A 115,343-nucleotide genomic window follows, 5' to 3' on the forward strand; every position below is an offset into this window, starting at 1 on the left:
CGGGCGGGTACGGAGGGGGGCGAGATGCTCTGAACGGTGCCGCGACCAGGACCCACGGCCGGGATCAGAACCCCGCTGCCGTGCCCTTCGCTGTGGGCTCCCCCCGCTACTCCGTCCGCAGGACCTCGGCCACGGGTGCCTTCGCCGCGCCCCGGGCCGGGAGGCAGGCCCCCAGCGCGGCGATCACGGAGCCGGAGAGGGCCAGCAGTGCCACCAACGGCCAGTTCCACACCTTCAGCAGCGAGTCCGGCAGATCGAGGCCGGTGCCCTGTCCGGTCATGGGGATGATGATCCGATGTGCGAGCATCCCGAGCGGGGCGCCGATGATCCCGCCGACCGCTCCGAGTGCCGCCGCGGACGTCACCACCATGGCGATCACCTGGCGCGGCGTCATACCGATCGACTTGAGCATCCCCAGGTCCTTGCGCCGCTCGCGGGTGTTGAGCAGCACCGTGTTGAACACGCCGAGGCCGGCGACGGTGATCAGCATCAGGCTGAGCGTCGACACCACGCTGATGATGACCTTCTCGATGGTGTCGGAGGCGCCGTTCACCGACGCGTTCAGTCCTCGGTCCGTGCCGGCGACGGCAGCGGTGTAGGCCTGCGGGTCGGTGCCCTTGGTGAGCTGGACGGAGAAGCTCTGGGCGCGCTGGACCGGGGTGAGCGGGATGAACCGGTCCCAGTCGAGGGTGGTCACGTCCCAGCCTCCGGTGGTTTCGCCGACGATCTTCTGCGGCCGCGGCCCGTCGCTGCTGTCCAGCGTGATCGTGTCGCCGAGGGACACCTTGTGCCGGTGCCAGAACTCGGACGAGACCACCACCTCGTTCGGCCCCTCGATCCAGCGTCCCCGGACGAGGTCCGGGTGCAGCTCTGCCGTGTCGCCGCTCTCGACGCCCACCCGGACGACGTTCGGCGAGCCGGTCATGCGGGTTTCCGCCACGCTCTGCGCGGACACGTGGGCGGTGCCGGGCAGCGAGCGCAGCAACGCGAAGAGCTGGTCGTCGGAGTGGGTCGGACCGGGAGCGTTCCACTGGGGGTTGTTGACGTCGACCCGCACCTGGATCCTGTCGGACTGGTCCCGCACCTCTCCGAACGTGACGACCGAGGCCGAGATGCCGAGGGCCATCGTCACCGTCATGACGCCGAGCACGACGGTCGACAGTGTCAGGGCGGTGCGACCGGGCCGGGCGAACGGCCAGCCCAGGCCCAGGCTCACCGGGCGCGGCAGGCGCGATCCACCGAGCCTGCGCTGGACCGTCAGACCACGCCCCGTCTGCTGGACGCCGCCCGCGCTGATGGCGACGGCGGCGGGGAGCCGGCGGGCGCGCATCGCCGGGACGAGCCCGGACACCGCGACGAGGGCCGGCATCCCGATCAGCACGACCGGATAGACCCAGGCCGGGACGGTTGCTCCGTCCCGGACGAGATCGGCGCCGAAGATGCCGAAGAACGCCTGGTGCACCAGCTTTCCGCCGACGAGGCCGCCGATCACCGAGCCGAGCACGCAGCCGATCGCGGCCGGGAAGGTGACCATGACGAGGTAGACCGCCGTCACCTGGTTCGGCGTGAATCCCAGGGCCTTGAGGACCCCGATGTGCCGGAAGCCCGAGACGACCGCGCCGCTGACGACATTGCCGACGATCAGGACCGAGACGATCAGGCCCAGGACGCCGAAGACCGTCAGGAACGGCACATAGGTGTTCGGGCCCTTGGCGAGGCTCGCCTTGATGGCCAAGTAGGAGCTGGTCCCCGTCAGGGCGTCGGACGGCAGGCCCTTGGTGGCCGCGGTCACGCCGGCCTTCAGCGCCGAGTCGGACCCGGCGTCCTCGAAGCGGTACATCATCTGGAACGAGGCCGAGTTCAGGGCCCGGGCCTGGTCCGGCGTGACCCAGCCGCCCGCGGACCGGCTGGCCGAGGCGGCGTAGCCGACGACCTTGAGGTTCACGCCGTCCGGTGTGACGACCTCGTGCTCGGACTTGATCCGTAGCGGACCGATGGACGGCGACTCGTTCAGGACGATCTCGCCGGGGCCGGTCACCCAGCGGCCGGCGCTGAGCCGGAGGGTGTCGACCGGGGTGTCCGGCCGGTCGCGTCCGACGACGGTGAACGCACCCGACATCCCGATCGGGTGGTCGCCGGTCTGCGAGGGCGAGTGGAGGACGGCCTCGGGGTAGGGGCCGGCGACAGCCTCGACGCCGGGGGCGTTCGCGGCCGCGGCGATCTGCGCGGCGGTCGCCTTCGAGCTGTCGAACTCGGCGACGAGGTGGGCGCCCTTCGCGGCGTCGTAGGCCTGGTCGAAGGGGCCCGACACGGCCGCCAGCAGGCCCAGCGTGGCGATGGCCATGGCGCTGGAGACCATGACGACGACGCCCAGGACGAAGGTCTGGAACCTGCGCCGCTTCACCGCCGCGCGGGAGGCCCGCCAGACGGCGCTCATCGGGCTGCCCCCGCGACGACCGCACCGTCCACCGCGCCGTCCCGGGCGATACGCCCGTCCGCGACCTCGATGACCCGGCGCGCGCACTGCGCGGCGAGCCGCGGGTCGTGCGTGACGATCACGAGTGTCTGGCCGAGCTGGTTCAGGTCCGTGAGCAGCCGCATCACCTGGTCGCCGGACCGGCTGTCCAGGGCGCCGGTCGGTTCGTCCGCCAGCAGCAGCGACGGACGGTTCATCAAGGCCCGCGCCGTGGCGACCCGCTGCCGCTCGCCGCCGGACAGCGCGGAGGGGTAGATGTTCTTCCGGTCGGCGATTCCGAGTTCGCCCATGAGCTCCGAGGCGCGCTTGCGGGCAGCCGGGGCCTTCAACCCGACCAGCTGTCCGGACAGGGCGATGTTGTCCAGGGCCGGCAGGTCGTCCAGCAGGTTGAAGAACTGGAAGATCATGCCGATCCGGCGGCGGCGGAACAGCGCGAGGCCCTTCTCGTCGAGCTGGGTAAGGTCCTCCCCGCCGACGACGACCGAGCCGCCGGTCGGCCGGTCGAGCCCGGACACCATGTTCAGCAGCGTCGACTTCCCGGAGCCCGACGGTCCCATCACGGCGACCGACTCACCCGCGCCGATCGTCAGCGAGACGCCGTCCAGAGCCGCGTAGTCCCCGAAGTCCTTCCGCACGTCCGTGAGCCGGACGACGACGTCCCGTTCCTCGTAACCGCCAGTGTTCGTCATGACGAGAACACTGCCGATCACCCCGTGCCACCGGCATCGGAGCGTCGTCCACATCCCGGCGCGGGCGTACCGACCCAGGGTGTACACCCCCGGTCCGATGCCCCCCGATGATCATGTGGCTACGATCGCGCCATGCCCACGAACCCGCCTGCGACGCTGCTCCACCGTGTGACGCCCGGCGCGTGGACGGCGCTCGCCTGGTGCGTGTCCACGCTGTACTCGTTCGTCGTCCAGATCCGCTGGCCGGGGGAACAACTGCAGCCCTGGGGCGAGAAGAGCCACCGCATCGAGCCGTTCGCGATGAGCTCCCGCGAGCAGGCGATGCTGCTGCTCGCGGCGGTCCTGCTGGCCGGCGGCTGCCGGCTCCTGACCCGCCGGCCGGTCGCCGCGGTGACGCTGCTGGTGCTCAGCGCGCTGGTCCTGACCAACGGCCCGCTGCACACGACCAGCATCGCGCCCCAGCAGTACCTGCCGGTCTGCGTGGCCCTCTGCTTCGCCGCCGCCACCGAGGCGCGGCGGACGTCGCTGGTCGCCGCCGGGCTGGCGTCCGCGGGGCTCTTCGGCTACGTCGGAGTGCGCTTGGCGCTGGGATTCCGGGTGGGCACCTCGGTGGAGGCCGTCGTCCTGATGATGATCGTGGTCGCCTGGCTGACCGGGAACTCACGACGTCGGGAACGCGAGCACACCGCGCAGATGCGCACCCGGGTCGCGGAGCAGGCGGTGACGGCCGAGCGGCTGCGGATCGCCCGCGAGCTGCACGACATGGTCGCGCACAGCATCGGCGTCGTCGCGATCCAGGCCGGGGCCGCCAAGCGCGTCATCGACACCCAGCCCGAGGGCGCCCGCCGGGCGCTCGGCGTGATCGAGGAGACCAGCCGGGAGACGCTCGCCGGACTACGACGGATGCTCGGCGCGCTCCATGACGCCGAGTCGGGCGGTGGCGGCAAGCCGCTCGCCGGGCTCGGGGACGTCGACAGGCTGGTGGAGAACGTCCGCGACGCCGGTGTCCGGGTGGACGTCGAGTGGCGCGGCGAGCGGCGTCCGCTGCCGCCGGAGGTCGACCTGTCCGCGTTCCGCGTCATCCAGGAGTCCGTCACCAATGTGGTGAAGCACTCCGGCACGCAGCAGTGCCGGGTCTCCGTGGTCTTCCGGCCGGCCGACCTGTCCGTCGTGATCGTCGACAGCGGCTCCGGAACCGGCCGGGGCGAGGGCACCGGCTACGGTATCGCCGGGATGCGTGATCGGGTGAAGCTGCTGAACGGCGACTTCACCGCCGGCCCGCGTCCCGAGGGCGGCTACCGCGTGACCGCCCGTCTCCCCGTCCCGATGGAGGTCTGATGCCGGTCCGCGTCGTGCTCGCCGACGACCAGCCGCTGATCCGCGCCGGCCTGGTCATGGTGATCACCGACATCCCGGACATCGAGGTCGTCGGGGAGGCCGGGAACGGCGCCGAGGCCGTCCAACTGGTCCGGGAGCTGAGTCCCGACGTCGTCGTCATGGACATCCGCATGCCCGGCATGGACGGCATCGAGGCCACCCGGATGATCACGAAGGAGGACGGCGCCCCGCACGTCATCGTCCTGACGACGTTCGACGACGACGACAACGTCTACAACGCGCTGCGCGCCGGGGCCTCGGGATTCCTCGTCAAGGACATGGCCCTGGACGACATCATCGCGGCGGTACGGGTCGTGGCCGCCGGGGACGCGCTGATCGCGCCGAAGGTGACGCGCCGGCTGATCGAGGAGTTCGCCGACCGCCCGCAGCGGGCCGCCGCCCCGCCGTCCAAGGAGATCCAGGGGATCACCGGCCGCGAGCTCGAAGTGCTGACGCTGATCGGCCGGGGGATGTCGAACGCCCAGATCGCCGAGGCGATGTTCATCAGCGGCGGGACCGTCAAGGCGTACGTGACGCGGCTGCTGGCGAAGCTCGACGCCCGCGACCGCGTCCACCTCGTCATCATCGCCTACGAGCACGGCCTGGTGTCGGCGACCGGATAGGTCCCGCCGCCACGGCGAGGACGCCGCCCGAGCCCGGAATCCCCACGGAGCCCACGAGAACCCAAGGTGCGGTCCGGGCCTTCCGCCGGCGTGCGGCGGAGCGGAACGGTCGCCGGGATCCGGGCGCCGCCGAACGGGGGCGAACGCCACCAGAGGCGCAACCCTCGCAGCGCTCGTGCTGGTGCCGGCCGAGCGACAGTTGCCCTTCGCCCGCGTCGGATCCACTCACGCCGAGAGCGGTACCGGCAGCCGGACGGCCAGCCGCCAGTGCTGCGTCCCGTCCGGGCCGGCCTGGAACTCACCGTTCAGCAGCCGGACGCGCTCGGCGAGTCCGGGCAGACCGTGGCCGGAGGTCGGGAAGGCCCCCGGGCCCGGGCCCGTCCGCGCCCCGGTCCGGTTGACCACCGTGAGGTCCAGTCCGTCCGGCCCGGCCGCCACCCGGACCACGATCGGGCCACCCGCCCCGTGGCGCAGCGCGTTCGTCAGCCCCTCCTGGAGGATTCGGTACGCCGCCCGGGAGAGCGTCCCCCGCACCTGCGCCGGTTCGCCCGACAGCTCCGGTTCCACCACCGCCCCCGCGTGCCGCAGGCGGTCCAGCAGTTCGGGCAGGTCGGCCAGGGTCCGGGTCGGCGCCGTCCCCGACTGTTCCTCGCGCAGCACGCCCAGCACGTAGTCCAGGTCCTCCAGCGCGGCCCGCGTCGACTCCTCGATGCTGCGCATGGCGGCCCGCGCCGCCGCCGGGTCGGCGGAGAGCACCTCGCCCGCCACCGCCGCCTGGATGGTGGCCGCCGTCAGCGTGTGCCCGATCGAGTCGTGCAACTCGTGAGCGATCCGGTTGCGTTCGGCCAGCAGCAGCTCCCGCTCGGCAGCCAGCGCGAGCCGCTCGGCCGCCGACGGGCCCAACAGCCGTGGCGCCGACCACCGCAGGGCCTTCGTCACGAGTACGCAGACGGCCACCGCCAGCAGGACGCACGCGGCCGCCACCACCCAGCCCCACCCGCCCGACACCCGGACCGACGTGCCGAACAGGCTCGCCCGCGCCTCGCCGCCGAGCCAGTTCCCCGGCAGGGAGAGGCCCATGATGAACAGCACCCCGCTCGCCAGCGCCCCCGTCCACCCGACGGCCACGTGCAGCACCAGCCAGAGCGGGGTCCGCCAGCGGTCGAGGCCGAGCGAACCAGAGGTCCGGCGACCGGCCACCGGATTCGGCAGCGGCACCCGCAGCAGCCGGCGGGCGGACACGACCAGCGCCCGCCGTACGGGGCGGGCCAGTCCGACCGCGCCGACCAGTACCGCCCAGAGCAGCAGGACCAGGACGATCTGCACGCTCTCGGGAGCGGATCGCCACGACAGCGCCGGCACCAGGGCGAGAGGCAGCAGCGGAAGGCTCGCCGGCACGCCGCAATAGGCGAACAGCACACCCGAATACGTGGAGCCGCGCAGCAGCGGCCGAATTCCCCTGATCATGGTTGCCACTATCGCCGGGCAGCCCACCAGCGGCCTCCCCCGATCGGGGGAGCGATTTCTCCCGCCTTCCCGCGATGCGGTCGGAGGGCCCTGGAAACCAGGATCGTGCCCCGACCAAACGATTCCCCAGGAGTTGACTCATGCGTACTCAGACCCGGCACGGCCTTCGTTCCTCGACCCGGCAGCAGGGCGGCAGGCGGCGAGGAGCCGTGTCGGCCGCGGCCGCGGTGGCCATCGGCGTCATGACGCTGGGCGCCCTCGCCCCGCCCGCCGCCTTCGCCTCCGATTCCGCCGTCTCCGCTGCCGCCGCCGCCAGGCCGGACGCCGTCCAGCAGGCCCTGGACGCGCTGGTGCGCGACGACGGGATGCCCGCCGCGCTGGCGAGCGTTCAGGACCGGAACGGCCGCACCCGCACCTACACCGCGGGAGTCGGCGACCTGAGCACCGGCTCGAAGGTGCCCAGGGACGGCCAGGTACGGATCGGCAGCAACACCAAGGCGTTCACGGCGGTCGTGGTCCTGCAACTGGTCGGCGAAGGGAAGATCGGCCTCGACGCCACCGTCGACACCTACCTGCCCGGCCTCGTCCGCGGAGAGGGGATCGACGGGCGCCGCATCACCGTCCGCCAGCTCCTCCAGCACACCAGCGGACTCCCCGACTACGGCATCCACGTCGACGACGACGAGATCAGGACCCGGTACTTCGAGCCCCGCGAGCTGCTCGACATCGCCCTCCGTGACAAGGCCGACGCCGCTCCGGGGACGACGTGGGGGTACAGCAACACCAACTACGTGCTCGCCGGGCTGATCGTCCAGAAGGTCACCGGCCGCCCCCTGGCCGAGGAGATGGACCGGCGCGTCATCAAGCGCGTCGGGCTGCGCCACACCTACTTCCCCGCCCCCGGCGAGACGACCATCCGAGAGCCGCACCCCCAGGGCTACCACCGCAACCCGGAGGACGGACCGCTGCGCGACTTCACGGAGCTGGACCCCTCCGCAGGCTGGGCGGCAGGCCAGTTGATCTCCACCAACGCCGACCTCAACCGCTTCTACACCGCGCTCCTCGCCGGCCGCCTCCTCCCGGCGGCCCAGCTCGCCGAGATGCGCACGACCGTCCCCGCCGGGACCTCGGGCCTCCGCTACGGGCTGGGGCTCACGAGCAGGCCGTTGTCCTGCGGCGGCGTCTACTGGGGCCACGGCGGCGACATCCCGGGGTACGAGACCCGGGGCGGTGTCACCGACGACGGCCGCGCCGCCAACGTCGCGGTCACCACCATCCCGACGGACGAGGCGGCCACGCAGCACGTGAAGGACGCCGTGGACAGGGCCCTGTGCGGCTGAGGCACGCCACCCCTGCCCGGGGGACCCGAACGAAGATCCAGCAATCTCCCAGGAGTTGACTCATGCGTGGACAGACACGGCAAGGACTTCGGCGGCGACGGGCCCTGTCGGCCGCAGCCGCGCTGACCATCGGCGTGATGGCGCCGGGCGTTCTGTCGGCGCCCCAGGCCTTCGCCACCAGGCCGGACGCCGTCCAGCAGAGCCTGGACGCGCTGGTGCGCGACGACGGGATGCCCGCCGCGCTGGCGAGCGTCCAGGATCGGAACGGCCGCACCCGGACCTACACCGCAGGAGTCGGAGACCTGGCCACCGGCGCACCGGTCCCCGTCGACGGGCAGGTGCGGGTCGGCAGCAACACCAAGACCTTCGTCGCGGTCGTCGTCCTCCAACTCGTCGCGGAGCGGAGGGTGGACCTGGACGCCTCCGTCGACACCTACCTGCCCGGCCTCGTCCGAGGGAAGGGGATCGACGGGCGCCGCGTCACCGTCCGCCGGCTCCTCCAGCAGACCAGTGGACTCCCCAACTACACCGACCACCTCGGGGACGACGTCCGCTACTACACCCCTCGCGAACTGCTCGCCACAGCCCTCCGGTACCCGGCCGACTTCGCCCCCGGGACGAGTTGGAAGTACAGCAACACCAACTACGTGCTCGCCGGGCTGATCGTCCAGAAGGTCACCGGCCGCCCCCTGGCCGAGGAGATGGACCGGCGCGTCATCAAGCGCGTCGGGCTGCGCCACACCTACTTCCCCGCCCCCGGCGACGCGAGCATCCGGGAGCCCCACCCCCATGGCTACTACCGGGAATCGGCGGACGCGCCGCTGCGCGACATCACGGAGATCGACCCCTCCTGGGGCTGGGCGGCGGGCCAGCTGGTCTCCACCAACTCCGACCTCAACCGCTTCTACACCGCGCTCCTCGCCGGCCGCCTCCTGCCCCCGGCCCAGCTCGCCCAGATGCGCTCCACCGTCCCCGCCGAAGCGACCTTCGGCCCCGGTGCCCGCTACGGACTCGGACTCGTCAGCAGGCCGCTGCCCTGCGGCGGCCTCTCCTGGGGCCACGGCGGCAGCTTTCCGGGGTACGAGACCCGGGGCGGTGTCACCGACGACGGCCGCGCCGCCGCCGTCGCGGTCACCACGCAGCTCACCGACGAGGTGAGCCGGAGGACTCTCGAACGCGCCGTGGACACCGCCCTGTGCCGCTGAACCCCGCCGAGGGCGTTCGGTGCAGCAGAACGACCGATGGGCCCGGCATGACGCCGGGCCCATCGGCCGGATGTGTGCGCGCGGCCGCCTCGTCGTCACCGTCCACGACGTCGGCAGCCGATCCGGAGGGCTGCCCGGTCGCCCACCTCGTGACGGAACTCCTTGACGGCCGGAGCCTGGATCACCTGATCGGCGATGGCCCACCGGACCTCGGTGACGCACTCACCTGGGCCGCGCGGATCCGCGACGTCCTCGTTGCGGCCCACCGCGCAGCCCGTCGTGATCCTGCCCTTCGGGCTGCCATGGCTGACAGAGGCGGAGGATACGAGATTCGAACTCGTGAGGGATTGCTCCCAACACGCTGTCCAATTCCGCTGGGAGCTGTTCAGCTGGGTCCGCGTAGGTCCTGACCTTGGGTAGAGCGGCTGTGGGAAGGATCGTTGAACCTGACCGAACCCTCACGAACGAGACCAGGACCGAGACCGCGGTCCTGGTGCAGGATTTCGCTCCCAGAGTCCTGCCGCTAGCAGTCAGTGTCCTTCGGATGCCGAGTGGAGGCATATACGAGGTGGACAGTCCGCTTGGCCTCGTCGACCAGGTAGCGCACCCGCCCGCCGGCGGTCACCTCGTACTCCCACTGGGGGAGCTCGTCGCCACCGAGGTCGCGGTTGGCGAGGCGCCCGCGTAGCCGGTGCTGTCGATCCGGATCGCTCATCGAGAGCGGGTTGGTGCGCAGGGCCTCGAAGCAGCGGCGGGAGTTCCCGGCTGCCTCGGCGCAGAGATCCCCCCAGCCTTTGGCCGCCTCGCTCGTAGCGAAGCGGAGCCGCCACTCGTCGCCGACGGGCGGTGGTGCGACATCGTCGCCTCGCTTGGGACTCACGGTACGGACACCTCGCCATGGTCCTCGCCAGGGAGAGCTGCGGTGAGCTGCGTGGTCAGTTCGGGGTCCGCCAGGATCCTGGCGGTGGCGCGCCACTCGACGATGACGCGGTGGAGGTTGGCATGCACATCCAACTCCACGGTGTCGCGCGTACTGTCCACGAGGTCGACGACGAACTCCCGCACCTCCTCGGCGGACAGGTGCCGGGTCCACGGAAAGACGGTGGGGAGAGCGAGAAGTACAGCCCGCGCGCCCTCATCGCTGCTGATCAGGGCCGCGAACAGGCGCGCGGTGACATCGGCGGTCTCCTCGCGTTGGCGGTCGTGCCGCTCGGTCGTGAGGTAGAGATCCTCGCCGTCGCGGCGCGAGACGTGGACGCGCTGGGCCCGCTCCACGGTGTCAGCGACCCGTTTGGAGTTCTTCGACAAGTCAGAGAACGAGACGGTGAGAGTCGACATGCCAAGACGTTACTTCGGAATACATTCCGAAGTCAAGTCATTGAGGCTCAGGGCCCACCCCCTTCTGGTGCCTGCCCTCTGGTGAGCCCGGCGTGCCGAGCGGACTGAGCGGATTGGGCGTGAACCCCGCCCCAAGCCGACGGCGCCTACACCGACGGGGTCGCACGCCCAGGCTGCAGGCCCCCTTGGGTGCAAAGGTGCGGATAACGCCGAAGGCCCCGACCGCTGGGGGTCGGGGCCTTCGGGCTGCCATGGCTGGCAGAGGCGGAGGATACGAGATTCGAACTCGTGAGGGATTGCTCCCAACACGCTTTCCGACTGTCCGTCCAGCCGTCCGGCGGTGGTCACAGATGTCCTGACCTGCGGCCGAGTGGCTCATTAGCCAGGCTCTGAACGGTGCTGGACGGGGATGAATGCAACCAGAACTGCAACCAGGAGGTTGAGGCCATCACTGGAACCCCGGCTGACGCCCAGAGGCTGTGTGGCCGGGTGCGGCGTCCCGGTCCAAGGACGCCCCACCCGCCACACTCCTCCCTTCTTCGGGGTCCCGAGGGCGAAGGTCGGTCAGCAGAACGCGGGCGGGATGCTCTGCTGGTACTGGAAGACGTTCTGGGGGTCGTACTTCGCCTTGATCTTGCGCAGCCGGTCGAAGTTGGAACCCCAGTAGGCGGTTTCCCAATCCGCCATTCCGATGTTCGGCACGTTGACGTAGGCGCCGTTCACGTAGGGCCGCATCGCCTGGCTGAACTCGGCGATCCAGGCCTGGGCAATCGGGGTGATCGCGTCGCCGCTTCCGGACTGTCCACGAGTTCCCCAGCCGGCGCCGGGCTCGGAGTAGAAGAGCGCGTCGCGGTGCGGGAACGACGTGCCGCCGTGGGGGCTCGTCCTGACCGCGCCGCCGAAGGCCTGGGTGAAGAAGTTGCTGTCGTCCGTGGGGGCGTTCCGCATGAACGAATCGATCACGTTGATCGCCTCGTCCGGGAACGGTTTCATGGTGAACTGCGAGAAGAACTTCCAGTTCGCGGGCTCGACCGCGGTCGGAACCTGGAATCCCGAATACACGTCGCCCCAGTTGCCGACCTGCCCCGTGACAGCAGGCGTGCCGACCGACAGGATCGGGGCCAGCAGTTCCCTCGCCTCTGCCTCCGTACCTTCCGCGAGTACGGCGAACAGCAGGATCTGGTTCCGGTGGATCTCCACCTGGGTTCCGAGCCGGTTGTCGGCGACCGGCGCCGTGTGCTGCCATGCGTCGAAGACCTCGTGCAGGTCGCCGAGGCCCTGCCACGTCGCCGTCACATAAGCGACGCTCTTCAGCGGAGACGCCTTGTAGGTGAGTGACGTGACGATCCCGAAGTTGCCGTTCCCCGCCCCACGGAGCGCCCAGAGCAGGTCCGAGTTGTTCCGCAGATCAGCCTGGATCACCTTGGCGCAGTCGTCATCCGACGCGACGACGACCTCGGCCCCCACCAGGCTGTCGCAGGCCATGCCGAGGTAGCGGGTGAGGAATCCGAAACCGCCGCCGAGCGTCGCACCGGCCAGGCCTACGCTGCCTTCCGTTCCGGTGGTCACCGCGAGGTCCTTCTTCGCGAGCGCGGTCACCGCCTCCAACTGGTTGAGCCCGGCGCCGACTGTCGCGATACGGGAGTCGGAGTCGATCTCGGCCGACTTCAACTCGCTGACGTCGATCACGATGCCGTTGTCCACGTTCGACCAGCCCTCAAGGCTGTGGCCGCCGGCCCGCACCCGCAGCGCGACGTCGTTCTGCCGCGCCCAGGTGAGGGCGTTGACCACGTCCTGGGTGTTCTGGGCGTAGACGATGACCAGCGGATAGTGGACGAAGAGTTCGTCCCAGCCGAGGCTCGCCTTCGCGTACCCGGGGTCGTCAGGGTGGACGATGCGGCCGGTCAGCTCGGTAGGCGCGGACTTCGTGCTACCGGACTTCGTGCTACCGGACTGCTTGCTCGCGGCGCTCGCGCGCGGGGCACCGGCGGCCGAAATCCCCGGGATGGCGACCGCGCCGGCGCCGACGGCCGCCGTCACTTTGAGCAGGTCACGACGGGAATAATCGTGCATTGTCCGAATCCTCTCGACCGGGCTGCGACAGCACTCGGCTAAGGAAAAATCTGTCGGCCGACCGGTGCGCAACATCCTTTGTGGACAATCTTTGGTTGTCTGCAGAGTAACAAGGGTGGCTGTGCCGGCTTTTCCTGACACGCCACTTGAGGGCGACGGCGCCAGACCCAAGGGATGAGAAATGGATATGAATTGATGATTGTCGCAAAGTGGACCGCTGTAGCGGTCGGCAGGTGATGCTGCACATGGGCGAGGTCTGGCGATTGTCCGCTGATTTCGTTTCCCTATGACCTCTCGGAGTACATAGTGACCCGACTGCTGGTGGACATCGCGCCGCCGACCCGAAATAATCTGTTGGATTGGCGGAGAGCATATGGTCCGAGGTGTTGTATTCCTCCGACTGCGGCCCGTGTGATCAGCTGCCGTACGCGCGGCTGGCGGCGGTCTTGGCCGTGACTGTTCTCTGGACGGGGTCGACAGGCTGCTCGTCGGGCGGGCGGGTGGGAGACGGCGGTGCCGCAGCGGGCTTCCGGGGGCGCCGGTGTTCTTGCCGAGCGCGCCGGTGTCGGCCTTGTCGACGCAGACCTCCCAGGCAGTGCCGACAGGGACGGGTCCGAAGCCGCCTGATCTGGGCCGCCGGGAAGGCAGATGAGACCGGGAACGCCGAAGGCCCCGACCGCTGGACGGTCGGGGCCTTCGTGCTGCCATGGCTGGCAGAGGCGGAGGATACGAGATTCGAACTCGTGAGGGATTGCTCCCAACACGCTTTCCAAGCGTGCGCCCTAGGCCTCTAGGCGAATCCTCCGTGGGAGAGCTTAGTACATGTTCGGGGGTGGTCGCGACCACGTATGTCGAGGGTGGTCCGGGGGTGTGGCCTGCGGATCGTGGAGTGGGGGTGAGGAGGCGGGGTGGTGGAGGTGGGGGCCGTGGATCCGGTACTGTGGGGGCCAGCCCCTCGTGTGGCGTTATCTCTCTGAACCCCCCCAGGGCCGGAAGGCAGCAAGGGTAGGAGGGCTCTGGCGGGTGCACGGGGGGTCTTTGCGTTCCCGGGGCCGGGCGGGGCCCGGTCGAGGGGCGACGCGTTTGTCGGCTCGTCCCGATATCGTCGGTGGTGTGTCCCTAGCCCTGTACCGCCGCTATCGCCCCGAGACTTTCGCCGAGGTCATCGGGCAGGAGCACGTGACCGCTCCGCTCCAGCAGGCCCTGCGCAACAACAGGGTCAACCACGCCTACCTGTTCAGCGGCCCGCGCGGCTGCGGGAAGACGACGAGCGCGCGCATCCTGGCCCGCTGCCTGAACTGCGAGCAGGGGCCGACGCCGACCCCGTGCGGCGAGTGCCAGTCCTGCCGGGACCTGGCGACGGGCGGGCCCGGTTCGATCGACGTGATCGAGATCGACGCCGCCTCGCACGGTGGTGTGGACGACGCCCGTGATCTGCGGGAGCGGGCGTTCTTCGCGCCCGTGCACAGCAGGTACAAGATCTTCATCCTGGACGAGGCGCACATGGTGACCTCGGCCGGCTTCAACGCGCTGCTGAAGGTGGTGGAGGAGCCGCCGGAGCACCTCAAGTTCATCTTCGCCACCACGGAGCCGGAGAAGGTGATCGGGACGATCCGCTCCCGGACGCACCACTACCCGTTCCGGCTGGTGCCGCCCGGCACGCTGCGTGACTACCTGGCGGAGGTCTGCGGCCGGGAGCAGATCCAGGTCGAGGACTCCGTCTTCCCGCTGGTGGTCCGGTCCGGGGCCGGGTCGGTGCGTGACTCGATGTCGGTGATGGACCAGCTGCTCGCGGGGGCGACCGAGGGCGGGGTGACGTACCAGATGGCGACCGCGCTGCTCGGGTACACGGACTCCGCGCTGCTGGACGAGGTGGTGGACGCCTTCGCCGCGCAGGACGGGGCGACGGTGTTCCAGGTGATCGACCGGGTGGTCGAGGGCGGGCACGACCCGCGCCGGTTCGTCACGGACCTGCTGGAGCGGCTGCGGGACTTGGTGATCCTGGCGACGGTGCCGGACGCCGGGGAGAAGGGGCTGATCGACGCCCCGGCGGACCGGGTCGCGGTCATGCAGGCGCAGGCGGACTCGTTCGGGGCGGCCGAGCTCAGCCGGGCCGCGGACATCGTCAACACCGGGCTGACCGAGATGCGCGGGAACGCGGCGCCCAGGCTGCAGCTGGAGCTGATCTGTGCCCGGGTGATGCTGCCGGGCGCGTACAGCGACGAGCTGTCGTTGCAGGCCCGGCTGGACAAGCTGGAGCGCCGGGCGGCCGCCGGTGGGTTCGCCGCTCCGCTGCAGGCACCGGCGGCACACGACGCGCCGATGGCGACGGCCCCGACGGTGATGGCCCCGATGCCGCCGGCCCCGGTGGCGATGGCCCCCGTACAGGTGGCCCCCGCGCAGACGGCTCCGGTGCAGGCCCCCCCGGTCCAGGCGGCCGCGCCGGCGCCCGCGCCCGCTCCGGCCCCCGCTCCCGCGGCGCCGGCCGGGCCCGCGCCGGGCGCGTGGCCGATCCCGCGCAGCTTCTCCCCGGGCGGGGGCGCACCCGCGCCGGTGGCGGCGCCGCCCGCGCAGCAGGCGCCCGCGCCCGTCCAGCCGGACCCGGCCCCCGCGCCGGCCCCGGTGCCGGCCGCCGCGCCCGGTGGCGGGCAGCCGTCTGGCGCCGCGCAGCAGGGCGCCGGGCAGGTCCGGCAGATGTGGCCGCAGATCCTGGAGGCGGTGAAGAACCGCCGCCGCTTCACCTGGATCCTGCTCAGCCAGAACGGTCAGGTGGCCGGGTTCGACGGCAGCGTGCTGCAGGTCTCGTTCATCAACGCGGGTGCGCGGGACAGCTTCGTCAGCAGCAACAGCGACGACGTGCTGCGCCAGGCGCTGGCGGACGCGCTCGGCGTGGACTGGCGGATCGAGTGCATCGTCGACCCGTCCGGCGGTTCCGGCGGCACGGGCGGCAGCACGGGCGGCGGCAGCAGCCCCAGCGGCTCCGGCGTCTCCACCGGCAGCTGGGGTGCGCCACCGGCGCGTCCGGTGGCGTCCGCGCCTCCGGCGCAGGCCGTTGCGCCCGCGTCCGTACCGGCGCCCGCGCCGATGGCCGCGCCCCCGGCGATGCCTGCCGCGCCGGTGCCCCCGCCGGTGCAGGCCCAGCCGGCGCCGCCGGCCGCGCGACCGGCGCCGTCGGTCGCGCTGGAGGACGACATCCCGGAGGAGGACGATCCGGAGCTCAAGGAGGAGACGTTCTCCGGCCAGGAGTTGATCATCCGCGAGCTGGGCGCGACGGTGCTGGAGGAGATCCGGCACGGCGGCAACTGACCGGCGGCAACTGACCGGCGGGCCGGCCGGCGGCCGGGTACGAACCCGCCCGCGACCCGGCGCCCGCCCGGCTCCGGCGGCACGTAGGCTCGGTACGACGACGCGGCGACGTACGCGACGCTCGGGGCCGAGCACGGCCGGCGGCGCGCACGGAGCACGCGGACCAGCACGAACGCACGTACCGATGCACGAGTCGAAGCACGACGGACGCAGAACGCAAGGAGTGAGCCGTGTTCCCCGGTGGTGGCCAGCCCAACATGCAGCAGCTGCTCAAGCAGGCGCAGAAGATGCAGCAGGACCTCGCCCAGGCCCAGCAGGAGCTGGCCGAGACGAAGGTGAACGGTTCGGCGGGCGGTGGCCTGGTCGAGGCCACCGTGACCGGTGCCGGTGAGCTGGTGGCGCTGGCCATCGCCCCGGCCGCCGTCGACCCGGAGGACACCGAGACCCTGGCCGACCTGATCCTCGCGGCCGTCCGGGACGCGAACCAGGCGGCGCAGAAGCTGCAGGCCGAGCGGATGGGCCCGCTGACCCAGGGGCTGGGCGGCGGCGGCATCCCCGGCCTGCCGTTCTGACCTGGTCGGATCGCCGGATCGGGGCGGGAAGTCCGAAGTCATGAAGGTCTGAAGTTCGGATAACCGACCTGTGTGATTTATGCGGGAGTAGGGCGTCGGGCGGTGTGCCCGGCGCCCGATTCGTTGGATGATGGCACCGGGACATCGGGAAACCGGTGCACCACAGACCCCTGAGGGAAGGCGCGACGTGTACGAGGGCGTGGTTCAGGACCTGATCGACGAACTGGGCAGGCTGCCCGGCGTCGGGCCCAAGAGCGCGCAGCGGATCGCCTTCCACATCCTGCAGGCCGACCCGACCGATGTCCGCCGGCTGGCGCACGCGCTGCTGGAGGTCAAGGACAAGGTCCGGTTCTGCGCCGTCTGCGGCAATGTCGCGGAGGCCGAGCGGTGCCGGGTCTGTCTCGACCCGCGCCGCGACCTCACGGTGATCTGTGTGGTCGAGGAGTCCAAGGACGTCGTCGCGATCGAGCGCACCCGCGAGTTCCGCGGCCGGTACCACGTGCTGGGCGGCGCGATCAGCCCGATCGAGGGCGTCGGCCCGGACGATCTGCGGATCCGCGAGCTGCTGGCACGCCTCGCGGACGGCACGGTCACCGAGCTGATCCTGGCCACCGACCCCAACCTGGAGGGGGAGGCGACCGCCACCTATCTGGCCCGGCTCTGCAAGCCGATGGGCCTGAAGGTGACCCGGCTGGCGAGCGGTCTGCCCGTCGGCGGGGATCTGGAGTACGCGGACGAGGTCACCCTCGGTCGCGCCTTCGAAGGGAGACGACTGCTCGATGTCTGACCGGACGATCAACCAGCAGCCCCACACGCCCCACCAGGCAGGCCCGCAGCAGGACCGGCCCGCCCCGCACACCCATGCGCACGGCTCGGAGCCGGACGACTTCGCGGTGCAGATCGCGGACTCGGTGGCGAGCTTCGTGCTCGCCGTCACCGAGGTCGCCAAGGGTGACGAGCCCGGCAGCGCCGTCTCGCTGCTCCTCCTGGAGGTCTCGCAGCTGCTGTTGGCCGGCGGCCGGCTCGGCGCGATCGAGGACGTCCTCCCCGAGGACCGCTTCGAGCCCGACACCGGGCCGGAGCCGGACAGCGAGCAGCTGCGCGAGCGGCTGGCCGAGCTGCTCGCGCCGATCGACGTCTACCACGAGGTCTTCGACCCGTACGGGCCGCCGGAGAAGCCGAACGCCTTCCGGATCTCGGACGACCTGGCCGGCGTGGTCAGCGAGCTCCAGCACGGCCTCACCCACTACCGCGAGGGACGGGTCAGCGAGGCGCTCTGGTGGTGGCAGTTCTCGTACCTCTCCAACTGGGGCACGACCTGCTCGGCGGTGCTCCGGGCGCTGCAGTCGCTGATCGCCCACGTCCGGCTGGACAGTCCGATCGGGGCCGTGCCGGACGGCGCGGACACCGACGACGACGGGCTCACCGACGAGCAGCTGGAGCAGCAGGCCGGCGACCTGATGGCGGCCGAGCTGGGCCTGGGCCGGTAGAACGGGCCCAGGGCCGGTGGCGGAGCCGGTTCAACGGTCGCGGAGCCGCTGGGACGGCGGCCGCCGGGAGGCTGTCGGCCGACGGGACGCTGCCGGGCGCGGGTGCCCCGGAGGGCGGGCGCGGACTGTGACGGACGCCTCAGGGATTCCGGCGGAAGAGAAAACCCCGGGGTCACCGTCCGTTCGTCCGCCGATTCTCCGGGGCCGCGCCGGATACCCCGCAGACCTGCCGGTCGCGGGCCGTGGACCGGCGCCCACCTGCTGAAACAGGCGTCTCATCATATGGAAAGCACCGGTCGCGGCACCCCCGCTCGGTAGACTGGCGCGGACCGCACAACCCCCGCCACCCGGGGGTGCGGGGGCCCAGAGCCCCCGGAAACGACACAAGTCGAGGAGCGCACGTGGGCCTTGTCGTGCAGAAGTACGGCGGCTCATCCGTTGCGGATGCCGAGGGCATCAAGCGCGTGGCCCGTCGAATCGTCGACACCAAGAAGGCCGGCCATGAGGTCGTCGTCGTGGTGTCCGCGATGGGCGACACGACGGACGAGCTCATCGAACTCGCGGAGCAGGTGTCACCCATCCCTGCCGGCCGTGAGTTCGACATGCTGCTGACCGCTGGAGAGCGCATCTCCATGGCGCTGCTGGCCATGGCGATCAAATCCCTGGGTCACGAGGCCCAGTCCTTCACGGGCAGCCAGGCCGGTGTCATCACCGACTCCGTCCACAACAAGGCGCGCATCATCGACGTGACGCCGGGCCGCATCCGTACCGCCCTGGACGAGGGCAACATCGCGATCGTGGCCGGCTTCCAGGGTGTCTCGCAGTCCAGCAAGGACATCACCACGCTCGGCCGCGGCGGCTCGGACACCACCGCCGTCGCCCTCGCGGCGGCCCTCAAGGCCGAGGTCTGCGAGATCTACACCGACGTGGACGGCGTCTTCACCGCCGACCCGCGCGTGGTGAAGAAGGCCCGCAAGATCGACTGGATCGCGTACGAGGACATGCTGGAGCTGGCCTCGTCCGGCTCCAAGGTGCTCCTCGACCGCTGTGTGGAGTACGCGCGGCGCTACAACATCCCGATTCACGTACGCTCGTCCTTCTCGGGCCTTCCCGGGACCATCGTCAGCAACGACAACCCGAACCAGCCCGAAGGGGGCGAGATGGAGCAGGCCATCATCTCCGGAGTCGCCCACGACACGTCCGAGGCCAAGGTCACGGTCGTCGGCGTGCCGGACAAGCCGGGCGAGGCGGCGCGGATCTTCCGTGCCATCGCCGACGCCGAGGTCAACATCGACATGGTGGTGCAGAACGTCTCCGCCGCGTCGACGGGCCTGACCGACATCTCCTTCACGCTGCCGAAGACCGAGGGCCAGAAGGCCATCGACGCGCTCGGCCGGGTCAAGGAGGGCATCGGCTACGAGTCGCTGCGCTACGACGACGCGATCGGCAAGATCTCCCTGGTGGGCGCGGGCATGCGTTCCAACCCGGGGGTCACCGCGACCTTCTTCGAGGCGCTCTCCGAGGCCGGCGTCAACATCGAGCTGATCTCCACCTCGGAGATCCGGATCTCGGTCGTCACCCGGGCCGACGACGTCAACGAGGCCGTGCGCGCCGTCCACCGGGCCTTCGGGCTGGACAGCGAGTCGGACGAGGCGGTCGTCTACGGAGGCACCGGGCGATGACCCGGCGGCCGAACCTCGCCGTCGTCGGCGCCACCGGCGCGGTCGGCGAGGTGCTGCTCGGCCTGCTCTCCCTCCGTCAGGACATCTGGGGCGAGGTGCGCCTCGTCGCCTCCCCGCGCTCGGCCGGCCGCAAGCTGACCGTGCGCGGGGAGTCCGTCGAGGTGCGGCCGCTCGCGGAGGAGGCCTTCGACGGGATCGACGTCGCGCTGTTCGACGTGCCCGACGAGGTCTCCGCCCGGTGGGCGCCGATCGCGGCGGCCAAGGGCGTCGTGGTGGTCGACAACTCCGGTGCGTTCCGGATGGCCGAGGACGTCCCGCTGGTCGTCCCCGAGGTCAACGCGGCGGCGGCCCGGATGCGTCCGCGCGGCATCGTGGCCGGACCCAACTGCTCCACGCTGGCGATGATCGCCGCGATCGGCGCGCTGCACGCCGAGTACGGGCTCAGCGAACTGGTGGTCGCCTCCTACCAGGCGGCCTCCGGCGAGGGCCGCGCCGGTGTGGACACGCTGCGCTCGCAGGTCGCGCTGGTGGCCGGGACCGAGGTCGGCGAGCAGACCGGCGACCTGCGCGCGGTGATCGCCGACAACGGCCCGTTCGCCGCCCCGCTGGCGCTCAACGCGGTGCCGTGGGCGGGCGCGCTGATGGACGGCGGCTGGTCGTCCGAGGAGCTCAAGCTCCGTGACGAGTCGCGCAAGATCCTCGGTCTGCCGGCCCTGCGGGTCTCCGCGACCTGCGTCCGCATCCCGGTGGTGCGCACCCACGCGCTGGCCGTGCACGCCGTCTTCGAGCGTGAGGTCACCCAGGAGCACGCCCAGCAGATCCTCCGGGACGCCCCCGGTGTGGTGCTCTACGACGATCCGGCGGCCGGGGAGTTCCCCACCCCGAACGACGTGGTCGGTACCGACCCGGTCTGGGTCGGGCGGGTGCGCCGGGCGCTGGACGAGCCGACGGCGCTGGACCTGTTCCTCTGCGGCGACAACCTGCGCAAGGGCGCGGCGCTCAACGCCGTGCAGATCGCCGAGCTGGTGGCGGGCGAGCTGCCCGTCTGACGCACCGTGGGCCGGCGAGGGGCGCGGGCCGGCGAGGGGCGTGGCGGGCCCGGGGGCTCCGGACCCGCCCGCGGTGGCCGCGGGTGTGCCGCGTGGACCGTGAGAACGGTACGAACGGTGAGACGTCGTGAGATTCCGTGCGTCTTCTGCGCTCCTTCGGGGCCCACTTGCCCAATCCGCTCGAATCCCCTGGAGCGGTCCACCACCCGTACGGGAGAATGTTCCGCGGGCTGGGGCAACCATGACAGGGGATCGAGTGTCCAACGGGCGTGGCGAACGTGATGGTGGGGGTAGGGGCAGGCATCTCGGCACCGGCCGCGGTGACGTTCTCGCCGCGCGCCCAGCGGCCTGCGGATAGGCCGGAAGACAGCCAGATGACGGCGGTCGCACCCGGCGCGGCGGACTCCGGCGCCGGTACCAGCGAGGATCTGCTCACCGAGACCTACCAGGCCCACTACCGCTCCCTGTTGCGGTTGGCGGCGCTGCTCCTCGACGACCTCTCGACCTGTGAGGACGTGGTCCAGGAGGCGTTCATCCGGGTGCACTCGGCCCGCCGCCGGGTGCGCGAGCCGGAGAAGACCCTGGCCTATCTGCGGCAGACCGTGGTCAACCTGTCCCGCTCCACGCTGCGGCGGCGGATCCTGGGCCTGCGGCTGCTGCCGAAGCCGATGCCTGACATGGCCAGTGCAGAAGAAGGAGCCTACGATGCGCTGGAGCGCGACCAGTTGAAGGCCGCGCTGCGGGGTCTGCAACGCCGTCAGCGGGAGGTTCTGGTGCTCCGTTACTTCGTGGACATGACGGAGGCGCAGGTCGCGGAGACACTGGGGATCTCGCTCGGTTCGGTGAAGGCGTACGGCTCGCGGGGGATCGCGGCGCTGCGGGTCCAGATGGAGGCCGGGCATGGCTGACGACCGGGCACGTGGCGGCGGGCCGAACGCGGACGGCCCCGAGGCCGACGGGCCGAACGCCGACGGTGCCGGCGCCGCCGGGCCGGACACCGCCGGGCCGGACATCGACGAACAGCTGGTCCGGGTCCTGCTGCGGCGCGCCGTGGCCGAGGTGCAGCCCGACCCCACCGGACTGCACCGGATCCGCCGCGCGGTGCCCCGGCGGCGGGCCGCCCGGCGCGGCGCCTGGACGGGTGCCGCCGCCCTGGCCGTCGCGGTGGCGATCGCCCTGCCGGCCCTGCACGACGACGACCACCTCGGACTCTCCGGCGGCCCCGGCACGCCCGGCGCGCAGGGCGGGTCGCCCTCGGCCACCGCGATGGGCAGCCCGTCCGGCAGCGCGGCCGTGGACCCGAACTGGCCGCCGCACCCCGGCGCGAGCGGGACCACCGGCACCGGCAGCCCGTCCGGGTCGGTGAGCGCCCCGCCCCGCCCGGAGGCCGGCAGCGCCACCACGGGCGGGGGGGTGCCCGCCCCGGCCACCGCGTCCAGCACCGGCGGCGGCTCCGGCGCACCCGTGCCGCTCTGCCTCCGGGGCGACCTCGGACACGGGGCGGCCAAGGTCGGCGCGGCCGACGGCGACGGGCGGATCTACGGGTACTTCACGGTCGTCAACACCTCGGCGCGCACCTGCCGGCTCGGCGGGCCGGGTTCCGTGGCCGTCACCGGGGCCACCGGGACGGACGCCGCCCGGATCCGGGTGACCGACCACACGGCGGGTGATCCGGCGACCGAACTGCCCGCCCCGCGCCCGGCCGACGCGGACGGCCCCGGCCTGCTGCTCGCGCCGCAGGCCGCGTACCGGGTGGACTTCGGCTGGGTGCCGGACGCCGGCTGCCGGGCCCCGAGCGGCGCCCCGCCCAGCGCGACGCCCGACCGGAGCGGGTCGGGCGCCGTCGGTTCGGGCACCGCCCTGGCGGGGCAGTCCGACGGGCCGGTCGGGGTGGCCTCGGGCGCCGCGCCGGGAGCCGTCAGCCCGGTGGGTGCTGCCTCGGCGGCGCCGACCGCGGCGCCCCCGGCGTCCGCCACGCCGACGACGGACCCGACCTCGGTGCCGAGCCCCTCGGCCACGCCGACCGCCGGCCCCAGCGCGCCGCCGGCCACCGTCACCCTCGCGCACACTCCGGCGCCGGGCAGCCCGGCCGCGGCCTCCGCCGTCCTGCCGGGTGCCTGCTCCGGCACCGTCTACCGCACGGCTCCGCGGCCCGTCGCGGGGCCGTCCGCTCCCGCGACCCCGGTGCCGTCTGGCTCCCCGTCGGCGGACTGAACCCGCCGCGGCGGGGAGCCCGCCCGGTCGGCGCGCCCTGCGGCCGGCGGCTCCCGGGCCGTCGGCGCGGGCGGCCCGGCACCCGGCCCGAGGAGGCGTGGCGGGGGCCCCTGTGGTCGGGAGAGGTGTGAGGAGTGGTTACCGTGGGGGGTGTGTACCGGTTCCTCCTCACTCCGCGCTGGCTGAGCGGCACCGCGCTGGCCGTCGCGGCCGTGGCGGTGTGCGTCTGGCTCGGCACCTGGCAGCTCGGCCGGTTCGAGGACAAGGTCTCCTCGCACCAGGAGATCAGCAAGTCGATGGACGACGCCGGAGTGGTCGCGCCGCTCGGCGAACTGCTCGGCCCCGACCGTCCGCAGGTCACCACCGACACCGTCGGCCGGGCCGTGACGGTCTCCGGGACCTTCGACCAACAGCACCAGCTGCTCGTCCCCAACCGGGTGTTGGACGGCAAGCAGGGCTACTACGTGCTCACCCCGCTGCGCACCGACGACGGCCGTACCGTCGCCGTCGTCCGCGGCTGGGCACCGGGCACGCCCGCCGAGGGCGCGTCCGCCGGGGCGCTGCCGCCGGCCGGCGAGGTCACGGTGGCGGGGCGGTTGCAGGCCGGCGAGAGCAGCGGCAGCGGCGGCGCCGTGGCCGGCGGGCTCCCGGCCGGACAGCTCGGCACGATCAACACGGCCTCGCTCGTCAACAAGCTGTCCTACGACGGCTGGTACGACGGCTGGGTGTCCGCGGACACCGTGCCGGCCGGGCTGACCCAGGTGCCGACCGTGCAGCCGCAGGGCGGCAACGGCCTCACCCTGCGCGCGTTCCAGAACCTCGGGTACACCCTGGAATGGTTCGTCTTCGGCGGCTTCGTCGTCTTCATGTGGTTCCGCCTGGTGCGCCGCGAGGCGGAGGCCGAGCAGGACCGGGCCCTCGGGCTGGACCCGGTCCTGGAGTAGTTGCCCGGCAGCCCGCGGGGGGTCAGCGGGTCGGCTTCACCGGCGGGACGCCCGGCTTGGACGGCAGCACGGGTGCCGTCGGCACCACCGGGGTCGACGGCGCGACGGCTGTCGGCGTCGGGTGGGGCGTACCGGACGACGAGGACGACGGGGAGACCGTCGGTGGCGGGTTGGTGCACCGGCTGCTGCCGTTCCCGTTCCCGTTCCCGTTGTCGTCGTCCGAGTCGTAGGTGTCGGTGTGGTGGCGGGTGCCGCGCCCGCCCTTGGAGCCCTTCGACCCCTTGGAACCGGACGACTTGGACCCGGCGAGCACGATCGTCCCGTCACCGGCCTCCGCGAGATTCGCGAGCCCCGCGAGCCCCGCGATCCCCGGGGCCCCCGCCGTGCTGGCGGCGCGGAAGACCGCCCGGACGGCCGGGTTCCCCGTCGCGGTGCCGGAGCCGGTGCCGGTGCCCGCCGGCGACGACGGGCTCGCGGTGCCCGTCGTCGCCGGCGCCGTCGGCTGCGTGGACGGCGACAGCGGCGGCGGGCAGGCCGCGTCGCCGCTGTCCTGACCCGAGCAGCCGGTGAGCACGAGTGCTCCGGCCACCCCCACCCCCAGGAGGGTCAGCAGCCGTCTCACCCGGTCCCCCCGTCGCCCTGGTCCGCCCGCGCCGTCCCGGCCCGCCCGTCGCCCAGGTGCCGCCGGACGAAGTCGATCTCCAGCCGCAGCTGCTTGATCCGCTCCTCCACCACCAGCGAGCCGTGCCCGGCGTCGTAGCGGTAGACCTCGTGCGGCGTGCCCAGCGCCGCCAGCCGCTCCACGTAGTTCTCGATCTGCCGGATCGGGCAGCGCGGGTCGTTCACCCCGGCGCTGATGTAGACCGGCACCCGCACCTGCTCGACGTAGGTCAGCGGGGAGGAGGCGGTCCAGCGTTCCGGCACCTCCGCGGGCGTGCCGCCGAACAGCGTGCGGTCCAGCGACTTCAGCGCCTCCATCTCGTCGTCGTACGCCGTCAGGTAGTCGGCGACCGGGACGGCGGCGACGCCGAGGGTCCAGGACTCCGGCTGCACGCCGAGGCCCAGCAGGGTGAGGTAGCCGCCCCAGGAGCCGCCGGTGAGCACCAGCCGCTCCGGGTCGGCGAGCCCGCTCTCCACCGCCCAGGCGCGGACGGCGGCGATGTCCTCCAGCTCGATCAGCCCGACCCGCTCGCGCAGCGCGTCCGTCCAGGCCTGGCCGTAGCCGGTGGAGCCGCGGTAGTTGACCCGCACCACCGCGAAGCCGTGGTCCAGCCAGGCGGCCGGCCCGGCGGCGAAGGAGTCGCTGTCGTGGTGGGTCGGCCCGCCGTGGATGTCGAAGACGGTCGGGAACGGGCCGTCCCCGGCCGGGCGCTGGACCAGCGCGTGCACCCGGCCGCCGGGGCCGTCCACCCAGATGTCCTCGACCGGCACCGAACCCGGCGGCACCGCGCCCGGCGCCCGCAGGACCACCGTGCCGGCGGTGGAGCGGACGGCGGACGGCTCGGCGGCGGAGGACCAGAGGAACTCCACCGTGCCGTCCGGGCGGGCGGTCGCGCCGCCGACGGTGCCGCGCGGGGTCTCCAGCCGGCTCAGCACCCCGGTGTCGAGGGCGTACGAGAACAGCTCGCTGCGTGCCTCGTACTCGTGCTCGACCAGCAGGGCGCGGGCGCCGGGGCGCCACTGGGCCGAGACGTCGCCGGGCAGCTCGCGGCCCTGCTCGTCGCGCAGCGCCAGCGCGGTCTCGGCCCCGGTGGCCACGTCCCAGATCATCGGCTCCCAGCGGCCGGTGCGCTGGTGGGCGACCAGCAGCCGGGTGTCACCGTCGACCGGCGCGAAACCGAGGCAGGCGACCCCGCGCGGCTCGGCGCGGCCGGTGACCTCGTCCAGCTCGGCGACGGTCGCGCCGTCGGAGAGCCGGACGATCCGGATCGCCGAGTGCATCGCGTCGCCGTGCTCGGTGTGGTCGACGGCCAGCAGGGCGCTGTCGTAACTGAGGTCGCCGACGCCGCCGTACTCCTCGTGCCGGTAGATCTCCTCCGCCTCCGCCGCGCCCGGGCGGCGCAGGTGCAGGGTGGTGCCGTGCTCGTCGGTGGAGCGGCCGACCACCACCGTGCCGTCCCGGCCGAGGGCCAGGCCCGCCGAGTAGGAGGCGGCCAGGCCGGGCACGGCCTCCTCGTCGGGGCCCCCGGGACCGTCCGGGCGGCCCGCGAACGGCTGGCGGCGCCAGATCCCGAACTCGTCGCCGTCGTTGTCGTCGAACCACCAGATCCACGCGCCGTCGGGCGACAGCTCGGCGTCGGTGGTGCCGTTCGGCCGGTCGGTGACCTGCCGGTGGGCGTCGCCGGCCCGGTCCCAGGCGTACACCTCGTAGGTACCGGTGGCGTTGGACACGTACAGCGCCCGGTCGGGGGCGTCCTCCGCCCAGTCCGGAAGCGAAACCCGGGCCGCCCTGAACCGCTGCTCCCACGCCGGAACGGCGCTCTTCTCCTCGCTCATCCACCCATCCAACCCGATCGGGGGGAGAGAACGGAACGGGCGGGCGGACCGTGACCGGCCCACCCGCCCCCGCCGTACCCGCGCTCAGACCGTCCGGCGGGGCAACAGCCGCACCAGACCCACCAGCAGCAACTCCAGTACCGCCAGCGCGCCCACGCTGCGCCCGAAGGCGGTGGCCGGGTCGCCGGCGCCGTAGTGGACGATGCCGATCAGCGCGATCCCGAGCGCCCCGGCCACCTGCTGGACGGTGGCCAGCAGCCCCGCCGCCGAACCGGCCAGCCGGGGCTCGACCGAGGCCAGCACGAGGGTGGTCACCGGGGCGATCACCAGGCCCATCCCGAGCCCGTCCACGAACAGGCCGGGGGCCAGCCACCAGACGCTGCCGGTCGTCCCGCCGGCGTGGACGGCCAGGCCGAGCAGGCCCAGCCCGGCGGCCATCAGCAGCCCGCCGATCGCGATCACCCGGCGGCCGAGCCGGGCGGCGAAGCGGTGCGCCGCGGTGGAGGTGAGCAGGTAGCCGGCACCGATCGCGGTGAAGACCAGGCCGGCGCCGAGCGCGTCCAGGCCCCGGCCCTGCTGCAGGTGCAGGGCGAGCACCAGGAAGAACGACGCCTGGCCGAGCCAGAACACGAGCTGGGCGAGCAGACCGGCGGCGAAGGCCCTGTTCCGGAAGAGCCCGGTGTCGACCAGTGGCGAACCGGTGTGCCGGTGCTGGTGGACGGCGAAGCCGGCGAGCAGGACGACCGCGCCACCCAGGCAGAGCCAGGTCCAGAGCGGCCAGCCCGCCTCACGGCCCTGGATCAGCGGCAGCACCAGGCCGGTCAGCGCGACGGTGACCAGCAGGACGCCCACCGGGTCCAGACCGGGGCGGTGCGGGGCGCGGGACTCCGGCAGGCAGCGGCGGACCAGGGCCAGGGCGGCCAGGCCGACCGGCAGGTTGAGCAGGAAGCAGCTGCGCCAGTCCAGGCCGAAGAGGTCCGCGCGGATCAGCGCGCCGCCGATCAGCTGGCCGAACACCGCCCCCACGCCCATCGTCAACCCGTACATCGCGAACGCCCGGGCCTGCGCCGCGCCGCTGAACGCCGTCCGCAGGATGGCCAGCACCTGCGGGCCCATCAGTGCCGCCGCCAGACCCTGCGCGATCCGCGCGCCGACCAGGGCGGCGGCCGTCGGGGCCAGGCCGCAGCCGGCCGAGGCGAGCGTGAACAGGGCCAGGCCGAGGGCGAACACCCGGCGCCGTCCGTACCGGTCGCCCAGCCGGCCGGCGGTGATCAGCCCGGCGGCCAGCGCCAGGCCGAAGCCGGCGATCACCCACTGGACGGCGGCCGGGCCGGCGCCCAGATCGGCCTGGACGGAGGGGACGGCGACATTGACCACGAAGACGTCGAGGGCGGTCATGAAGGTGGCGGTCAGGACGACCGGCAGCAGGCCCCGGGCGGAGGGCGCCGCGGCCTTCGCCGGGACCGGGCGGGCGTGCAGGGCGGTGCTCATCTCGGGCTCTCCTCGGCGGGGCGGGGCGGGGCGGGAGCGGGGGAGGGGGCGGGGCGGGGCGGGGCGGGCAGGTCGGCCCGCCCCCCGCCGCCCGGGGCGGCGGCTCAGGCGCCCGGGACACGGTCCAGGAAGCCGTACACCGAGGCGATCCGGCCGTCCGGGCCGGCCACCAGCACGTCGAACCCGACCACCAGGGGCTCCCCGCCGCCCGGTCCGAGGTTCCAGGTGAACCGGGCGATGTCGTGGTGCGCGTCGACCGGGCCGAGGGTGAACTCCAGGCCGGGGAACTGCGCCTGGGCCGCGCCGATCAGCGCGTCGACGCCGTCCCGGCCGGTGACGGCGGCCAGCGGGTCGGTGTAGCGGCCGTCCTCGGCCCACACCTCGTCGACCAGCGCGCGCCGGGCGGCCGGGTCGGCCTCGTTCCAGACGGCGAGGTAGCGCTCGGCGAGCCGCTGAAGGTCGGGCTGCCCGGCGTCGGCCTGCCCGAGGTCGCGCTGCTGAGGGTCGCGCTGCTGAAGACCGGTCATCGTCTTCTCCCTTGTCCTGCCGGGTGGTTCGGCGGGGCGTTCCCGCTGCTCATGAAGGTACGGAGGGTGCGCGGACGGCGAATCTGTCACGGATAGGTAGGGCATCGGGCAGCGCCGCGGAACCCGTGGGCAGCCCGCGCCAGTAGGGTCGGAGAATGGGGAAGCTCTACGGACGGGAACAGGAGCTGGCCGTCGTCGACGCGCTGCTCGACGGCGCGAAGGGCGGCCGCAGCGGGGTGTTGGTGCTGCGCGGCGAGCCCGGGATCGGCAAGACCGCGCTGCTGGAGTACGCGGTGGCGGCGGCCGGCGGCGCGTTCCGGGTGATCCGGGCGACCGGCGTCGAGTACGAGGCCGAACTCCCGTTCGCCGGGCTCAGCCTGCTGCTCGCGCCCGGCCTGGACCGGCTCGCCGCGCTGCCCGGTCCGCAACGGCGGGCCCTGGAGGGCGCGTTCGGGCTGACGGAGGCCACCCCGACCGCCGGGGCCAGTGGCGACCGGCTGCTCGCGGGGCTCGCCACCCTCGGCCTGCTCGCCGAACTCGCCGCCGATCAGCCCCTGTTGTGCGTCGTGGACGATGTGCAGTGGCTGGACCGGGCCTCGCTGGACGCGTTGCTGCTGGCCGCCCGGCGGCTCCAGGCGGAGGGCGTCGCCCTGCTGCTCGCCACCCGGGAGGCGGGCGGCGGCGCCGGGGGCGATCTGCCGTCGACCGGTCTGCTCGAACTCCGGCTGCCCGAAATCCGGTTGGCCGGGCTCGCCGAGCCCGCCGCCGCCCGGCTGCTCGACGCCCGGGCCCCGGCCGCCCTGACCGGTGAGGTCCGCCGCCGGCTGCTCGCCGAGTCCGCCGGCAATCCGTTGGCGCTCACCGAACTGCCCCTCTCGGTCGACGGGTCGGCCGCCGGGGAGCCGGCCGCCGCCCCCGGCGTGCTGCCGCTCACCAGCCGCCTGCAGATCGCCTTCCACGGCCAGGTCACCGGGTTGCCCCCGGCCACCCAGAACCTGCTGCTGGTCGCCGCCGCCGAGGAGAACGGCGACCTCGACGTCGTGCTGGCGGCGGCCGCCGCGTTCGGGGCGACCGCCGAGCACCTCGCCCCCGCCGAGGAGGCGGGCCTGGTCACCCTGACCGGTGACCGCCGGCTCGCGTTCCGGCACCCATTGCTGCGCGCCGCGATCCTGCACCGCGCGCCACTGCAGCACCGTCTGACGGCCCACCGGGCGATCGGCGGGGCGCTGGAGGAAGGCGACCGCCGGACCTGGCACCTGGCCCTCGCCGCCACCGCGCCCGACGCCGACCTCGCCGACGCCCTGGAGCGCGCCGCCGTCCGCGCCGAGACCCGGGGCGCGCACGGCGGCGCCGCCACCGCGTACGAGCGCGCCGCCCGGCTCACCCCCGACCGTGACGGCGCCACCCGGCGTCTGGTGCTGGCGGCCGAAGCGGCCACCGAGGAGGGCAAGTTGGCGCAGGCCGAGGCGCTCGCCGAGCGGGCCGGGGCGCGGACGGACAGCGTCTTCGCACATGCCCTGCTCGACCAGGTCCGGGCCACCGCGCACTTCTGGCGCGGCTCCTACCCGGCGGCCTACCGGCTGCTGCTGGACGCGGCCGCCACCGACATCGAGCCGCCGCACGCCGCCCGGATGCTGCTCCAGGCCTTCCATGCGGCCTGGTACGCCGGCGAGGAGCCGGTGATCACCGTCCTCGACCGGCTCGCCGCGCTCCCGCTGGCCGAGGGGGAGCCGCTCACCCCGCTCGCCCGCCACCTGTCGGCCGCCGTCCTGCCCGCGCTGGGCGGCCCCGCCGCGCCGCTGCCCGCCGCCCGCGACACCGCGGCGGCGGCCCGCCGGGCGGGCGCCGAGACGCCGAGCGACCTGGTCCAGCTGTGCGGGGTGACGCTGGTGCTCGGCCGGGACGCCGAAACGGTCGAACTCGCCGCCGAACTCGTCGCCGAGGCCCGGTCCAAGGGGACCGTCGGGGTCCTGCCGACCCTGCAGTTCTTCCTCGCCGAGGCGGAACTCTTCCACGGCCGGCACCGCGACGCCGAGGTCACCGCCACCGAGGCGCTGGCGCTGGCCCGGGACACCGGGCAGCACCAGTGGGTCAGCCAACTCAGCGCCCTGCTCGGGTTCCTGGCCGCACTGCGCGGCGCGGAGCAGGAGTGCGCCGAGTTCACCGCGACCGCGCGGACGGCGACGGCGCTCACCGGCGGCGGCCCCGGCACGGGTACCGGGACGGGCACCGCCGCGGCCGCGCCCGGCGAGCCCTGGGCGCAATGGGCGCTCGCCCTGCTCGACCTCGGCCGGGGCCGCGCCGCCGACGCCGCCGAGCGCCTCCAGGCGCTCACCACCGGCCCCTACCGGCACCACGTCGCCGCCACCCGCGCCGTCCCCGACCTGGTCGAGGCCGTCGCGCGGCTCGGCGATCCCGGACGCGCCGCCGGCCCGTACGAGCGCTTCGCCCGCTGGGCCGGCGCCGCCGCCGTGCCCTGGGCCGAGGCGCTGCGGCTGCGCTGTCAGGCACTGCTCGGGCCGGACGAACTCGCCGAATCCGCCTACCGCGCGGCCCTGGACCTCCACGACGGCACCCACCGTCCCTTCGAGCAGGCCCGCACCGCGCTCCTCCACGGCGAGTGGCTGCGCCGTGAACGCCGCCGCACGGAGGCCCGCCCGTATCTGCGCGCGGCCCTGGAGACGTTCGAGCTGCTCGCCGCCCACCCCTGGGCGGATCGCGCGCGTACCGAGCTCACCGCCACCGGAGCCGGCGCCCCGGCCCGCGCCGACGCACCCGAGGGGCCGCTGGCGGCCCTCACCCCGCAGGAGCTGCAGATCGCCCGGCTGGCCGCGCGGGGGCTCACCAACCGCGACATCGCGGCCCAGCTCTTCCTCAGCCCGCGCACGGTCGGCCACCACCTCTACAAGGCCTACCCCAAGCTCGGGATCACCGCCCGCACCGACCTCCCGGGCCTCTTCTGACAGCAGCACCGCCCGCCGGCGGCAGGTGCCGACGCGGTGTCAGATCGGCGGCCACGGAAGGGATCCGGCCGCTTCGTCCGGCTGCGATCCGCCGGTCGGCCGGGGCCCGCCGCGTTACAATCGCCTCCGGTGTGCGAGGCGTCGGCGCGCGTTCGGAGGGTCACATGCGGATCGGTGAGCTGTCGGCGCAGACCGGGGTCAGCGTGCGCCTGCTGCGGTACTACGAGGAGCAGGGGCTGCTGGAGAGCCGTCGGCGCGAGGGCGGTCACCGCCGGTACGGCGCCGAGGCGGCGGTGGTGGTCCGCCGGATCCGGGCGCTGCTGGGGGCGGGGCTCTCGACCAGCGCCATCCGCGATGTGCTGCCCTGTGTGAGCGGCGAGGACACCGTGGACTCGTGCGTGCTGGAGGTGCTCGAACGCCGGTTGGCGGTGCTGGACCGGCAGATGCTGGTCCTCGGGGCGAGCCGGGCCGCACTGGCGGGCATGGTCGCGGCGGCGCGGGAGGCGGAGGCCTCGGCGCTGGCGGCGTAGGGCGCCCCGGCCGCGGCGGCCCCCGCCCGGCCCCGCGCTGCTGTGCGGGGCCGGGCAGATGCCGGTCAGGCGGAGGTGCGGAAGACCTCCCGCGACGGCATCCCGGTGAGGTCCGGCCGGTCGTGGCCGAGCGCGTACGCGGCCGAGACCATCGTCATGTGGTGGTGCCAGCCGAGATAGGAACGGCCGGAGAAGTCCAGCAGGCCGAAGTCGGCGCCGAGCCGGTCCACGGCGTCCCGGGTGGTCGTCGCGGTACCGAGCAGGGCGAGGACGGCGGGAGCGTCGTCGGTGAGGTTGGTCAGCCAGTACCGCCGGGGCCTGCCGTCGCGGGCGTCCTGCACCCAGAGCCGGTGGACGGGCGCACCCTGGGCGCCGGGTGTCAGGACCGGGACGCAGCGCAGCGTCGGCTGCGGGCCGCCGGGCGTGCGCGGCCGCTGGCGCGGGAACAGCGTCTCGACCGCCACCGCGTCCTGCTGGATCCGGCCGAACCGGCCGGTGGTCGCCTGGAGGACGGGGCGGACGGCCTGGTGGGGCCGGGCCTCCAGCAGGTACGGGACGCCCCGGCGGGCGAGCGCGGACATCAGCGGCGGCAGCTCCTCGACCACCGTGAGGTCCGCGACCAGCGGGGCGACGGGGAGGTGGGCGGCCAGCCGGTCGACCATGTCGAGCACCGTCCGGTCCGCCGGGCGCGGGGTGACGGAGTCCGGGATCCGGGCGCGGGCGCGACGGCCCTGGTCCTCCGTCCAGTCGGTGTCGAGCAGCAGCGACCAGTCCACCGGTACGGCGTGCCGGTCGGTGGCGATGAACATCCCGGCCGCCGCCTGGCACTTGATGGTGCGGCCGAACTCCGGGACGAAGCGGCGGTGGACGCCCACCGCCTGGTCACCCCGTTTGGGGATCACCGCCAGGGTGGCGGTCCAGGCACGGACCGGCCGGGCGCCGGTGGTGGTGAGCCGGGCCAGGGCGCGGCGGGCCGGGCGCCAGTCCCAGGGGCTGCCGTTGATGAACTGCTGCAGCGAGAGCGCGGCCGTCCGGCTCGTGGTGAGGCTGGTGGCCATGTTCGACAGTGACTTGCGGCCCGGTGCGGTGAGCAGGCCGCGCAGATAGGCGTGGGCCCAGCGGCGTTGGTCTATCCGGGGCAGGTGGGCGAAGACCTGCTCGGCGAACCGGGAGACCGTTGCTTCGCCGGCCGGCGGCAGGTGTTGCGCGTCCATGTGAGCTCCCCGGGATCGTGAGGTGCCGTGCGATGCCGTCCCGGGAAGAATAGCGAACGATCGCTTTGTTTTGGACTTCGGACAGAGCCCTGGCACGATTCTGACAAGTTCGTGTGCCGGGTTGTGCAAGCCCCGGCGCGCACCTGCCATCGCCGAGCGCGTGCCGACGGGCCGCGCCACCCCTCGGACCGTACCGGGGACGACCACCCGGGCGCTCGAAGCGGGTGCACGGCGGCGGGTGGGCGGCGGTGCGTCGGCAGCGGTGGTCCGATGCCGGCGGCCCGAGGTGGTCCGGCGTCAGGCGGAGGGACCGGCCAGCGTGCGGTGCCAGAGCCTGCGCAGCCGCTGCCGGAGCTCCTCCCCGCCGGGGGCGGTCTCCCCGCCCACCGGGACGACGCCGCGCCGTAGTGCCTCCGAGCCCACCACGAGGCAGTGCACCAGGATTTCGAGGTCCTGCGCGTCGGCGGCCGCTGCCCGGGCCTCCCACTCCTGGGGGTCGGGACCGTCGGCCCCGTGCGCTTCGGGGCCCGGCCCGTCGGCCCGCTGCGGGGGCACCCGGGACGGCTGCCGCGCCAGGTGTCCGCGCAGGACGGGGAGCCAGCTGGCGTACCAGTTGTCGGCCGATCCGGGCTGTTCCCAGGCCAGCCTGGCCGCGGCGCTGACGCTGGGCTCGTCCTGGAGCAGCCGGGTGAGCACGTCGGTCAGCCGTGCCACCTCACCGGTGCCGTCGGGCCCGCCGGGCCCGTCAGGCCCGTCGCGGGCGGGAGTGCCCTCGCCCGGGGTGCCGCCGCCCTCGCCGCCCGCGGCGGTTCCGACCGCCGCCCGGGTGAGCGTGATGGCATCCGCGCGGACCGCGTCCGCCAGGCTGGCCTTGGTGGGGAAGTGGAAGGTCAGCGCGCCCATCGTGACGCCGGCCGCCCGGCTGACCCGGGAGAGCGAGGTGCCCGCGTACCCGTGCCGGTCGAACTCACCGGCGGCGGCCCGTAACAGGGCCCGTCGGGTGTGCTGGGCCCGTTCCTGTTTCATCGCCCACCGCCGGTGGGGAGGGCTGCTCGGGCGCGCCGGCCGAGCGTCGGCACCGGCTCCACGGCCTGGAGCGGGGGACTGACGAACCGCATGAGCGGGGGTGGCTCCTTCGAGCGGGCGGAGCGGGGTGGGCGGAGAGGCCGGGACCCCTGGGTCGGTCCGAGCCGATCCGACGGAGTCCTGACGCTACGCGGAGCGGGCCGCATACGCACCGCTCACCCGTCATCCGCTTGCAGCTTTGGCAACTCTCCCGGAACTCTGTTCGGTGGCCGGGGCGCCGATCCGGGCGAGGTGCTCCCGGTACCAGGGGGCGGCCGCGGCGAGCCGGTGCAGCGGTCCCGGTCCGGGGTCGACGTCCGCCAGCTGCCAGATCTCCGCGCTGCGGTACCAGTGGTCCTGTGCCAGCAGCGCGAACTGCCGCTCGCTGAACACCCCCGGCACCCGCCGGAGTTCGGCCACGCACTGCTCCCAGGACCAGTCCGGGCCGGGGGTGGGCGCGAGCACCCCGTGCTCGGCGAGGGTGTCCAACAGGGCGCCGCCGCGGACGGGTTCGGGGTGGCCGGCGTGGTGGACCCCACCCGGGGCCGGGGCCGGGCCGACGGCCAGTCCGGCGACGAGCCGGGCCAGGTCCTCCACCGCGACCAGCGAGAGCCGGGCGGCGCCGCCGTCCCAGCGGGCCGGTACCCGGCGGGTGAGTTCGGCGAGGCAGGGCACGACCCAGCGGTCCCCCGCGCCCAGCACCAGCGGCGCGCGCAGCACCACCGCGCCGGCGTCGAGCGCCGCCCGCTCCCCGGTCAGCCTGGTCCGGCTGGCCGCCGAGACGGGGGCCGGCGCCACCGCGTCCACGTCGATGCCCCGGTGCGGGCCGGGGCCGTACACGGCGGTGGTGGAGAGGTGGACGATCCGGCCCACGCCCGCCCGCGCGGCCTCCGCGAGCAGGGCCCGGGTGCCGTGCACATTGACCGCCGCGCAGGACTCCTCGTCGCCGGAGACCGCGGCGGCGAGGTGGACCAGGACGTCGGCGCCCTCGGCCGCGCCGCGCAGCGTCGCCGGGTCGGCGAGGTCCGCCGCGACCCGGACCGTCCCGGGCGGTGCCGCGGAGCGGGCGAGGGCCCGGACCGGGCCGGCCCCGGGCCGGTCGCGCAGTGCGGCGAGCACCGCCGAGCCGATGAAGCCGCCGGCTCCGGTCAGCAGGATGGCGGGCCCGGTCATGCCCGGTGCCCGCGCTCCGCCAGGACGCCCCGCAGCGTCTCCACGACCGGGGCGGTGGCGATGCCGGGCAGCAGGTACCACCAGAGCCGGGCGATCCGCTCCGGCAGGTCGGCGCGGTTGCTGCGCAGGTGGGACATGACCTGCGTGCCGGTGTACGCCCCGACCAGGACCTGGGAGAACTCCGCCGAGTCGACGTCGGGCAGCAGCTCACCGGCCTTGCGGGCCTCCTCCAGCTCGGCGCAGAACTGCTCGGCCCACATCTCGTACGGGCGGAAGTCGCGCAGGCCGAGCTGGCCCTGCTCGACGGCGAGCGTCACGCCCGCGCGCAGCAGCACGTTGTCCCGCAGCTCGTCGGCCAGGTACAGGTTGAGGTCGAGGAGCTGGCGCAGTCCGGCCGGTTGTGCCGGTAGTTCCAGGTCGGCGGCCTGCTCGTCCATCACCGCCTTGGCCAGTTCCTCCTTGGACCGGAAGTGGAAGTACATTGCGCCCTGGGTGGTGCCCGCCTGTGTGATGATCTTGTTGACACTCGAACCGCTGAAGCCGTACTCGTCGAAGACCTGTGCGGCAGCCCGCAGGATCGTCCCGCGGGTGCGTACGGCTCGGTCCTGCTTCGCTCGCGTCACAGTGGCTCCAAACTCCTCGACAAACAAAAAGAACGACCTCTACGTTATTTGCAGCGGGGCCCGGCGTACACAACGGAGGCTCCACCAACCACGCCAGTGGCCATTCTGGGGGAGTGCACACATGTATCGCACAGACACCGGCAGCACCATCACCGCTGCGACCACCGTGCCCAAGGAACTCGTCCACAAGCGCGCGGCCGACGAAGTGCTGCTGACCGGCTGGGAGCCCACCGGGCCCGACACCCACCGGGTGACCGCCCGCTGGCCCCGCGAGCGGGCCGACGGCGGATTGTACGACCCGATGCTCCTGGTGGAGACGGTCCGGCAGAGCTTCCCGCTGCTCTCCCACGCCGCCTTCGACGTCCCGATCGGGCACCACCTCGTCTGGGACCGCTTCAGCTTCGCGCTGGTTCCCGAGCTGCTCCTGGTCAACCACCCCGCCGACCAGGACTGGGACGACGTCCGGCTGGACGTGGTCTGCCAGGACGTGGTCCGGCGCGGCAACCGGGTCTGCGCCCTCACGCTGTCCTACATGATCAGCCGGGCCGGCGAACCGCTCGCCACCGCCCAGACCCGCTTCACCGTCCAGGCCCCGGCCATCTACCGGCGGCTGCGCGGAGAGCGCGGCGACGCCGCCGAGATGATGGCGCGCGCCCTGCCGCCGGGGCCCTCGATACGCACCGCGAGACCCGACGCCGCCACCGCGCAGGACATCGCCCTCTCCGCCACCGACCACCCCCGGCGCTGGCAGCTGCGGGTCGACACCTCCCACCCGGTCTACTTCGACCACCCCGTCGACCACGTGCCCGGCGCCCTGCTCCTCGACGCCTGCCGCCAGGCCGCCCAGGCCCTCTGCCCGCCGGCCCCCGTCCTGGCGGTCGCCATGGAGTGCGTCTTCACCAGCTACGTCGAGCTCGACGAGCCCTGCCTGGTCGAGGCCGCCCGACTGCCCCGCGACCCGGCCGGCCGCGACCGCATCGGCGTGACCCTCCACCAGGGCCCCGACAGCGCCTCCTGCTCCACCGTCGTCACCGTCGTCCCCCACCCCGCCGCCCCGACCCGCTGACCGTCGGCGCACTGCCCACCCGGGCCTGCCCACCGGTCAGGAGACCGCCGGACGGCCGGGGCCTTCGTGGCGCCGGATCCGGGCGGGGCCGCCCCTGGCCCGGCGTGCGCGGTCGAGGCCGTCGCGGGACCGGAAGCAGCCGGTCGGCGCGATGACGAGGCACCAGCCGGTCGCGCGGACGCGGTTGTGGCCGACCTCACGGAGGTGCGGGAGGAGCGCCTCGCCGCCCGCCGGACGATGTCACCGGTCCCGCTGCTCGGGGCACTCGGCCCGCCGGCTGAGGCCGGGTCAGGGACGGCCGCCCCGGAGAACCTCCGGGTGGGTTCCTCCCGGACTTCTCCGAGGAACCCGGGGAGAGAGAAACAGTCAGGGCCGGTCTCCCTGGCGGGAGACCGGCCCTGAGCTGGTCCTACTGGGTCGGGGTGGCGGGATTTGAACCCACGGCCTCTTCGTCCCGAACGAAGCGCGCTACCAAGCTGCGCCACACCCCGGTCCTGCGGTTTGTTGCTCTGTTTCCTTCGCAACGAGTAGAACTCTACCGGACGCTTGCCGAGAGACGAAATCCGATTCCCGGCGGGCCTCCGCCGCAGGTCAGCGGGAGGGGGTGAGGGTGAGGAGGGTGGCCTCGGGCGGGCAGGCGAAGCGGACCGGGGTGTAGCGGTTGGTGCCGCAGCCGGCCGAGACGTGCAGGAACGCGCGGCGGCCGCCCGCCTGGTGGGTGGAGAGGCCCTTGACCCGCTTGGAGTCGATGTCGCAGTTGGTGACCAGGGCGCCGTAGAAGGGGACGCAGAGCTGGCCGCCGTGGGTGTGGCCGGCCAGGATCAGCGGGTAGCGGTCGGCGGTGAAGGCGTCCAGGACGCGCAGGTAGGGCGCGTGCACGACGGCCAGCGAGAGGTCGGCGTCGGCGGACGGGCCGCCGGTGACCTCGCTGTAGCGGTCGCGGCGGATGTGCGGGTCGTCCAGGCCGGTGAATTCGAGGTCGAGGCCGCCGATGTTCAGCCGGCCCCGGGTGTTGGTGAGGTCCAGCCAGCCGGCCGCGTCGAAGCCGTCGCGCAGCTTCTCCCACGGGTTGTGCACGGCGCCGGTGATCCCGCGGCGCGCGGTGCCGTCCGGGTTGTTCATCCCGTGGGCGCCGCTGCGCATCGCCTGGAGGTAGCGGGCCGGGTTCTTGCGGGCCGGGCCGTAGTAGTCGTTCGACCCGAAGACGTAGACGCCGGGGAAGTCCATCAGCGGCCCGAGCGCGTCGAGCGTGGCGGGGACGCCGAGCGGGTCGGAGAGGTTGTCGCCGGTGTTGACCACCAGGTCGGGGCGGAGCCCGGCGAGGCTCTGCAGCCAGCGCTGCTTCTTGCCCTGGCCGCTCACCATGTGGATGTCCGAGACCTGGAGTACCCGCAGGGGGCGGGCGCCCTTGGGCAGGACGGGCACCTCGACCCGGCGGAGCCGGAAGGAACGGACCTCGTACCCGGCGGAGTAGGCGAGGCAGGCGGCGCCGGTGGCGGCGATTCCGAGGGGGACGGAGTACAGCGGTCGCATCGTTCCATGCTCTCAGACGGTGGATCAGCCGGTGAACGTCCGGTCGGTGCGCGGGGACACGCCACCGTGGGCCGAATGCCCCCGCGGCGGGGGCATTCGGCCCGGCGTCGGGGGCCGGCTGCCCGGCCGGCTCCGGCCCGTCGGCCCGGTCGCGTCGGGCCCGGAGGGCGCGGACCTCGTACCGGTTGCCGCAGCGCTCCGTCGAGCACCAGCGGCGCCGGCCGGGCCGTGAGGTGTCGACGAAGACCGGGGAGAGGTCGTGGGCGCCGCACTCCCGGACCCGGTGGGCGAAGGGGCCGGTGAACAGCGCGATGGTGTCACGGGCGAGGGTGGGGACGAGCTGGTCGCCGTCGGCCGGCAACGGGGCGGCCGCGCCGTCCGGGCCGATCCGCGGGACCAGTGGCGGGTGGGCGGCGGCGCGGTCCGGGCGGCGGTCAGCTGTTCCGCGTCGACGCGGACGCCGGCGGGCAGCTCCGGCCGGGACCGCCCCCGTCACCGGGTGAGGTCCTCGGGGTGGTGCGGCAGCTCGTACCGGGCCGGGGGCTCCGGGCCCGCCGGTGGTGAGCGGTTCCAGGCGGAGCGCGCCGGGGCCGAAGGGGTGGCGCGGGCCCCCGGGGGGAGCGGCACCGGGCCGGTCGCCCGTTGGTCGGTCGTGCAACCACGGCAAGAAGTCACGAAGCGGGCGCGAGGAGCCCGCTGCGGCGGCCACGGGCGCGGGCTCCGGTGTTAATGGCGGGCAGCCGAACGTCGCAGGTGGGAGACTCTGGGCCATGACCACGCTCAAGGAGCAGTTGCACGAGGACCTCACGGCGGCCATCAGGGATCGGGCCGAGCTGCGTTCGGCCACCATCCGGCTGACGCTCTCCGCCATCACCAGTGAGGAGGTGGCCGGCAAGGAGAAGCGGGAGCTCTCGGATGCCGAGGTGCTGAAGGTGCTGGCCCGCGAGGCGAAGAAGCGTCGGGAGGCGGCCGAGGCGTTCGATGCCGCCGGCCGGACGGAGCAGGCCGCCCGGGAGCGGGCCGAGGGCGAGCTGCTGGCCGGCTACCTGCCCAAGCAGCTCTCCGACGAGGAGCTGGCGGCGATCGTGGCCGCCGCCGTCGCCGAGAGCGGTGCGACCGGCCCGCAGGGCATGGGTGCCGTGATGAAGCTGGTGAAGCCGAAGGTGGACGGTCTGGCCGAGGGCGGCCGGGTGGCCGCCGCGGTCAAGGCGGCGCTCACCGGCTGACGGCCCGCACAGGGCGGGCGCCCACGCGACCGCGAAACGCGGGACGCGCGACCGCGCCCACGGCAGAGCGCCCACGGGACCGCACCCATCAAGAGGGGCGCCCTCCGAGCAGATCGCTCGGAGGGCGCCCCTCTCAGTGCCCGGGTGGCGGGCCGGTCAGTGCCGGCCGCCGTTCCCGTTGCCGTTTCCATTGCCGTTCCCGCCGCCGATGATCCCCGGCGGGAGGGTGAACCCGCCGCCGATCATCCCGCCGGCGTTGTTGGCCCCGCCCGGGTTGCCCCCGGGGTTGCCCCCGGGGTTGCCCCCGGGGTTCCCGCCCGGGTTCCCGCCGGCCGCGGCCGCGTCACCGTTCGGCGGGGCGGCCGGCGGGCTGGCCGGAGCGGTCGCGTTCGGGTCGGGCTTCGGAGCCGGGTCCGGGATGTTGACGGTCTGGAAGGTCTCCTTGCCGGAGCCCTTCAGCGCCTGGTCCATCGCCATCTTCCAGATCGGACCGGGGCCGGTGGCGCCGAAGACGCCGTCGCTGCCGTAGTAGGTGTCGCCGATCTTCATGTTCTTCATCTCGACGCCGCCGGCCGGGCCGCCGATCCAGACCGCGGTGGCCAGCTGCGGCGTGTAGCCGTTGAACCAGGCGGCCTTCTTCTTGTCGGTGGTACCGGTCTTGCCGGCGATCTGGCGGCCGTCCTCCAGACCGAGCGAGGCGCCGGTGCCCTTCTCCGTCACGTTGAGCAGGACGGTGTTGAGCGCGTCCGCGGTGCTCTCCGACATCGCCTGGCTGCAGCTCGACGCCGGGACCGTGACGTCCTTGCCGTCCACCGTGGTGATCTTGTTGATCGCGATCGGGGTGCAGTACTTGCCCCGGGCGGCGAAGGTCGCGTAGACGTTCGCCATGGTCATCGGGGACATCTCCTGGGTACCCAGGGTGATGGCCGGCACGACGTCCAGCTTGTCACCGCTGGCCCGGGTGGTGATGCCGAGCTTGTTGGCCATCTGCTTGACCGGGCAGAGGCCCATGTCGGCCTCCATCTGGACGAAGTAGGTGTTGACCGAGAGGGCCATCGCCTGCTTCAGCTCGTACGGGCCGACCTCGGACTTGCTCTCGTTCGGGACGTACCGCTTGTCGCCCTTCTCGGTGTTCTTCCAGGTGCCGTCGCAGGTCTTCATCGTCGGCCACTCGATGCGGTTCTCCGACGGGTACGCCTGGGTCGGCGAGATCCCGGACTCCAGCGCGGCGGCGGCGATGATCGGCTTGAAGGTCGAGCCCGGCTGGAAGCCGTTGCCGCCGCCCATCGCCGCGTCGACGTTGAGGTTGACGACGGTCTGGTTCTTGTTCGGGTCCAGGCCGTACGGGCGGGTCTGGGCCATCGCCAGGATCTTGCCGCTGCCCGGCTCCATCATGGTGGCGGCGGCCGACACCGGGTCGGTGACCTTGACCTTGCTGGTCACCGCGTTCTGGGCGGCGGCCTGCTTGTCCGGGTCGAGCGTGGTGTAGATGTTCAGACCGCCCTGGTCCCAGAACTTCTTCCGGTCGGCGGCGTTCTTGCCGAACACCGGGTCCTGCTTGACCACGTGCCGGACGTAGTCGCAGAAGAAGCCCATGCCGGCGTTGGCGGTGATGCAGCCGTTCTGCGGGTCCTTGTACTTCAGGCCCAGCGGGGCGGCCTTCGCCTCCTTCGCCTGGTCCGCGGTGATGTGCTTGTTCTCGACCATCTTGTCGAGCACCACGTTGCGGCGCTTCACGGTGTTCTCGGGGTAGCGCACCGGGTCGTACTGCGAGGGGTTCTGCACCAGGCCGGCCAGGGTGGCGGCCTCGGCGATGGTGAGGTCCTTGTTGCTCTTGCTGAAGTAGCGCTGGGCGGCTGCCTCGACCCCGTAGGCCTGGTGGCCGTAGAAGGTGATGTTGAGGTAGTTGGTGAGGATCTGGTCCTTGGTCAGGTCCTCCTCCAGCTTGATGGCGACCTTCAGCTCCTGGATCTTGCGGCCCAGGGTCTTGCGCTGGGCCTCCAGGACGGCGGCCTGGTCGTCGCCGGCCTTCTCCACGTTGACGTTCTTCACGTACTGCTGGGTCAGCGTCGAGGCGCCCTGGGAGGCGGTGCCGCTCTCGGCGTTCTTGCCGGCCGCGCGCAGCACGCCCTTGAGGTCGACGGCGCCGTGCTCGTAGAAGCGCGCGTCCTCGATGTCCACCTGCGCCTGGCGCATGTACGGGGACATCTGGTCGGCGGTGAGCACCGTGCGGTCGCGCTCGTAGACCTTGGCGATCAGCCCGCCCTTGGCGTCGAAGATCTGCGTGGCCTGGGTGAGCGGCGGCGTCTTGAAGTCGTCGGGGATGTTGTCGAAGCTCTCCGCCGTGCTCTTGGCGGTCAGCCCGAGCGCGCCGACGGCGGGCAGGGCCATGCCGGCCAGCAGGACTCCGGAGAGCACGCTGACACCCAGGAACTTGATTCCGTGCCCCGCCATGTCGAGCGGTGATCCGCGGCGTCGGCCGCTCGGAGCTCCGTGGTTGCCGGGGGGCTGGGGTGCCTGGGGGCGCTTCGGTGCCATGGGGAGAACCCTACGTCGCCGAATCCCGTACATAGGGGCAGGTGTTCGCCTAGGCTTGTCACAAGCTTGCGACAGCTTCGGTGCGTCAACATCACTCACTCTTGTGAGTGATGAGGATTGCCCGAATTGCCCCTCTCTGGAGTGTTTTTGAGGCAGCTGTTGGCAGCTGTACCCCCATATTCGGTTGCTCTCAGTGACGGCGCGCGTGGCGAGAGTTTCCCCGGGGTTCTTGGCAAGGCTTGCGACCTGCGATCACTCCAACGAGTGAGCTGACCGATACCCATAGTCCAATCGGGTCATTCGAGATTGAGCCCGAAGGGGCTGTTGCAAGCTGTCGTTCTTCCGTAACGTCCTCAACTGGCAACGGTGAATATGCCGTTGCCGCCGTGGGGGAGCCTCGATTCGGGAGAGGACGGCGCCGGCATGGGCTGGGTAGACGACTGGAGTGCGCAGGCCGCCTGCCGCACTAGTGATCCGGACGAATTGTTCGTCCAGGGGGCGGCGCAGAACCGCGCCAAGGCGGTGTGCAGTGGGTGTCCCGTTCGGACGGAGTGCCTGGCGGACGCACTGGACAACCGGGTGGAGTTCGGGGTCTGGGGCGGGATGACGGAGCGCGAGCGGCGTGCGCTGCTGCGCCGACGGCCGACGGTGATGTCCTGGCGGCGGCTGCTGGAGACGGCTCGCACCGAGTACGAGGAGTCCCTCGCGACCGGTGTGATACTGACGGACTACGCCCAGGCGGGCTGAGCGGCCCGCGGTGCGGGAGCACCGGAGTCACGCGGCGGAGGACGAGGGCCACGCGACGACGGCGGTGCACGAGCTGTACGGCAACGGTCCGGGGGCGACGCTACGGGGGAGCAGCGTCGGAGAGGGCCGGTGCGGAACCGCTACCCGGTGTGCCAGTGCCACCCGGTGCGGGAGCGCCACCCGGTGCGGGAGTGCTACACGGTGCCGCTGAGGCGCTCGCCGATCGCGCGCAGCCCGTCCAGGTCGTGGACGTCACCGGGCAGCGCGGCCACCTCGACGATCGGCACGTCCGGGTAGACCGAGACGAAGCGGTCGCGCGTGCGCCGCTCCCGCGACATGATCTGCATCCGCTCGGCGTGCAGCCGCAGCAGCCCGGCCGCGACCAGTTCGGCCTCGGGCGAGGTGTGCTCCGAGCCGTTCTCCTCCAGGGCCTCGGCCGCCGCCAGCGCGCGTTCGGCGGTGAGCTGCGGAGCGCCGGTCCGGTGTACCCGGTTCAGGACCAGGCCGGCGAGCGGCATCCGGTCGGCGGCGAGCCGGTCGACGAAGTAGGCCGCCTCGCGCAGCGCGTCCCGTTCCGGCGCGGCCACCACCAGGAACGCCGTCCCCGGCGCCTTGAGCAGCTGGTACGTCCGGTCGGCGCGCTCGCGGAAGCCGCCGAACATCGAGTCCATCGCGCTGACGAAGGTCTGCAGGTCGGTCAGCAGCTGGGCGCCGAAGATCTTGCCGAGGGTGCCGGTGAGCAGGCCCATCCCGACGTTGAGGAACTTCATCGCGCTGCGCCCGCCGACCTTGGCCGGCGCGGTCAGTATCCGGATCACCTTGCCGTCGAGGAAGGACCCGAGCCGGTTCGGCGCGTCCAGGAAGTCCAGCGCGGAGCGGGACGGCGGGGTGTCGACGATGATGAGGTCCCACTCCTCGGCCGCCCGGAGCTGGCCGAGCTTCTCCATCGCCATGTACTCCTGGGTGCCCGCGAAGCCGGCCGACAGGGACTGGTAGAACGGGTTTTCCATGATCGCCTGGGCCCGTCCGGGTTCGGCGTGGGCCAGCACGACCTCGTCGAAGGTCCGCTTCATGTCGAGCATCATGGCCTGGAGCTCACCCTCGCCCGTGACGCCCTTGACGATGCGGGGGGTGTTGTCCAGCTCGGTCAGGCCCATCGACTGGGCCAGCCGACGGGCCGGGTCGATGGTCAGCACGACGACCGTGCGGCCGCGCTCGGCCGCCCGCAGCCCGAGTGCCGCGGCGGTCGTGGTCTTGCCGACGCCACCCGAGCCGCAGCAGACGATGATCCTGGTCTTCGGGTCGTCGATCAGTCCGTCCACGTCGAGGTGACTGCCCTGCGCGGTGACCACGCCCGGCCTGTCACCCGCACCGCGCCTGTCACCCGCACCGCGCTTGCCGTCCACGCCGTGCTTGTCGCCCGCACCCTGGGTGCCGTCCGCGTCGGGCCGCGCTCCCGCGGCGCTCCCGCCCGCCGCGGTCCGCCCGTCGCTCGTGCCCCGCCCGGTGTCCTCGCCCGGCCCGCCGTTCCCGTTCACGCTGCCCCCTGACGCTTCAGCTCGCCCGCCAGCCGGTACAGCCCGCCGAGGTCCACACCCTCGCCCAGCAGCGGAAGTTCGTAGCTGGGGAGCTTCAGCTGCTGCAGGTCGGCGCGCTGCTCGCGCTCCAGCTCCACCCGCTCGGAGTGCTCCCGGGCCTGCTCCAGCAGCGGGTCGAGCAGCGGGTCCACCGCAGCCCGGACGGTCTCCGCCTTGCGTGAGCGCCCGCCGAGGCCCGCTTCGCCGAGGGCCAGCGCGACCTCCTCGCGGTGGTCCCCGTCCACCGCGGCCACCGCCGCCGCGTCCAGCAACGGCGGCCGGACCATGTTCACCATCACCCCGCCCACCGGGAGGGCGGCCTCGCGCAGATCGGCGAAGCCGTCGACCGTCTCCTGCACCGGCATCTCCTCCAGCAGGGTGACCAGGTGCACCGCGGTCTCCGGCGACCTCAGCACCCGCATCACGGCCTGCGCCTGGGTGTGGATCGGCCCGAACCGGGCCAGCCCGGCCACCTCGGAGTTCACGTTCAGGAACCGGGTCAGCCGGCCGGTCGGCGGCGCGTCCATCACCACCGCGTCGTACGTGCGCCGCCCGTCCGGGCCCTTGCGCCGGGCGGCCTCGCAGGCCTTCCCGGTGAGCAGCACGTCCCGGACACCGGGGGCGACGGTGGTGGCGAAGTCGACGAAGCCGACCTTCTGGAGCGCCTTCCCGGCCCGTCCGAGCTTGTAGAACATGTCGAGGTACTCCAGCAGCGCCTGCTCGGTGTCGATGGCCAGCGCGTAGACCTCGCCGCTGCCGGCCCCGTGGCCGCCCCTGCCCGGCAGCCCCAGCTGGGCGCGCGTGACGGACGCGATCCGGCGCTCCTCGTACGGCAGTGCGGCGATCCCGAACAGTTCGGCGATGCCCTGGCGGCCTTCCACCTCTATCAGCAGCGTCCGCCGTCCCTCGGCCGCGAGCGCCAGTGCCAGCGCCGCGGCCAGGGTGGTCTTCCCGGTACCGCCCTTGCCACTGACCACGTGCAGCCGGACGCCCTCCCAGTCGGGATCACGCCGGGCCGCCTGGCCGGGGGTGCGTGCCACGCTCCGTCTCCGTCCGTCTCCGAGGGCCGAGGGCCGTTCCGAGGGCCGCCACCGCGCAGGTGCCCTCCCGCGAGGGTAACCAGGGACCGCGCCGGATGCCGGGAGCATCAGGGGGACCAGGCCTGAATCATGCCCGGATTGTGGGCCACCTCACACGCCCGCCAGCGGGCCGCGCCACTCGTCGTTGCCGCTCGTCTAGAGTCTGGCCATGACCAAGTGGGAATACATGACGGCGCCCCTGCTGGTGCACGCCACCAAGCAGATCCTGGACAACTTCGGCGAGGACGGCTGGGAGCTCGTCCAGGTCGTGCCCGGCCCCAACCCGGAGCAGCTGGTGGCCTACTTCAAGCGGGAGAAGAACGCATGAGCAAGGTCGAGGACAAGCTCGCCGAACTCGGTCTGACCCTGCCGCCGGTGGCCGCGCCGGTCGCCGCCTACGTGCCGGCCCTGCGCTCGGGCGAGTTCGTCTTCACCTCCGGCCAGCTGCCGATGGTGGGCGGCAAGCTGCCGAGCACCGGCAAGGTCGGCGCCGAGGTCACCCCGGAGGAGGCCAAGGAGCTCGCGCAGATCTGCGCGCTCAACGCGCTGGCCGCGGTGAAGTCGGTGATCGGCGACCTGGACCTGATCGAGCGGGTCGTGAAGGTGGTCGGCTTCGTCGCCTCCGCCCCCGACTTCACCGGTCAGCCCGGTGTCATCAACGGCACCAGCGAGCTGCTCGGCCAGGTGCTGGGCGAGGCCGGCGTGCACGCCCGCAGCGCGGTCGGCGTGACCGTTCTGCCGCTGGACGCCCCGGTCGAGGTGGAACTCCAGGTCCGGGTCAAGGTCTGAGCCTGATCACGAGGCGGGGTTGGCCCTGTCCAACCCCGCCCTCGTGCGCTTAGCATCCGGGCATGGACCAGCGAGCAACGACGCTCCCGATGCCGCCCGGCTGGCCTGCCCGGATCAGGGCGGTCGAGTCCGGCGAGGTGACCCCGCCGGTGCCCCGGCCCTCCGCCACCGTGGTGCTGCTGAGGGACACGGCGACCGGGCCGGAGGCCTATCTGCTGCGCCGGCGCAGCTCGATGGCGTTCGCCGCGGGCATGTACGCCTATCCGGGTGGCGGGGTGGACCCGCGCGACGCCGAGGCCGAGCTCGGCTGGGCCGGTCCCGGTCCGCAGGAGTGGGCCGAGCGGCTCGGGGTGGACGCCCGCACCGCGCAGGCGGTGGTCTGCGCCGCCGTCCGCGAGACCTTCGAGGAGGCCGGCGTCCTGCTGGCCGGCCCGGACGCCACGAGTACGGCCGAGCCCCGGGACTGGAGCGCGGAGCGCGCCGCCCTGGAGGCCCACGAACTCTCCTTCGCCGACTTCCTCCGCGCCCACGGCCTGGTGCTCCGCAGTGACCTGCTGGCCGGCTGGGCCCGCTGGGTGACCCCGGCGTTCGAGGAGCGCCGGTACGACACCTGGTTCTTCGTCGCGGCCCTGCCGCCGGGTCAGCGTGCCGCCCTGGAGGTCGGCGAGGCCGACCGGGTCGCCTGGCTCTCCCCGGCCGAGGCTGTCCAGGGCCATGAGGAGGGCCGGTTCGGGATGCTGCCGCCCACCGTGACCGTGTTGCGCGAGCTGCTGCCGGTGCGCAGCGCCGAGCAGGCGCTGGACGCGGCGGCGGGCCGTTCGCTGCACCCGATCCTCGGCACGGCCGAGGTCCGGGGTGATCGAATGACGGTTCGATGGTCGGGGTATGAAGAGCTGACCATCGATGGACACTTTCCCGAAGACCACTGAGGCCGAGGACCACCGAGACCGAGGAGCGCTGAGGCCCAGGACCACTGGGCTCCCCGGCGGTCCGCGGCCCGGAACACCCGACGTCCGGGCCGACCGATGACCCGAACACCGACCCGAGGAAGGACCGACGCCCGATGACCCACAACGACGTGGCTCGCCGGACGGTGCGCGAGATGCCCGCCCGCGACCTGACCCCCCGCCCGCTCGCCTGTGCGGCCGCGGCCGCCGACGACGCCCTGCCGGGCCTGCGCGCCCTCGTCCGGACGCTGCCCGCGCGCGTGCTCGATCGTGGCTGTGAGGGCGGCCGACTCGGTGGGAGCGGCCGGTGAGCGGAATCCTCCCGGGTGACCCCGCCACCGGCATCGACGGCGAGGCCACCCCCAGGGCGCTGTGCGTGCTGGCGCCGAACCCGTCGCCGATGACGCTGGACGGCACCAACACCTGGCTGCTCTCCGAGCCCGGCTCGGACCTCGCGGTGGTCGTCGACCCGGGCCCGCTGCACGAGGGGCACCTGCGCCGGGTGATCGACACCGCCGAGCAGCAGGGCAAGCGCGTCGCGCTCACCCTGCTCACCCACGGTCACGCCGATCATTCCGAGGGCGCCGCGCGGTTCGCCGAGCTGACCGGTACCGAGGTCCGTGCCCTGGACCCGGCGTACCGGCTCGGCGCCGAGGGGCTGACGCACGGGCAGCGGCTGGAGGTCGGCGGCCTCGACCTGCGGGTGATCGCCACCCCCGGGCACACCTCGGACTCACTGACCTTCCACCTGCCGGCGGACGGCGCGATCCTCACCGGTGACACCGTCCTCGGCCGCGGCACCACGATGGTGGCCCACCCCGACGGCAGGCTCGGCGACTACCTGGACTCACTGCGGCACCTGCACACGATGGCCTCCGAGCACGGGGTGCGCACGGTGCTGCCCGGCCACGGGCCGGTGCTCGCGGACGCGCTCGGCGCCGTCGACTACTACCTCGCGCACCGGGCCGGGCGGCTCGCCCAGGTGGAGACGGCGGTCGAGGCCGGCTGCCGGACGGCGTCGGAGGTGGTGGCCCGGGTCTACGCGGACGTGGACCGCGCGCTCTGGCCGGCGGCCGAGCTGTCGGTCCGGGCCCAGCTCCGGTACCTGGAGGACCACGGACTGATCTGAGCGGGCGCGGTCGCTCCGGACCTGCGCGAGGGCCCGTACACCGAGCGGTGTACGGGCCCTCGTCGTCAGCGGGCGGCGCGTCCGGCGGGCGGCGCGAGCGCTCCGGCCGGCCGGGTCAGCGCGAGCGGCGGGAGAGCCGCTCGACGTCCATCAGGACCACGGCGCGGGCCTCCAGCTTCAGCCAGCCGCGGCCGGCGAAGTCGGCGAGCGCCTTGTTGACCGTCTCGCGGGAGGCTCCGACCAGCTGGGCCAGCTCCTCCTGGGTGAGGTCGTGGGCGACGTGGATGCCTTCCTCGGACTGCACGCCGAAACGGCGCGAGAGGTCCAGCAGGGCCTTGGCGACGCGCCCGGGCACGTCGGAGAAGACCAGGTCGGACATCACGTCGTTGGTGCGGCGCAGTCGGCGGGCGATGGCGCGCAGCAGGGCGATCGAGACCTCGGGGCGGGCGTGCAGCCAGGGCTGGAGGTCACCGTGGCCGAGGCCCAGCAGCTTGACCTCGGTCAGCGCGCTCGCGGTGGCGGTGCGCGGGCCCGGGTCGAACAGCGACAGCTCGCCGATCATCTCGCTGGGGCCGAGGACGGCGAGCATGTTCTCGCGGCCGTCCGGCGAGGCGCGGTGCAGCTTGACCTTGCCCTCGGCGACGACGTAGAGCCGGTCGCCCGGGTCGCCCTCGTGGAACAGCGACTCACCGCGGGCGAGGGTGACCTCGGTCATGGAAGCGCGCAGCTCGCCGGCCTGTTCGTCGTCGAGTGCCGCGAAGAGTGCGGCGCGCCGCAGAACGTCGTCCACGTGCTTCCTCCTTCTCGGCCGCCCGGCGATCAAGCCGGTCGGCGCAAGTTCCGTACAGTGCTCTGCATCACCAAGCATGGCGCATGTCGCTCCGATCATATGAGGAGGGGGTGCGCCGAGGTGTGCTGCGCGGGGCCATTCGTACCGCCGGATCGGTCGGCGGGGCGCGCGTGCGGGCCTGCGGGGCGGCGCGCGGGGCGGTGGCGGCGGCGCGCGCGGCCGGTGTCGTGGGCCCGGCGCGGTGTTCGCAGGTCAGCCCCGCCGGGTGCGCTGCGGTGTCCGGGCGGTGTCCGGGGCGCTCCCGAAGGGTCCGGCAGGCTGCGGGTCGAGCCGGTCGAGCCGGTCGAGCCGGTCAAGGAGTCCGGTCCAGCTCGCGGCCCGGCCCCGCCAGGATTCGGTCGCAGCTTAATCAATGGAGCGGCCGAGGCCGGTGCCACAGGATTCGGTCCTGACGATCCGACGGCTCGAAAGACGGTGACCCCGTATGTCCGCCTCCCTCTCCACCGGCACCACCACCCCCGGGCTCCGCGACCGGGCGCTGCGACTGCGGGCGCTCGTGGCCGACGGGGTGCTCGTCCTGCCGAACGCCTGGGACGCGGGCAGCGCCGCCGTGATCGCCTCCGTCGGAGCCGCGGCGATCGCCACCACCAGCGGCGGTGTCTCCTGGTCGCTCGGCCGCGGCGACGGCCAGCGGCTCGGCCGGACCGACATGGTCGAGGCCGCCCGCCGGATCACCGCCGTCGTGGACCTGCCGGTCACCGTGGACGCCGAGGGCGGCTACGGCCCGGAGCCCGCCGACGTCGCCGACACCGTCCGGGCGCTGATCGGCGCCGGCGCGGCCGGCGTCAACCTGGAGGACTCGACGGCGGTCGGCGGCCCGCTCCTGTCGCCGGCCGAGCAGGCCGCACGGCTGCGCGCCGCCCGGGAGGCGGCCGCCGGGGCGGGCCTGCCGGAGCTGGTGGTCAATGCCCGCACGGACGTCTTCCTGTTCGGGATCGGCCCGAGCGCCGGCCGGTTCGACGACGTGCTGGCCCGTGCCGCGGCGTACGCGGAGGCCGGTGCGGACGGCCTCTTCGTTCCCGGCCTGCTGGATCTCGACCTGCTGGCCCGGCTCTGTGCCGCGTCCCCGCTGCCGGTGAACGCGATGGCGGGGCCGGGCGGGCCGACGGTCGCCGAGCTCGCCGCCGCCGGGGTGCGGCGGATCAGCGTCGGCACCGGGCTGGCCCAGGCCGCGTACACCGCCGCCCACCGGGCCGCCGCCGAACTGCTCGGCGCGGGCACCCTGGCGGAGCTGGACGGCGCGCTGGGCTTCGGGGAGCTGGACGCGCTGTACCGGCGCTGACCGGCAAGAGCTCACCGGCACGCACAGGGGAGGTGCCGGTGATCGGGGCCGGGCGGCGTCAGTGGTCGCCCGGCCCCGGCAGTGGAGCCAGCTCGGGCTGTCCGTCGAGTGCGGCGGGCAGCCCGAGCAGGCGTCGCATCGCCCGCCGGGTGCGGGCGGGCGCGGCCGCGTCCCGGTAGAGCCGGCGGGCGTGGTTGAGCGCCAGGACCTGCCCGGTCAGTTCGAAGACCACCTGGTCGGCGTCCGGGTCCGCCGGCAGCTGTCCGGCGGCGATCGCCAGCTCGGCCTGGTGCCGCAGCTCGCGCTGCCAGACGGCGTTCTTGGCGGCCACCGCCGACCGGACCGGCCCGTGCTCCCGGTCGTCGAACTCGGAGGTCACGGCGGTGAAGAAACACCCGCCGGGCAGCAGGTCGCGCTCCAGGTAGGACACCCAGGCCTCGCACTGGACGAGCAGCCGGGGCAGTCCGGGCTCCGCGCCGACGGCCGCCGCGCGGAGCACCACCTCGCGGACGAACAGGGCGACCGCCTCGTCGACCACGGCGAGTTGCAGGGTCTCCTTGGTGCCGAAGTGGCCGAGGACGCCGGATTTGCTCATCGACAGGTCGGTGGCGAGCCGGCCGATGGTCAGCCCCTCCAGGCCCTCGACCGAGGCGAGGTCCAGGCCCCGGCGCAGGATCGAGCTACGGGTCCGGCGGGCTTCGGCGACGGATCTTCTCGGGCTCACCGTGGCAGTGTAGCCAGCGCCGGCCATTTGGAGTCCGACCGTTCGGACGCCATCGCCCCGAGGTGACACCCCCTCACGGAGACGCGGACGGGTCGGGAGCCCGGATCGCGGCCCTGGGCCACCACCAACCCGCCAGGGTCCTCACCGACGACGACCCCGCCCGGCGCGGTGGCCGCCCGCGGTGGACCCGGCCTGACCGGGCGCCCGGCCTGTGCCCTCCCGCCCGCACTCCCCGAACCGCCTGCCGTCCCGCGCCGATCGACGATCACTGATCGCCCGCGAGGCCAGGGCTGTTCGGCGTAGCCTTCGTGCATGGCAGAGAGCAAGGTCCGGAAGGCGGCTGTGCCCAAGTCGGCCGCGAAGAAACCGGCGGTGAAGCCGAGGAAGCCGGAGTCCCACCTGGCGATGGTGCGGCGGGCCCGGCGGATCAACCGGGAGCTGGCGGAGCTGTACCCGTACGCGCATCCCGAGCTGGACTTCGACAACCCGTTCGAGCTGCTGGTGGCCACCGTGCTGTCGGCGCAGACGACGGACCTGCGGGTGAACCAGACGACGCCGGCGCTGTTCGCGAAGTACCCGACGCCGGAGGACATGGCGGCGGCGGTGCCGGAGGAGCTGGAGGAGATCATCCGGCCGACCGGATTCTTCCGGAACAAGGCGAAGTCGCTGATCGGGCTCTCGATCGCGCTGCGGGACGAGTTCGGCGGCGAGGTCCCGGGCCGGCTGGCCGACCTGGTCACCCTCCCCGGCGTCGGGCGCAAGACCGCGAACGTGGTCCTCGGCAATGTGTTCGGGGTGCCCGGGATCACCGTGGACACCCACTTCGGCCGGTTGGCCCGGCGGTTCGGGTGGACGGCCGAGGACGACCCGGTCAAGGTCGAGGCGGTCGTCGCGGAGATCTTCCCGAAGTCGGAGTGGACGATGCTCTCGCACCGGGTGGTCTTCCACGGCCGGCGGATCTGCCACTCCCGGAAGCCGGCCTGCGGGGCCTGCCCGATCGCGCCGCTCTGCCCCTCCTACGGGGAGGGCGAGACGGATCCGGAGAAGGCGAAGAAGCTGCTCAAGTACGAGATGGGCGGCCACCCCGGCCAGCGGCTGCGCCCGCCCGCCGACTTCCCGGGCGAGGCGGCGGCACGCGCCGACGCGGTGGCCCACCGGGGCGAGGTCGCGGACCTGGCGGTGGCCGAGTGACGGCGCACGATCACGGTCGGGGACCCGAGCGACGGCCGGCTCCGGACGGGCGGATCCAGCGGGACGGCCTGCCGGCCTGGCTGGATCCGGTCCGGGACGCCGCCGAGCGCGTGCTGCCCGAGCAACTGAGCCGCTTCCTGCCGCCCGCCGAGGGCGGACGCGCCTCGGCCGTCCTGATGCTCTTCGGCGAGGGCGCCTCGGGCCCGGACCTGCTGCTGATCGAACGGGCCCGCTCCCTGCGCTCGCACGCCGGCCAGCCGTCCTTCCCCGGGGGCGCGCTGGACCCGGAGGACGGCGACCCCGACGGGCCCGGCCCGATCGCGGCGGCGCTGCGCGAGGCGTGGGAGGAGACCGGCCTGGACCCGTCCGGGGTGCAGGTCTTCGCCGCCCTGCCCGCCCTCTACATCCCGGTCAGCCGCTTCGTGGTGACCCCGGTGCTCGGCTGGTGGCGCGAGGAGTCACCGGTCCGTCCGGTGGACGCGGGCGAGACCGGCGCGGTGTTCCGGGTGCCCATCGCCGAGCTGACCGACCCGGCCAACCGGGCCCGGCTGCGCCATCCGTCCGGCCACCTCGGTCCGGCCTTCGCCGTCGGCGGCCGGCTGGTGTGGGGCTTCACCGCCGGGGTGATCGACCGGGTGCTGCACCACAGCGGCCTGGAACTGCCCTGGGACCCGGCCCGGATCGTCGACCTCTCCGACGAGGCGCTGGCCTTGGTCCAGGGCGACCGCGACCGCTCCCGAGCGCTGCTGGGCGGCGACGCCAGGACCCCGTGAACGCCCGCCTGTGGGGCCCCGCCGCCCGTCATGGGAGGGTGTCGGAGTGAATGTCCTGGATCTGCTGCTGATCGCCGCCGCCGTGGGATTCGCCGTGTCGGGCTACCGGCAGGGCTTCGTGGTCGGCGTGATGTCGGTCCTCGGTTTTCTCGGCGGCGGCCTGCTCGCCGTCCAACTGCTGCCCCTGCTGCTCGACCACCTCAGCCCCGGCACCACCGCCTCGGTGGTGGCCGTCGTGGTGGTCATCGTGCTGGCGGCGATCGGCCAGGCGGTCACCACCCACTTCGGCTGGAAGCTGCGCGGCCACATCGACCGGCGCCCGGCCAAGGCGCTGGACGCGGCCGGCGGTGCGGTGGTCAACGTGATCTCGATGCTGCTGGTCGCCTGGCTGATCGGTTCGGCGCTCGCCGGAACGTCCCTGCCCACCGTCTCCAAGCAGGTCCGCACCTCGGCGATCCTGGGCGGCGTCCAGGACGCGCTGCCCTCCGACGCGCCGAACTGGTTCTCCGACTTCTCCAAGGTGCTCGCGCGCAACGGCTTCCCCCAGGTGTTCAACCCCTTCGAGCACGAGCCGATCACCCAGGTCGACACCCCCGATCCGGCGCTGGCGGCCAGCCCGGCCGTGGCCAAGGCGAAGCAGAGCCTGGTCAAGGTGGTCGGCACCGCGACCTCCTGCAGCAAGACCCTGGAGGGCAGCGGTTTCGTCTTCGCTCCGCACCGGGTGATGACCAACGCCCACGTGGTCGGTGGCGTCGACGAGCCCACCGTGCAGGTCGGCGGTGTCGGCCCGCTCTACGACGCGACCGTGGTCAGCTACGACTGGCAGCGCGACATCGCGATCCTGGACGTGCCCAAGCTGAACGCCCCCCCGCTCTCCTTCGCGGGCGAGGCGAAGACCAACGACAACGCGATCGTGGCCGGCTTCCCCGAGAACGGCGCCTTCAACGTCCAGCCGGCCCGTATCCGCGGCCGGATCCAGGCCAACGGCCCGGACATCTACCACCGCGGCCAGGTCGTCCGCGACGTCTACTCGGTGCGCTCGCTGGTCCGCCAGGGCAACAGCGGCGGCCCGCTGCTCACCCCGGACGGCCAGGTCTTCGGCGTGGTCTTCGCCAAGTCGTTGGACAGCGCGGACACCGGGTACGTGCTGACCGCCGCCGAGGTGCGCGAGGACGCCGAGAAGGGCAGCACCGCGACGACCCGGGTGGACACCCAGGGCTGCGCGCTCTGACGCGGCCGCCCGTCGCCGGTGCGGCCGATCTCCTCCGCGCCGGCGACCCCGGCTGGTAGCGTCGGCCGCGCTCACCCGTTCGGCTCAACCGGCGCCGTCCCGGCGTGGGCTGAGCGGAGGTCGGCGGCGTCCGATGATGGGTCACTCGCACGCGGTCAGTGGGGCGATGCTGTACGCGGCCTCGGCGCCGTTCCTGCCGCCGCTGCTGCTCGGCACCACCCTGCAGCCGGCGGACATCCTGATGGGCACGGTGCTGTGCGCCGGCGCCGCCCTGCTGCCGGACCTCGATCACCACGACGGGACGATCGCCAACTTCCTCGGCCCGGTCTCCAGGCTGCTCTGCCGCCTCGTGGCCTGGATCTCCGGGGGGCACCGGCACGCCACCCACTCGCTGCTGTTCGTCGCGCTGATGGGGGCCGGCACCTGGGCCGGCGTCACCTTCCTGGGCCGGAACTTCACCCTCGGAATGACCTTCTTCCTCCTGGCGCTCGCGATCCGCGCCCTACGACTGCACCCGCCGGGCGACGGCCCGACGATGTGGATCACCATCATCGGCCTCGCCGTGCTGGGCACCGCCGGGATGAACACCTGGATGCCGAACGCTCCCGGCTGGCTGCCGTACGCGGTGGCGCTGGGCACCCTGGCGCACCTGCTGGGCGACTGCCTGACGAAGAAGGGCGCGCCGCTGCTCTGGCCGCACAAGGAGCGCTACGAGGTGGTGCTGATCAAGCGCAGCGGCAACAGCGTCGAGACCAAGGTGCTGGTGCCGATCATGACGGTGGCGACCTTCGTGCTGCTCTGGTTCACCGCGCTGGCACCCACGGTGGTGAACTGACCCGGGCCCGCTGGACCCGTTGATCCGGGGCCTTGCCGGTCAGGGCCCGGTAATCCGGTGACTGTGCCGGGCTCCGCGGTGGTTGCGCCGGGCTCTCCGGTGACTGTGCCGGGCTCCGCGGTGGTTGCGCCGGGCTCTCCGGCGGTTGCGCCGCGGGGCCTCAGGTCTCGCGCCGCAGTCGCGCGCCCACCCAACGGGCCCGGCGGCCGAGGATGCGCGGGATGCCGAGCTGCCGCTGCGCCGTGCTCCGACGGTGGTCCGTACCGTCGCGGCCCAGGTCGTCCGCCCAGTCGGGGCGGTGGCCGGACCTCTGCGAGCTGTTGTGGCGTCGGCCGCGCGGAGCGTTGCCGTGATCGGGCATCCAGGTCATACCGCAATGGATGCCCCTGGGCCGGCCGGAGTAACCGCCCAGGGGGTCGTCAACTTGGCCTATGCGTTTGTCATATGAGCGCAATGTAAAGGGAGTTGAGTTCCACTTCCGTCCTCGGAGGTGGAGGTGCTCAGTCCTTGTGGCGGCCGATCCAGTCCAGCAGCTCGGCGGTGAACTGCTCCGGCGCCTCCTCGTGCGGGAAGTGCCCGATTCCGGGCAGCAGTCGCCAGCGGTACGGCGCCGCCACGTACTCACCGCCGCCCAGCGCGGTGTGCGACAGCAGGACCGGGTCCGCGGCGCCCTGGACGTGCAGGGTGGGCGCGGTGATCGGCTTCTTCATCCGACGGGCGAACTGGATGCCGTCCGGCCGGGCCATCGAGCGCAGCAGCCAGCGGTACGGCTCGATCGAGCAGTGCGCGGTGCTGGGGATCTGGATCGCCTGCCGGTACGCGGCCACCGCCGTCCGGTCCAGCTGGTTGGGGCCCGTCCAGGCGTCCAGGTAGCGTCCGACCAGCGCGGCGTCCTCGGCCACCAGGCGGCGTTCCGGTATCCACGGCCGCTGGAATCCCAGCACGTGGTCGAAGGCGGCGATCTGGCGGCGGTCCGTCAGCAGCGCTCGGCGCAGGTCCCGGGGGTGTGCGGCGGAGACCACCGTGAGGCTCTGGATCACCGAGGGCCGCATCACCGCCGCCACCCAGGAGAGCGTGCCACCGGAGGCGTGGCCCACCAGGTGCGCCCGCCGCTCGCCGAGCGAGCGGATCACCCCGGTGATGTCCAGCGCGAGGTTGCCCGGGTCGTATCCGCGGGGGGTGCGGTCGCTGCCGCCGATGCCCCGCAGGTCGAGTGCGACGGCCCGGTAACCGGCCTCGGCGAGCGCGGTCAGCTGGTGGCGCCAGGCCCACCAGTACTCGGGCCAGCCGTGCACCAGGAGGACCAACGGGCCCTCGCCCAGCTCGGCGATGTGGAACCGGGCGCCGTTGGCGGCGAGGTCGCGGTGGGTCCACGGGCCCGGCTGCCGGATGTCCCAGGGCGCCGCGGGCACGGCCGCCGGAGTGCCCGCGGTCTCCTCGGCGGCGTCCTGACCGTGGTCGACGGCGTCCTGACCGACCGTGCGGTCGGGGCCGGAGCTGGCGGACGGCTGCGCGGGCACGGGCTTCTGGTCGAGCGGCATACCGAGAGCGTGTCACATCGGCGCGCCGGGTACGCGTTCGGCACTCGCTCTCGGGGCGTCCGGACCGGACCGGACGCCCCGGCCGTCGCGGCGGGGACGCCGGGGCGCGGGTTCGCAGCCGCCCGGAGTGTCCGGACCGACCGGAGTGTCCGGTGGGTCTACGGGATGCGGCCGAGGGCCCGGTCGATCTCCTCCTGGGTGGCCGGGCGGGGCCGGGCGTTCTTGAGCACGTCGGCGGTCTTCTGAGCACCCTCGATGGTGCGGTGCGGCTTCTCGATCCGCTTGAACGAGCGCAGCGCCAGCAGCCCGAGCAGTACCGCCAGCAGCAGGTACGCGCCGGCCACGATCAGGAAGGACCAGCCGAGCGAGAGGCCCAGCGCGTGGATCCCGTACGCCGCCGCGGCGCTCAGCATCGGTACCGCGGCCAGTGCCACCACGCCGGCGACCGCCAGCGAGACGCCGCCGGAGACGCCGCGCTTGACGTCCGCGCGGAGCTCCGACTTCGCCAGCGCGATCTCGTCGTGGACCAGGGCGGACAGGTCCGCGGTGGCCGCCGCGAACAGCTGCCCCACCGAACGCTCGCCCTCGTAGGGCGCCCGGCCGTTGCTGGACGGGTCTGCGGCTCCTGCGGGCATCAGCGGTTCTCCTCTGCGGCTGTGCGGCATGACGCCGCCGTGCGGTGCTGCCCCCGGGACGTTCCGGGAGCCGTCTCCGGTGACCACTTCGAGGGATCGGAGCGGCCGGCGGTGTCTGTGGACTGTCGACAGCTCAGAATCATGCCCCTACCGGTCAGTCGCACACCACTCCGGGGCCCCGCAGGAGGGACGTGTCCCGTTCGGAGGGCCGCGGCCGTCAGCGGCCGGGACCGGATCCCGAGCCGGGACCGGTGCCGTCGTGGCCGCTCTCGGCCGACCGGCGGGCCGCCTCCGCCGCCCGGGCCTGCCAGGCCGGATCGTCCTGCTGGTAGACGTCCGGGATGCCGTCGCCGTCGAGGTCGCGGTCCTCTTCCTCGCACAGCGCGCGGTAGTGCCGGTTGCGCAGCTTCAGCAGCACGGTGGCGACCAGCGCGCAGAGCAGCGAGCCCACCAGGACGGCGGCCTTGGAGAGGCCGGCGAGGTCCGCGTCGTCGGGGAAGGCCAGTTCGCTGATCAGCAGGGAGACGGTGAAGCCGATGCCGGCGAGGACCGAGACCGCGAACATGTCGGCCCACTTGAGCTGCGGATTCAGCTCGGCGCGGGTGAAGCGGGCGGCCAGCCAGGTGCCGCCGAAGATGCCGACGGTCTTGCCGACCAGCAGACCGAGGACGATCCCGAGCGGGGTGGCCTGGGTGAACACGTCGGCCAGGGCCGGTCCGGAGATCGTCACCCCGGCCGCGAACAGGGCGAAGACCGGGACGGCCACTCCGGCCGAGATCGGCCGGACCAGGTGCTCGATGTGCTCGCCGGGGGAGGACTTCTCGTCGCCCACCCGGTGGCAGCGCAGGATCAGGCCCATCGCGACGCCCGCGACCGTGGCGTGCACGCCGCTCTCGTGCATCAGCGCCCAGATCACGAAGGCGAGCGGGACGAACAGGTACCAGCCGTGCACCCCGCGCCGGTGCAGGAACCAGAACAGCACCAGGCCGGCGAAGGCCAGCCCGAGCGCCCAGAACTTGATGCCAGAGCTGTAGAAGACCGCGATGATCAGAATCGCGATCAGGTCGTCGACCACGGCGAGGGTGAGCAGGAAGGCCCGCAGCGCGGAGGGCAGGTGGCTGCCGACCACGGCCAGCACACCGAGTGCGAAGGCGATGTCGGTCGCGGTCGGGATCGCCCAGCCGCCCGGGTGGCCGCCGCTGCCGGAGTTGGCGATCGCGAAGACGATCGCGGGCAGGGCGACGCCGCAGACCGCGGCGATGACCGGCAGCATCGCGGCACTGGGACTGCGCAGCTCACCCGCGACGAATTCGCGCTTGAGTTCGATGCCGGCCACGAAGAAGAAGATCGTCAGCAGGCCGTCCTTGGCCCAGGCGTCCAGGGTGAGGTCCAGGTGGAGCGGTCCGGAGGGCCCGATCGTGTAGTCGAGGACGCTCTCGTACGCGTGCGGCCAGACGTTGGCCCAGATCAGGGCGACCACGGCGGCGATCAGCAGCAGGACGCCACCGACCGTTTCGGTGCGCAGGGCGTCGGCTATGTAGGTCCGCTCGGGGAGGGGCAGTCGGCCGAGGAACTGGCGGCGCCGGGTCGGCTCGTTGGCGGGCTGCTGGTCGGCCACGCGGATCTCCTTGGGCGGGGGAACGGTGTGCGGATGCACCTGTGGTGCAGTGCCGACCAGACTTCCCGGCGCGCCCTGTGACGCGACCGATTTCCGGGGGAGATCTTGTCGCGTCTTTGACAGTCTAGCCGGAACCGGAATGGGGCATCCGTATTGTCATACTTCAGGACCTGGGGCCCGGTGTCCCGTTCTGCGCGCGGGTGTGGCACTCGAATGGAGTCGGCCGCATGCAGACGGGTGAACGCGTCCTTATCGTCGATCGCAGTGCCACCCGTTCGAGTGGCGCGATTTCCCGCTCTGCTGTGGAGACATGACGATGCCCAGACCGCCCCTCTTACCGCCCCCGCCGTTCGGCCGGCCGCTCCCGTGGAGCGCGGACCGGTGAACGCTGTGACGCATGAATCCGGAGAGGGGCTCACTGCCGGAGCCGGAGCCGGAGCTGTTGCCGGAGTCGCTGCCGGAGCCGTTGCCGGTGCTGCGGCCACCGAGCCCGGACCGGAACTCGACCGCCTGCTCCGCCCGCTGTTCCGGGCCGCCGCTCCGGGCGGTGGTGCCGTCGTCGTGGTGATCCGCGGCGACGAACGGATCGTCGCCTGCCGCGGTCAGTCCGACCGTTCCAGCGAGCGGCCCGTCCGCGCCGACACCAGGTTCGCGCTCGGGTCCGTCACCAAGACCTTCACCGGACTGCTGCTGGCCGAGATGGCCGCCCGCGGTGAGGTCCGCTACGACGACCCGATCGACCGCTATCTCCCCGCCCACGCCGTCCCCGGCTACCCGCACGAGCGGCCGATCACCCTGCTCCACCTGGCCACCCACACCTCGGGGTTGCCCCGGCTGCCGGTCGGACTGCTCCCGGCGATGGCGCCCCGCTGGTTCACCAGCCCGTACGCCACGTTCGGCCCGGCCCATCTGCTCAGGGCACTGCCCCGTACCCCGGTCCTCGGGACCCCGGGCGCCCAGGTGCGCTACTCGAACCTCGGCTGTGGACTGCTCGGCCTGCTGCTCGCCAACGCGGCCGGACAGCGCTACGACGACCTGCTGGAGGCCAGGGTCTGCGGGCCGCTCGGCCTGGTGGACACCTCCTGCGGCCCCGGTCGTGAGGACGCCGCCGGGTACCGGCGTGGCCGGCGGGTCCCGTCCTTCCGGCTGCCCGCGTTGCCCGGCGCCGCCGCGCTGCGTTCCACGGCGGACGACATGCTCCGCTACCTGCAGGCGCATCTGGCGCTGGACGCCGTCCCGCTGTCCGAACGGACCGACGCGGGGGCGTTGCGGACGGCCTTGGGTGAGGTCCGGCGACCGCGGGCGGGACGGCGGCGCGGCGGGACGCGGATCTGCCTGGGCTGGAACCACCGCTCGGTCCCGGCGGCGCCGGACCCGGGCCGGCCGGCGGGCGGCCCGGCCGCCGAATTGGCCGCCGACCTGGCCGAGGAAGTGGCTGGGCGATTGGCTGCCGAACTGGCCGCCGAATCGGTGGGCGACCCGGTGGGCGGGCATGGGCGTGGCGGGCCGGGCGGTGGCACGGGCGGTGGCGCGGGTGGTAGTGCGGACCGGGAGGTCGCCGACGAGGTGGTCTACCACGCCGGAGCCACTCGGGGGTTCACCACCTTCGTCGGGTTCAGCCCGCGCGCGCAGGTGGGGCTGGCGGTGATGGCCGGCACGCTGCCGCTGCGCAGCCGTGGCTTCGTCCAGAACGCGTACGACATCCTGCGCACCCTGGTCGTCGAGCGTCGGGCGCCGGCGGACTGACCCACCCCGCGGCACGGAGGCCGGGCGCTCGCGAGGTGCTCGCGCGGACGCGGACGGGTGCGTGCCGGTGGGGGCGGACGGAGGTGCCCCGGGTGGTCATGACCACCCGGGGCACCGTGCCGTTCGACGGGGTGTCAGCCCTCGCTGCCCGCCGGGGGGAGCTGGGACTGGATCAGGCTCATCACCGAGCTGTCGGCCAGCGTGGTGGTGTCACCGACCTCGCGGCCCTCGGCGATGTCACGCAGCAGCCGGCGCATGATCTTGCCGGAGCGGGTCTTCGGCAGCTCGCCGACGACCTTGATCTGCTTCGGCTTGGCGATCGGGCCGAGCGTGCGGCCGACGTGCGCGCGCAGCTCCTCGACCAGCTCGGGGCTGTCGGTGGCGCTGCCGCGCAGGATGACGAAGGCGACGATCGCCTGGCCGGTGGTGGCGTCGGCGGCACCGACGACGGCGGACTCGGCGACGGACGGGTGGCCGACCAGGGCCGACTCGACCTCGGTGGTCGAGATGTTGTGGCCGGAGACCAGCATCACGTCATCGACCCGGCCGAGCAGCCAGATGTCGCCGTCCTCGTCCTTCTTGGCGCCGTCACCGGCGAAGTAGCGGCCCGGGAAGCGCGACCAGTACGTGTCGATGTAGCGCTGGTCGTCACCCCAGATGGTGCGCAGCATGGACGGCCACGGCTCGGTGAGTACCAGGTAGCCGCCGGAGCCGTTCGGGACCTCGTTGGCCTCGTCGTCGACCACCGTGGCGGCGATGCCCGGCAGGGCGCGCTGGGCGGAGCCCGGCTTGGTCTCGGTGACGCCCGGCAGCGGGCTGATCATCATGGCGCCGGTCTCGGTCTGCCACCAGGTGTCCACGATCGGGGCCTTGCCGCCGCCGATGTGCTCGCGGTACCAGACCCACGCCTCGGGGTTGATCGGCTCGCCGACGCTGCCCAGCACCCGCAGCGAGGAGAGGTCGAACTTCGCGGGGATGTCGTCGCCCCACTTCATGAAGGTGCGGATCGCGGTGGGCGCGGTGTAGAGGATCGTCACGCCGTACTTCTGGACGATCTCCCAGAACCGGCCCTGGTGCGGGGTGTCCGGGGTGCCCTCGTAGATCACCTGAGTGGCGCCGTTGGAGAGCGGGCCGTAGACGATGTACGAGTGGCCGGTGACCCAGCCGATGTCGGCGGTGCACCAGTAGACGTCGGTCTCGGGCTTGAGGTCGAAGACCGCGTGGTGGGTGTAGCTGGCCTGGGTGAGGTAGCCGCCCGAGGTGTGCAGGATGCCCTTGGGCTTCCCGGTGGTGCCCGAGGTGTACAGGATGAAGAGCGGGTGCTCGGCGTCGTGCGCCTCGGGGGTGTGCTCGGTGGACTGGCGCGCGGTGATCTCGTGCCACCAGACGTCGCGGCCCTCGGTCCAGGAGACGTCCTGGCCGGTGCGGCGGACCACCAGGACGTGCTCGACGCCGTCGGCCTTGGTCAGCGCCTCGTCGATGGCGGGCTTGAGCGCGGACGGCTTGCCGCGCCGGTAGCCGCCGTCGGAGGTGATGACCAGCTTGGCCTGGGCGTCCTGGATCCGGGAGGCGACGGCGTCGGCCGAGAAGCCGCCGAACACCACCGAGTGGGTGGCGCCGATCCGGGCGCAGGCGAGGATCGCGACGACCGCCTCGGCGATCATCGGCAGGTAGATGGCCACCCGGTCGCCCTTGACGACGCCGAGCTCCAGCAGCGCGTTGGCGGCCTGCGAGACCTCGTCCTTGAGCTGGGCGTAGGTGATCGAGCGGCTGTCACCGGGCTCGCCCTCGAAGTGGATGGCGACCCGGTCACCATGGCCCGCTTCGACGTGACGGTCGACGCAGTTGTACGCGACGTTGAGCTTGCCGTCGTTGAACCACTTGGCGAACGGCGGGTTGGACCAGTCGAGCGTCTCGGTGGGCTCGACGGCCCAGGTGAGGCGGCGGGCCTGCTCGGCCCAGAAGCCCAGGCGGTCCTCGGAGGCCTGCGCGTACGCGGCCGCGGTGACGTTGGCGGCTGCGGCGAGCTCTGCCGGCGGGGCGAAGCGCCGCTCCTCCTTGAGCAGGTTGGCCAGGCTCTCGTTGCTCAACGCGCACTCCTCATCGAGTCATGATCGGGATCAATCCCGTGCGTGGGGATTGTCCCGTGTGTCCCAGCGCACAGCTCACCAGGCAAAGCGGTCGGTTGACAAGAGGCTCCGGGTAATTGGTGTAGACCTTTCACCGAGAGTCGAACGGCAGACCGAGGGATGAGGGCCTCGGCGGCGATGTGGGGAAGTGGGCCCGTGCCCCGGCCCGCCCGGCAGGGCACGGGCCCGGCTCTCAGGCGGCCAGCCTGGGGTCGCCCCCGGTGGCGGTGGCCGCGGCGAGGTCCGCGTCGGCCACGGGAACCTTTTCGAATTCACTCATTCGCCCGGGCGTGTCGCAGGGCGCGGGGCCGGCCGTGGCGCCCAGGGCCTCGACCGGGCTGAACCGGCCGCTCTCCCGGTCGAGCACATAGGCCTGGGCGGTGGCGAAGTCGAAGTACATCCCCACCAGGCGCAGGGTGCCTTCGGTGACCCGGCGTTCCACCGCGGGGTTCGCCAGCAGCTGATCCAGTTGCTGGACCACATTGGTGATGCAGAGTTGCTCCACCAGGTCGGCCACCGGGCGGCCGGTGAACTCGGCGGGGGCCCGGCGCAGCCGGTCGAGCGCGCCGCGGCCGTTGCGCAGCCAGCGGGTGAGCGGAGTCGGTGGCCCCGGCTGCTCGTGCACGCCGTCCAGCAGGGCCTTCATGGCGCCGCAGCCGGAGTGCCCGCAGATCGTGATGGAGCGCACCTCCAGCGCCTCCACGGCGTACTGCACCGCGGCGGCCACCGAGTCGTCGGCCGCGCCCGGCTCGAACGGTGCCGGTACGAGGTTGCCCACGTTGCGGACGGTGAACAGGTCGCCCGGGCCGCTGTTGGTGATCATGCTGGTGACCATCCGCGAGTCGGCGCAGGTCAGGAAGAGCTGGGAGGGTGTCTGCCCTTCCCGGGCGAGCCGGGCGAGTTCGGGCCGGACCAGCGGGGCGGTGTGCAGCTGGAACACCCGGACGCCGTCGAGCAGCCGGCCGTGCGGGTCCTCCTGCTGATCGATGCAGTGGTGGCCGACCCAGGGGGTCCAGGCGCGGCAGCGGTGCGGTCCGGAGGAGCTGCCGGCCCGGACGGTGCCGTCGGGATCGAGGACCTCGTCGTCCTGGCGTCGGGTCACCATCGAGACCCGGCCGCCGGCTGCCTGCCGGCCCGTTCGCCAGCTGTGCAGTGTTTCGTACGCGGCGTGGTCCAGGAAGGAGCCGTCGTGGACGACGGCCACGTCGGCGGCGGCGGGGATGCCGGCCAGCGCGCGGCTCAGCCGGGGCACGGCGGTGAAGGTGAGCGGTCCGTGCGTCTGAACCGTGTACGAGCCGTCGGGGCCGGCCAGGACGTCCACATGGGCACGGGTCAGGCGGTAGAGCGCGAGGAGGACGGCCGTCGCGGTGCCCAGCGCCACCCCGAGCAGGACGCCGAGCAGTACCACACCGAGCACGGTGGCGAGGTAGACCGGGAACTCGCGGTGCCGGTGCACCTTGCGGATGTGCGCGAAGCTGACCATCTGCAGGCCGACGACCAGGACGAGGGCGGCCAGCGCGGCGAGCGGGATCCGGCGGAGCCCGCCGGTGAGGGCCAAGGCGGCCGCGAGCACCCAGATGCCGTGCAGGATCGAGGACCACCTGGTCTGCGCGCCGGCTCGGACATTGGCGGTGCTGCGCACCGCGCCGCCGGCGATCGGCAGCCCACCGAGCAGGCCGCTGATCATGTTGGCCAGGCCCTGGCCCCGCAACTCGCGGTCGAGGTCCCCGGTGCGGTGCGACATCCGGTCGATCGCGACGGCGGAGAGCAGCGACTCGACGCTCGCCACGGCAGTGACGGTCAGCACGGCGGCCAGGACCGCGGCGAGCGGCCCGTGCGGCAGGTCGGGAACGAGGTCGTGCGGCTGCCAGGCGGGCAGTTCGACCCGGGCGAGCTGCAGACCGAGGCCCATGGAGAGCGCCGTGGCGGTGCCGACGGCGGCCAGCGGGCCCGGCACCTTGGTCAGCCGGGCACCGAGCACTCCGGCCCTGCCGGGAAGTCGGCCGAGCCTGGGCCAGGCGAGCAGGACGGCGGCGGTGACCGTGCCGACGACCAGCGCGGACGGGTGCGGGCCCGCCAGTTGCTCCGGCAGCGCGAGGATATTGGCCAGTGCGGAACTCTGCGGGGAGCCGCCCAGGACGACGCGCAGCTGTGCGATGGCGATGGTGAGGCCGACGCCGGCCAGCATGCCGTGCACGATGGCCGGGGAGACGGCGAGTGCGGTTCGGGCCACCCGGCGGACACCGAGCAGGAGCTGCAGCAGCCCGGCGGCGAGGGTGATGGCGCAGGTGGCCTGCCAGCCGTACTGGGTGATCAGTCCGGCGGTGATCACGGTCAGTGCGGCGGAGGGGCCACTGACCTGGAGGGGAGTGCCACCGAGGAACCCGACGACGATGCCGCCGACGGCCGCCGCGGCGAGACCGGCGGTGAGTGGGGCGCCGGTGGCCAGGGCGATGCCGAGGGAGAACGGCACGGCGATGAGGAAGACCACGAGGGAGGCGGAGAAGTCCTGCGCCCACCGGTTGTGCGAGTGCTGGCCGGGTGGGGCGTGGTCGTTGGTGTCGGAGGCGATGGGGGCGCTGGAGATGTCGAGGGTCATTGTCTTCCCGTCTTTCCGGGGAACGAACGCAGTCAGGTCCGGTGGTGAGTCCGGTTGTGGGGGCTCGGGGAGTCGGATCGGCTGTCGTGGGTTGCGACGGTGTGGCGGGATGGCGTGGGGCGCGGCGGGGATTGCGGGTGTCACCGGCCGGGCCGTGGACCATCAAGGGGCCTCGAAGAAGCCGTGGAGAACCAGGCCACAGAGAGGACCATCAAGACTCGGTAAACCGAGGGTAATGAAAGCTTTGCACAGCGTCATCTCGGAGGGTAGGGCCAGCGCGCTGGATTCACCCCATTGGGTGGTGTTCGAACCGATGGAAATCTGCTGGTGGCGTCCGGTCGACGCCGGACACGCGAAACGGGCCGCGACCTCCCGGGGGTGGGGGAGGTCGCGGCCCGTCGGCGGCGGTGGGGCGCGGTGGGGCGCGGTGGCGCTCCGGGGGTGCCGGAGCCGGCCGTCAGGCGCGGGCTCCGACCGGGGCGGGCTGCTCCTCGCCGAGCACGAAGTCGTGGTCCACCTGGGTGGCGAGGTCGATGCCGACCTTGGCGTTGGCCCAGCTCTCCGCATTGCGGAGGTGGAAGAGGACGGCCTGTTCGGTGTAGCGGAGGGCGTCCCGCCGGTCGTGGGCGGCGTCGGCCTCGGCGCGCAGCTGCTCCAGCACGGCGCGGTTGCCCGGCTCCAGGGTCCGCAGCGGCGGCTCGGCGCCCCGCTCCAGCCGGCGCACCCAGTCGGACTGCCCGAAGGTGGTCAGCAGGTCGTCCCCGACCTCGGCGCGCAGGAACTCCAGATCGTCGGGGCCCTGCACCTTGTTGCCGACCACGCGGAGCCGGACGCCGAAGTCCCGTGCGTAGTCCTTGTACTGGCGGTAGACCGAGACGCCCTTGCGGGTCGGCTCGGCCACCAGGAAGGTCAGGTCGAAGCGGGTGAACAGCCCGGACGCGAAGGAGTCGGAGCCCGCCGTCATATCGGTGACCAGGTACTCGTCCCGACCGTCGACCAGGTGGTTGAGCAGCAGCTCGACCGCGCCGACCTTGGAGTGGTAGCAGGCCACCCCGAGGTCCTCCTCGGTGAAGGCGCCGGTCGCCAGCAGTCGCACCGAGCCTTCGTCGAGCGCGATCGGGCGGGCGCAGGCGCCGTACACCGGGTTCTCCTCGACGATCCGCAGCAGTCGCGAACCCCGGCCGGGCGGCGTGGTCTTGATCATCTCCTCGGCGGAACGGATCAGCGGGTTGTCGCCGCGCAGGTACTGCTTGATCTCGGGCAGGTGGCCGCCGAGGGGCGGCAGCTCGGCGGCCTGATCGTCCGTCAGGCCCAGCGCGGGGCCCAGGTGCTGGTTGATGTCGGCGTCGACGGCGATGACCGGTCGGCCCGCGGCGGCCAGATGGCGGATGAACAGTGAGGACAGCGTGGTCTTGCCGCTGCCGCCCTTGCCGACGAAGGCGATCTTCATCTGGGACTCCCGCTCTCGCTCTGGGGCCCGACCTCGGGGCCGCCTGCTCGGGGCCTCTTCCGGGCCGCTTCCGCGCCGCCCTTCCGGGTCGCGTCCGCACTGCGCCGAGGCCGACGATCTCCGGAGTTGGAAATCGTTATCGTCTCCGATAGTGGCCATGCTATCCGCGGTTTCGGCTTCATCGACGAAGGGAAGTGAGGATTGCCTCTAACGGGTGATGCGGGGTTGCTGTTCCGGGAGGGGCCCCCTGTTCATTACTCTCGGGTAGGTGAGCACTGGAACAGATCCCCTCGCCCCGCTGGCCCAGCTCCCCGGGGTGCCCGACGCGGTGGCCGAGGTGCGCAAGGCCGTCGACCGGCTCTACGGCCACCGGGTGATGCGCCGCCGCGCGGCCGAGGTCACCTCCGAGTCCGCGCTGCGCGGTGCCCGCGCCTCGGCGGCGCTGGCCGGGGCCGACTGGCCGCTGGAGGAGGTCCGGCGCCGCAGCGATTTCAGCGCCGGCCACGAGTCCCGCACGGTGGGTGCCTCGCTGCGGATCGCGGCCGAGGCCGGCCAGCTGCTGAGCATCTGGCGGCACTCGCCGCTCCAGGTGCTGGCTCGGCTGCACCTGCTGGCGGTCGGGGACGCCGACCCCGCGGCGGGCCGGCCGAGGCAGGCCGGGGAGGGTGTGGAGGCGCTGTTCCCACTGGAGCTCAAGGCGGCGGAGAGCGTCGAGGTGGAAGCCGGTCCCGCCGGACCGGTGGCCGAGCTGCCGCCGGCCCCCGGGCCGGAGGAGGTCGCCGCCCGGCTGGACCAGCTCTCCCGGCTGCTGATCGCCCGTGCCGAGGGCCAGGGCGTCGGGACGCCGGCCCTGGTGGTGGCGTCGGTGGTGCACGGGGAGCTGCTGGCGCTGCGTCCGTTCGGCTCGCACAACGGTGTGATCGCGCGTGCCGCGCAGCGGATCGTCCTGATCGCCGAGGGGCTCGACCCGAAGTCGATCTGCCCGGCCGAGGTCGGCTTCGCGGAACTCGGTACGGACGCCTATCGGCGCGCGCTGGCCGGCTATCTGGCGGGCACGCCGGAGGGGTTGGCGGCCTGGATCGGCCACTGCGGCCGGGCACTGCGGCTCGGCGTTCGGGAGAGCACGGCGGTCTGTGAGGCGATGCAGCGCGGCATGGTCTGACGGGCCGCGGGCGGCGCGCTCCGGGCCGTCCCGGGCAGAGAGATGCGGCGGCACCCGATCCTGCCGGATGCCGCCGCTGGTACAGGTGCCGGGTGACCATGCATGCACCGGAAGTGCCCATCAGACGGGGATCCTGCCCGTTCGTCTGGTGCGGCGGCCCGACAGCGGGTCGGCTGCATGTGGGTGCTCGACTATCTGTACGTGCGGTCCGTGGGCCTGAACTGCGTTGTCGGTTTGACCTCTTCGGTCCTGACCGGGTCTCGCGGGCCGTGCTTCATTTGTATCGCGTTTCGGGGGAAAGGGGAACCCGAAACGAGAAGTCTTCGGCTTTTGCCCGTTTTGTCCCAAACGGACCTCTACGTCACCTTTGGTAGGGCGTGCGCCCATGGCCTCCGGGCGCACGCGGCGGGCGCGAGGACTGCCCGGCGCACCGGTTGCCGGCCGTGCGAGCCCTCAGGCCGCCGGGCGGCGGCGGCGCGCCGCGTACCAGATCACGCCGGCGGTCAGCACCGCGGCGCCGACCGCCACGGCGGTCAGTACCGAGCCGCTCGGCGCGGAGAATTCCGGGAGCCGCCGCCGCAGTTCGACCGGGCGGTCGAAGACCAGCACCGGCCACTCGCGGGCCACCGCCTCCTTGCGCAGCGCGCGGTCCGGGTTGACGGCGGAGGGGTGGCCCACCGCCTCCAGCAGCGGCAGGTCCGTCGAGGAGTCGCTGTAGGCGTAGCACTGGCCGAGGTCGTACCCCTCGACCTCGGCCAACTCCCGGATGGCGGCGGCCTTGTTCTCGGCGTAGGCGTAGTACTCGATCTCGCCGGTGTAGCGGCCGTCCTCGATCTTCAGCCGGGTGGCGATCACATGGTCCGCGCCGAGCAGGGCACCGATCGGCTCGACCACCTCGGAGCCCGAGCTGCTGACGATGACCACGTCGCGGCCGGCGGCGTGGTGCTGCTCGATCAGGGAGGCGGCCTCGTCGTAGATGATCGGGTCGATCAGGTTGTGCAGCGTCTCGGCGACGATCTCGCGGACCTGCTGGACGTTCCAGCCCCGGGTGAGCGCGGAGAGGTACTCGCGCATCTTCTCCATCTGGTCGTGGTCCGCACCACCGACCAGGAAGACGAACTGCGCGTACGCACTGCGCAGGACGGCCCGACGGTTGATCAGACCGCCCTGGTAGAACGGCCGGCTGAAGGCCAGGGCGCTCGACTTGGCGATGATGGTCTTGTCGAGGTCGAAGAAGGCGGCCGTCCTGGGGCCGGCCGGGCGCGGAACGGCCGCCGGGAGACCGGCGGCGGCGCGCCCGCCGGGCTCGTCGGCCGCAGGGGAGCCGTTCTTCCCGGCGGCCCCGGAACTCCGCTCCGCCCCGGCGCTCCCGGCCTTCTCGTCGGCCGCGGAGTTCTCGGTGTTCTCGGCGGCCTCGGCCGTCTCCGCGGTCACTGCGGTCTCGGCGGTGGAGTCCGGGGACTCGTCGGCGTACTCGTCGGCGTTCTCGGTGGTGTCCACGGGAACCGAGGATAGAGGGCACCGCAAAACCGCCCGCCATTCGGCGTACTCACGGGCGCGCGGGTTTGTGTTTCTGGCCGCTCGGGTACACCATGGAAGTCACGGATCGTTCGCGACCGTGCTAACCCGGTCCGGCTCCTCCCCCCCGAGTCGGGCCGTGGATAGACGACCCCCGCTCTCCCCCCCGGCGGGGGTCGTCGCACGTCCGGGGCCGTTTTCAGGGCTTGAACGGCTCTTGCGGAGTGCTCGGCGGCCGGCTCGGCGGCGATCTACAGGGGGTGTCGGGTCGAGGATGCACCGACCCACTTTCGTCACTCTCCGTCGCCAGTTGCTCAGAGTTGCCGATGGCCGGTCCCCGCTCCCGAAGACTCCTTCGTGGCGCTCCGAGGAGAGCGCGAAGAACACCGGAGTGTGTTCGGGGGGTCCGGGCGGATGCGGTTCGATCAGGCTCTGCGTGAGGTCCCGGTTCTTCTCGGTGAGGCCGTTTCGTCAATTCTTTGCGCAATAGCCCCCCTGTCCGGGTGAACGTAGTTATCCACAGCCCCGAGTTGTCCACAGGGAATCGGGAGCCCGCTGACGGAATCCGGATCACCCCCCACCGTGATGGACGGCAGCGGTTGCCGGGCGGGCCCGACGAGGCCGGCCGGGCGGTCGCCCGCCGCGTCCATCCGGATGTGTGCCCGTACCGCTCGACGCGGACGGGCGCCGCACAGGGGAGACCGTCATGTCGACACCACTCACCGACCACGCCGCCGCGCACGGCCCGGAGGCCGCCGGCCCGCTCGTCGTCACCGAGGACGAAGGCCTGGCCGAGCACATGCTTCGGCTCTGCGCGGCCGCCGGTACCGAACCACAGCTGATCCGGGGAGCGCCGCCGACGCGCGGGCTCTGGGAGAGTTCGCCGCTCGTGCTGGTCGGGGACGACCAGGCCGAGCGATGCGCCGGACTTCCCCGTCGCACCGGGGTGCTGCTGCTCGGGTTGGACCTGGACGACCCCGGAGTCTGGGTCAGAGCCGTCCAACTCGGCGCCGAACACGTGCTGTTCCTGCCGGACGCGGAGGCCTGGCTGCTCGACCGGATCGCCGACGCCACCGAGGGCGTCGGCACACCGGCGCTCACCGTCGCGGTGCTCGGCGGCCGAGGCGGCGCCGGCGCTTCCACCCTGGCCTGTGCGCTCGCGGTCACGGCCGCGCGTACGGGCCGGCGGACCATACTCGTCGACGGTGATCCGCTGGGCGGCGGGCTCGACATCCTGCTCGGCGGCGAGACGGCCGGCGGCTTGCGCTGGCCCGACCTGGCCGGCTCCCGGGGCCGGGTCAGCGGCGCCGAGCTGGCCAAGGCCCTGCCGGTGCTCAAACGGCTGAGCTCGCTCTCCTGTCTGTCCTGGGACCGCGGTGACACGCTCGCCGTGCCGCCCGAGGCCATGCGCAGTGTGCTGGCCGCCTCCCGGCGCCGAGGAGGGCTGGTCGTGGTGGACGTGCCGCGCCGGCTCGACCCGGCCGCCGGGCAGGCGCTGGAGCAGTCCGACACGGCGCTCCTGGTGGTCCCGGCCGAACTGCGCGCCGTCGCGGCCGCGGACCGGGTCGCGGCGTCCGTCCGGATGCGGCTCGACGACGTACGGGCCGTGGTGCGCCCGCTGCGGCCCTTCGGACTCCCGGCCCACCGGATCGCGCGGGGGCTGCGGCTCGAACTCGCGGGGGAGCTGGAGCCCGAGCCCGGACTGGCCGCCGACGTCGAGCAGGGCGTACCGCCCGGGATCCGTACGGACGGCCCGCTCGCGCGCTTCTGCGAGACCTTCCTGAACGAGGTGCTACCGCCGGTGCCGGCGGTCGGAGGAGGTGTGTACTGATGGTTCGTCTTCGAGGTACCGGAAGCGCGATCACCACCGGGCGGAGCCCCGGTGCGCGGGAAAGCCGGCCGCTGCGCAGCGTGGTGACGGCTGCCGGCCCGCCTGAGCAGGGCCCGCGGCCGGCACCGCCCCCCTACGGGCGGACGGTCCGGGAGGAGCGGACGGCGGCCCTGGTCGACGCCGTCCGGCTCCGGCTGGCCGAGTCGGGCGCCGCGCCGACGGCCGGGTCCGTCGCGGCGGTGCTGCGGGCCACCCGCCCGCCGCTCGGCGGCGACGAAGTCCTCGACACCGTGCGCTCGCTGCGCGCCGAACTGGTGGGTGCGGGCCCGCTGGACCGGCTGCTGTCGGCGCCCGACGTCACGGACGTGCTCGTCAACGGGCCGGACGAGGTGTGGGTCGACCGGGGCGGTGGTCTGCGCAGGGCCACCGGCGTTCGCTTCGCCGATGCCGAAGCGGTCCGCCGACTGGCCCACCGGCTCGCCACGGCGGCCGGGCGCAGGCTCGACGACGCGCGGCCCTGGGTGGACGCGCGGCTGCCGGACGGTACCCGGCTGCACGCGGTGCTGCCGCCGATCGCGACCGGGTGCACCCACATCTCGCTGCGGGTCTGCCGGCCCCGCCCGTTCACGCTCGACGAGTTGGTGGCCGCCGGGTCACTGCCCGCCGCCGGCGCCGAGCTGCTGGCCGGCATCCTGCGGGCCCGGCTCTCCCTGCTGATCAGCGGCGGCACCGGTACCGGCAAGACGACCCTGCTGGCGGCTCTGCTGGGGCTGGCCGGGGCCGGCGAGCGCATCGTCGTCGTCGAGGACTCCGCCGAGCTGCGACCGGACCATCCGCATGTGGTCCGGCTGCAGAGCCGGCCGCCCAACCAGGAGGGAGTCGGTGAGCTGACCCTGCGGGATCTCGTCCGCCAGGCGCTGCGGATGCGGCCCGACCGGTTGGTGGTGGGAGAGGTCCGCGGGGCCGAAGTGTCCGACCTGCTGGCCGCGTTGAACACCGGCCACGAGGGTGGCTGCGGCACGGTGCACGCGAACGCGGCGGCGGACGTACCCGTCAGGTTGGAGGCGCTCGGATCGCTCGCGGGGCTGGACCGGGCGGCGCTGCACAGCCAACTCCGGGCGGCACTCGACGTGGTGGTGCACCTGGTGCGGGAGCCGGCCTCCGGGCGACGCCGGATCGCCGAGATCCACACGCTGTCGGGGGACCGCGACGGGCTGGCCGTCACGACTCCGGCGGTGGCGTTCACGGCGGACGGCGTCACCGTGCCCGGGGCCGGGCGGGAGCGGCTTCTCCGGCTGCTCGCCACCCGAGGGGTGGCCGTGGGGGCGGCGCTCCCGGAGGGGCCGTCGTGATCACGGGCGAGGCCGAGCCGGTGTTCGACCTGCTGATCTGGGGGTGCGTGGTGGGCGCTGTGGCATTGCTGGGGTTGTGGCGCGGCCGGAGCAAGCGATGAAAGGGGCAGGCGATATGACGGTAAGTCAGAGTGAGCTTTGTTGGGTGGCGGTGCTCTGTGGGGCGGCGGCCGTGGGGTGGTGCGCCCTGCAGCGTCAGGTGGCGGGATCCAGGAGGTCCGGGCGCCTGCTCGCCGGCCACAGTGGGGGAGGTGGGGGCGGGAGCGGTGGTGCGCCGATGCCTCGGCGGCCAGGGCCGAAGGCGGCCGGTGGCGCCCCGGCCGCGCTGTTGCGACGGCCGGGGTGGCTGACGCCGGAACTACTGCTCCTGCCGGGCGGGTTGGGAGTCGCGCAGGCGACGGCCTCGCCTGTTCCGGTGCTGGCCGCCGCACTGGCCTTCCTGCCGCTGCGACGCCGGCGGCTGCGTCGCGCGGTGGCGGCGGAGGCCCGGCAGCGGGCCACCGCAGTGGTGGACCTCTGTACCGCGCTGGCCGGGGAGTTGAGGAGCGGAGCCACGCCCGAGCAGGCACTGCACGTGGTCACCACGCGTCTCGCGGAGGACGGCGAGGCCCTGCGCCGGATCGGCCTGGAGCCGGTGGCCCGGCTCGCGGCCGGCCGGTACGGCGGGGACGTGCCGGGGGCCTTCCAACTGCTCGCGGAGTTGCCGGGCGGGCGTGGGGCGACCGCGATCGCGGCCTGCTGGCGCGTCACGTCCGACGGGGGCGCGGGGTTGGCCGCCGGGCTGGACGGGGTCGCCGAGGCTCTGCGCGCCGAGCGTGCGCTGGCGGAGGAGATCGACGCCGAGCTGGCCGCGCCGCGAACGACGGTCGCCGTGCTGGCGGCGCTGCCCGTCGCGGGTTTGCTGCTCGGCGCGGCACTCGGGGCCCGACCGGTGACCGTCCTGCTGCATACCCCGGCCGGGCTCGCGTGCTTGCTGGGTGGAGCGGCTCTGGAGGGGCTGGGTGTGGCGTGGACGGCCCGGATCGTCCGGGCGGCCTCGCGGGGCGCCCTGGAGGACCCGCTGGGCGGTGGACGGACGGGCGCCGAGGCTGGGGCCGGAGTCCGTGCCGGGGGCGGCAGCGGAGCCGGAGCTGGAGCCGGAGACGGTGACCGGCGCGACGGCGGCGGGTGGCGGTGCGGTATCTCCCGGACACGGGCGCGGCCCGGTCGGCCGACCGGTTCGTTCCGGGCCGAGACGGCAACCGCGTGACGGCGGGGGTCGAGCAGGTCGCCCTCCTGGCGGGCCTGTCCGTCATGGCGCTGGGGGCAGCCGCGCTGGTTCCGTCCCGGTGGGCGAGCGGGCGTGCCGGACGCCGGAGGGCGGCGGCTGTGCTCCGTTCCGGCAGCCGCTTCGAGGTTCGCTCGCGGTCCCGCCGTCGAGCCGGATCGGTGGCTCCGCTCCGCCCGCAGACCCGGGCCGGGCCGCGCGGGCGGCCGGGTGGGGACCGCTCCGCGCGGTTGTCCGGCCGGCTGGTCGGGCGTGCGGTCTGGCGGCGGTGGCGCGCCCGATGGCGTGCCGGTGCCGGCGGGCCGGGCGCGGCTGCGGCGGGGTATGCGCGGCGGGTGGTGGTGGCGGGCTGTGCCGGGGTCGCCGCGGCCGTCGTGCTCGGTGGCGGAACGGGCCAAATGGCGGGCGTCCTGTTGGCCGTGGGCCTGTACCGGTGGCTGTCCAGGGCGCCCTCTCCGGCGGAGCGGCGGTTCGCGTGGGAGGAGGAGCGGCTCGTCCGGCAGCTCCCGTTCACGGCCGAGCTGCTCGCGGCCTGCCTCGGTTCGGCGGCCTCGCCCGCCTCGGCGGTGACGGCGGTCGGCCGGAGCGTCGGTGCTCCGATGGGCCCTCGGCTGGTCACGATCGCGGCCGAACTGGCTCTGGGCGCGCCTCCGGAGGTCTGCTGGAGCCGGCTGGGTGAGGAACACCCCGCCCTGGCGCCACTGGCACGCTGCCTGGTCCGGACGAGTCTGAGCGGTGCCCCGGCGGCCGGACCGCTGATCGGGCTGGCGCAGGCCCGTCGGAGTGCGGCCGCCCGCGCGGCGCACGCCCGGGTCCGCCGCTGCGGCGTGCTCGCCACGGCGCCACTCGGGCTCTGCTTCCTCCCCGCGTTCGTGCTGATCAGCGTGGTTCCGGTGGTCCTGGGGCTCACCACCGGCTTCGCACGTTCGATCTGACGTGGCATCGGAGGGGCTCGATGGACGCGTTCGACACAAGAGCCTCGGCTCAAGAGGGTCGCTCGCAGGGTCGCCGGTCGGCCCTGGGCGGCAGGGAATCCAAGGAGAGTAGCCATGACCGCAGTGATCACGCACAGGTCCGCCGACAGCGGGCGCCGGTACCGGAACCTGCTCGGGGTGTGTCGCCGTCGGGGCCGCTGGGCGGCCGTCCGGATCCGGCGGGTGGCCCGCGCCAGGGGCAGGTCGGATGCCGGGATGACCACCGCCGAATACGCAGTGGGAACGCTCGGGGCGTGCGCGCTGGCCGCCACGCTCTACAAGGTGGTGACCAGCCCGGCCATCCTCGACGCGCTGACCGGGCTCCTGGACCGGGCACTCCATGCGACGTGACGGTCCGTTCGGCAGGTCGGCCAGGTCGGCCAGGTCGGTCGCGGCGGCCGCGGCGCCCGGATCAGGCGGCTCGGCCAGGCCGGGACGGGCCCGCCGCGGTGACGCGGGCTTCGTGACGGCCGAGACGGCGGTGGCGTTGCCCGCGCTGGTCCTGCTCGCCGTGATGCTGATCTGGGGCGTGCTGGCGGCGGCCGCGCAGATCCGCTGCGTCGATGCGGCGCGGGTGGGTGCTCGGGCGGCCGCGCGCGGGGAGGCGGACGCCGCCGCGGTCGCCCGTGCGGCCGCCCCGCCCGGCGCAGCCGTCCAGGTGGCCGTCGAGGCCGACTCGGTCCGGGTCACGGTGGACGCGCTGTCGACGGCGCCGGGCCGGCTCGCCGGTCTGCTCTCCGTACGGCTCGGCGCGGCCGCCGTGGCGGCCCGGGAGGACACCCTGACGGGCACCGGAGGAGGTGCGGGTCCATGGCCGTCCTGAGGCCGGTCACGGTCGTGACAGCCCGGGTGGCGCGGGCCGGGGCGGCCCGGGTGGCGGCGGGGCGTCGGTCCGATGCCGGCTCCGCGACGGTCTGGCTGATCGCTTTCGCGGTGCTCGGCTGTGCGGCGTTCGCCGCGACCCTCTCGGTCGGCGCGGTGGTGGGTGCCCGCCACCGCGCCGAGTCCGCCGCCGATCTGGCGGCCCTCGCGGCGGCCGACCGGCTGCTGCTGGATCCGGACGGCGGGTGCGGCCGGGCGGCCGGGATCGCGCGGGCTCAGGCGGCCACCCTGGTGTCCTGCGTGGTGGACCGGGAGGCGGACGCCGTCGAGGTGATCGCGGAGGTGCCGATCGGCGGACTTCCGGTGGACCTGCCGATCGGACCGGCGCGGGCCCGCTCCCGAGCGGGCCCGATCCGCGCCGCGGCTGTCGCGACGGACGAGTCCGTCAGTGGAACGGCGGGCGGTTCATGAGGCCCCGGTGGAGGGCTCGTCGGCCCCGTCCCGGGACCGGCCCTGCTCCCGCTCCCCGTCGACTGGCGGCGCTCCGGCGAGCAGGACGTCCAACAGCCGGACGGCGGCCGCCTTGTCCAGCGGCTCGTTGCCGTTGCCGCACTTGGGCGACTGCACGCAGGACGGGCAGCCGCGCTCGCACTCGCAGGCGGCGATCGCCTCGCGGGTGGCCGTCAGCCACTGGACGGCACGCCGGAAGCCGCGTTCGGCGAAGCCGGCCCCGCCCGCGTGGCCGTCGTAGACGAACACGGTGGGCAGCTCGGTGTCGGGGTGCAGTGGCACCGAGACGCCGCCGATGTCCCAGCGGTCGCAGGTGGCGAAGAGCGGCAGCAGGCCGATGGAGGCGTGTTCGGCGGCGTGGGCGGCCCCGGGGAGCTGGTCGGGCGGGATGTCCGCGTCGAGCAGTTGGTCCTCGGTGACGGACCACCAGACCGCGCGGGTCCGCAGGGTGCGGGGCGGCAGGTCGAGTTTGGTCTCGCCCATGATCTCCCCGGTGGAGATCCGCTTGCGGAGGTAGCCGACCACCTGGTTGACCACCTCCACCGAACCGAAGCTGAGCCGTCCCTCGCCCCAGGCGAGCGAGGTGTCGGTCGAGAGCACCGAGATGGAGGTGATGTCGCGGGCGGCCGTCGTGTAGGGCGGGTCGGCCGGTTCGACCAGGGCGACGGAGCTGTCCAGGTCGAAGTCCCGGACGAGGTAGCTGCGCCCCTGGTGGATGTGGACGGCCCCGGTGTGGACGGTGGTGTGGGCGGCGGAGGCGTCCACCGTGCCGAGTAGCCGGCCGGTCGGGGCCTCGACGATCTGCACCGGGTTACCGCCGCTGCCGCGCAGGTCGACGGCGTCGGCGGCCCGTTCACGGCGGGTCCAGTACCAGCCGCCACCACGGCGGCGGAGCAGTCCGCGCCGCTCCAGGACGGGCAGCAACGGGCCGGCGGAGGGGCCGAACAGCTCCAGGTCGGTGTCCGTGAGCGGGAGCTCGGCGGCCGCCGCGCACAGGTGCGGGGCCAGGACGTGCGGATTGTCGGGGTCGAGCACGGTGGCTTCGACGGGCGTGGCGAAGAGCGCCTCCGGGTGGTGCACCAGATAGGTGTCCAGCGGGTCGTCGCGGGCGATCAGGACGGCCAGCGCGCCCTGGGCCTCCCGTCCGGCCCGCCCGGCCTGCTGCCAGAGCGAGGCGCGGGTGCCGGGGTATCCGGCCATCAGGACGGCGTCCAGACCGGAGATGTCGACGCCGAGTTCGAGAGCGGAGGTGGAGGCGACGCCGAGCAGTCGGCCGGAGTGCAGATCGCGTTCGAGCGCCCGGCGTTCGTCGGCGAGGTAGCCGCCGCGGTAGGCGGCGACCCGGTCGGCGAGCGGTCGGCCGAGCTGGTCCTGGGCCTGGAGCGCGACCACTTCGGCGGCGCGGCGGGAGCGGACGAAGACGACGGTGCGGATCTGCCGTTCGACGAGGTCGGTCAGCAGGTGGGCGGCCTCGGCGGTGGCCGTTCTGCGGACGGGGGCCCCGTGCTCGCCGACGTTCTCGGTGAGCGGCGGTTCCCAGAGCCCGAAGACCATCGGACCACGCGGAGAGGCGTCCTCGGTGACGGCCTCGGCGGGCAGCCCGGTGAGCAGCCGGGCGGTGGCGGCCGGATCGGCGGTGGTGGCCGAGGCGAGCAGAAAGGTCGGTGAGGAGCCGTACCGGGCACAGATCCGGCGGAGCCGGCGCAGTACCTGGGCGACGTGCGAGCCGAACACGCCCCGGTAGCTGTGGCACTCGTCGACCACCACGTAGCGCAGCGTCTTGAGGAAGGAGGACCAGCGCGCGTGGGCGGGCAGGATGCCGCGGTGCAGCATGTCGGGATTGGTGAGCACGTACGAGGCGTACTGGCGGACCCACTCGCGTTCCTCGGGCGGGGTGTCACCGTCGTAGAGGGCGGGGCGGACCCTGGGCGGGGCGAGTTCGGCGGCCCGTCGCCGCTGGTCGGCGGCGAGCGCCTTGGTCGGGGCCAGGTACAGCGCGGTGGCACCGCGGCCGTTGCGGGCCTCGGTGCCGTCCAGCAGGTCACTGAGCACCGGTGCCAGATAGCCGAGCGACTTGCCCGAGGCGGTCCCTGTGGCGATCACCACAGTATGGCCGCTTTTGGCCAGATTCATCGCTTCTGCCTGATGGGCCCAGGGACGTTCCACGCCCAGTGCCCGGGCGGAGGCGACGATCTCGGACCGGATCGAGTCGGGCCAGGGTGCATAACGGGCTGGTCGGGCGGGAAGGTGCTCCGTATGGGTGAGCCGGTCCGACCGCCCCCGGGTGGTGGACAGGGTCGTGAGCAGTGCCTCGGGCAGGCTGTGACGGGGCGGCATGAGGACCCAGTGTGTCACCGGCGTGACGGAGAATCGTCGTAAGCCATCGTGCGGGCATGGTCGCAGGTGGTTGAATGTGGCCGTGACGGCCGTACGGCCGGGGGTCGCAGCGCTGAGGCTCGCCACGCGTGGCTGGGTGCGCCCGGGGCTCGTGACCATGCGGTGGCGGCCGTCCGGCCGAAGATCGCAATGACGTAGCAAGGCAAGGTGCTGGAGGTTCCGTGGACCTGTCCCTGTCGACCCGTACAGTCGGCGATCGCACGGTCGTCGAGGTTGGCGGCGAGATCGATGTGTACACCGCCCCGAAGCTGCGCGAGCAGCTGGTCGAGCTCGTCAACGACGGTAACTATCACCTCGTCGTCGACATGGAGGGCGTGGACTTCCTCGACTCGACCGGTCTGGGCGTGCTGGTGGGCGGTCTGAAGCGAGTTCGGGCCCATGAGGGCTCGCTGCGCCTGGTCTGCAACCAGGAGCGGATTCTGAAGATCTTCCGCATCACCGGGCTGACCAAGGTCTTCCCGATCCACACCTCGGTGGACGACGCGGTCAACTCGACCGACTGACACGGCCGGGCCGGCCCTGTGCCGGTCCGCCCACTACACGCGTCCGGTGGTGCCGGGGCCCTCGTGGCCCCGGCGTCCCGGCCGCCCCGGGGCCGGTCGAAACCGGCCCGCCGGGGCCCGCATGCCCGGCCCCGGCCGGACACCCCGAGGGGGAGAGATGGCAACCGTCGAACTTCGATTCAGCGCGCTTCCCGAGCATGTCCGTACGGCCCGGCTGGTCGCCGCGGCTGTCGCAAGACGAGCCGGGGTCGACGAGTCGGTGCTCGACGAGGTCCGGCTCGCTGTGGGTGAGGCGTGCTCCCGTGCCGTCGGCCTGCACCAGCGCGGTGGCATCACCGGCGCGGTCCGGGTCGCTCTCACGGACCAGGAGAAGCGTTTCCTCATCGAGGTCGAGGACGAGGCCGGTCCCGCCACCGTGCCGACCCCGGGCGCCGCCGAGGCCGATCCGGACGAGGACACCCTCGGTCTCGCCGTGATCACCGGGCTGGTCGAGGAGCTCGAGGTCACCAGCGGCGCGAGCGGTGGCCTGATCCGGATGAGCTGGCCGGTCTCCGTCGACGCGATGGCGCTCTGAGGCTCGGACGCCCGGACGCGCGGCGGCAACCCTTCGTCTGTGCCGGTCCGATGTGCCGGTCCGGCATTCCGCCGGAGATCCCGGAGATTCTTGGCCGACTGCCGACTGCCGACTGCCCGGCCGCTGACCCGTGGCTGTCGCGGCCGCTGACGGGTGTCCAGCTGGCGGGAAAGCGTTGACAATGTGTTGAATTCAGCGGTTCCCTGCTCTCGGCACGACCGGGCCCGATCAGTGATCGGGCCTGTCGTAGAAGAGGGAACCCATGCGGATTCGCATCCTGTGGCCCGCCGGTCAGGCGCTCGCCACGCTTGAGGCCACACCCACCGCCGAGGCGCTCTGGAGTGTGCTGCCGATCAGCTCGTCGGCCAGTACCTGGGGCGAGGAGGTGTACTTCGGTACGCCGGTGAGCGTGCCCACGGAGGACGACGCCCGGCAGATTGTCGAGCCCGGCACGGTGGCGTTCTGGACGGACGGGGACAGTCTCGCGCTGCCATACGGGCCGACGCCGATCTCACGCGACGGGGAGTGCCGGCTGGCCGGCCCCTGCAACACCCTCGGCGCCCTGGACGGGGACCCCGCGGTGCTGCGGACCGTCCGTCCGGGCGACTCGATCAGGGTCGAGCGGGCCTGACTCCGGTCCGGCCGGGGCCGGATGAGGCCGACCGAGCCGGGGCGGGCGGGAACCGGGGCCCGGGTGGGAGCCGTGTAGGTTCGCAGTTCGACGACCGAAACCGAAAGGGCTTCTCCCGGTGAACAAGCGACTGCTGGCCGTACCCGCGCTCGGCGCGCTGCTGGCGTTCGGCGCCGTCGGCTGCGGCGACGACAACAGCAAGCAGCTGGAGTCCTGGGCGGCGAACGTCTGCGGCGCGGCCAAGGACCCGATCGCCCAGGCGCAGACCGCTCTGGCGGACACCGGCCAGGTGAAGACCGGTGAGGTTCCGGTCGACCTGCAGAAGCGGCTCTCCGCCGACATCGGGCGGCTGGCCAAGACCAACCAGGACATCGCCGCGGCCATCGACGCCGCCGGCGCGCCCAAGGTCGACGACGGCGGGACCCTCCAGAAGGACACCGTCGCCGAGCTCAACAAGGCGGCCGACGGCTACCTGGACGTCCAGAAGAAGCTGGACGCGTTGGGCAACGACGACCGGTCGAAGTTCGCGGACGGGCTGCGCAGCATCTCCGACCAGCTGCAGCAGCTGGCTTCGCTCTCCACCCAGGCGCAGGCCAAGCTGCAGCGTGGCGATCTCGGTGCCGCGATGGCCAAGCAGGAGGGCTGCAAGCCGGGCTCGGCCGCCGCGGCACCGACCCCGGGGGCCCCGGCCTCCGGAGCGAGCGGGACGCCGGCGGCCGGCGGCACCGACACCCCCGCACCGGGCGCCACGGGCAGCCCGGCCGCGACGGACCCGGCCGCGACCCAGGCTCCGTCCGCCCCCGCCGCGAGCACCCCCGCGCCCTCGGCGAGCTGACCCGACCGGTCCGCGCCCGACCGGTGCGCGCCCGACCGGTGCGCGCCCGACCGGTGCGCGCCCGACCGGTCCGCGCCCGACCGGTGCGCGCCCGACCGACCGGTCCGCGCCCACGCCCGACCGGGCCTCGGCCCGGGTCCGTGCCGCGCCCGGGCGGGCGACCGGCGGCGCGGCCGGGCCGGGCGGGGGGAGCGGGGCCGACGGCCAGGGGGACAATGGCGGGGTGATCAGTAGCCCCGTTCTCGACCCGACCCGCCTCGCCACGTTCCGCAAGGCGCTGCTCGCGGCCTCGTACACCGCCGACGGCTGCCTCGACCTGCTCGGGCCCACCGGCTACGCCGCACTGGCACGGAGCGAGGCCGTGCCGGCGCTGCGTGCCACCCGCGGCGGGAGCCCGCTGGAGACGCTGGTGCGGCTGTTCCTGCTGCAGCAGCCCGTGCCGTACCGGGCGGCCGCCGCCGCGCTGCCGGTCGAGGACTGCCTGGCCGACGGCTGGCTGCGCCCGGACGGCGATCTGGTGCGGGCCACCGTGGACGTCCGCCCGTACGCCAACGAGGTCTCCGGTCTGCCGAGTTCGGACGCCTGGGTGGTGTCCGACCTGGGCTGCGCGGTCGGCGGAGCGGGCGGGATCGGCTCCGGTGAGACCGCGCACGGCGTGTCCCGCAAGGACCTGGTACTCGGGGTGGGGGGTGCCTCCACCACGCTGGCCAACATCACGGTGCGCCGTCCGGTCCGGGCCGCCCTGGACCTCGGCTCGGGCTCCGGCGTGCAGGCGCTGCACGCCGCCCGGCACGCCCAGCGGGTCACCGCCACCGACCTCAACCCGCGCGCCCTGCGGTTCACCGAGCTGACCCTCGCGCTCTCCGGGTTCGACAACACCGATGCCGCTGCCGGCAGTCTCTTCGAGCCGGTCGGGGAGCGGAAGTTCGACCTGATCGTGTCCAATCCGCCGTTCGTGATCTCGCCCACCGGCCGGTTCACCTACCGCGACGGCGGGATGGCCGGCGACGATCTCTGCCGCGGCCTGGTCCGCTCCGCCGCCGCGCACCTGGAGCCCGGCGGCTACTGCCAGTTGCTCGCCAACTGGCAGCACGTCAAGGGCGAGGACTGGCACGACCGGCTGGCCGGCTGGGTGGCGGGTACCGGCCTGGACGCCTGGATCGTCCAGCGGGAGGTCCAGGACGTCGCCCAGTACGCCGAGTTGTGGCTGCGCGACGGCGGCGACCACCGCGGCCCCGGCGGCGACTACCAGGCCCGGTACGGCGAGTGGCTGGACGCCTTCGAGGCAGGCGGGGTCGAGGGCATCGGCTTCGGCTGGATCACGCTGCGGGCGGGCGGTGCCGAGCGGCCGACGGTCCGGGTGGAGGAGTGGCCGCACCCGGTCGAGCAGCCGCTCGGCCCGCACATCGAGGAGTGGTTCGACCGGCAGGACTACCTGCGCACGCACGACGACGCGGGGCTGCTCGCGGCCCGGTACGTGCTGGCCGACGAGGTGGTCCAGGAGCAGGTCGGCGCACCCGGGGCGGAGGACCCGGAGCACGTGATCCTGCGCCACAACCGGGGTATGCGGCGTGCCACCAAGGTGGACACGGTGGGTGCCGGGTTCGCCGGGGTCTGCGACGGGACGCTGTCGGCCGGCGAGATCGTGGACGCCATCGCGCAACTGCTCGGCGAGGACCGGGTGGTGCTGCGGGACCGGGTGCCGGAGTCGTTGCGCCTGCTCACCGAGCAGGGGTTCATCCGACCGGTCGGCTGATCGCCCGCGCCCCCCACCGGGCCCGCGTCCCGGCGTCTTTCGGCGACACGCCTTGCTGCGACCCGGTCGGCCGGTTCATCTCCCCGTATCCCCCGGTTCGCCCACCGGTCGCCGCTCAGCTGTCCCGCGTTGGCCCCCGGCTGTGAGGCTCTGTCCACAGGCTGTGGACAGAGCTGGGGGCAAGGGGTGGACACGACGACGGCCACGGTGGGCGGCACGGTGCTCGCGCTCTTCGGCGGCGCACTGCTGCTCTGGTGCGCGGCCGAAGTGCGCCTTCGCCACCTCGTGCGACGCCGGGGTGTGGCGACGGTGGCCACGGTGGTCGCCGAGGCCGACGCGCACGGCGAGCTGGACAGCGCGCCGCTGCTCTCCTTCTCCGCGCCGGCCGCGACCGGTGGTTCCGGCCCGGGGCGGTGCACCGAGCTGGTGCTCACCCGGCCCCGTGGCCACACGCCGTTGCGCCGCCCGGCCCGCTTCGCGCCCGGCGTGTCCGTCCGGATCTCCTACGACCCGCGGCGGCCGAGTCGCGCCGTCCTGGCGGCGGCGGAGACCGGCCGGGCCGCGGTGGCCGATCTGCTCTGGAGCTCACTCGGTACCGGTTGCGTGGCCGCCGGGGCCGTCCTGATAGCCGCCGGCCTCACGGGCTGAGCAGGGGTCTGTAGGGGTCTGGTGCGGACTGGCCGGATCCGGCGGGCGGCCCAGGGGGCGGAGGTGCGAACCTCCGGGGTATAGGGGCGCAAAGTTTCATTCAGCGGACATACCGGGACACAAGGGGCGGCGCCCCGGGGTCACGCTCCGCGTTGCCCGCCCCGTCCGCCCTGTTCGTCCCGCTTCGCCCGTTCCCAGCCCGCCCCCGCCCGCCCCCGCCCGTCCCCGCCTGTCCCCCCCGCCCGTTCTCGGCTCGTCGCCGCGGCGTGTCGATTTTCCGTTGACAGATTTTGAAATCCGTCATTCCATCCTTCGAAACCCGCCGAAGCCCCCCTCCACGGGGCGCGATCCTCCATCATCGGGTTACCGTTCGAGTGGCGTCGGTCGGCCTTGCCGGTGAAAAAGCAGGATCCTTCCGTTTGACAAGGGTGGCCGGGGTACGGTCACACTCCGCTGGTGGGGTCGTCGTGCAGCGGCAACCCCGGGACGGTGGAGGGGTCGGGCGGAGCGCAGCCCGTGCTGCCAGCGCCGACCAGCTCACATAACGACCGGGAGAGAAGAGCGAAGGTGTCCCCGAGCAGCGAGACCGCGCACGGACAGCGACTCGTCATTGTCGAGTCGCCGGCCAAGGCGAAGACGATCAAGGGCTACCTTGGCCCCGGCTACATCGTCGAGGCGAGCGTCGGGCACATTCGGGACCTGCCCAGCACAGCGGCCGAGGTCCCGGACAAGTACACCGGCGAGGTGCGCCGCCTCGGCGTCGACGTCGACCACGACTTCGCGCCCATCTACGTGGTGAACGCGGACAAGAAGTCCCAGGTCAGCAAGTTGAAGTCGCTGCTCGCGGAGTCCGACGAGCTCTTCCTCGCCACCGATGAGGACCGCGAGGGCGAGGCCATCGCGTGGCACCTCCAGGAGGTGCTGAAGCCCAAGGTGCCGGTGCACCGGATGGTGTTCCACGAGATCACCAAGACCGCGATCCAGGAGGCGGTGGCCAATCCGCGCGAGCTGAACCAGCGCCTGGTCGACGCCCAGGAGACCCGCCGCATCCTCGACCGCCTCTACGGCTTCGAGGTCTCGCCGGTGCTCTGGAAGAAGGTCATGCCGAAGCTGTCGGCGGGCCGTGTGCAGTCCGTCGCGACCCGTCTGGTGGTCGAGCGGGAGCGCGAGCGGATGGCCTTCCGCAGCGCGTCCTACTGGGACCTGGTCGGCACCTTCGGCACCGGCCGCACCCCGGCCGACGCCGCCAACCCGGAGACCTTCGGCGCCCGGCTCTCCGCCGTCGACGGCAAGCGGATCGCCAGCGGCCGTGACTTCGGTTCGGACGGCCGGCTGAAGGCCGGCAGCGTCAACACCCTGCACCTGGACGAGCAGGCCGCCCGCGCGCTGCTCGCCGCCCTGGAGCAGACCGCGTTCAGCGTCCGCGGCGTCGAGTCCAAGCCCTACCGCCGCTCGCCGTACGCGCCGTTCCGCACCACCACGCTCCAGCAGGAGGCCAGCCGCAAGCTGGGCTTCGGTGCCAAGCGGACCATGCAGGTGGCCCAGAAGCTGTACGAGAACGGCTTCATCACCTATATGCGTACCGACTCCACCACGCTCTCGGAGACCGCCGTCACGGCCGCCCGGGCGCAGGTCACCCAGCTCTACGGGGCCGACTACCTGCCGGACGCGCCGCGGACCTACGCGAGCAAGGTCAAGAACGCCCAGGAGGCGCACGAGGCCGTCCGCCCGTCCGGCGACCGCTTCCGCACCCCCGCCGAGACCGGCCTGAGCGGCGACGACTTCCGGCTGTACGAGCTGATCTGGATGCGCACCGTCGCTTCCCAGATGAAGGACGCGGTCGGCCAGTCGGTCACCGTGAAGGTCGGCGGCCGCTCCTCGGACGGCCGGGACGCCGAGTTCTCCGCCTCCGGCAAGATCATCACCTTCCACGGCTTCCTCAAGGCCTACGTCGAGGGTGCCGACGACCCGAACGCCGAGCTGGACGACCGCGAGCGCCGGCTGCCGCAGGTGACCGAGGGCGACCCGCTGGCCGCCGAGCAGCTCACCCCGGAGGGCCACGCCACCAAGCCGCCGGCCCGCTACACCGAGGCCTCGCTGGTCAAGGAGCTGGAGGACCGGGAGATCGGCCGCCCGTCCACCTACGCCTCGATCATCGACACCATCATCAACCGCCGCTACGTCTTCAAGAAGGGGACGGCGCTGGTGCCGTCGTTCCTCTCCTTCGCCGTGGTCAACCTGCTGGAGAAGCACTTCGGCCGGCTGGTCGACTACGACTTCACCGCGCGGATGGAGGACGACCTCGACCGCATCGCGGCGGGCGAGGCGCAGTCCGTGCCGTGGCTGAAGCGCTTCTACTTCGGTGAGGGCGAGGGCCACGCCACCGGCGGCGCCGCCGAGGCCGGCAACGGCGACGGCGACCACCTGGGCGGTCTGAAGGAACTGGTCACCGACCTCGGCGCGATCGACGCCCGGGAGATCAGCTCGTTCCGGATCAGCGACGACCTCACCCTGCGGGTCGGCCGCTACGGCCCCTACGTCGAGCGCGCCTCCACCGTGGAGGGCGAGCCCGGCCAGCGCGCCGACATCCCGGACGAGCTGCCGCCGGACGAGCTCACCGTCGAGCTGGCCGAGGAGCTGCTGGCCAAGCCCAGCGGTGACTTCGAGCTCGGTCAGGACCCGGTCAGCGGCAACCAACTGGTCGCCAAGGACGGCCGGTACGGCCCGTACGTGACCGAGATCCTGCCCGAGGGCACGCCCAAGACCGGCAAGAACGCGGTCAAGCCGCGCACCGCGTCGCTGCTGAAGACGATGGCGCTGGACACCGTCACGCTCGACGACGCGCTGAAGCTGCTGTCGTTGCCGCGCGTGGTCGGGAAGGACCCGGAGGGCGTGGAGATCACCGCGCAGAACGGCCGCTACGGGCCGTACCTCAAGCGCGGTACCGATTCGCGCTCGCTCACCAGCGAGGAGCAGATGTTCACGGTCACCCTGGAGGAGGCCCTGGCCATCTACGCCCAGCCCAAGCAGCGTGGCCGGGCCGCCGCCGCGCCGCCGCTCAAGGAGCTGGGCAACGACCCGGTCAGTGAGCGTCCGGTGGTGGTCAAGGACGGCCGTTTCGGCCCCTACGTCACCGACGGCGAGACCAACGCGACGCTGCGCAAGGACGACGAGGTCGAGACCATCACCCCCGAGCGCGGCTATGAGCTGCTCGCGGAGAAGCGGGCCCGCGGTCCGGTGAAGAAGACCGCGAAGAAGGCCCCGGCGAAGAAGGCGGCGGTGAAGAAGACCGCTACCACCAAGACCGCCGCCACCAAGACGGCGGCGGCCAAGACCGCGGCCAAGAAGACGACGACCAAGGCCGCCGCGAAGAAGACGACGACGACCAAGAAGGCCGCCGCGAGCAAGACCACCGCCACCGACGAGGGCTGACCCTCCACCAGTGGCACCGGGCCCGCGTCCTCTCCGGAGGCGCGGGCCCGAGGTCTGTGGACGACCGGTCCGCGGCCCGTCGCACGAGGCCCCCGGTGGACGGTGCCCGGCGGGTGCGCGGTGCGTCACAACCCTGCAATGACCGGTATCCGGAAGCCCGCACCCCTCTTTTCCGGGCGGTGCCGACCGCTACGCTGACCGTATGACGAGCGAGGAGCAGCCCACCCCCGGCGCCGGCGGTGCCGCCAGAGCCGGCACGCCCGACCTGCCCGAGGTCGCGCCCGCCGGGACCCCCGGCGAGCGGGCCAGGGCACTGCTGCGGCTGCGCCCGTACCGCCGCCTCTGGACCACTCAGCTGATCGGCGGCACCGCCGACCGGCTGGGCTTGCTGGTGCTGCTCGCGCTGACCGTGATCGCGGCCGCCCTCGGCGGGCAGTTCGGTGACCTGCCGCGCAGCCTGGCCTTCGCCGTCGCCGCGGTCTTCGCGGCCCGGCTGGCCGCCACCCTGCTGGTCGGCGCCACCCTGCTCGGCCCGGTGCACGGGCTGCTCAACGGCAGGCTCGACCGGCGCTGGACGCTGTTCGGCGCGGACGTGCTGCGGACCGTGCTGATCGGCATCGCGCCCTGGTGGATCGTCTGGCTGGGCTCCGGGTCCTCCGGTGCCGCGACCTACGTCCTGCTCGCCACCGTCTTCGTGACCGGTGCCGCCGAGCGGGTCTGGTCCATCGCCAAGGCCGCCGCCGTGCCCGGCCTGCTGCCGCCGGCGAACCCCTTCGCACCTCCCGGGGAGCGGCGCCCGTCCGCGGCCAACCTGGAGAGCGTCCGGACGCTGGACCGCCGTACCGGCTGGGCCACCGTGCCGCTCGCGGCCGCCGCGCTGGTCGCGCTCACCCTGGTCAACAACGTCTTCGCGGCGCTCGGCTCGGACTGGTTGCGGATCCACCAGACCACCTTCGCGGCGCTCGGCGCGGCCGCCCTGTTCGCGGTCTCGGCCGTCCGGGCGTACCTGCAGGAGCTGCCCGGCGGTCCGACGACGGCCGTTCCGCACTCCCCGCTGCGGGGCCTGCGCGCCCCGACCGACGCCACGCCCGGCCCCGCGCTGAGCAAGGGCCGCACCGGCGGCGCCCCCTACTTCACCTTCGCGGTCGCCGCGGCCTACGCCTCGATGGCGGGCGTCGCCTCGCTCGCGCTGCTGACCGCCGCCGAACACCGCGCCGGGCCGATCGGTTACGGCCTGCTGGTGCTCGCCGCCGTCGGTGCGCCCGCGCTCGGCGCCCGGCTCACCCGGGCCACCCTGCCCGCCCTCTCCCGCCGCCGGCTGCTCGCACTGGCGCTGCTGACCGCGGGCGTCGCGCTGATCCTGGCCGGCCTGGTGCTGGACTTCGTGCTGGTGCTGCTGCTGACCGTGCTGGCCGGCCTGGCCGCCGGGATCGTCGTCTCGGCCGGGCGCACCCTGCTCGCCCAGGAGGTGGAGGAGGCCCGGCTGCCGACGGTCACCGAGCACCTGTACGCGGTGCTGCGGGCCGTGGTGGGCGGCGCGCTGATCGTCGTCCCGCTGATCGCCGCGGCCTACGGCGAGGTCGAGTACGGCACGGTCGAGCCCGGCTCGTTCACCTTCATCCACGGCGGCGCGGCCCTCGCGGTGGCCACCGTCGGGCTGCTGACCCTGGTGCTCGCCGCCGTCGTGCTGCTCAAGACCGACGACCGGCGGGGCACCGCCCCGTTCGGCCGGGACCTGGTGGACGCCGTGCGCGGCCTGACCGGACCGGCCCCGCACCGCACCACCGGCACCGGCTTCTTCATCGCCCTGGAGGGCGGCGACGGCGCCGGCAAGTCCACCCAGGCCCAGGCGCTCGCCGAGTGGATCCGGGGCAAGGGCCACGAGGTGGTGCTCACCCGCGAGCCCGGCGGCAGCCCCGTCGGGCAGCGGCTGCGCGGTCTCGTCCTGGACGTCGGCAACACCGGTCTGTCGCACCGCGCCGAGGCGCTGATCTACGCCGCCGACCGCGCCGAGCACGTGGAGAACGTCATCCGCCCGGCGCTGGCCCGGGGCGCGGTGGTGATCACCGACCGGTACATGGACTCCTCGATCGCCTACCAGGGCGCCGGGCGCGATCTGGCCGCCACCGAGGTGGCGCGGATCTCGCGCTGGGCGACCGGCGGGCTGGTGCCCGACCTGACCGTCGTCCTGGACGTCGACCCGACCAGGGCGCGGGAGCGGTTCACCGAGGCGCTGGACCGGCTGGAGTCCGAGCCGACCGAGTTCCACCAGCGGGTCCGCTCCGGGTTCCTCGCGCTGGCCGCGGCCGACCCGGCCCGGTACCTGGTCGTGGACGGCAGTCAGCAGCCCGGCTTCGTCACCACCGCGATCCGCCACCGGCTCGACCGTGAGCTGCCGCTCTCCGAGCAGGAGAGGGCCTCCCGGGCCGAGCAGGAGCGGCTCGCCCGGGAGGAGGCCGAGCGCCGCGCCGCCGAGGAGGCCCGTCGGCGCGCGGAGGAGGAGGCCGCCGAGCGCAAGCGGCTGGAACTGCTGGAGCAGCTCCGGGCCGAGCAGGCGGAGAAGGAGCGGCTGGCCAAGGAGGCTGCCGAGCGGGCTGCCGCCGAGGTGGCGCGCAAGGCGGCCGAGGAGGCCCGGCGCAAGGCGGAGGAGGAAGCCCGCCGGCGGGCCGAGGAGGAGGCCAGGCAGCGCGCGGCGGAGGAGGCCCGGCTGGCCGCCGAGGCCGTCGAGCGCCGACGGATCGCCGAGGAGGCGGCCGCCCAGGCGGAGCTCCAGCGGCAGCGGGAGCTGCAGCGGGAGGAGCAGCGCCGGCGGGCGGAGGAGGCACTGCAGCGGGCCGAGGAGGCCAGGCTGGCGCAGGCCGCCGCGCTCGCCGCGGCCGCTGCCGCCGCCGAGAGCGCGGCGGTCCGGGCGGACCGGCCCGCTCCCGCCGTCGACGACGTGACCAGGGAGCTCCGGGTCGTCCGGGAGGCCGACGACGCGACCCAGGAGATCTCCGAGCGGGACCGCCGGGCGGCCGTCCGGGCGGCCGAGGCGGCCGGTGCCGCAGGGACCGGTGGTGCTTCGGCGAGCCGGACTCCGGAGGTCGACGCGACGGCGAAGCTGCCGGTCGTCCCCGCCGCCCCGGCGGACGAGACGGCCGTGCTGCCCCGGGTGCCCTCGGCGGACCAGACGGCGGTGCTGCCCAAGGTGCCTCCGGTGGACGAGACGGCCGTGCTGCCCCGGGTCGAGCCGGGCCGCCCGGCCGACCAGGTGCCGCCGGGCCCCTGGCGTGAGGACCGGAGCGGTCGGTCCGGCTCGACCGGTCCGGCGGGTCGCGGCGGTCAGAGCGGTCAGAGCGGTCAGGGCGGTCAGTCCGGTCGGGAGGCGCAGGTCGACGGCACCCGGGAGCTCCCGGTGGTCGAGGATCAGCCGGCCGCCGAACCCCGCCCCCGGCCCTCCTGGGCCGAGGAGACCCCGATGGACGACCTGCCGAGCCTCACCGACACCCTGCTGGGCTCGCGCGACGAGTGGGCCCGCCGGCAGCAGGACGGCCCCGCCGACCGCGCGCCGCAGGACCCGCGCGGCGGCGCGGCTGCTCCGCCGGCGGCAGCCGACGGGCAGGGCGACGACCAGGGCAGTGGCAAGGGCAAGGGCCGGCGCTGGGGGCGCCGGAGCTGACTGACCGGGTGGGCAGCGGCTGACCAGAGCCGACGGGACCCGACCGGATGACCGGCGGGCCCGGTCCGGGCCGGTCGGCGGTCGGCGGACGGCGGGCGGTGCGGCCGGGGCGGTGCTCCGGCGGCACCGCCCGCCGTCGTACCGGCCACGTATGCTCGACGGCGGGTGACCGTGCCCGGCGCGCCGTACGCCGCGCGGGTGAACGGGAGCCGGCGCAGTCCGTACCGAGCTTGGGAGCAGCAGTGGCCGTCTGGGACGACCTGGTGGGCCAGGAGCGGGTGGTCGAGCAGCTGACCGCCGCGGCCCGGGCGGCCGGGGCGACGGCCGCCGCCGGTCGCGGGGCCGCGACGGTGCCGGGCGGCAACGCCTCGCTGATGACGCACGCCTGGCTCTTCACCGGCCCGCCCGGGGCCGGTCAGATCACCGCCGCCCGCGCCTTCGCCGCGGCCCTCCAGTGCACCAGCCCGGACCTCGCGCTCGGCGGCACGCCCGGCTGCGGCTTCTGCGACGGCTGCCACACCGTGCTGGCGGGCAGCCACGCGGACGTGAAGTACGTGCGTACCGACGGTCTGTCGATCGGTGTCGGCGACATGCGCGCCCTCGTGCTGCGGGCGTCCAGCTACCCGACCGGCGGCCGCTGGTCGGTGATCCTGGTCGACGCCGCCCACCGGCTCACCGAGGCCGCCGCCAACGCCCTGCTCAAGGGCGTGGAAGAGCCCTCCCCGCGCACCGTCTGGCTGCTCTGCGCCCCCTCCGTGCAGGACGTGCTGCCCACCATCCGCTCGCGCTGCCGCCTGCTGGTGCTGCGCCAGCCCGCCGCCGAGGCCGTCGCCGACATGCTGGTGAACCGCGACGGGGTCGACCCCGGGACGGCCCGGCTGGCCGCGCTCGCCGGGCAGGGGGACATCGAGCGCTCCCGCCGCCTGGCCGTCGACGACCAGGCCCGGACCAGGCGGACGGAGGTGCTGCGGATCCCGCTGGAGGTCGCCGACATCGGCGGCTGCCTGGCCGCCGCCCAGCGGCTGGTCGACACGGCGAAGGCCGATGCCGAGGCGCTCGCCGAGACCCAGGACGCCAAGGAGACCGACGACCTCAAGGCCGCGTACGGCGCGGCCGAGGGCAGCAAGGCCCCGCGCGGCATGGCCGGGGCGGTCAAGGAACTGGAGAAGCGGCAGAAGAGCCGCGCCACGCGGACCCGCCGGGAGACGCTCGGCGTCGCCCTGCTCGACCTGCTCGGCTTCTACCGGGACGTCCTCGCCCTCCAGCTGGGCGCCGGCGGGGCGCTCTCCAACGAGGACCAGCGGCAGGCACTGAACCGGGTCGCCCAGGCCGGTCCGCCGGAGGGGACGCTGCGGCGGATCGAGGCGGTGCTCGCCTGCCGACAGGCGCTGGACCGCAACGTCGACCCGCTGCTCGCCGTCGAGGCGATGACCGTCGCGCTGCGGGCCGGCTGAGCGGGGGCCCGTCGCCGGTAGGGCTTCCCGCGCTACCCGGGTGTCCCACCTTCGAGTGAACGAGCGGTACGCGCCGGGCACACCTGCGTGTGACCGTCGGGTCGTCTTGCACGCTGGGGCCGACTGCGCCCCGACGCCGGGGCCGTCGCGTCCCGTCCGGCACCGGCCCCCACCGGTCGTCCGGCCCTCCTCCCGAGGCGGTGCGTCCCATGGTCCATTCGCTCCTGGTCGTTCCCCTGCTGGCCGCCGCCGCAGGCGGCATCTGGCTCGCCCGCGGCGCCCTGCTGCGCTGGCGTGACCTGCGCGCCGCCGAGACCTACGAACTGACCGGAGATCAGCGCCCGATGCTGCTGCGGGCGGCCGGCGCGATGGTCTGCGGCGTCTGTGTGACGGCGCTGACCCTGCTGACCGCCCTGGGCACGTTCGGCGGCTTCGGCGGGTCGGCGTCGCGGTCCGACCCCGCGGAACTCGCCGCCGACACCGCGATCGAGGGCGGGGTGCGGCAGGCCGCGCCGCCTGCCGTCGAGGCGCCCGCGCCGGCCGCTCCGGCCGTCGCGCCCGCTCCGGAGCCGGCTCCGGTCGCCGCGCCCAGCCGGTTCGACAGCGTCGGTCACCCGGGCGGCGGCGAGCTGCTGCAGTCCGCCGTCCCCGGCCCGGACGGGCACCCGCGCAACGTCCGGGTCTGGCTGCCCGCCCAGTACGCCAAGGAGCCGAACGCCCGCTTCCCGGTGGTCGTGATGCACGCGGCCACCCCGCGCAAGACCGCCGACACCGAAGTCCCGGACATCTTCGAGGGCCTCGGCTCCGCCGCCCAGACCGGCAAGGCCCGCCCGTTCATCCTGGTCGCCCCCGAGGCGCCGAACGGCACGGCGCACCCGTGCGACCTGGTCGCCGCCGCCCCGCTGGCCGTCGCCGACGACGCCGCGCTGCGCACCACCATCGCGGCCACCTTCCGCACCCTGCCGCCCGGCCCGGCCTCCTGGGGCGCGCTCGGCGTCGAGGGCGGCGCGCCGTGCGCGGCGGCCGCCGGTCTGGCCCGCCCCGACCTGTACGGGGCGGCCGCGGCGGTCTCCGGCCGGTACGACACCGTCGCGCTGACCCGGACGGGGGCCGAGGCCCCCGCCAACGTCGCCCCGAAGCTGCTGCTGGCCGCCGCCAAGGCCGACGCCGCGGGGCTCGACGCGGCCCGCAAGCTGCAGGCCGCGCTGCGTGGCGGCACCGGCGCGGCGGCCCGCGCCGACGTCCGGATCTCCGAGAACGTGCAGGACTACACGGCCGACCGGGAGCGGCTGCGGTTGGTCCGGCAGGCGGCCCAGTACCTGGCCGAGACGCTGGCCAAGGCGTCCTGATCAGGGTGTCGGCGAGGGCTACGCTTCGCGGTACCCGGGGCATCGGCGGCGGTGCCCCCGCACCCGAAGGGGACCGGATGAGGGCGGCGCGGGGCGTGCGCGGGCGGGCGGTGGCGGCCGCGCTGGCCGTCACCGGGTTGCTGATCGGCGGGTGCGGCTCCTCCTCGTCCACCCCCGGGGCGGCCTCCTCGGACACCAGCGGGCCCGGGGCCCCGTCCTCCGCCGGGCCCTCGTCCGGGGCCTCGTCCGGGACCCTCGTGTGGGGCGGTCCCGCCTCGGGCGGCTCCGCGTCGGCGGCCGCCTCCCGGCCCGGTGCCACGCCGCTGGAGCCGCTCCCGGCCGCCGTCCCCGCCGCGCTGGCGCCGTACTACGGGCAGCGGCTCGCCTGGCAGCCGTGCGACGACGGCTTCGAGTGCACCACCTTCACGGCGCCGCTGGACTACGACCACCCGGGCGGTGGCGACCTCATGCTCGCGGCGGTCCGCGCGGTTGCCGTCCCGACCGGTTCGGGCGGGGCGGGCGGGGCGGGGGGCGCCCGGCTCGGTTCGCTGCTGCTCAACCCGGGCGGACCCGGCGGCTCGGCGATCGAGTACGTGGAGGCCGTCGCCAAGACGTACGACAGTGCCGTGCGCGACCGGTACGACCTGGTCGGGCTGGACCCGCGCGGGGTCGGGCGGAGCAGCCCGGTGACCTGCCTGAGCGGTGACCGGATGGACGCGTACACCGCCGTCGACATCACCCCCGACGACCAGGCCGAGATCGACGCCCTGGCGGCCGCCGACCGGGAGTTCGCCGAAGGCTGCCGGCAGCGGGCCGGTGACCGCCTGGCCCACCTCAGCACCGTCGAGGCGGCCCGCGACATGGACATCCTGCGGGCGCTGCTCGGCGACGAACGGCTCAACTACGTGGGCAAGTCCTACGGCACCTTCCTCGGCGCCACCTACGCGGGGCTCTTCCCCGGCCGGACCGGCCGGATGGTGCTGGACGGCGCGATGGACCCGTCGCTCGACGCGCTCAGCGGCAACCGCACCCAGGCCGGCGGCTTCGAAACCGCCTGGGCCGCCTTTGCCGAGGACTGTGCCAAGCGCGAGGACTGCCCGCTCGGCCGCACCGGGCAGCAGATCGGCGACCAGCTCACCGCCCTGTTCGCGGCCATCGACGCCAAGCCGCTGACCACCGCCGACGGCGCCCGCCGGCTCACCGAGTCCCAGGCGACCACCGGCGTCATCCAGGCCATGTACGCGGACTTCCTCTGGCCCCGACTGCGCACCGCGCTCGCCGACGCCAAGGCCGGCGACGGCACCGGCCTGCTCAAGCTGTCGGACTCGTACTACGAACGCGGCTCGGACGGCTCGTACCCCAACCTGATGTTCGCCAACATGGCGGTGAACTGCCTGGACCTGCCCGCACCGTTCGCCGGCCCGGCGGATGTCCAGCGCGCGGTGCCGGACTTCGAGCGGACCTCGCCGCGCTTCGGGCGCGACATGGCCTGGATGGCGCTGACCTGCACCTACTGGCCGGTCCCGGCCACCGGTGCGGCGCACACCGTCCGGGCCGCCGGCGCCGCGCCGATCGTGGTCATCGGCACCACCCGCGACCCGGCCACCCCGTACGGGTGGGCGCGGTCCCTGGCCGGGCAGCTGGAGTCCGGCCGGCTGCTGACCTTCGACGGTGACGGTCACACCGCGTACGGCCGGCACGACGCCTGCGTCGACGGGGCGGTCAACGGCTACCTGCTGGGCGGTGCGGCGCCGGAGCAGGAGAAGCGCTGCGGTGGGTAGGGCGCGGGCACGAGGGTGGCGGGGCGCGGGTGATTTCGGCTTCAACTGTCGACCGGTGCGACGTTACGATGAGCGCCCCGCCACCCCTGCCACCACCTCACCGGAGCCCACCGTGCTCGGAGTCAACGACCTGGCGACGTACATACTCGGCGCCCTCGTGATCATCCTCCTCCCCGGCCCCAACTCCCTGTACGTGCTGTCCGTCGCCGCCCGCAAGGGCGTCCGGACCGGCTACACCGCCGCCGCCGGCGTCTTCGTCGGCGACTTCACCCTGATCAGCCTCACCTCGCTGGGCGCCGCCTCGCTGCTGAAGGCCAACCCGGCGGTCTTCGCCGTGGTGAAGTTCGGTGGCGCCGCCTACCTGCTCTGGATCGGCGTCGGCATGCTCCGCGCCGCCCGCGGGCTCTGGCGCGAGCACCGCGCCGCTGCGGCCGCCCCCGACACCGTCGAGGCCGCTCCGGAGTCCACCGAGCGTCCGTTCCGCCGGGCCCTGGTGATCAGTCTGCTGAACCCGAAGGCGATCCTCTTCCTGCTCTCCTTCTTCACCCAGTTCGTGGACCCCTCCTACGGACAGCCGGCCCTCTCCTTCGCCCTGCTCGGCGGCATCCTGCAGACCTTCAGCCTGCTCTACCTCTCCATGCTGATCTTCGCGGGCACCACCCTCGCCACCGCCTTCCGCCGCCGCAAGCGGCTCTCCGCCGGTCTCACCAGCGGCGTCGCCGTCCTCTTCGCCGGCTTCGCCGCCAAGCTGGCCGTCTCCTCGGCCTGAGCCCCGGCTCCGGAAGCCCGTTACGGATCACCCGCGAACCTGTGTAGACTGGCGCGCGTTGCCACCACGTGCGGCAACGGTGCCGCCTTAGCTCAGTTGGCCAGAGCAACGCACTCGTAATGCGTAGGTCTCGGGTTCGAATCCCGAAGGCGGCTCTGTAGAAGCCCCAGGACTCACTCGCCGTGACCTGGGGCTTTTGCCATTCCTTGGCACATGGGCAGGCGTCAGCGCCGCGCTACAAGATCGCTTGCGTGAGCGATGCGTGAGCGCGGGTGTTGATGGGGGCGCTTCTCTTGAGGTGACAGGCGTGTCCGTGGTCGCTGTTGGTTCGCTGCCGTTGCGAAGTTGATCGTCTGCTCGGTGAGGGGCTGGTGGGCTGCGGAGCGGTGGGGCAGGGGAGCGTGACCAGGACGAGCAGGTGGTCGAGCAGGTCCACTTCGACGAGGCCGCCCCCGAGGAGCTTCTGGGGGAGCGGCTTTGAGGGATGGGGCCAGTTGGGAGCGAACCCGCTGAAAGCACACGTGGAGTCGACGAGCTGGTTCTAGGGTGGAGTCCTCACCTCTCAACGTGGGGTCCCAGAGAAGGCCCGACCACCCTCGTGGTCGAGACGTCTCCCACTCTTCGGCCAACCTGGAGGCGCTGATCATGGATGCAAACCGAGTTCTTGAAGCGCTCGAGGCGGGCGAGTTCGACGGCGTCAGCCACACCTATCAGCCATATGACGGCTACGGAAACCAGACCCATCAGGTTGCGATGAGGGTCTCCGGTGACACCATCGAGGTCGCCAAGACCACTAGCGGGAAGTTCTTCGACGGGAAGGAGAACACCCGCTACTCCGAGACCAGCACTGACCGTCTGACCGGCATGGATGCGGTGGGCTTCATCGCCCAGCGGCCGTACTACTTCTCGCAGGTTCGCCCCGACCTCTTCTAAGAGCTGAGGACTCGGCGCGTCTCGCTGGGCTCGATCTTGCCTGCCGGGAACTGCCAGGAGAGCTGGCCCTCGCTGACTCGGCGCCGGACCATCAGCACCCGACTCTCTCGGATCACGATCGCGGCAGCGATACCTGGCCGTCCGTCTGAAGCCGGGTGCATCGGCTAATCCCTCTCCGTCGCTGAGGCCGCCGCGGGGCGGAGAAGGTCGAGGACGTGGGTCCAGTTGTACTTGTCGCGACCCCCGCCGGCCTTGGGCTTGTGGGGGACGTAGTCACCGATCAGGACGCCCATCGACCGGAGCCGGGCCAGGCTCTCCCCGTACGCGGGGTGGGCAGCCTGGGCGGAGTTGACGTAGGGCTGGACGGCCACGGGGATACCGAGGCCGTACGCCTCGCAGAGGATGCCGAGGGCGAGGGTGTCGGAGATGCCGGCGGCCCACTTGTTGATGGTGTTGAAGGTGGCCGGGGCGACCGCGATGGCGTCTGCCGGGGGCAGCGGTTGGGGGATGCTGGGGGTGCGCCAGGCGGAGCGGATCGGGTAGCCGGTTTGGGCTTCAATGGCTTCCTGGTCTATGAATCCGAGCCCGCTCGGGGTCGCGATCACGCCGACTCCCCAGCCCTCGGAATGGGCAGCGGTGATCAGTTCGCCCACTCCGTCGGCGATGCCCGACGCGCAGACGACGACGTAGAGGAACGGCTCGCGGTGCTCGGTCAAACCTGGACTCCCAACTCCTGGCAGAAACGGCGAAGCTCCGGGACGGCGCCGCGCCGGTCGCGAGCGGCCATGTCACCGGCCAGCTCCAGCACGCTGGGCCGTCGGCGGATGTCCTCCGAGGCACAGCTCTCCGCGATCCTGAGCGCTTTGTATCCCTCGGCCAGTCTGCCCTGCTGGCTGTAGGCCCGTGCAGCCTCAACCCACAGTGCCGCTCGGCGCTCGGGGACCGGGATGCGCCTGCGCATCAGCGGCTGGGCGGCGTCCAGCGCCGCTCCGGCGTCGCCCAGGACGACCGAGGCGCTCACCGAGTGAAGTGCGACGTTGGTCGGACTAAAGTTCGCCCACGCTTCGGGGCTGTCGAGGTCGACGTAGCGCGCGACCTCCTGGGCCTCGGCGAGGAACTCAGCGGTCGTGGCGCGGTCGCCGCCGGCGCTTGCGGCCGTCACCCCGCGAAGGAGCATGAGCCCCAGCGCGGCGAGGTACTCGGGTGGGCGCCGGTCGTAGCTGCCGGAGAGCTGGTCGGCGGTGTGCCGGATGAGGGTGACGGCGGGCGCGGTGTGCCGGTCGCGCGCGAGGACGTGCGCCTGGACGCGGACGCTGGAGGCCATCACGACGGGGTCGGCGCTCCGTTCGGCCTCGGCCATGGCACGGCCGACCGCCAGCCAGGCGTTGCCGTGGTCGCCGAGCTTGAGCAGCAGGCTGACCGCGGTCTGGTACGCCGTGGCGAGGAGGCCGGACAGGACTTGATCGTCGCCGCGGGAGGCATCCTGGGCCTGGCGAAGGTCGGCGATCAGCGAGGGCAGAGCGCCTTCGAGTTCGGCGTACCGGCAGGTGTAGAACAGCCTCCGAGCCTGGGAGAGCCGGGCCGCGAGTGCGGCCTGGGGTTGTGGCGCGTGATCGGCTGGAACAGGTCCAGGCAGCAGCGCCTGGACCAGCTCTGTCCCCACGCGGGGACGGGGCGTCGGGGTCGCGAGCGCGGCGACGCTCGCGGCCAGGAAGTTGCGACGGTGCATGTCGTCCGTCCTGCTGTCCGCACTGGTATGGGAGGACAGGCCGAGGCTTTCCAGTGGGATGTCGAGCACGGCTGCGACAGCGCGCAGGACGTCGATGTCCTGCGTCCCCTTGCCGCTCTCCAACCGGCTGATCTTCGACTGGTGGTAGCCCAGTTCGGTGGCCACGTCCGCCTGCGACCGGCCGCTCAACACTCGCGCGCGGCGGATCACCTCTCCGATCCCACCCGCAGCGGAGTGTCCTGTGGCCGTCCGCGACATGGCTTCTCCTGCCAATGCTGATCCTGCCCTGGCGAGCCGAGCGTAGCCGCACCAGGACAACCCGTCATGCACGATCTGCATGGATCATGCACGCGGAGCCGTTGCCCTAACCGTGGTGCATCGAGATGGAGTTGTCTGGTCGTCAGCAGCTCGACCATCTCGCAGCTTGCGGTTCCCCGCTCCCGCATGACCGAGGCCCATCTGCGGTCTCTCGCATGCGCGGCTCTACCCAGTGGCTAAGGAGAAGCGCCGATGACCCTCCGCTCGGATGCCCAGAGAGGCGCTACCACGCATCAGCGGGACGCGGACGCGGTGGCCGTTCCTCTCGCTTCGGAAGACGGCCGGGCGTCGAACGCAACCGCGAGCCCCTCAGATCACGCCGCTGAGCGTCGCGCGCGCCTCGCCACCGCCAGCACCCACGCCCGAGAGGTCCTCGGCCGCCACCAGTTCGAGGACGGCCGGTGCAGCGACGGCTGCGGCCCCTGGCCGTGCAACAGCGTTGTCGACGCGGTCCAAGCCTGCGACGGTGATCAGTGATCGCCTCCACTCACGCTCGGCGTATCTCGTTCATCGGCACCAAGCGCGACCACGTCCCGCCGGCCCGGGAAGCCGTCGTCCGAGTCGCCCGCTCGTGGGGGATCGACCCGACCTCGCTGGGCGACATCGCGCTGGTCGCCGACGAACTGCTCGCCAACGCGGTCATTCACGCGCCAGGAAGACTGCTGGTCGGCATCTACCTCTCCCCGGCCGGCGACCGTGTGGTGATCGAGGTCTACGACCCGTCGCGCCGGATGCCCACCGAGGCCGCCAACTTCGGCAACGACGAACTGACCACCGGTCGAGGCATGTTGCTGATCGAGGGCCTGTCGGAGACCTGGGGCGCGGAGCCGACGACCCATGGCAAGAAGGTCTGGGCCGAACTGGCCGTGCCCGCTGCCGCGGTACCCGAGCACCCTCGCTTGACCCGCAGGGCGGCACTCATCGCCAGCCTCGTCCGCACCGACCGTCCCAGGCCCCGTCCCCACGCGCCAGCCTGGCCAAGCGGTCGCGCGTACAGGTGGTTCTCGCAGCACCGCTCGCCGCGTGCCCAACGACTCCGCCCGTACCGATACAGGCACACCGGCCGGGTGGTGACGGGGCCGGTCGCCCTTTCCCCCGAGGGCGGCCGGCCCAACCCCAAGCGAACTGCCCGACCCAGCCGTATCTGCTCCACGCCAACTCGGCGCCACGGAAGGATGGATGGATGAGCAACTGGGAGTTCGTGAAGGACAGAACCGCCACCCAAGGCGCGGTGTGGAGGTCCGCCGATGGTCTGCTCTACAAGCGGACCGGCGGCGAGGACCTGCGGGCGGAGACCGAGTTCCAGCAGCTGGCCGCAAGCCTGGGCTACCCGGTGCCGGAGATCACCGACAGCGGCTCGGAGGACGGGCGGTACTTCGTCATCGAGCGCGCCATCGGCGACACCTCGTTGCACGAGGAGGCATTGGCCGACGCCGGGCAGGACGGTCAGGTCAGCTACCAGGTGATCAGCACGGCGGCGGCCGTCGCATCGAGGCTCCTGCAGGCCCAGGCGAGGCACCCCCTCCCCGCCACGCCGTGGTTCGAGAAGGCGGCCTTCGCGGCAGAGGTCTTCGAGGAGAACCCGGACCTCGACACCCCGCGCGTCCACGAAGCGGTCAAGCATGCCCTCGACCGGCTGGCCCAGCTCCCGATGGTGCACGGACATCTCGACTACGGCCTGCCCAACGTCCTCCAGGCGGGCGTCATCGACTGGCAGCACCACGGACCGGTCCCGCTCGGCTACGACGTCTACCCCGCGCTCGACATCGTGGCCTTCAAGGGCGGCGGCAAGGGCTACAGCATCACCCCGGAACAGTGCGCCGCGTACACCGGCGCACTCGACGAGACCACCGCATCCCTGATCGGGCAGCGGGTGAGCGAGCACCTGGGCGACTTCCTGCTCGCCAAGTGCTTCTTCTTCCTTGCCCTCATGCGGCCCACCGACCCCACGCGGCACGACAAGCACATCAAGTGGCAGTACCGCCGCACCCTCTTCACGATGGGACTTGATCAGTATGAGTCGTCCAACACGATCGACACCGGCACCTTCCCCACTCTGGAACGGTTCACCGCTGAACACCGGTAGGCCGGTTCCCACCGTTCGCGACCGCGACTACCTGATGGACCACCACGGAGTCGTCTTCAAGGTCATCGGCGACAGCCACCCCGGCAGCCACTACCTCGGCTACGTCAAGTACCACCCTGACGAGAAGGGCGACCGGCGGCTCTTCGACCGGACCTACCGGCAGAACAGCGTCGTGTCGAAGTCCTTCGGCATCCTCGCCGGCAGGCCGGAGTGCTACGTCTACTCCAACACCCTCGGCTGCGTCATCACCGGCATCCCACGCGAGGACGTGGCCGTCCACTACTCCTGCCGCCAGGCCCTCGCCGCCATCCACGAGGACCCCGGCGCGGTCGCCGACAACCCGGCCGGCAAGGACCTCCTGGCCATCACCGAGTGGATCACCGCGAACGACGCCCAGGGCCTGATCGGCGTCACCGGCTCCTTCCTCGTCGGCTGCTTCAACGAGCGCTCCGACATCGACCTCGTCTGCTACGGCCCCGAGGGCTACCAGGCCGCACAGGAGCTCTTCCAGCAGACCGACCTGATCCGGCCGTACGACGGAGACGACCTCACCCGGCTGTACATCCGCCGGGCCAAGTACATGGAGGGCAGCTCATTCGACGCCCTCATCAAGCAGGAACGCCGTAAGCTCCAAGGACTCACCGCCAACGCTGGCGCGCACATCAACTGCGAACCCATCCGCTCCGACCGCGACAAGACCTTCGCTCGGATCTCCTCCAAGGAGATCGGCGAGATCTCGCTCCTCGCCAAGATCACCGACCACGCCGAGGGTCTCACCACCCCGGCCGTCTACGGGATCAAGGTCAAGACCATCCTCAGCTCGACCATCGACGAGGCTGACTCCTTCGCCCGCCGGATCACCCACATGCGCTCGTACCTCGGCGCCTACACCGGCGCCTTCAGGTCCGGCGACACCGTGCACCTGTCCGGCAAGCTCGTCCACACCCAGGACGGCGAACACAGCGGCTTCGGCATCGAACTCACCCCTTGGACCGTCAGCGGCTCCTACGTCGCCAACCTCGCCGGATAGGAGCCTCGTCTTGCCCCTGCTCGTCATCCGACACGCCGAGTCCGTCGAGAACGCCGACAAGTACAACGGCTTCTACCAGGACCCCCGCCCCTACAGCGGAGCCGCCGCCCATGCCATCTCCCGCACCATCGTCGGCCTGACCCCGCGCGGCTTCCGGCAGGCCCAGTGGCTCGCCGAGGTCCTCCCGCAGCTCGCGAGCTCCGACCTGCACGTCTACACCTTGACCTACCGCAGGGCGATCGACACCGCCGCGATCGCCCTGCCGACCCTCCCAGATGGTTGGCCCCGGCAGACTGCGCTCCTGGACGAGCAGCACTACGGCGACGCCACCTACATGACCAAGCGCGAGCTCTATGACAGTTACCCCGCACTCGCCGAGGACCGCCGCGTGCTCAAGCGGGCCGCCGAGTTCGCCGCCATCGCCCAGGCCGAGCTTCAGGGAGCCCGCACCGTCGTCGCCTTCACCCACCAGACCGCCGCGGTGGCGCTCCGATCCCTGCTCGAGCTCCGCACACTGCCCGAGATCCTCGCCGAGGAGCGGAAGGGCAAGATGCCCAACGCCACGATCCTCCACTACGAGCTGCACGACGACCGGTTCACCCGGACGGGAACCATCACCCCGCCGATCTAGGAGGAGCCCGTGCGACACCTGTTCCTCAACGGGCCCGTCCAGAACGGCCCCTTCACCTTCGCCTCCCGCCCCGGCAAGGCCGTCGGCATCCGCCTTGCCGCCGCCCTCAACGCCATCCTCGGCTTACCGCCCGCACCTCACCTCTGGAACACAGTCACTCTCGCCGGAGACCTCCGCCACCGCCAGGCCGACGGCCCGAAGATCCCCCGCCAGCGGTTCGAGGCCGACCTGATAGCCGACAAGTACCCGCCCGGACAGTCCCCGGTGGGCGGCATCATGACCGACACCGACGCCGAGGTTGCCGGCCTGGCGCTGGAGATGATCGAGAACAACCTCCGCGCCGGCACCCTCACCATCAGCCGCGAGACGGTCCCGACCTGCCGAGCCTGCGGTCACATGACCGGCACCGGCAACCACCCCTGCAACGCCTGCGGCAGCACCGAAACCCGGGAGCGCACCGGCCTCCACCTCGTCGCCGAACTCGCGAAGGACCGCCCCGTCCTCGACCGCTCGGACATCCACGCCAGCCACCGCCAGCAGCCCAAGCACCTCCAGCACACCGCTGCCAACGTTGCCCAGCGCCTGATCCTCTCCCGAACCCGCGACCACGGCATCGACCTCTCGCCCATCGGCCTCAGCGGCCTCGTCCTCGACCCACGCGTCGGTATCCACGCCACCGTCCTCGCCGCGGCGCGCCGGCACGAGGCGGACACGGCCGTCATGACCATCACCGAGAACGCGGCCAACCACATCGCCGCCCACGGCCAGCACTTCCGTGAACACGGCGGCACCCGGCTTCAGTACGCCCTGCACGGTCACCTCCCGTATGACCACACGGCAAGCCTGCAGCCGCTGCACGACGCGTACCGAGCCACCCAGGCGATCAAGGATGACTTCGAAGCGTGGTTCCTCCCGCTCCTCTCCCTGAAGATCAAGACCGCCACGGGCCGGGACCAACTGCCCGCGCTCTTCAAGCACTACATGCGAGCACACCTGGCCAAGCCCGTTGCGGCCGACGGAGCCGTCCTCGAAGCCGTACAGCGCTCGGTCTACGCCGGTGACACCGAATGGATCACGGACAAGCAGGCGCTGGCCACCGTGATGGCTGCCCGCGCGACAGTGTCGGTCGTCGCTATGGAGATCTGACAAGCAGGTCCGGCGAGCCCACTACTCTCGGCTTGAATATGTCTGGAGGGGGATCGCCGCCCATGGGAAGGACCGAGTACTACAACGACCCGAATGCGCCGAAGGCCAACACCCTCATCCCCGCCAGCAACATGCTCGTCGTCGACGCCCAGGGCGCCATCCTGCTCCAGCGACGCCGCGATACCGGCCAGTGGGCCTTGCCTGGCGGGGCCCAGGACATCGGCGAGACCGCCGCCCAGGGCGCGGGCGCCGTGCGCGAGTTCCTGGAGGAGACCGGTATCGTCGCCGAGATCACCGGCTTCCTCGGCGTGTACACGAACCCGAACCACATCGTCGCCTATGCCGACGGCGAGATCCGCCAGCAGTACGAGAACACGTACGTCGGCTGCCCCGTCGTCGGCGTGCCCACGGTCAACGACGAGGCCGACGGTGTCCGCTTCATCCAGCCTACCGACCTCGACCAGTACGACATCCACCCCAGCATGCGCCAGCAGATCGGCGATTACCTCGCCGGCGTCTGCCCACACCTCGGCTAAGCCAGGCGCGGAATCTCCCTGCACCCTCACGCGCGTCAGCGAGACCGGCATCCGTGCCCGGGACCGCGACTGGTACTACCTGCCAGCCCAGCGCATGGATGCGATCCGGAGTGATTCGTTGTCAGTCTGAAGAGGGCTCCAGGGGCTCCTGCATCACATCGGATGGTAAGGCGAAGCGCATGGGGTCCCCGTCTAAGTTGGCGGGGCGGCATGATCCCAGTTCGGCCGTTCGTCCCTGGAGTGCAGCTTCACGATCTACGCTAGGTGGCAAGCTATCGCCCGAGCGTCACTACCCTTGTCTGGCGGTGACTCAGCGGTATGTGGCGGGGGAGGAGGTGGTGTCGAGCGTGGAGGGGATGGCACGTGGCGGGTCGGTGGAGGTGCTCAGACATCTACACTTGCAACTCGATCACCACTTTCGGATACTCCACGAGCGTCGCCGGGCCTTGCATCCGCCAGCGCCCGTATTTGCGTTGGAGCACGACCTCGGTGGTGAGGAACTCGAACTTCTCCTGGCCGCAGTGCGTGGGGCTGTCGCCGATGGACTCGACGCGCGGTATCGCGCCTGGTGGTTGCCCTTCGTCGTGTTCGCTGCTGAGATCGGCTACGACTACGACGGGGGCGAGTTCTGGCCCCTTTGGGGGCAGAAGGCGCCGGGATGGGAAGGCGGACCCCACTGGAACGTTCCGCTCAACCGGAAACGCATCAGGCAGTGGTTCAGGCGATTTGCGGACGACTACGGGGGCGCGGAGCCGAGAGGCGGCTTCGCTTCGAACTTCACCATCATTGCGTGGCCGATCACACATGCCGTGATGCCGGCGGACCTTCAGCGGCAGATGGCCCAGCTTCTGTTCGAGTCGCGCGGAGTGTTGAACGCGGAACTGCTGGCTGACCCTGACGCACTCGGTGGTTGTCTGGCCGCGCGCACGGTGGGATACAGCGACCGCTTCCGCATCTTCTGCGCCAACCAGAGCCTCCTCGGCCAGGTCGCCGTTGCGCTGCTCTCCGGCGACGAGGAGGAGTCCCCGTACCTGGTGCGGTCGACACTCGCTCGTCTGGTCTCTGACTTGAGCAATGAACAGGCCTCCCGTAGTTGGCTCTTGCGCGCCAGACACTCCGCTAACCAGATCCGCTCGAGAGGTTTCCTTCCGACGGGCACGGGCGCCACGTCCGTACAGCGCAGGAATCTCGTCCCAGGTGTGGTCAGCCCCAGGCTGCTCTTGCGCCACCAACATGGTGGCTGGCAGCCGTATGTGGAACTGCCTGATCTCACGCCACTGCAGGCAATCAACGCAGAGGTCGAGCACGAGCTCCGGAGTCTGCGCGCAAGGGTCGAGGGTCACCCTCGCCCGCTGGCCCGAGGTCGACTGCTGTGGCCCGACAAGGTGCTGCTGTCCGCCTGGCCTCGACCCGGCGCCCGAGTCATCGAACTGGAGCGCGGATCCGAGGCCGTCAACAGGCTGATCGCCGAGCACTGCGCCCTCAACACCGGGCCGTGGTGGCTGTTCAGGAAGCGGTCTGTCGGGGAAGCCCTGGAGGTTAAGGGCAAGTTCGTTCGACCCGGAAGCGAGTACTGCCTGGTTGGACGGGCGGGCAACAGACCTCCGTCTTTGCCCTGGATCGTGCCGACCGTGATCCCGGTTGAAGGCGTGCACGCCTTCGAGTTCGCGGTGCCAGAGATGATTGGCGCGGCGGACGTCGAGCAACTTGGATCTCTCGGGCTGGCAGTGGCGTCCGACGTCTCGATTCGACCGGTTGGACTGGTGCCAGGATCCTGGGATGGGGACGGCGCCATCGAGTGGCTCGCCGGGGAGCCGGCCATGTTGGCCGTCCAGTCTGCGCACGCCGCGGACAAGTGCGCCGTGACCGTGAACCGAGGCCTTCCCATCGTTCTGGAGTTCCCAGCGGGCCAACCCGAGCTGTTCTTTGCTCTCGAGAACCTCGCAGTGGGTAAGCACGATGTGAACGTTGCCCTGCTCACTCCGGAGACGGATCGGCCCCTCTTTAGCGGCTCCCTGACGATCACGATCCGTGACCTGCACACCGGCCGCGAAGCGGCGACGGAAGGTACTGCGATCCGGCTCTTCACCACACCGGCGCGCCCAAAGATGACTGAACTGTGGGATGGCAGGGCCAGTCTCTCGATTGACGGTCCACTGGAGACAAGGGCCGAATTGTCGATCACTCTTCGCGACGAGGGGGGTAGGGATCTCGAACGACAGCTTTGCGGAATTTCTGTGCCCTTCAGCGATGGAGCGTGGGCGAAGCTAACGGAACAGGTCTTGCGCAAGAAGAAGATGCTCAGCGCGTTCGAAGAGGCCGAGTCATGTGAAGTGTCGGTATCCCGCAACGGAGTTGGGTTCGCATCCCTGGTCTGCGAACGCGGCTTCGACCCGCTTCGCTGGGTACTCGTCAAGCGGCACAACGGGCGACACGATGCGAGGCTGATAGACCGAACAGGCAGCGACGACACTCAGGTGCACATGTTCTCGGTGGAGGACCCGCTGGTCGCCAAGGAGCAGGATCCTCGTATGCCCATCACTGTGCCGGCTACAGGCGGACTTCTCCAAGCGACCTCCGGCAAGTTGGAAGCAGCGGTCATCCTGCCGCCCGAGCCGAACCTGCTGCGCCACGCCCATCTAGCCGTGCGATCTTCGGGTGACGGGCTCCATGAGGTCCAGCGGCTCATCGAAGGCCACCGTCGGTGGCTCGATGCCCATGTTCCGGCTGACCTGTTTGCTCGTCACCAGCAGGAGCAAGTCCTCGAGGTGATCACCACGTCGCTTGTGTCGCTCGTTGCCGGGCACCGGTGGGCGAACCTTGAGCGCAAGCGCAAGACAGCAGGTGCGCACCGGCAGATCGAGTTGCTCGATGAAATGGAGGAGCTCGTAGGCGAGGGTTTCAAACAACGCGCCGCAGCCAAGCAGATCGCTCGTCATCTTTGGGAGTGGACGGATTCACCGGCTGCGCTGAGTGACGGATTTTCTGACGCCATTGAAGCCATGGCGACGTCCAGCGGCATGGGTGAGCCTCATGCGGCAGCTGACTTCCTTCTGGCGCTCGCGAGCAACCCGGGGGCGGTCGCGAACTGGGCAGAGACCGAAAGGATCCGGCTCCTGAAGTGTGTGCTGATTTCCCCCGCGCTCATCCGGGCGGGAAGGTTCGCGGTCTTGGGTACTGAAGCCCTCCGGGAAGCACCGGACCAGTCGGCTACCGGGGGTCGTCGATGAGTGTTTCCGCGCTCAGTTGCCATGAGGTCGCCAGGCGTGCCGTCCACATGCTTGGCTTGGACGAGACGTTGATCGATCTGAGCGCACCCGAGGCGATCTGCTCGTCACTTCGCCGAGCGGCTTCGTTCTTGTGCCCGACGACACCGCGTGAACTCGTTGACGCGGTGATGGAGGTTCTGGGTCCGCTCGATGTCTCGTCCGCGGCCACTCGTGGACAGCTAGCGACCCAATTGGATCTGCTGGTGGCAATCGGCGACCTGGTCGAACTCCCGAACCGAATGGATCTCGGGCGCAGGAAGCTCTATCTTGCTCCGCCCTCGTATGTGACGCAGGCCCCCGGGCGCTACCTCCTGCTAGGTGTGCGGCCCGACGGCCTCCCGCTCCTGGACGAGTCCGTCGGCGGGGACGTGCGCCACGAGGGCCATGTCCGGTCCATCGAACTGGATGCCACGACGGGTCCGGCTCGGTTGCATGCCGCCGGACTCCATGCGATCAGCATGCACGACTGGCGCAGGCAGCCGAGCGTGGCCAGCGCCACCAGTGTCGTCGGCGGGATGCGTCAACGCCTGGACAGGGCAGCACAGTCAGGTCTCGTGAGAGATCTGAAGCTCCTCGATCCTGAGTCGTCGATCCTTCACTATCGGGCCCGGTGGCGGCGTCCAGTCGACGGTGACTGCGGAGACTACGTTGCTCGTCGACCGCAGGCATATGGCGCTGACTTGTGGTCTTTTGTTCGCGTGGAGAGCGGCCAGCCTCTAGCCCTCATCGATCTGCCGACTGACGATCCTGCGGGCTCAGCGTGCGACGAGGCGTGGCGGCTTCAGGCGGCGATCGACGCCACACGGGGAGAGCCGCAAGCTGTGCGCATTCGGCCTGCCGGCGGAGCCCCAGGGAGTCGCACGCTCGATCTCTTCGGCCCCGTGCCTGGGTGGGCGCAGCGTTACCTGGAGCTCGTGGCCGTTCCTGTCCCGCCGGCCAGGGATGCGCTGATCACCTATCGCGTGCCGCTCTGGGCGATCGGTGAACTTACGGAGTTCTTCACTGACATGCTGTGGATGCACGTCAACGATGAGGGAGGGGTGGCGTGACCACGGAAGCGCCTACGATCGCAGAGACGGTCGCCAGCATTCAGGCGGCTCTTCGGGACTACATCGAGGCCACGTACCACGTGGGGCACCCCACCGTGATCGAGCAGCGTCGCGAGTTGTTGAACCGGGAGGGCGTGCTCTTCCGCGCGCCATTCATCGAGAGTACCCCGCGCTACCAGACTGGCCGGGGCTTCGCCGATCTCGAACTCGATGCAGCGGCCAAGACACTCCTTGGTGCCCTGAGTGCACGCGTCGGTGGTCACCCGCCACTCCTCTATGACCCGCCGTACACCCACCAGGCAGAGGCCCTGGAGTGGACGGCTCGCGACGGCCTCAGCCTGGCTGTGACGACCGGCACGGGTTCTGGAAAGACGGAGACGTTCCTCGAGCCGATGCTGGCGAAGCTCGCAACGGAGGCCGCACACAAGCCTGAGTCGTTCGCAGCCCCCTCCGTACGCGCCCTGATCCTCTATCCGATGAACGCGCTGGTGAACGATCAACTGGGACGTCTTCGGTTGCTGCTCGGTGATCCGCGAGTCACCGCACAGTTCACCGCGTGGGCCGGACGTCCAGCACGCTTCGCCCGCTACACGAGCCGCACGCTGTACCCCGGTGTTCGGCGGGTCGAGAAGGATCAAGAGCGGCTGCGGTCGATTGAGGACTTCTACATCGACCTCATTGACCGGGCGTCCAACCCCTCGGCACAAGGACATAGTGAAGCCACCGCTCTCATTGAGAAGTTGCAGTCGCGTGGAAAGTGGCCGGCCAAACCGGACCTGAAAGCCTGGTACGGAGAACGCGGCTCCCGCTGGAAGAACAGGGAGGGCAAGTTCATTCGTGCGGTCCTCCGGCATGAGGACCCCGAGCTCCTGACGCGCCATGAAGTGCTGGACACGCCGCCAGACGTGCTCATCACGAACTACTCGATGCTTGAGTACATGCTCATGCGTCCGCTCGAGCGGCCGGTCTTCGATGCGACCCGGGCATGGTTGGAGAACAACCCGGACGAGAGGTTCCTTCTGGTTGTAGACGAGGCCCACCTCTACCGCGGAGCGGCTGGCGCCGAGGTAGCCCTCCTGCTCCGGCGACTCCGCGCAAGGCTTGGGATCACGCCCGATCGGCTGCAGGTGATCTGCACAAGCGCGAGCTTTGCCAGCGCGGAGTACGCGCGCCTGTTTGCCGCGCAGTTGAGCGGCAAGTCTCCAGACGACTTCAAGACGGTGGAAGGACGACTCGCCCCGCGGGAACCCGCCATCACCGGGACCATCCAGGACGCAGAGGCCCTCGCTGCCGTACCGATGCACACGTTCTACGAGGCGGAGTCAGACGCTGGCCGCATTGACGCGGTCCGCGGGTTGCTGGACTACCGGGAGGTCACTGAGAAGGCGCCCGGAGTCAGTGCGGGTCAACTGCTCCACCAGGCCCTTGTCGACTTCGCCCCGATGAATCTGCTCGTCAACCAGACGATGCAAAGGGCTCATCCGCTCGATGAACTGGGTACCAGCATCTTTCCCGCTGCGGAGAAGGAGCTTGCCGATAGAGCGGCCTCAACGCTGGTAGCGCTCGGAAGCGCCGCCCGCCGGTCAACGGATGACGCCGGGCTGCTGCCGTGCCGAGTGCACGCGTTCTTCCGAGGGCTGGCAGGATTGTGGGCCTGTCTCGACCCCGAATGTTCAGAGGCCGACCAGGAGGCGAGCTCGGAACCTGGTCCGGTCGGCAAGCTCTACGCCCAGCCGCAGGCCACATGCGGATGCGGAGCCCGTGTCTTCGAGTTGTACACCTGCCGGCACTGCGGCTCCGCTTATGCGCGAGCCTATACGGACGATGTACTTGAACCATCCCATCTCTGGCACGAGCCAGGTGCGGATTTCTATTCCTCCACTGGCTCCATCCCCGAACTCCAAGCGCTCGATCTACTGCTGGAGGCCCCGTCGCATGACGCGGCTAACGTGGAGCCCGCGGACCTTGATCTCATCACCGGTCGACTCAATCCACCAGGGGAGCCTGGGCCACGCACGCGCAGCGTCTTCATCCCTCGGCTCCGTGGGGGAGAGTCCGTCGGAAGTGACGATGATGGCGAAGAGGGTGAGGCGAACGGAGAGTTCAAGCCCTGCGGCGTGTGCGGGCGACTCGCTGGCTTCGGTCGATCATCGGTACAGGATCACCAGACGAAGGGTGATCAGCCCTTCCAGGCGTTGGTGACTCGTCAAGTCGAGGTTCAACCGCCTGGCGCGCAACCGTACAGCGACTTCGCCCCGTTGCGCGGGCGCAAGGTGCTCGCATTCTCCGACTCCCGGCAGGTTGCCGCGCGACTTGCGCCCAACCTGCAGACCTACTCGTTGCGCGATGTCATGCGGCCGGTGATCCTGCGGGGGTGGCGGGAGCTCGCTAATCACCAAGTTCTGGGGCCGATTCTCGCTCTGGACAGGCTGTATGTGGCGGTTATGGCCGGATCACATGTGCTGTCAGTGCGGCTGCGTCCAGAACTGCGCCCGACAGAGTCGCTCCAGGTGATGGGCACGGTCGCACGGGCAATCGACAAGGGCGCGCTCACAGGCAACCTCGCTGAAACGGGTGCGCTCTTCACCACCGCCTTGCCGCCGCAGTCGCTGTTGCGCGCTATGTATGCAACGCTCACGGACAAGTACTACGGGCTGTCATCGCTTGGATTGGCCTCGATCCGTGAGCGGGCGAACCTCACGGACGAGTTGCTCGCGAAGTTGCCGGACATCGGCGGCGTCGCAGAGGGTGCCGAAGCCAAGCTGGCTTTTGTCCGGTTGTGGCTGGCCGCTTGGAGTGGCCCTGGCATCTGGTTCCCGTCGATGACTGACGGGGACTGGTGGAAGCAGAAGGGCGGCGTCCAGCCACACGCGGGAAGGTTCAAGTCCGTCGACCGCTTGCTCGGATCGAACGCCGCAAGGAAGAAGTTCAGAGAGGGGTGGCTACCCGCACTGCTCACAACCTTCTGCGAATCGGTAGGTAGCGGTAACTACCGCATGCTGGCCTCGAATTTGGCTTTGGAACTCGGTGGGCAGTGGGGCTACTGCGAGCGGTGTCGCTTCACGCAGCGGCCACTTCCTGGCAGTTGCAAGTGCGGCAGTTGTGGCGCCGATCGAGTCCGCACCCTGGACCCCGATACCGATCCGGTCTTCCAGGCCCGGAAGGGCTACTACCGAGCCAGTGCCGTCCGGGCTCTCAACAGCCCGCCTGAGCTTCCCATGAGTATCATCGCCGCCGAGCACACGGCGCAGCTCAACGCCGCGCAGTCGGACGCCGTCTTCTCTAAGGCCGAGGAGCACGAGTTGCTCTTCCAGGACGTTGATCTCGGCCGGTCCTCGCAGGGAGAGCAGTCGCGCGCCGCCATTGACGTGCTTTCCTGCACGACCACCATGGAGGTCGGCATCGACATCGGCAACCTGACCGGTGTGGCCCTCCGCAACATGCCGCCGTCTCGTGCCAACTACCAGCAACGAGCGGGCCGCGCCGGCCGCCGTGGCAATGCGGTCGCCACAGTGCTTGCCTTCGGCAGCGCTGACACGCACGACGACCACTACTTCCGCCAGCCAGACCTGATGATCCGCGGCAAGGTCGATGATCCGGTGTTGACCATGGACAACGAAGAAATCGTGCGGCGCCATGTCATCGCCTATCTGCTGCAGCGTTACCACCAGGATCGACTGCCAGCAATCCAGCCCGAGGACCAGCCTCAGCTCTTCGAAGTTCTGGGACAGGTCACCTCATTCACAGGGACGACATCCCCGCTCAACCGAACGGACCTGGAAGAGTGGCTGAAGAGCAATGAGAACGTGCTTCGCGAAGAGGTCGCGGCCTGGCTTCCCGACGAACTGAGCGCAGACGCCCGTACAGAAGTCCTACAAGCCATCGTGACGCGAACGCTTTTCGAGATCGACAGAGCTCTCGAGCTTGACCTTGACGGGTCGCCCGTAGAGGCGAATACGGTCGAAGACCCGCTGCTGAGCTCTGAGGCGGAGGTTGAACCCCCGGTAGAGCTCGACGCGGAGGAGCCGAACGCCCGACGGAGCCAGAAGAACCTGCTCGACCGTCTCCTGTACAAGGGCGTCCTGCCGCGCTACGCGTTTCCGACCGATGTGGTCGCCTTCCACGTCTTCGATGTCAACTCGTCCACGCGGTTCAACACTCAGTTCCAATATGCTGCCAGTCAGGGTCTCACGGTGGCGCTCAGCCAGTATGCGCCGGGCAAGGTGGTGTGGATCGACAACAAGGAATGGACCTCTGGGGCCATCTACTCACCGGTCCAGAAGGAGCGCTATCAGGCATGGCAGGAACGGCTGCTCTACTTCGAATGCCAGGACTGCCACTATGCCAAGCACTTCCCATTCGATGAGGCAGAGCGCGGAAAGGAGCGCAACTGTCCGGCCTGCGGCGCCGAGGGTAAGTTCGGCAAGGCCAAGACCTGGATGCGACCGCCCGGGTTCGCGCACCCGGCAGACCAGGATCCGGGAACGAGCCCGGACGACGCCCCGGCGCGCAGCTACGCGACGCGCGCCAAGCTCATGGCACCTGGGCCGACGGAGGAGACCGCCTGGAAGCGAGTCACTGAACGCGTGGCTCAGACGTACCGCAGAGAGACTCTGCTGGTCACCAACACCGGCCCCCGCAACGAGGGATACACGTACTGCACCCGCTGCGGCCTCATCGAACCGACCGCTATGGCCACGGGAAGGCTGCTCGCTACCCACAAGAAGCCTTTCCCCGACCTGAAGGCACCAGAATGCCCCGGCACCGGCTCAACCCGGGGGATGGTGTTGGGCACCGACTTCATTTCCGACGTGCTCTTGGTGCGCTTGAGGGTCGACTCGCCGATCACGCTGAGGCCAGCGAATCTCTCGACGCACATCGCACTGCGCTCAGTTGCCGAGGCGCTCACGATCGCGGCGACCCTAAAGCTCGGCATTGAAGCCACGGAGTTGCAGGCGGAGTACCGGCCGGCGCTGACTGCCCTAGGTAACGAAGGCCTGGAAGCCGAGATCTACCTCTACGACACGCTTGCGGGCGGAGCCGGCTTCGCTCGAAGGGTCAACGACTACGGTGTGGAGATCCTCGAGGATACGCTGAAACTTCTTGAGGACTGCCCGGAGAACTGCGACCAGTCCTGCTACAGGTGTCTGCGCAGCTTTCGGAATCGCTTTGAGCACAGCCTCCTCGACCGTCATGTCGGCGCCAGCCTTCTGCGGTACCTGATCCACGGGACAGCACCCACCCTGAACGACGAACGGCTCGAGCAGTCGGCCGACACCCTCTACGAGGACCTCAGTAGTCGAGGGAGCGACGCGCACTTCACGCGTGGCGCCAAGATCGAAATCGAGGGTGTCGGAGCAATCACCGCGCCGATTCTGGCCCAGCGCGGCAACCAGCAGTGGATCTTCGGCGTGCATGACCCGCTGAGCCCCGATGTGGCACCCACCGAAGAACTGCGCCGCGCGAAGGAGGCGGGCAGCGTGCCGGTCCATCTGATCGACGACACGGTCATCTCACGTAACCTCCCGTTCGCCAGCAATCAGGCGCTTCAGACACTGAGCTAGGCGAGAGCGGATAGTGGCCCGCCGCCCCATCGCAATCCGGCGGCGGGCCTTCTGCGACTACAGCATGGTTCGCGTCGAAGTGGCAGTCAGAGCGACAGTGGCGGACCGCCGTCAGGAGAAGCCAGGAGGGGGTATATGTCAACAGACGGCAGCGAAGACAAGATGGGTGAAGACGACCTTGCGGAAGGCCAGGTGCCCATCACCGCACTACAGGAACACTTCAGCGTTTCGTTCACGCGGATGATCGCCTATGCGGCCGGATGCTCTATCAAGCCTCACGAGACCGACTACGAAGGCGTCGACATTACGATCGTCTCGTCGACGGAGTACCGTGGCTACTACGGTCCTCAATTCGAGCTTCAGTTGAAGTGCACCTACCAAGAAAGTCTACTCAAAGACGACAGTATGACTTGGCGGATGAAGGCGAAGCCCTTTCGGAAACTGACGCGCAGCAAGCGGTACATTCCGGCGTACCTCGGCGTGCTCCTGATACCTCGCGATCCGGAGCCATGGATCGATGTGAATGAATGGGGACTTTTCACGCGTAGCCGCATGTTCTGGGAATCCGCCGAGAACCTCCGATATGACGGACCAATCAAGGACTACCACACTGTCCATCTGCCGCGTCGGAATCTGTTCACGGGCGATCAGCTCCAGGGCATCATGA

Annotated in this window: 93 protein-coding genes, 3 tRNA genes, 1 other RNA gene and 2 pseudogenes (1 of these 99 only partly in view); 63 read left to right on the forward strand and 36 right to left on the reverse strand. The window is 72.3% G+C overall.

Annotated features, from left to right (window positions below; all coding sequences use genetic code 11):
• Positions 1-106: 106 nt before the first annotated feature.
• Both ACIQTO_RS01620 and ACIQTO_RS01625 read right to left on the reverse strand, forming a co-directional pair.
• Positions 107-2,437, reverse strand: coding sequence for an FtsX-like permease family protein (locus tag ACIQTO_RS01620; protein WP_402381413.1), 2,331 nt, complete (start codon positions 2,435-2,437; stop codon positions 107-109).
• Positions 2,434-3,165, reverse strand: a complete 732-nt coding sequence (locus ACIQTO_RS01625) for an ABC transporter ATP-binding protein (protein WP_402381416.1) — start codon at positions 3,163-3,165, stop codon at positions 2,434-2,436. Before ACIQTO_RS01625 ends, ACIQTO_RS01620 begins: the two co-directional genes overlap by 4 nt.
• A gap of 132 nt (positions 3,166-3,297) precedes the next feature.
• Between ACIQTO_RS01625 and ACIQTO_RS01630 the strand changes: the two genes are divergently transcribed.
• Positions 3,298-4,503: a sensor histidine kinase gene (locus ACIQTO_RS01630; RefSeq protein WP_402381419.1), complete on the forward strand. Its 1,206-nt coding sequence runs from the start codon at positions 3,298-3,300 to the stop codon at positions 4,501-4,503.
• Entirely contained in the window at positions 4,503-5,165 is a 663-nt protein-coding gene (locus ACIQTO_RS01635) for a response regulator (protein WP_402381422.1), read from the forward strand. Before ACIQTO_RS01630 ends, ACIQTO_RS01635 begins: the two co-directional genes overlap by 1 nt.
• A gap of 225 nt (positions 5,166-5,390) precedes the next feature.
• Here the strand turns inward: ACIQTO_RS01635 and ACIQTO_RS01640 are convergent, their stop codons facing one another.
• A complete protein-coding gene (locus tag ACIQTO_RS01640) occupies positions 5,391-6,632 on the reverse strand; it encodes a sensor histidine kinase (RefSeq protein WP_402381425.1) in 1,242 nt (413 codons plus the stop codon).
• Positions 6,633-6,772: 140 nt separating this feature from the next.
• On the opposite strand from ACIQTO_RS01640, the gene ACIQTO_RS01645 reads away from it, so the two are divergent.
• Both ACIQTO_RS01645 and ACIQTO_RS01650 read left to right on the forward strand, forming a co-directional pair.
• The gene (locus ACIQTO_RS01645) at positions 6,773-7,972 is read left to right on the forward strand and encodes a serine hydrolase domain-containing protein (RefSeq protein WP_402381428.1); all 1,200 of its coding nucleotides are present in this window, start codon (positions 6,773-6,775) and stop codon (positions 7,970-7,972) included.
• 62 nt (positions 7,973-8,034) lie between these two features.
• Positions 8,035-9,177 carry a serine hydrolase domain-containing protein gene (locus tag ACIQTO_RS01650; RefSeq protein WP_402381431.1) on the forward strand — a complete coding sequence of 381 codons (1,143 nt, stop codon included), beginning with the start codon at positions 8,035-8,037 and terminating at the stop codon, positions 9,175-9,177.
• A 523-nt stretch (positions 9,178-9,700) separates the two neighbouring features.
• On the opposite strand, the gene ACIQTO_RS01655 is transcribed toward ACIQTO_RS01650, so the two are convergent.
• The 4 genes from ACIQTO_RS01655 to ACIQTO_RS01670 form a co-directional block, all read right to left on the reverse strand.
• Positions 9,701-10,057: a hypothetical protein gene (locus tag ACIQTO_RS01655; protein ID WP_402381434.1), complete on the reverse strand. Its 357-nt coding sequence runs from the start codon at positions 10,055-10,057 to the stop codon at positions 9,701-9,703.
• Entirely contained in the window at positions 10,054-10,515 is a 462-nt protein-coding gene (locus tag ACIQTO_RS01660) for a prevent-host-death family protein (RefSeq protein WP_402381436.1), read from the reverse strand. Before ACIQTO_RS01660 ends, ACIQTO_RS01655 begins: the two co-directional genes overlap by 4 nt.
• Before the next feature lie 564 nt (positions 10,516-11,079).
• A complete protein-coding gene (locus ACIQTO_RS01665) occupies positions 11,080-12,588 on the reverse strand; it encodes an FAD-binding oxidoreductase (RefSeq protein ID WP_402381439.1) in 1,509 nt (502 codons plus the stop codon).
• A gap of 720 nt (positions 12,589-13,308) precedes the next feature.
• Positions 13,309-13,393, reverse strand: a tRNA-Ser gene (locus ACIQTO_RS01670).
• A 144-nt stretch (positions 13,394-13,537) separates the two neighbouring features.
• Between ACIQTO_RS01670 and ffs the strand changes: the two genes are divergently transcribed.
• The 10 genes from ffs (at position 13,538) to ACIQTO_RS01720 (ending at position 23,845) form a co-directional block, all read left to right on the forward strand.
• An RNA gene (ffs, locus tag ACIQTO_RS01675) (signal recognition particle sRNA small type) lies at positions 13,538-13,628 on the forward strand.
• 73 nt (positions 13,629-13,701) lie between these two features.
• Complete coding sequence (locus tag ACIQTO_RS01680; RefSeq protein ID WP_402381442.1) at positions 13,702-15,894, forward strand: DNA polymerase III subunit gamma and tau; 2,193 nt, start codon at positions 13,702-13,704, stop codon at positions 15,892-15,894.
• Between the two features lie 230 nt (positions 15,895-16,124).
• Positions 16,125-16,466: a YbaB/EbfC family nucleoid-associated protein gene (locus ACIQTO_RS01685; RefSeq protein WP_329488611.1), complete on the forward strand. Its 342-nt coding sequence runs from the start codon at positions 16,125-16,127 to the stop codon at positions 16,464-16,466.
• 187 nt (positions 16,467-16,653) lie between these two features.
• Positions 16,654-17,253, forward strand: a complete 600-nt coding sequence (gene recR / locus ACIQTO_RS01690) for a recombination mediator RecR (RefSeq protein ID WP_402381446.1) — start codon at positions 16,654-16,656, stop codon at positions 17,251-17,253.
• Positions 17,246-17,956 carry a DUF5063 domain-containing protein gene (locus ACIQTO_RS01695; RefSeq protein WP_380578152.1) on the forward strand — a complete coding sequence of 237 codons (711 nt, stop codon included), beginning with the start codon at positions 17,246-17,248 and terminating at the stop codon, positions 17,954-17,956. The genes recR and ACIQTO_RS01695 overlap by 8 nt, the downstream gene beginning before the upstream one ends.
• Positions 17,957-18,357: 401 nt before the next feature.
• Positions 18,358-19,638 carry an aspartate kinase gene (locus ACIQTO_RS01700; protein WP_380578151.1) on the forward strand — a complete coding sequence of 427 codons (1,281 nt, stop codon included), beginning with the start codon at positions 18,358-18,360 and terminating at the stop codon, positions 19,636-19,638.
• Complete coding sequence (locus tag ACIQTO_RS01705; RefSeq protein WP_402381449.1) at positions 19,635-20,687, forward strand: aspartate-semialdehyde dehydrogenase; 1,053 nt, start codon at positions 19,635-19,637, stop codon at positions 20,685-20,687. The genes ACIQTO_RS01700 and ACIQTO_RS01705 overlap by 4 nt, the downstream gene beginning before the upstream one ends.
• 374 nt (positions 20,688-21,061) lie before the next feature.
• Entirely contained in the window at positions 21,062-21,595 is a 534-nt protein-coding gene (locus ACIQTO_RS01710; RefSeq protein WP_380578149.1) for a SigE family RNA polymerase sigma factor, read from the forward strand.
• A complete protein-coding gene (locus ACIQTO_RS01715; protein ID WP_402381453.1) occupies positions 21,588-22,901 on the forward strand; it encodes a hypothetical protein in 1,314 nt (437 codons plus the stop codon). The genes ACIQTO_RS01710 and ACIQTO_RS01715 overlap by 8 nt, the downstream gene beginning before the upstream one ends.
• Positions 22,902-23,053: 152 nt before the next feature.
• Positions 23,054-23,845 (forward strand): SURF1 family protein, encoded by a 792-nt coding sequence (locus tag ACIQTO_RS01720; RefSeq protein WP_402381456.1) that lies wholly within the window; start codon positions 23,054-23,056, stop codon positions 23,843-23,845.
• Between the two features lie 22 nt (positions 23,846-23,867).
• On the opposite strand, the gene ACIQTO_RS01725 is transcribed toward ACIQTO_RS01720, so the two are convergent.
• The 4 genes from ACIQTO_RS01725 to ACIQTO_RS01740 all read right to left on the reverse strand — a co-directional run bounded on the left by ACIQTO_RS01725 (position 23,868) and on the right by ACIQTO_RS01740 (position 28,359).
• A complete protein-coding gene (locus ACIQTO_RS01725; protein ID WP_402381459.1) occupies positions 23,868-24,467 on the reverse strand; it encodes a hypothetical protein in 600 nt (199 codons plus the stop codon).
• The gene (locus ACIQTO_RS01730) at positions 24,464-26,341 is read right to left on the reverse strand and encodes a S9 family peptidase (RefSeq protein ID WP_402381462.1); all 1,878 of its coding nucleotides are present in this window, start codon (positions 26,339-26,341) and stop codon (positions 24,464-24,466) included. Before ACIQTO_RS01730 ends, ACIQTO_RS01725 begins: the two co-directional genes overlap by 4 nt.
• 84 nt (positions 26,342-26,425) lie before the next feature.
• Positions 26,426-27,832 carry an MFS transporter gene (locus ACIQTO_RS01735; RefSeq protein ID WP_402381464.1) on the reverse strand — a complete coding sequence of 469 codons (1,407 nt, stop codon included), beginning with the start codon at positions 27,830-27,832 and terminating at the stop codon, positions 26,426-26,428.
• A gap of 104 nt (positions 27,833-27,936) precedes the next feature.
• The gene (locus ACIQTO_RS01740) at positions 27,937-28,359 is read right to left on the reverse strand and encodes a nuclear transport factor 2 family protein (protein WP_402381466.1); all 423 of its coding nucleotides are present in this window, start codon (positions 28,357-28,359) and stop codon (positions 27,937-27,939) included.
• A gap of 155 nt (positions 28,360-28,514) precedes the next feature.
• Here ACIQTO_RS01740 and ACIQTO_RS01745 point away from each other — a divergent pair, with 155 nt between their 5' ends.
• Positions 28,515-31,322: a helix-turn-helix transcriptional regulator gene (locus tag ACIQTO_RS01745; RefSeq protein ID WP_402381469.1), complete on the forward strand. Its 2,808-nt coding sequence runs from the start codon at positions 28,515-28,517 to the stop codon at positions 31,320-31,322.
• Positions 31,323-31,486: 164 nt separating this feature from the next.
• Entirely contained in the window at positions 31,487-31,852 is a 366-nt protein-coding gene (locus tag ACIQTO_RS01750) for a MerR family transcriptional regulator (protein ID WP_402381471.1), read from the forward strand.
• 65 nt (positions 31,853-31,917) lie between these two features.
• Here the strand turns inward: ACIQTO_RS01750 and ACIQTO_RS01755 are convergent, their stop codons facing one another.
• The 4 genes from ACIQTO_RS01755 to ACIQTO_RS01770 all read right to left on the reverse strand — a co-directional run bounded on the left by ACIQTO_RS01755 (position 31,918) and on the right by ACIQTO_RS01770 (position 35,927).
• A complete protein-coding gene (locus tag ACIQTO_RS01755) occupies positions 31,918-33,066 on the reverse strand; it encodes an IS701 family transposase (RefSeq protein ID WP_402381473.1) in 1,149 nt (382 codons plus the stop codon).
• 297 nt (positions 33,067-33,363) lie between these two features.
• Entirely contained in the window at positions 33,364-34,092 is a 729-nt protein-coding gene (locus ACIQTO_RS01760) for a TetR family transcriptional regulator (protein WP_402381475.1), read from the reverse strand.
• Positions 34,093-34,314: 222 nt separating this feature from the next.
• Positions 34,315-35,304, reverse strand: a complete 990-nt coding sequence (locus ACIQTO_RS01765) for an NAD-dependent epimerase/dehydratase family protein (RefSeq protein WP_402381478.1) — start codon at positions 35,302-35,304, stop codon at positions 34,315-34,317.
• Positions 35,301-35,927, reverse strand: coding sequence for a ScbR family autoregulator-binding transcription factor (locus tag ACIQTO_RS01770; protein WP_402381481.1), 627 nt, complete (start codon positions 35,925-35,927; stop codon positions 35,301-35,303). The genes ACIQTO_RS01765 and ACIQTO_RS01770 overlap by 4 nt, the downstream gene beginning before the upstream one ends.
• Positions 35,928-36,048: 121 nt before the next feature.
• On the opposite strand from ACIQTO_RS01770, the gene ACIQTO_RS01775 reads away from it, so the two are divergent.
• The gene (locus ACIQTO_RS01775) at positions 36,049-36,993 is read left to right on the forward strand and encodes a ScbA/BarX family gamma-butyrolactone biosynthesis protein (RefSeq protein WP_402381482.1); all 945 of its coding nucleotides are present in this window, start codon (positions 36,049-36,051) and stop codon (positions 36,991-36,993) included.
• A gap of 417 nt (positions 36,994-37,410) precedes the next feature.
• Here the strand turns inward: ACIQTO_RS01775 and ACIQTO_RS01780 are convergent.
• From ACIQTO_RS01780 to ACIQTO_RS01790, 3 genes and pseudogenes are all read right to left on the reverse strand, one after another.
• Positions 37,411-37,484: transfer RNA gene (locus ACIQTO_RS01780), tRNA-Pro, on the reverse strand.
• A 100-nt stretch (positions 37,485-37,584) separates the two neighbouring features.
• Positions 37,585-38,526, reverse strand: coding sequence for a metallophosphoesterase (locus ACIQTO_RS01785; protein WP_380578130.1), 942 nt, complete (start codon positions 38,524-38,526; stop codon positions 37,585-37,587).
• Between the two features lie 163 nt (positions 38,527-38,689).
• Positions 38,690-39,397, reverse strand: a pseudogene (locus tag ACIQTO_RS01790) (CGNR zinc finger domain-containing protein); the annotation flags it as partial.
• Between ACIQTO_RS01790 and ACIQTO_RS01795 the strand changes: the two are divergent.
• A complete protein-coding gene (locus ACIQTO_RS01795; protein ID WP_380578128.1) occupies positions 39,297-39,752 on the forward strand; it encodes a GatB/YqeY domain-containing protein in 456 nt (151 codons plus the stop codon). The pseudogene ACIQTO_RS01790 and the gene ACIQTO_RS01795 sit on opposite strands and share 101 nt — an antisense overlap.
• 156 nt (positions 39,753-39,908) lie before the next feature.
• On the opposite strand, the gene ACIQTO_RS01800 is transcribed toward ACIQTO_RS01795, so the two are convergent.
• Positions 39,909-42,206, reverse strand: a complete 2,298-nt coding sequence (locus tag ACIQTO_RS01800) for a transglycosylase domain-containing protein (RefSeq protein ID WP_402381486.1) — start codon at positions 42,204-42,206, stop codon at positions 39,909-39,911.
• 507 nt (positions 42,207-42,713) lie between these two features.
• On the opposite strand from ACIQTO_RS01800, the gene ACIQTO_RS01805 reads away from it, so the two are divergent.
• Positions 42,714-43,037 carry a WhiB family transcriptional regulator gene (locus tag ACIQTO_RS01805; protein ID WP_033333275.1) on the forward strand — a complete coding sequence of 108 codons (324 nt, stop codon included), beginning with the start codon at positions 42,714-42,716 and terminating at the stop codon, positions 43,035-43,037.
• A 194-nt stretch (positions 43,038-43,231) separates the two neighbouring features.
• Here the strand turns inward: ACIQTO_RS01805 and ACIQTO_RS01810 are convergent, their stop codons facing one another.
• Together ACIQTO_RS01810 and ACIQTO_RS01815 are read right to left on the reverse strand one after the other, a co-directional pair.
• Positions 43,232-44,389 carry an ArsA family ATPase gene (locus ACIQTO_RS01810; RefSeq protein ID WP_402382703.1) on the reverse strand — a complete coding sequence of 386 codons (1,158 nt, stop codon included), beginning with the start codon at positions 44,387-44,389 and terminating at the stop codon, positions 43,232-43,234.
• A gap of 182 nt (positions 44,390-44,571) precedes the next feature.
• Positions 44,572-45,654, reverse strand: coding sequence for an ArsA-related P-loop ATPase (locus tag ACIQTO_RS01815; protein WP_402381489.1), 1,083 nt, complete (start codon positions 45,652-45,654; stop codon positions 44,572-44,574).
• A gap of 208 nt (positions 45,655-45,862) precedes the next feature.
• Between ACIQTO_RS01815 and ACIQTO_RS01820 the strand changes: the two genes are divergently transcribed.
• The 5 genes from ACIQTO_RS01820 to ACIQTO_RS01840 all read left to right on the forward strand — a co-directional run bounded on the left by ACIQTO_RS01820 (position 45,863) and on the right by ACIQTO_RS01840 (position 48,558).
• Positions 45,863-46,021 carry a DUF4177 domain-containing protein gene (locus ACIQTO_RS01820; RefSeq protein WP_094743074.1) on the forward strand — a complete coding sequence of 53 codons (159 nt, stop codon included), beginning with the start codon at positions 45,863-45,865 and terminating at the stop codon, positions 46,019-46,021.
• Positions 46,018-46,482, forward strand: coding sequence for a RidA family protein (locus ACIQTO_RS01825; RefSeq protein WP_380578125.1), 465 nt, complete (start codon positions 46,018-46,020; stop codon positions 46,480-46,482). The genes ACIQTO_RS01820 and ACIQTO_RS01825 overlap by 4 nt, the downstream gene beginning before the upstream one ends.
• A 62-nt stretch (positions 46,483-46,544) precedes the next feature.
• Complete coding sequence (locus tag ACIQTO_RS01830; protein ID WP_402381492.1) at positions 46,545-47,411, forward strand: NUDIX hydrolase; 867 nt, start codon at positions 46,545-46,547, stop codon at positions 47,409-47,411.
• A gap of 134 nt (positions 47,412-47,545) precedes the next feature.
• Positions 47,546-47,740 (forward strand): hypothetical protein, encoded by a 195-nt coding sequence (locus tag ACIQTO_RS01835; protein ID WP_402381495.1) that lies wholly within the window; start codon positions 47,546-47,548, stop codon positions 47,738-47,740.
• On the forward strand, positions 47,737-48,558 hold the full coding sequence (locus tag ACIQTO_RS01840) for an MBL fold metallo-hydrolase (protein ID WP_402381498.1): 822 nt from the start codon (positions 47,737-47,739) through the stop codon (positions 48,556-48,558). Before ACIQTO_RS01835 ends, ACIQTO_RS01840 begins: the two co-directional genes overlap by 4 nt.
• Positions 48,559-48,673: 115 nt before the next feature.
• Here ACIQTO_RS01840 and ACIQTO_RS01845 read toward each other — a convergent pair whose 3' ends face one another.
• A complete protein-coding gene (locus ACIQTO_RS01845) occupies positions 48,674-49,348 on the reverse strand; it encodes a Crp/Fnr family transcriptional regulator (RefSeq protein ID WP_030240972.1) in 675 nt (224 codons plus the stop codon).
• A 484-nt stretch (positions 49,349-49,832) separates the two neighbouring features.
• On the opposite strand from ACIQTO_RS01845, the gene ACIQTO_RS01850 reads away from it, so the two are divergent.
• Positions 49,833-50,690, forward strand: a complete 858-nt coding sequence (locus ACIQTO_RS01850) for an isocitrate lyase/phosphoenolpyruvate mutase family protein (RefSeq protein ID WP_402381499.1) — start codon at positions 49,833-49,835, stop codon at positions 50,688-50,690.
• Positions 50,691-50,748: 58 nt separating this feature from the next.
• Here the strand turns inward: ACIQTO_RS01850 and ACIQTO_RS01855 are convergent, their stop codons facing one another.
• Entirely contained in the window at positions 50,749-51,414 is a 666-nt protein-coding gene (locus ACIQTO_RS01855; RefSeq protein WP_402381501.1) for a TetR/AcrR family transcriptional regulator, read from the reverse strand.
• A gap of 312 nt (positions 51,415-51,726) precedes the next feature.
• Between ACIQTO_RS01855 and nth the strand changes: the two genes are divergently transcribed.
• The 4 genes from nth (at position 51,727) to ACIQTO_RS01875 (ending at position 55,444) form a co-directional block, all read left to right on the forward strand.
• Positions 51,727-52,605, forward strand: a complete 879-nt coding sequence (nth, locus tag ACIQTO_RS01860; protein WP_402381504.1) for an endonuclease III — start codon at positions 51,727-51,729, stop codon at positions 52,603-52,605.
• A complete protein-coding gene (locus tag ACIQTO_RS01865; RefSeq protein WP_402381507.1) occupies positions 52,602-53,378 on the forward strand; it encodes an NUDIX hydrolase in 777 nt (258 codons plus the stop codon). The genes nth and ACIQTO_RS01865 overlap by 4 nt, the downstream gene beginning before the upstream one ends.
• 46 nt (positions 53,379-53,424) lie before the next feature.
• Complete coding sequence (locus ACIQTO_RS01870) at positions 53,425-54,609, forward strand: MarP family serine protease (protein WP_380578117.1); 1,185 nt, start codon at positions 53,425-53,427, stop codon at positions 54,607-54,609.
• Positions 54,610-54,742: 133 nt separating this feature from the next.
• Entirely contained in the window at positions 54,743-55,444 is a 702-nt protein-coding gene (locus ACIQTO_RS01875) for a metal-dependent hydrolase (protein WP_402381510.1), read from the forward strand.
• A gap of 160 nt (positions 55,445-55,604) precedes the next feature.
• Here ACIQTO_RS01875 and ACIQTO_RS01880 read toward each other — a convergent pair whose 3' ends face one another.
• The 4 genes from ACIQTO_RS01880 to nhaA all read right to left on the reverse strand — a co-directional run bounded on the left by ACIQTO_RS01880 (position 55,605) and on the right by nhaA (position 59,238).
• Positions 55,605-55,814 carry a hypothetical protein gene (locus tag ACIQTO_RS01880; protein WP_402381513.1) on the reverse strand — a complete coding sequence of 70 codons (210 nt, stop codon included), beginning with the start codon at positions 55,812-55,814 and terminating at the stop codon, positions 55,605-55,607.
• A gap of 130 nt (positions 55,815-55,944) precedes the next feature.
• On the reverse strand, positions 55,945-56,985 hold the full coding sequence (locus tag ACIQTO_RS01885; RefSeq protein WP_402381515.1) for an alpha/beta fold hydrolase: 1,041 nt from the start codon (positions 56,983-56,985) through the stop codon (positions 55,945-55,947).
• A gap of 158 nt (positions 56,986-57,143) precedes the next feature.
• Positions 57,144-57,620, reverse strand: a complete 477-nt coding sequence (locus tag ACIQTO_RS01890; RefSeq protein ID WP_380578113.1) for a phage holin family protein — start codon at positions 57,618-57,620, stop codon at positions 57,144-57,146.
• Positions 57,621-57,837: 217 nt separating this feature from the next.
• Positions 57,838-59,238, reverse strand: a complete 1,401-nt coding sequence (gene nhaA / locus ACIQTO_RS01895) for a Na+/H+ antiporter NhaA (protein WP_402381518.1) — start codon at positions 59,236-59,238, stop codon at positions 57,838-57,840.
• Between the two features lie 397 nt (positions 59,239-59,635).
• Here nhaA and ACIQTO_RS01900 point away from each other — a divergent pair, with 397 nt between their 5' ends.
• Both ACIQTO_RS01900 and ACIQTO_RS01905 read left to right on the forward strand, forming a co-directional pair.
• The gene (locus ACIQTO_RS01900; RefSeq protein WP_402381521.1) at positions 59,636-59,806 is read left to right on the forward strand and encodes a hypothetical protein; all 171 of its coding nucleotides are present in this window, start codon (positions 59,636-59,638) and stop codon (positions 59,804-59,806) included.
• Complete coding sequence (locus ACIQTO_RS01905; protein WP_402381523.1) at positions 59,800-60,984, forward strand: serine hydrolase domain-containing protein; 1,185 nt, start codon at positions 59,800-59,802, stop codon at positions 60,982-60,984. The genes ACIQTO_RS01900 and ACIQTO_RS01905 overlap by 7 nt, the downstream gene beginning before the upstream one ends.
• A 134-nt stretch (positions 60,985-61,118) precedes the next feature.
• On the opposite strand, the gene acs is transcribed toward ACIQTO_RS01905, so the two are convergent.
• From acs to ACIQTO_RS01920, 3 genes are all read right to left on the reverse strand, one after another.
• Positions 61,119-63,074, reverse strand: a complete 1,956-nt coding sequence (acs, locus tag ACIQTO_RS01910; protein ID WP_402381526.1) for an acetate--CoA ligase — start codon at positions 63,072-63,074, stop codon at positions 61,119-61,121.
• 232 nt (positions 63,075-63,306) lie between these two features.
• The gene (locus tag ACIQTO_RS01915) at positions 63,307-65,712 is read right to left on the reverse strand and encodes a SulP family inorganic anion transporter (protein ID WP_402381528.1); all 2,406 of its coding nucleotides are present in this window, start codon (positions 65,710-65,712) and stop codon (positions 63,307-63,309) included.
• A 457-nt stretch (positions 65,713-66,169) separates the two neighbouring features.
• Complete coding sequence (locus tag ACIQTO_RS01920) at positions 66,170-67,162, reverse strand: ATP-binding protein (protein WP_402381530.1); 993 nt, start codon at positions 67,160-67,162, stop codon at positions 66,170-66,172.
• A gap of 268 nt (positions 67,163-67,430) precedes the next feature.
• Here ACIQTO_RS01920 and ACIQTO_RS01925 point away from each other — a divergent pair, with 268 nt between their 5' ends.
• Positions 67,431-68,324, forward strand: coding sequence for an oxidoreductase (locus ACIQTO_RS01925; RefSeq protein ID WP_402381533.1), 894 nt, complete (start codon positions 67,431-67,433; stop codon positions 68,322-68,324).
• A 453-nt stretch (positions 68,325-68,777) separates the two neighbouring features.
• Here ACIQTO_RS01925 and ACIQTO_RS01930 read toward each other — a convergent pair whose 3' ends face one another.
• Positions 68,778-69,758 carry an HAD family hydrolase gene (locus ACIQTO_RS01930; RefSeq protein WP_402382706.1) on the reverse strand — a complete coding sequence of 327 codons (981 nt, stop codon included), beginning with the start codon at positions 69,756-69,758 and terminating at the stop codon, positions 68,778-68,780.
• 790 nt (positions 69,759-70,548) lie between these two features.
• On the opposite strand from ACIQTO_RS01930, the gene ssd reads away from it, so the two are divergent.
• The 7 genes from ssd (at position 70,549) to ACIQTO_RS01965 (ending at position 76,559) form a co-directional block, all read left to right on the forward strand.
• Positions 70,549-71,673 (forward strand): septum site-determining protein Ssd, encoded by a 1,125-nt coding sequence (ssd, locus tag ACIQTO_RS01935; protein ID WP_402381534.1) that lies wholly within the window; start codon positions 70,549-70,551, stop codon positions 71,671-71,673.
• Positions 71,673-73,025: a TadA family conjugal transfer-associated ATPase gene (locus ACIQTO_RS01940; protein WP_402381537.1), complete on the forward strand. Its 1,353-nt coding sequence runs from the start codon at positions 71,673-71,675 to the stop codon at positions 73,023-73,025. Before ssd ends, ACIQTO_RS01940 begins: the two co-directional genes overlap by 1 nt.
• A gap of 277 nt (positions 73,026-73,302) precedes the next feature.
• Positions 73,303-74,274 (forward strand): type II secretion system F family protein, encoded by a 972-nt coding sequence (locus tag ACIQTO_RS01945; RefSeq protein ID WP_402381539.1) that lies wholly within the window; start codon positions 73,303-73,305, stop codon positions 74,272-74,274.
• A 416-nt stretch (positions 74,275-74,690) separates the two neighbouring features.
• Entirely contained in the window at positions 74,691-75,227 is a 537-nt protein-coding gene (locus ACIQTO_RS01950; protein ID WP_402381542.1) for a type II secretion system F family protein, read from the forward strand.
• 114 nt (positions 75,228-75,341) lie between these two features.
• Positions 75,342-75,617: a DUF4244 domain-containing protein gene (locus tag ACIQTO_RS01955; RefSeq protein WP_402381545.1), complete on the forward strand. Its 276-nt coding sequence runs from the start codon at positions 75,342-75,344 to the stop codon at positions 75,615-75,617.
• A 112-nt stretch (positions 75,618-75,729) separates the two neighbouring features.
• Entirely contained in the window at positions 75,730-76,089 is a 360-nt protein-coding gene (locus tag ACIQTO_RS01960; RefSeq protein WP_402381547.1) for a TadE family type IV pilus minor pilin, read from the forward strand.
• Positions 76,077-76,559, forward strand: coding sequence for an Rv3654c family TadE-like protein (locus tag ACIQTO_RS01965; RefSeq protein ID WP_402381550.1), 483 nt, complete (start codon positions 76,077-76,079; stop codon positions 76,557-76,559). The genes ACIQTO_RS01960 and ACIQTO_RS01965 overlap by 13 nt, the downstream gene beginning before the upstream one ends.
• On the opposite strand, the gene ACIQTO_RS01970 is transcribed toward ACIQTO_RS01965, so the two are convergent.
• Positions 76,554-78,935, reverse strand: coding sequence for a DEAD/DEAH box helicase (locus tag ACIQTO_RS01970; protein WP_402381553.1), 2,382 nt, complete (start codon positions 78,933-78,935; stop codon positions 76,554-76,556). The genes ACIQTO_RS01965 and ACIQTO_RS01970 overlap by 6 nt on opposite strands.
• A 221-nt stretch (positions 78,936-79,156) precedes the next feature.
• On the opposite strand from ACIQTO_RS01970, the gene bldG reads away from it, so the two are divergent.
• From bldG to ACIQTO_RS02040, 14 genes are all read left to right on the forward strand, one after another.
• The gene (bldG, locus tag ACIQTO_RS01975; protein ID WP_148644090.1) at positions 79,157-79,498 is read left to right on the forward strand and encodes an anti-sigma factor antagonist BldG; all 342 of its coding nucleotides are present in this window, start codon (positions 79,157-79,159) and stop codon (positions 79,496-79,498) included.
• Between the two features lie 157 nt (positions 79,499-79,655).
• Positions 79,656-80,072: an ATP-binding protein gene (locus ACIQTO_RS01980; RefSeq protein WP_402381556.1), complete on the forward strand. Its 417-nt coding sequence runs from the start codon at positions 79,656-79,658 to the stop codon at positions 80,070-80,072.
• 262 nt (positions 80,073-80,334) lie between these two features.
• Entirely contained in the window at positions 80,335-80,703 is a 369-nt protein-coding gene (locus ACIQTO_RS01985) for a cyclophilin-like fold protein (protein ID WP_402381559.1), read from the forward strand.
• Positions 80,704-80,821: 118 nt separating this feature from the next.
• Positions 80,822-81,538, forward strand: coding sequence for a small secreted protein (locus tag ACIQTO_RS01990; RefSeq protein ID WP_402381560.1), 717 nt, complete (start codon positions 80,822-80,824; stop codon positions 81,536-81,538).
• A gap of 223 nt (positions 81,539-81,761) precedes the next feature.
• Positions 81,762-83,294 (forward strand): methyltransferase, encoded by a 1,533-nt coding sequence (locus ACIQTO_RS01995; protein ID WP_402381563.1) that lies wholly within the window; start codon positions 81,762-81,764, stop codon positions 83,292-83,294.
• 186 nt (positions 83,295-83,480) lie between these two features.
• Positions 83,481-83,942 carry a DUF3592 domain-containing protein gene (locus ACIQTO_RS02000; RefSeq protein ID WP_402381566.1) on the forward strand — a complete coding sequence of 154 codons (462 nt, stop codon included), beginning with the start codon at positions 83,481-83,483 and terminating at the stop codon, positions 83,940-83,942.
• Positions 83,943-84,509: 567 nt separating this feature from the next.
• Positions 84,510-87,374 carry a type I DNA topoisomerase gene (gene topA / locus ACIQTO_RS02005; protein ID WP_402381568.1) on the forward strand — a complete coding sequence of 955 codons (2,865 nt, stop codon included), beginning with the start codon at positions 84,510-84,512 and terminating at the stop codon, positions 87,372-87,374.
• A 202-nt stretch (positions 87,375-87,576) separates the two neighbouring features.
• Entirely contained in the window at positions 87,577-91,032 is a 3,456-nt protein-coding gene (gene tmk, locus ACIQTO_RS02010; protein WP_402381571.1) for a dTMP kinase, read from the forward strand.
• Between the two features lie 242 nt (positions 91,033-91,274).
• Entirely contained in the window at positions 91,275-92,486 is a 1,212-nt protein-coding gene (locus ACIQTO_RS02015; RefSeq protein WP_402382709.1) for a DNA polymerase III subunit delta', read from the forward strand.
• Positions 92,487-92,695: 209 nt separating this feature from the next.
• Complete coding sequence (locus ACIQTO_RS02020) at positions 92,696-93,835, forward strand: hypothetical protein (RefSeq protein ID WP_402381574.1); 1,140 nt, start codon at positions 92,696-92,698, stop codon at positions 93,833-93,835.
• 77 nt (positions 93,836-93,912) lie between these two features.
• Complete coding sequence (locus ACIQTO_RS02025; RefSeq protein ID WP_402381577.1) at positions 93,913-95,616, forward strand: alpha/beta hydrolase; 1,704 nt, start codon at positions 93,913-93,915, stop codon at positions 95,614-95,616.
• Positions 95,617-95,728: 112 nt separating this feature from the next.
• The gene (gene leuE, locus ACIQTO_RS02030; RefSeq protein ID WP_402382712.1) at positions 95,729-96,385 is read left to right on the forward strand and encodes a leucine efflux protein LeuE; all 657 of its coding nucleotides are present in this window, start codon (positions 95,729-95,731) and stop codon (positions 96,383-96,385) included.
• An 81-nt stretch (positions 96,386-96,466) separates the two neighbouring features.
• A tRNA-Thr gene (locus tag ACIQTO_RS02035) sits at positions 96,467-96,540 on the forward strand.
• Positions 96,541-97,030: 490 nt separating this feature from the next.
• On the forward strand, positions 97,031-97,318 hold the full coding sequence (locus ACIQTO_RS02040) for a hypothetical protein (protein WP_402381579.1): 288 nt from the start codon (positions 97,031-97,033) through the stop codon (positions 97,316-97,318).
• A gap of 14 nt (positions 97,319-97,332) precedes the next feature.
• On the opposite strand, the pseudogene ACIQTO_RS02045 reads toward ACIQTO_RS02040, so the two are convergent.
• The 4 genes and pseudogenes from ACIQTO_RS02045 to ACIQTO_RS02060 form a co-directional block, all read right to left on the reverse strand.
• Positions 97,333-97,479: pseudogene (locus ACIQTO_RS02045) on the reverse strand (NUDIX hydrolase); the annotation flags it as partial.
• 3 nt (positions 97,480-97,482) lie between these two features.
• Positions 97,483-98,034 (reverse strand): flavoprotein, encoded by a 552-nt coding sequence (locus ACIQTO_RS02050; protein ID WP_363365115.1) that lies wholly within the window; start codon positions 98,032-98,034, stop codon positions 97,483-97,485.
• On the reverse strand, positions 98,031-99,305 hold the full coding sequence (locus tag ACIQTO_RS02055) for a helix-turn-helix domain-containing protein (protein WP_402382715.1): 1,275 nt from the start codon (positions 99,303-99,305) through the stop codon (positions 98,031-98,033). The genes ACIQTO_RS02050 and ACIQTO_RS02055 overlap by 4 nt, the downstream gene beginning before the upstream one ends.
• Positions 99,306-99,674: 369 nt before the next feature.
• Positions 99,675-99,821: a hypothetical protein gene (locus tag ACIQTO_RS02060; protein ID WP_329885683.1), complete on the reverse strand. Its 147-nt coding sequence runs from the start codon at positions 99,819-99,821 to the stop codon at positions 99,675-99,677.
• A gap of 17 nt (positions 99,822-99,838) precedes the next feature.
• On the opposite strand from ACIQTO_RS02060, the gene ACIQTO_RS02065 reads away from it, so the two are divergent.
• From ACIQTO_RS02065 to ACIQTO_RS02110, 10 genes are all read left to right on the forward strand, one after another.
• Positions 99,839-100,552 carry an ATP-binding protein gene (locus ACIQTO_RS02065; RefSeq protein ID WP_402381583.1) on the forward strand — a complete coding sequence of 238 codons (714 nt, stop codon included), beginning with the start codon at positions 99,839-99,841 and terminating at the stop codon, positions 100,550-100,552.
• Positions 100,549-101,451 carry a phosphotransferase gene (locus tag ACIQTO_RS02070; protein ID WP_402381586.1) on the forward strand — a complete coding sequence of 301 codons (903 nt, stop codon included), beginning with the start codon at positions 100,549-100,551 and terminating at the stop codon, positions 101,449-101,451. Before ACIQTO_RS02065 ends, ACIQTO_RS02070 begins: the two co-directional genes overlap by 4 nt.
• Positions 101,452-101,485: 34 nt before the next feature.
• Entirely contained in the window at positions 101,486-102,481 is a 996-nt protein-coding gene (locus ACIQTO_RS02075; RefSeq protein WP_402381589.1) for a nucleotidyltransferase domain-containing protein, read from the forward strand.
• A 10-nt stretch (positions 102,482-102,491) separates the two neighbouring features.
• Positions 102,492-103,112, forward strand: a complete 621-nt coding sequence (locus tag ACIQTO_RS02080; RefSeq protein WP_402381592.1) for a histidine phosphatase family protein — start codon at positions 102,492-102,494, stop codon at positions 103,110-103,112.
• Positions 103,113-103,121: 9 nt separating this feature from the next.
• Positions 103,122-104,258 carry a hypothetical protein gene (locus tag ACIQTO_RS02085; RefSeq protein ID WP_402381595.1) on the forward strand — a complete coding sequence of 379 codons (1,137 nt, stop codon included), beginning with the start codon at positions 103,122-103,124 and terminating at the stop codon, positions 104,256-104,258.
• Positions 104,259-104,320: 62 nt separating this feature from the next.
• Positions 104,321-104,794 (forward strand): NUDIX hydrolase, encoded by a 474-nt coding sequence (locus ACIQTO_RS02090; protein WP_402381598.1) that lies wholly within the window; start codon positions 104,321-104,323, stop codon positions 104,792-104,794.
• 473 nt (positions 104,795-105,267) lie between these two features.
• Positions 105,268-108,024 carry a hypothetical protein gene (locus tag ACIQTO_RS02095; RefSeq protein WP_402381601.1) on the forward strand — a complete coding sequence of 919 codons (2,757 nt, stop codon included), beginning with the start codon at positions 105,268-105,270 and terminating at the stop codon, positions 108,022-108,024.
• A complete protein-coding gene (locus ACIQTO_RS02100; protein WP_402381604.1) occupies positions 108,021-109,112 on the forward strand; it encodes a hypothetical protein in 1,092 nt (363 codons plus the stop codon). The genes ACIQTO_RS02095 and ACIQTO_RS02100 overlap by 4 nt, the downstream gene beginning before the upstream one ends.
• Entirely contained in the window at positions 109,109-114,676 is a 5,568-nt protein-coding gene (locus ACIQTO_RS02105; protein WP_402381607.1) for a DEAD/DEAH box helicase, read from the forward strand. The genes ACIQTO_RS02100 and ACIQTO_RS02105 overlap by 4 nt, the downstream gene beginning before the upstream one ends.
• 135 nt (positions 114,677-114,811) lie before the next feature.
• A protein-coding gene (locus ACIQTO_RS02110; RefSeq protein ID WP_402381609.1) for a DUF4365 domain-containing protein crosses the window boundary here: on the forward strand, positions 114,812-115,343 show its 5' portion. The gene runs 35 nt beyond the window's last position; the window shows 532 of its 567 coding nt (coding positions 1-532); the start codon lies at positions 114,812-114,814; its stop codon lies off the right edge, out of view.

This window comes from Kitasatospora sp. NPDC091207 (assembly GCF_044768625.1).
Lineage (GTDB): Bacteria > Actinomycetota > Actinomycetes > Streptomycetales > Streptomycetaceae > Kitasatospora.

Excerpts from the sequence above, each read along its gene's own strand:
- ACIQTO_RS01830 (WP_402381492.1), top strand. The coding sequence starts at position 46,545 with ATGGACCAGCGAGCAACGACGCTCCCGATGCCGCCCGGCTGGCCTGCC.
- ACIQTO_RS01775 (WP_402381482.1), top strand. The coding sequence starts at position 36,049 with ATGTATCGCACAGACACCGGCAGCACCATCACCGCTGCGACCACCGTG.
- ACIQTO_RS01950 (WP_402381542.1), top strand. The coding sequence starts at position 74,691 with ATGGCGGGCGTCCTGTTGGCCGTGGGCCTGTACCGGTGGCTGTCCAGG.
- ACIQTO_RS01740 (WP_402381466.1), bottom strand. The coding sequence starts at position 28,359 with ATGACCGGTCTTCAGCAGCGCGACCCTCAGCAGCGCGACCTCGGGCAG.
- ACIQTO_RS01640 (WP_402381425.1), bottom strand. The coding sequence starts at position 6,632 with ATGATCAGGGGAATTCGGCCGCTGCTGCGCGGCTCCACGTATTCGGGT.
- ACIQTO_RS01900 (WP_402381521.1), top strand. The coding sequence starts at position 59,636 with ATGAATCCGGAGAGGGGCTCACTGCCGGAGCCGGAGCCGGAGCTGTTG.
- ACIQTO_RS02090 (WP_402381598.1), top strand. The coding sequence starts at position 104,321 with ATGGGAAGGACCGAGTACTACAACGACCCGAATGCGCCGAAGGCCAAC.
- ACIQTO_RS02020 (WP_402381574.1), top strand. The coding sequence starts at position 92,696 with ATGGTCCATTCGCTCCTGGTCGTTCCCCTGCTGGCCGCCGCCGCAGGC.
- ACIQTO_RS02070 (WP_402381586.1), top strand. The coding sequence starts at position 100,549 with ATGAGCAACTGGGAGTTCGTGAAGGACAGAACCGCCACCCAAGGCGCG.
- ACIQTO_RS02040 (WP_402381579.1), top strand. The coding sequence starts at position 97,031 with ATGGATGCAAACCGAGTTCTTGAAGCGCTCGAGGCGGGCGAGTTCGAC.
- ACIQTO_RS01965 (WP_402381550.1), top strand. The coding sequence starts at position 76,077 with ATGGCCGTCCTGAGGCCGGTCACGGTCGTGACAGCCCGGGTGGCGCGG.
- ACIQTO_RS02075 (WP_402381589.1), top strand. The coding sequence starts at position 101,486 with ATGGACCACCACGGAGTCGTCTTCAAGGTCATCGGCGACAGCCACCCC.
- ACIQTO_RS01750 (WP_402381471.1), top strand. The coding sequence starts at position 31,487 with ATGCGGATCGGTGAGCTGTCGGCGCAGACCGGGGTCAGCGTGCGCCTG.
- ACIQTO_RS01730 (WP_402381462.1), bottom strand. The coding sequence starts at position 26,341 with ATGAGCGAGGAGAAGAGCGCCGTTCCGGCGTGGGAGCAGCGGTTCAGG.
- ACIQTO_RS01785 (WP_380578130.1), bottom strand. The coding sequence starts at position 38,526 with ATGCGACCGCTGTACTCCGTCCCCCTCGGAATCGCCGCCACCGGCGCC.
- ACIQTO_RS01885 (WP_402381515.1), bottom strand. The coding sequence starts at position 56,985 with ATGCCGCTCGACCAGAAGCCCGTGCCCGCGCAGCCGTCCGCCAGCTCC.
- ACIQTO_RS01625 (WP_402381416.1), bottom strand. The coding sequence starts at position 3,165 with ATGACGAACACTGGCGGTTACGAGGAACGGGACGTCGTCGTCCGGCTC.
- ACIQTO_RS01980 (WP_402381556.1), top strand. The coding sequence starts at position 79,656 with ATGGCAACCGTCGAACTTCGATTCAGCGCGCTTCCCGAGCATGTCCGT.
- ACIQTO_RS01920 (WP_402381530.1), bottom strand. The coding sequence starts at position 67,162 with ATGAAGATCGCCTTCGTCGGCAAGGGCGGCAGCGGCAAGACCACGCTG.
- ACIQTO_RS01765 (WP_402381478.1), bottom strand. The coding sequence starts at position 35,304 with ATGACCGGGCCCGCCATCCTGCTGACCGGAGCCGGCGGCTTCATCGGC.
- ACIQTO_RS01800 (WP_402381486.1), bottom strand. The coding sequence starts at position 42,206 with ATGGCGGGGCACGGAATCAAGTTCCTGGGTGTCAGCGTGCTCTCCGGA.
- ACIQTO_RS01650 (WP_402381431.1), top strand. The coding sequence starts at position 8,035 with ATGCGTGGACAGACACGGCAAGGACTTCGGCGGCGACGGGCCCTGTCG.
- ACIQTO_RS02055 (WP_402382715.1), bottom strand. The coding sequence starts at position 99,305 with ATGTCGCGGACGGCCACAGGACACTCCGCTGCGGGTGGGATCGGAGAG.
- ACIQTO_RS01760 (WP_402381475.1), bottom strand. The coding sequence starts at position 34,092 with ATGAAACAGGAACGGGCCCAGCACACCCGACGGGCCCTGTTACGGGCC.
- ACIQTO_RS01665 (WP_402381439.1), bottom strand. The coding sequence starts at position 12,588 with ATGCACGATTATTCCCGTCGTGACCTGCTCAAAGTGACGGCGGCCGTC.
- ACIQTO_RS01945 (WP_402381539.1), top strand. The coding sequence starts at position 73,303 with ATGCCTCGGCGGCCAGGGCCGAAGGCGGCCGGTGGCGCCCCGGCCGCG.
- nth (WP_402381504.1), top strand. The coding sequence starts at position 51,727 with ATGGCAGAGAGCAAGGTCCGGAAGGCGGCTGTGCCCAAGTCGGCCGCG.
- tmk (WP_402381571.1), top strand. The coding sequence starts at position 87,577 with ATGACGAGCGAGGAGCAGCCCACCCCCGGCGCCGGCGGTGCCGCCAGA.
- ACIQTO_RS01940 (WP_402381537.1), top strand. The coding sequence starts at position 71,673 with ATGGTTCGTCTTCGAGGTACCGGAAGCGCGATCACCACCGGGCGGAGC.
- ACIQTO_RS01705 (WP_402381449.1), top strand. The coding sequence starts at position 19,635 with ATGACCCGGCGGCCGAACCTCGCCGTCGTCGGCGCCACCGGCGCGGTC.
- ACIQTO_RS01630 (WP_402381419.1), top strand. The coding sequence starts at position 3,298 with ATGCCCACGAACCCGCCTGCGACGCTGCTCCACCGTGTGACGCCCGGC.
- ACIQTO_RS02100 (WP_402381604.1), top strand. The coding sequence starts at position 108,021 with ATGAGTGTTTCCGCGCTCAGTTGCCATGAGGTCGCCAGGCGTGCCGTC.
- ACIQTO_RS01755 (WP_402381473.1), bottom strand. The coding sequence starts at position 33,066 with ATGGACGCGCAACACCTGCCGCCGGCCGGCGAAGCAACGGTCTCCCGG.
- ACIQTO_RS02025 (WP_402381577.1), top strand. The coding sequence starts at position 93,913 with ATGAGGGCGGCGCGGGGCGTGCGCGGGCGGGCGGTGGCGGCCGCGCTG.
- ACIQTO_RS01635 (WP_402381422.1), top strand. The coding sequence starts at position 4,503 with ATGCCGGTCCGCGTCGTGCTCGCCGACGACCAGCCGCTGATCCGCGCC.
- ACIQTO_RS01890 (WP_380578113.1), bottom strand. The coding sequence starts at position 57,620 with ATGCCCGCAGGAGCCGCAGACCCGTCCAGCAACGGCCGGGCGCCCTAC.
- ACIQTO_RS01875 (WP_402381510.1), top strand. The coding sequence starts at position 54,743 with ATGATGGGTCACTCGCACGCGGTCAGTGGGGCGATGCTGTACGCGGCC.
- ssd (WP_402381534.1), top strand. The coding sequence starts at position 70,549 with ATGTCGACACCACTCACCGACCACGCCGCCGCGCACGGCCCGGAGGCC.
- ACIQTO_RS01660 (WP_402381436.1), bottom strand. The coding sequence starts at position 10,515 with ATGTCGACTCTCACCGTCTCGTTCTCTGACTTGTCGAAGAACTCCAAA.
- ACIQTO_RS01645 (WP_402381428.1), top strand. The coding sequence starts at position 6,773 with ATGCGTACTCAGACCCGGCACGGCCTTCGTTCCTCGACCCGGCAGCAG.
- ACIQTO_RS01850 (WP_402381499.1), top strand. The coding sequence starts at position 49,833 with ATGTCCGCCTCCCTCTCCACCGGCACCACCACCCCCGGGCTCCGCGAC.
- ACIQTO_RS01955 (WP_402381545.1), top strand. The coding sequence starts at position 75,342 with ATGACCGCAGTGATCACGCACAGGTCCGCCGACAGCGGGCGCCGGTAC.
- ACIQTO_RS01985 (WP_402381559.1), top strand. The coding sequence starts at position 80,335 with ATGCGGATTCGCATCCTGTGGCCCGCCGGTCAGGCGCTCGCCACGCTT.
- ACIQTO_RS01825 (WP_380578125.1), top strand. The coding sequence starts at position 46,018 with ATGAGCAAGGTCGAGGACAAGCTCGCCGAACTCGGTCTGACCCTGCCG.
- ACIQTO_RS01915 (WP_402381528.1), bottom strand. The coding sequence starts at position 65,712 with ATGACCCTCGACATCTCCAGCGCCCCCATCGCCTCCGACACCAACGAC.
- ACIQTO_RS01710 (WP_380578149.1), top strand. The coding sequence starts at position 21,062 with ATGACGGCGGTCGCACCCGGCGCGGCGGACTCCGGCGCCGGTACCAGC.
- ACIQTO_RS01970 (WP_402381553.1), bottom strand. The coding sequence starts at position 78,935 with ATGCCGCCCCGTCACAGCCTGCCCGAGGCACTGCTCACGACCCTGTCC.
- ACIQTO_RS01805 (WP_033333275.1), top strand. The coding sequence starts at position 42,714 with ATGGGCTGGGTAGACGACTGGAGTGCGCAGGCCGCCTGCCGCACTAGT.
- ACIQTO_RS01820 (WP_094743074.1), top strand. The coding sequence starts at position 45,863 with ATGACCAAGTGGGAATACATGACGGCGCCCCTGCTGGTGCACGCCACC.
- ACIQTO_RS01745 (WP_402381469.1), top strand. The coding sequence starts at position 28,515 with ATGGGGAAGCTCTACGGACGGGAACAGGAGCTGGCCGTCGTCGACGCG.
- ACIQTO_RS01880 (WP_402381513.1), bottom strand. The coding sequence starts at position 55,814 with ATGACCTGGATGCCCGATCACGGCAACGCTCCGCGCGGCCGACGCCAC.
- ACIQTO_RS01735 (WP_402381464.1), bottom strand. The coding sequence starts at position 27,832 with ATGAGCACCGCCCTGCACGCCCGCCCGGTCCCGGCGAAGGCCGCGGCG.
- ACIQTO_RS01835 (WP_402381495.1), top strand. The coding sequence starts at position 47,546 with ATGACCCACAACGACGTGGCTCGCCGGACGGTGCGCGAGATGCCCGCC.
- ACIQTO_RS01715 (WP_402381453.1), top strand. The coding sequence starts at position 21,588 with ATGGCTGACGACCGGGCACGTGGCGGCGGGCCGAACGCGGACGGCCCC.
- ACIQTO_RS01620 (WP_402381413.1), bottom strand. The coding sequence starts at position 2,437 with ATGAGCGCCGTCTGGCGGGCCTCCCGCGCGGCGGTGAAGCGGCGCAGG.
- ACIQTO_RS01695 (WP_380578152.1), top strand. The coding sequence starts at position 17,246 with ATGTCTGACCGGACGATCAACCAGCAGCCCCACACGCCCCACCAGGCA.
- ACIQTO_RS01795 (WP_380578128.1), top strand. The coding sequence starts at position 39,297 with ATGACCACGCTCAAGGAGCAGTTGCACGAGGACCTCACGGCGGCCATC.